This is a genomic window from Roseitranquillus sediminis (assembly GCF_016918935.1).
GTDB lineage: Bacteria > Pseudomonadota > Alphaproteobacteria > Rhodobacterales > Rhodobacteraceae > Roseitranquillus > Roseitranquillus sediminis.
The window spans coordinates 167918-254235 of sequence record NZ_JAFFOB010000014.1 but is presented as its reverse complement, the minus strand read 5'-3'; the positions used below and the strand labels follow the sequence as shown (position 1 = coordinate 254235).

Below are 86318 nucleotides of genomic sequence, written 5' to 3'. Positions count from 1 at the left end.
AAGATGCGCTCGCCTCGCGAGTTCATCGCAGCTCAAACCGCAACCGCCTGAGTGTCCGGCGAAACGGGGGCAAGATCACTGAAGCATTTTACCGGCCACAATCTCGCGGTGCCGGACAAGTCCTCGTCGGGACTACTGAAGCATGGGTCGCAAAGCGGCGAACATTCAAAGTCATTCGGCAGAGGGCAGTGGCGGTGGCGGCCGCCACTGCTTCAAAAGTTAGAGCCCTTGAGTCTCAAGCCAGCCTGCAACAACTTCGATCAACTCGGAGCGGTTCGTATCGAAGCCGTGCGCAGCCGGGCTGAGGCCGTCTGCGTTCTCGATCGGAATGTAGTCGATGCTCGGTACAAGGCTGCCCTCGGAGCGCGCTTCCGAGAGCAGCATGAAGGGCTCGAAGTCCCGCACGATGGCGTCCCCTTGATCCCGTACGAGCAGGACGGGAACTGGCACACGCTTGATCCAGTAAGTGCCCACGGCGCTGCTTGTCGGACCCCAGCGATAGGTCAGGAAGTGTTGAGCCGTCAGCGGCACCTGCTGACCAGTGATCCAGCCCATACGGACGGGCAGGGTCTCGTCGACCCGGCCGGACCGGAGCGCGTCGAAAGCGGCATCGGCAAGGTCTGCAAAGTTCTGCTCGTCCTGCACGAGGATGTGGCGCGACTTCCACGGCAGATCGGCAAACGGACCTGTCAGGACGACGCCGTCGATCGCGTCGTCCCAGTGCGTCGCTGCGAAGAACTGCACCTGGATGTTCCCGAGGCTCTGGCCATGCAGTACGATGCTCTCGTACCCCATGTCACGCGCGACGTGGAACGCCGCCTCGATATCATTCTCGATATCGAAGAAGTTATCGGTGTTCACCGCCTCGCCGGACTGGCGTGTGTTGATGGCCAGGACCGGCCAGCCCCGTTCCGCCAGGCCGGGCGCCAAAAAGACGATGGGATTGCCGGCGTAGCTGTTGCCGCTGCCGTGAACGCTGAGCACGAGCGTGGCGTCGGGCGCGGGACCGCGCGGCGGCTCCCAGAGCACGGCTTCAACGGTGCTGCCGTCCAGCGTCCCGATCTCGAAGAAGGTCGGAACTGCCGCCGTTTCCGCTCCGAAGCTGTCTTCCAAAGCCGCCGGCCGCTCGGTTTCGCGGTAAGTGATCGCCGCCGCGGTGGTCGTTTCGGCTGCGGCCTGCGTGCTGTCGGCTGCGTTTTGGGCCATGGCCTGACCTGCCACGAGCGGCGCAGCGATGAGCAGCGCGCAAGCAGCCGTCGCCTTACAGAGTTTGATCTTGAAACGTCGCATGGGCTTCTCCTCGCCTGACTTCGCCACCACGATCACTCGGCCAGCCCGATCTCGCGGTAATAGCGCAGCGCCCCTTCGTGGTACGGCACGGGGGACTCGGTCTTCATCTGCTCGGGATTGAAGCGGTTGAACGCGCCGAGCGCCGCGGCGAGCTCCGGTTTGCTCTCGTGCAGCGTCTTCGTGATCTCGTAGACCGCTTCCGCTGGCATGTCGGCACCAGTCACCAGCACGAACTGCATCTGCATCAGGTTCGTCGGGTCCTCAACAATGCCGTTGTCGGCCTCGCTCGGGCGCATCGTGACGGGTTCGGCAGTCGGCATCACCGAATTCATCCGCTCCGCCACGTTGCCGGAGTGGTCGAGCGACAGGAAGCGAATGCCGCTGGGGATGCTTGCATTGGCACGCTGTGCGGCAGCCACCCCGACGGTGGAGTAGGCGGCGTCCACGCGTCCATCGATCAGCATGTCGACGCCGGCCACGTATTCCGGCACCGGCACGCGCGTTACGTCATCCCAGGTAAGTCCTGAGGCCGCGAGCGCGGCGCCGGAGAGATAGTGGAAGGTGCGCCCGGCGGTGAACTCGGCCGCCACGCGGCGCCCGGCCAGGTCCGCCACGTCCTCGATGTCGCTGTCGGCGCGGACCATGAAGCCGTTGATCGCCGGGAAGAGCGAGCCCACCAAGCGGAGGTTCTCGTTCGGATTGTCTTCGAACATGCCGCCGCCGCCATGGGCGAAGGCTGCCTCGGCGCTGTTGGTGAGGCCGAACTCGAGCTCGCCGCGGGCGACCATCGGCAGATAGGTCGAAGAGCCGCCGAATGGCGCAACCCGGTACTGCTCGCCCGTCTTCTCGTTCATCACGCTCGCGATGGCGGTGCCGGTCGTGTAGAACAGCGAACCCTGCGGGTTTGTCCCGATGCTAGTGGTCTGAGCCGTGGCGGGCGCACCGAGTGCTGCGCCGAAGATGAGGCCGGTGATCAGGCCAAGATACCTTTTTGTCATTGTCATTCCCTCCTTGTCGATCTGCTTTCTTCAAGTTGTTCCGGCCGCCGTGGACCGCTGCCAATGATGACAGGCCGCAAGCAGGCAGCCGCCAGCCAGCACTCCACAGAGGTCCACCAGCGATCCGAACGGTGTGATGTCCGCGGGAAACAGCGTGGCGAGGCCTGCGACGGCGAAGGCTGCCCTGAGGAGCGCTCCTAGCCGGATGCGGTAGAATCCGACGACGCCGGCCGTGATCAAGAAGACGCCGAACGTGGCCGTCACGATCGAGATCAGGATCGGCCCTGGGTCGCCGACCAAGAGCAGCGTGGGCGAGAAGACGAACAGGATCGGCACGATGTAGGCCACCCAGCCAAGTCGCACCGCCGCGAAGCCGGTCTTCATCGGGCTGGCGCCGGTGAGGGTCGCGGCCGCGAAGCAGGCCAGCGCGATTGGTGGTGTAATCATCGACATCATGCCGAAGTAGAGCACGAACATGTGCGCCGCGATCGGCTCGACCCCCGTTTCGACGATGGCGGGCGCCACCAGAGTCGCCAGGAGCACGTAGACTCCCGCGGTCGGCATGCCCATTCCGAGTACGATGCAGGTCAGGCCACCGATCGCTAGCAGCGCGACGAGGTTGCCGCCGCCGAACTGCACGAGCGCAAGGGTCACCGCGAAGCCTCCGCCGGTGGAGTTCAGCACGCCGATCACCAGCCCCGCCGCCGCGACAATGGTAATGAGTTCGACCGTGTTCAGGCCCGCGCGCGAAAATGACAGGACGGCATCGGGCAGCTTGGCCTTCTGGCCCCGGTACGGGCGCACGAGACCGATGGCGAGCATGGTGGCCGCTGCGTAGAGCGCGGCGCGCTCGGCGCTCATGTTGAACTGGAACAGGAACACCAGGAGCAGCACGAAGGGCAGGAAGAAGTGCCAGCCATCGCGGAGCACCGGCCCGAGCCGCGGGAGGTCCGCCGCGACCACTTCCACGTCATCCCGGACTGCCATCAGGTGCACCTGAACGAAGATCGCGATGTAGTAGAGCAAGGCCGGGATGAGGGCCGCGAGGACGATCTGCCGATAGTCGATGTTGAGGAACTCGGCCATCAGGAACGCAGCCGCGCCCATGATCGGCGGCATGAACTGGCCGCCGGTGGAGGCGACGGCCTCGATCGCGCCGGCGTCGGTCGCGCGGTAGCCGGCCCGGCGCATGAGCGGGATCGTCACGAGGCCCGTCGTCGCGACGTTCGAGACCGCGCTGCCCGAGATAGAGCCGAAGAAGGCGGACGAGAGCACCGCAATCTTAGCGGCGCCGCCCTTCAGCCGCCCCACCATGGCCATCGCCAGGTCTGTGAAGAATTGCCCGCCGCCGGTGCAGAACAGCACCTCCCCGAAGAGGATGAAGATGACGACTATCGTGCTTGCCACCGAGAGCGGCATTCCGAGCGCCGCGCTTGGATCGAAGGCGAGGTAGACCAGGAGGAAGTCGAGGCTCAGCCGCCGCCCGGTCAGCGGCGCCGGGACGAGGTGCGCGAGCAGCCCGTAGAGGACGAAGCCCACCACGATGAGGAAGAGCATCCAGCCCGTGCGCCGGCGGAGCGCCTCCAGGACGCCTAGGACGACCACAAGGCTCAGCAGGATCATGAGCGGCGGGCGTGACGCCGTGGCGACCAGGAACGCCTGATAGCGGAAAGCGACACAGACCATGACAGTCAGGAAGATCGCCGCGAAAGCGAAGTCGATGAGCGGAGGATCGCCGCGGCGCTCTCCTCGCCAGGACGTGCCGAGGAACACCACGGCGACCGCCAGCCCAAGGATCAGCGCGAGGAGCTGTTCGCGGTAGAAGGCGAGGCCTAGGTAGCTGGGGACCGCCAGCACCCAGCAAGCGGCCAGCACCACGATCAATCCGGCCATGACACGGTTCAGGAGGGATGCCCAGCCGCGCTGCGGCTGCTCGTCCCGCGGCGTCGCGACCTCGTCACTCACCTGAGCGGCCCCTCATGGCGCACCGAGCGCGGCGGCGCGACGCTCCGCATCGAGCATCGACGCGCGCATCAGGAACGCCTTCGCGCGTTCGGGATCGCCGGCCGTCTCCCGAAGGTCGCGGAAGTTCGCCTGGCGCGTCGCCTCGTCCCGCGCCTCGAGGCGCTTCTTGTTCTGGATTGTCTGCGCCTGAACGAATTCGGTCGTGACCGTACGCCGCTGCAGGTCGTAGAGGTCCAGCAAGGCGTCGGTAGCGCGACCTTGCCAGACCTCCGCCAACTTGCCGGCAAGGTTCACCGCATCCTGAATGCCGCCGTTCAAGCCCATGCCACCGATCGGGTTGTTAACATGCGCTGCGTCGCCGGCCAGTAGCACGCGCTTCTTGCGGAACGTCTTCGCCACGCGCTGATGCACGCGGTAGAGGTTGCGGTGCACCACCTCGTAGTCGCCGTCCTTCGGGAAGAACTTCTGCAGGCGCGCCTGCACCGCGGCATCGCTCAGGAGGTCGTCTTCCTGCTGTTGGGGATCGGTGGGGTAGACGGTGCGCCACAGGCCCGGCGGGCCGTCGGCCGCCACCTTGAAGCAATTGCACCACTCCTGCGGGTCGGCGAAATAGCTGCGATAGCTGTACCCGCGCCAAGACTGGAAGTCGAAAGGCGTGGTGAGCACGAGGAACTGCTCAAGGAAAGTAAAGCCTTCGAACTCGATTCCAGCGGATTTACGCACGAGGCTCCGGCCGCCGTCGGCTCCGACGAGGTACGGAGTCGTCCGCGTGAAGCTCCGCTCACCGTTGCGTACCGTAACGGTGACGCCATCCTCGCCCTCTGCGATTCCGGTGACCTCGTGGCCGAACAGCACTTCGGCGTTCGGCTCCCGCTGAAGATGGCTGAGTGCGATGCGTGCCGTCTTGAACTGCTCGCACTGCACCACGTACGGGAAGCGGGTCTCTTCGGAGAGCAAGGCGTGATCGAACTCCGCGATCAGCTCGCCCGACGTCCTGTCCCAGAACTGGAAGACCGGAGCGACCAGGCCGGCAGCGCGCACCTCTTCCTCAAGCCCCAACTCGTCGAGGAGTTCGAGTGTCGCCGGGTGCGTGGTGGCGGCTCGCGGATCGTCCAGCAGGTCCTCGTTTCGCTCCAGCACCGTCACCGGCACATCCTGTCGAGCCAGCCCGAGCGCGCAGATGAGGCCCACGGGCCCTCCGCCGCTGATGATGACCCGATCCTTCTCCGTCACCGATGTCAGCTCCCTCTGCTCTTTGTCCTGGTTCTCTGGCTCTGCATGTCAGGCGAACTCCCTGGGCAGCGTGCACTGCGCGACCCGCACCGGACGGGTAGTGGGCGGCGTGTTCCGCGACCGTCCGACGAATCGCGGCACACCGTCGCTGATGACCGCGCCGACGGCCACCGGGTCACCGTTGGCCAAGGCACCAAGCGCCGTCTTTCTCGCTCCGCCCAGCGGCGCGTCGATGACGACGAGATCGCCGTCGCGGCCCGGCGCCAGAAGGCCCGAGTTGCGCCCGTAGACAGCGGCGTTGTTCCCGGTGGCCGCGCCCATGACCATCTCTGGCGGCAGGTCGAGGAGGCTTGCCAGGTGAGTGATCGTGTAGATCATGCCGAGCGGCATGATGCCGCTTCCGGTCGGAGTATCCGTCGCTATCAGAACCCGATGGAACTGCTCTCGCTCGATCGCTAGGCGCGCGCAGAGCATGGCCGTGCGGAGGTTGCCGGCGGTGCAGATCTGCAAGGCGACCTTGCTCTCCGCGATCACCCTCTCGAAGTGCTCGTCAGCCATCGCGACCGGGCCGCCGTTCACGTGGAAGGAAACGTCCGGGTCGATGGCGAGGACATGATCGCCGGTGATCGGGGATGATCCCGGTATGGACGCACCGCCAGTATGCAATGTGGTCACCATGCCATGCCGCCGCGCCATGGCCACGAGAGGTGCATATTCTTCGGGATCGGCGAATGCGCCGAAGCCCGCCTTGGCGAGCCACACCCCCTCGGCAGCCAGGTCCTTGAAATCCTGCTCTGCGAGGCCCGGCTCGAGGATGACGGAGCCGGCCCAGACACGCATGCCGCCAGGTCGGTACTCCGCGAAGCAGCGCTGCGCCGCGATCGCCAGAGCCTTGACTCCGGCCGGGTCTCTGGGACGTCCCGGGACGTGCACCTCGGAGGCGGTGATAGCGGTGGTGACGCCGCCGTGGAGGTAGCTCTCGAGGAAACCTACCGTCTTCTGTCTCGGCGTGTAGTCGCCGAAGGTGATGTGGACGTGGCTGTCGATCAGCCCCGGAACAGCCGTCGCGCCGCCGGCGTCGATCACCACGTCGCAGCCGGCGACGGCTTCCGGGGACGCGGTTCCGACGCTTTTGATGATGCCGTCTGCGACGACCACCGTGTCTCCAGGCACGATTGGGTCGCGCCAGTCGCCGCTGACGATGGTCCCGATGTTAACGACAGCGGTTCGCATCTCTTGCTTCCTAAACCAGCCCGTCCTCGCCGGTGATTTCGTCCGCAGCGAGGCCGCCGACGCGCGCATTCAGCCGGCCCCGGTTCGCATAGACGCAGATTAACGCCATCTCGTCGGGCAGCGGCGCGTCCGAGAGCATGATCGACATGCCGTCGTAGTGCGACCGCACGTACAATGCATCCTTGTGCGCCAGCGGGACCTCGATGACGGAGCCGGGAGCCGCCCGCTTGGTGAAGGACGAGATCCACGCCTTGCCGCCACCAGCAGCCTCCCGCATCTCGTTGCCGTAGACGGTTGTCAGCATAGCGACGACATGCTCCTGCTCGCCCGCGGTGCCGACGACGCCGCCTTTGCCGTAGCTGACGGCGCGATACGGCTTCATCGCCTCCTGCGCGAGAGCGGAGATTTCACGACCGATGGCGACGCTGGCTTCCGTCAACTCGCCTAGATCATCAGCGTAGGGCTGCCCCGCCAGAGGGTTCTTGATCACCGCCACAACGGCGACCTTTCGAAGCGGCTCATCGGCCGGCTGACCGGCCTCGCTCCGGATCTCCTCCACCTGGGTGAACAGCTTGCGGATTTGCATGTGCGGGCTCTCGATCTGATTCCTTGACGATGTCGTTCGTTTGTATGACAAGAATACAGCCTGTCAAACATCTTCCTTCTTCCGGAGTGACCATGAAGCAGAAAGCCGTCTTGTTTTCGGAGATGACGCCTGAGCCCGAGTGGGAGGACGAGTTCAACGCGTGGTACGACGAAGAGCACGTCCCGCTTCGCATGAAGGTTCCAGGCTTTGCGGGCGCACAACGATACCGGCGGAACGAGCGGGACTATTGCGTAGTCTACGATCTCGACGAGACTGCGGTGCTGCAGACCGCCGCCTATCGAGAGGTCAAGGATGAGCCTAGCGAGCGGACGGCGTGGATGCTCCGGTCCGTGTCCAACTTTACTCGCTACATCGGTCGCCCGGTCGGCGCCCGGTACCGCGCCGGGTTCGACGGCGCGGTCACCGCTCCCGTCCTCTATCCGGTCTTCTTCGACGTGCCGGAGGACCGCGTTGAGGAGTTCGATCACTGGTACGAAGAGGACCACGTCCCGACCCTTATGGAATGCGAGGAGTGGCTGGCCTGCCGCCGCTTCGCTCTCGAAGTTGCCGATCCCGGACAATTCAACCGGCTGGCGCTGCACTACCTCGCCTCGCCACTTGCCCTCGAGTCAAACGCACGCGCCAAGGCGCGGGCGTCTGAATGGCGCGCTCGTCTTGCCCAGGAACCCTGGTTCAAGGGCAGTTACATGGTGTTCGAGCGGCACGGGCCGCGGTCTGTAGCGCAGTAGCAGGTGGAGACGTGAGCGGAGATCAAGGATCGGCAGAACCCGTCTCCCTCGCTGCGCTCGGCACGGTCCAGGCGCCGGTCCTGGTTCGCGAGCAGGCGTTTGAACGCGTTCGGGACGCGATCATCACCGGACAACTTCCGCCGGGGCAAAGGCTGATCGAACGCGAGCTTTGTGCGGCAATGGGCATCAGCCGGACCTCGGTGCGCGAGGTCTTGCGTCGCCTCGAAGCGGAAAAACTTGTTGCCGTGGAGCCTCGGAAGGGGCCTACGGTAGCGCGCCTGACGCGCGAGCAAGCTCAAGAGATCTATGACATACGCGCCCATCTTGAGGGCCTTATGTTGCGGCGCTTTGTCGAGAGGGCGACGGATGCCGATATCGACGAACTTCGAGCGATTGGCGCTCGTTTCGCTGAAGCGGCGCAGGTCGGCGACATACCACGTGCCGTCGGAATAATGACGGACTTTTATGGCTTGGTGTCGGCGGTTGTTCGCGCCGAGGTTGTGCAGGAAGTGCTGGCTCAACTCACCGCCCGTGTCAGCTATCTTCGTGCCACGTCAATGTCTGAGCCAGGTCGGATCGAGAAGTCTGTCTCGGAGATCAGCGGCATCATCAAAGCGGTGAAGCGTAGAGATGCCGAAGCTGCCGAACAGGCTGCCGTCTCGCACGTTAGATCAGCTGCTAGCACCGCACTGGCACGTCTGGCGCCCTGATGGCGTCGGCAAGGCACATCATTCGTCAACTCCGCAGTCCAGCGAACAGAGGCAGACGGACGCGAGGTTCGGCCGGTAGATGGACGACCACTGCAGGAGATCGGAAGAGGTGGAGAAGGTTCGACGTCAGGCCCATCCCCTCCGCCACAATGCCATCATACGATCGCGAACGGCGCCACGGCTGGTCAGCCGTTTGTGGTGCGGTTGGGCGAGCCCCGCCGGTGACGGCGCAGGCTTGCACCCTCCGACGCAGCACCTATAACCCGCGGCGATTTCCGACCATGAGGGGGCCCACGTGCCGAAGCGAACCGACATCCAGTCGATCCTGATCATCGGCGCGGGGCCAATCGTCATCGGGCAGGCTTGCGAGTTCGACTACTCCGGTGCGCAGGCGTGCAAGGCGCTCCGAGAAGAGGGCTACCGGGTGATCCTGGTGAACTCGAACCCCGCCACCATCATGACCGACCCGAACATGGCCGACGCGACCTACATCGAGCCGATTACGCCCGAGATCGTGGCAAGGATCATAGCCGAGGAGAAGCCCGACGCGCTGCTGCCGACCATGGGCGGGCAGACCGGGCTGAACACGGCGCTCGCGCTCGAGGAGATGGGCGTTCTGACCGAGCATGGCGTCGAGATGATTGGCGCCCGCCGCGAGGCGATCGAGATGGCCGAGGACCGCGGCCTCTTCCGCGAGGCGATGGAGCGGATCGGGCTCGAAAATCCTCGCGCCACGATCGTGACTGCCCCGATGAAGGAGAACGGCCGGCGCGACCTGGCTATCGGCGTCGCCCGCGCGATGGACGCTCTGGAGCATGTCGGCCTGCCGGCGATCATCCGACCCGCCTACACGCTGGGCGGCACCGGCGGCGGGGTCGCCTACAATCGCGACGACTACGAGACGATGTGCCGCGCCGGCATGGATGCCTCGCCCGCCGGGCAGATCCTCATCGACGAGAGCCTGCTGGGCTGGAAAGAGTACGAGATGGAGGTGGTCCGAGACAAGGCGGACAACGCCATCATCGTCTGCTCCATCGAGAACGTGGACCCGATGGGCGTGCACACCGGCGACAGTGTCACCGTGGCCCCTGCCCTGACGCTGACCGACAAGGAATACCAGCGGATGCGCTCCGCCTCGATCGCTGTGCTGCGTGAGATCGGCGTCGAGACCGGCGGCTCCAACGTGCAGTGGGCGGTCAATCCGGCCGACGGGCGCATGGTGGTTATCGAGATGAACCCTAGGGTCTCTCGCTCCTCGGCGCTGGCGTCCAAGGCCACCGGCTTCCCCATCGCCAAGATCGCGGCGAAGCTGGCCGTCGGGTACACGCTCGACGAGCTCGACAACGACATCACCAAGGTGACGCCGGCCAGCTTTGAGCCGACCATCGACTACGTCGTCACCAAGATCCCGCGCTTCGCCTTCGAGAAGTTCCCCGGCGCCAAGCCGGAGCTGACCACGGCGATGAAGTCCGTGGGCGAGGCAATGGCGATTGGCCGCACGATTCACGAGAGCCTGCAGAAGGCGCTCGCGTCGATGGAGACCGGCCTCACCGGCTTCGACGAGATCGCGATCCCGGGCGCGCCGGACCGCGCCGCCATTGTCGCCGCCCTAGCGGCGCGCACGCCCGACCGGCTGCGCCTCATCGCCGAGGCAATGCGCTATGGCCTGAATGACGACGAGATCCAGGCGGCGACGCAGTACGACCCCTGGTTCATCGAGCGCATCCGCGAGATCGTCGACGCCGAGGAGACAGTTCGCAGCCGCGGCCTGCCGGACGACCCCGACGAGCTGCGCCGCCTCAAGATCATGGGCTTCACCGACGCCCGCCTCGCCACCTTGACGGAGCGGACCGAGGCCGAGGTGCGCCGCGCCCGGACGGGCCACGGCGTCACCGCCGTCTTCAAGCGAATCGACACCTGCGCAGCCGAGTTCGAGGCGCAGACCCCCTACATGTACTCGACCTATGAGCACCCGGTCATGGGCGAGGTCGAGGATGAGGCGCGCCCGAGCGACCGCCGCAAGATCGTGATCCTCGGCGGCGGCCCCAACCGCATCGGCCAGGGCATCGAGTTCGACTATTGCTGCTGCCACGCCTGCTTCGCCCTCGGCGACGCCGGCTTCGAGACGATCATGGTCAACTGCAACCCCGAGACCGTCTCCACCGACTACGACACCTCCGACCGCCTCTACTTCGAGCCGCTGACGCTTGAGCACGTGCTCGAGATCCTGCGAGTCGAGCAGTCGAACGGCACGCTCGTAGGCGTCATCGTCCAATTCGGCGGCCAGACCCCGCTCAAGCTCGCGCGCGCGCTGGAGGCCGAGGGCATCCCGATCCTCGGCACCAGCCCCGACGCGATCGACCTGGCCGAGGACCGCGAACGTTTCCAGCGCCTGCTGAACGAGCTCGGTCTGCGGCAGCCGAAGAACGGCATCGCCCGCTCCGAGGAGGCGGCGATGCAGATCGCGGCGGAGGTGGGCTTTCCGCTGGTGATCCGGCCGTCCTACGTGCTGGGCGGCCGCGCGATGGAGATCGTGCGCGACCGCGACCACCTCGCCCGCTACATCCGCGACGCAGTCGTGGTATCGGGCGCGACACCGGTGCTGCTCGACAGCTACCTCGCCGGCGCGGTGGAGGTCGATGTGGACGCGCTCTCCGACGGGCGCGAGGTGCACGTGGCCGGCATCATGCAGCACATCGAGGAGGCAGGAGTCCACTCGGGTGACAGCGCCTGCACGCTTCCGCCGCACACGCTCTCGCGCGACATCGTGGCCGAGCTCGAGCGGCAGACGCGGGAGATGGCACTCGCGCTGAGGGTCATGGGCTTGATGAACGTCCAGTTCGCGATCAAGGACGGCGAGATCTTCGTTCTCGAGGTCAATCCCCGCGCCAGCCGGACCGTCCCATTCGTCGCCAAGGCCACCGACAGCGCCATCGCCTCGATCGCCGCGCGCCTCATGGCAGGCGAGCCGCTCGACGCCTTTCCGCGCCGGGAAAAATGGCCCGAGGATGCCGCGCTCCAGCCGACGATCCCGCTGCCCGACCCGTTGACGCTGGCCGACCCGAACACGCCCTGGTTCTCGGTCAAGGAGGCGGTGCTACCGTTCGCCCGCTTCCCCGGCGTGGACACGCTGCTCGGGCCGGAGATGCGCTCCACCGGCGAAGTCATGGGCTGGGACCGCTCCTTCCCGCGCGCCTTCCTCAAGGCGCAACTCGGCGCAGGGATCCGCCTGCCGGAGAAGGGAGTTGTGTTCCTGTCCATCCGTGACGAGGACAAGGGCGAGCAACTTGTCGAGATCGCCCGCATGCTCACCGAACTCGGTTTCGACATCGTCGCCACGCGCGGCACGGCATCCTTCCTCGCGGCGCACGAGGTGCCGGCCAAGATCGTCAACAAGGTTCACGAAGGACGGCCGCATATCGTCGACCGGCTGCGCGACGGCGGAATCAGCCTCGTGATGAACACGACCGCAGGGACGCAGGCGGTCGAGGACAGCCGCTCGATGCGCAGCGTCGCCCTGATGGACCGCGTGCCCTACTACACGACCCTCGCCGGGAGCCATGCCGCCGCCCAGGCCATGCGCGCGGCGCGGGAGGGGGCGCTTGGCGTCCGCGCACTCCAGACCTGAGTGCGCGCGGTGACTTCACGGCTGTTAAGCGGCTGACAAGAACATTGAGCTAACTCATGCACAGCCCGCTCGTCGGGTGTGTGTGTGAGTGACGAGTACCGGCGCCTGGCGCCGTTGGGGTTACGGGGTCCGCTATCCTGCCGGGGCGGCGGACCCTTTTCCCTTGCGGGTTCAGACGGGGTTCGGCAGATCGCGTCCTTCGGCGCAGGCCAGGATGTTCGCCACCACCATCCGGCCCATCGCGAACCGCACCTCGAACGCGGCAGTCCTGAGATGGGGCAGCAGGTTGACGTTCTCCATCTCCAGCAGCGCCGGACTTACCTCCGGCTCATGCTCGTAGACGTCGAGGCACGCGCCGGCAACGCCGCCACGCCGCAGCGTCGCGACCAAGGCGGCCTCGTCCACGATGTCGCCGCGCGCGATGTTCACCAGCAAGGCCTGCCGCTTCATCGCCTTCAGCGCCTCGGCGTCGATCAGGTGCCGCGTCTCGCGAGTCGCGGGGACGGCAGCACGACGATGTCGGCAGTGCCCAGCAACTCGGGCAGGCCCACCTGTCGTGCCGGCACACCCACATCCTCCACGATGGAGCGGTTGTGGAAAACGCTGCTCATCCCGATGGCCGCGGCGCGGCGGGCGATCGCCTTGCAGATCCGGCCATCCCGACCATGCCCAGCGTCTTGCCGTCCACGTGAAAGCCCAGCAGCTGATTCGGCTCCCACCCTTTCCATCGGCCGGCACGAAGCAGCCGCTCGCCCTCGCCCGCGCGGCGGCTGGTCATCAGGATCAGCGTCGTCGCGATGGTTGCGTCCGTCACCGCGCCCGGCGTGTTGGTGACGGCGACGCCCGCCCGTCGTGCCGACTCGACGTCGATGTGGTTGTATCCGACGCCGAAGCCAGCAGCCTCGCCCGCACGTCTCCGCCGAAGGCCTCGGCGGCAAAGCTGTCGCCCAGCGTCGGCAGGAACACGTCGTGTTCCGCGACCGCCGCGACCGTCTCGTCGAAGGTCATCGGCCGCGGCTCGTCGCGCTGCACGACGTCGTATGTGGCGAGCGGATCAAGCACGCCTTGCGGCAGCCGGCGCGTGACGAGGATCCGTATCAGAACATCCTTCCGCCCAGCGGCACGTCCCTGTCCGGCGACAGCAGGACGACCTCGCCCGCCTCGTCCGGCACGCCGAGGACAAGCACCTCGGACCACATCGGGCCGATCTGCACCGGCGGGAAGTTGACGACGCCGACGACCTGCCGCCCGACCAGATCCTCAGGAGCATAGTGGCGGGTCAGCTGGGCCGACGACTTCCTCTCCCCCAGCTCCTCGCCGAAGTCGACCCAGAGGCGGATCGCCGGTTTGCGCGCCTGCGGGAACGGCTCGGCGCGGACGATGCGACCCACACGGATGTCGACCCTCTCGAAGTCCGCGTATGTAATCGTCATTGACCCAGTTCGCGCGAACGGCGCGCTGCCGCGGCGACTGCCCGGCGCAGGAGCGGGCCGAAGCCCGAGCTATCGTCCATCAGCACCTCAAGCGCCGCTGCGGTCGTCCCACCGGGACTGGTGACCGCGCGGCGGAGCTCCGCCGGCTCCTCGCCGCTCTCGACCGCGAGCGCGCCCGCGCCCGCGACCGTCGCCCGCGCCAGACGCAACGCCATGTCCGCCGGCAGGCCCTGCGCCTCGCCCGCCGCGGCCATCGTCTCGATCAGGTGAAACACGTAAGCCGGGCCGGACCCGGAGACCGCCGTCACGGCGTCCATCTGCCTCTCGTCGTCAAGGCGCACCGTCTCGCCGACCGCCGCCATCAGCCGCTCCGCCACGGCAACGCCCGCCTCGCCCGCCGCACCGTTCGCTACAAGCGCGGAGATGCCGCGCCCGATGGCGGCTGGCGTGTTGGGCATGATTCGTACCACCGGGGTACCGGCACCCAGTTCCGACTCGAAACGCTGAAGCGGCACGCCGGCCGCGACGGAGAGGACGAGTGTCCGTCCGCCGCCCAGCGGCTTCAACGACGGCAGGGCGTGCTCCATCATCTGCGGCTTGACGGCGACCACGGCGGCGGCGGGGTCCGAAGGCAGCTCGGCATTCAGCCGCACACCGAGGTCGGCCACCTGCCGGGGCGGGTTCGGATCCAGCACCGTCACCGACCCGGCAGGCAATCCGCCGGCGATCCAACCGGACAGCATCGCGCCGCCCATGCGTCCACAGCCCAGCAGGACCAGCCCCCGCCGTCCGATGTCCTCGAAGTCCATGAGCCCTCCGTCCGATGGAGGGCCGAGCCTAGGCGCGACCGAAAGCCTCGGCAATGGCGACCTGCATTGCGTCGGCCGGCTCTCGATCCGCCCAAGCGGTCAGCTGGAACGCCGGGTAGTACCGCTCCGCAGCGGCGACGGCCGATACGATCAGCCGGTCGATCTGCTCTGGCGTCGCGACCTGCCCGCCGGACAGGACGAGCCCGTAGCGCCAGACCATCAGGTTCTGCTGCCGCCAGAAGGTGAAAGCGCCGGTCCAGCAGGTGTCGTTGACCAGGTTCAGAAGCTCGTGGAGCTGGGCCAGCCGTCCCTCCGGTGGCTCCATCTCGAAGGTCGAGACAAGCCTCAGCGTCTCGTCGTACGCGGACCAAGCCAGGGTAATGGAGTAAGTGCGCCACTGCCCCTCGACCACCATGGCGATCTGGTCGTCGTCGATGCGGTCGAAGTCCCAGTCATGATGCTCGGCAAGGTGCTCGACGATGTCGATCGGGTCGACGTCTGCGGTTGCGGGAATCTGCTCTGACAGGGACATGGCGGCCTCTATGGTTGTGGCCGTTCTGTGGCGCCAGGCGCCACAACGGCTTGGTGCCTGCTCAAGGTGCGGCACGCACGCGGTGCCGCCCTTACAAGATATGGTGTGACCAAAGCCGCAGCGTGTAAAGCGATAAAATCGTGACGGCCGCGGGCGCTGAAAGCGTCAGGATTGCCCGGCTTCGTCCTTGCGCTCGAGGGCGTCGAGCCGGGCCTTCAGGGCCGCGTTCTCCTCGCGGGCCTTCTGTGCCATCGTACGGACTGCGTCGAACTCCTCGCGGGTGACGAAGTCGCGGTCGGCGAGCCAGCGATCGATCATGCCCTTGAACGCCGTCTCGGCCTCGTCCCGGGCGCCCTGTGCCACACCCATCGCGTTGGTCATGAGCTGAGAGAAATCGTCGAAGATGCGATTGCGCGTCTGCATGTCGGGGCCTCCTGTTGACGTCTTGATATGGGCGCGGGCCTGGCGGGCACAAGGTCGGTTGACACTCGCGTGGCCGCCGGTCAACTCCGGCGCATGCCGCTGGCGTTGCCCTTCCCCGACATCTCGCCAGAGATCTTCACGATCTCGCTCTTTGGATTCGACTTCGCGCTGCGTTGGTACGCGCTGGCCTACATCGTCGGCATCGTCGTCGGCTGGCGGCTGGCGACTGCGGCGCTCAGGCGGTCTCGCCTCTGGCCTGCCGACACACCGCCGATGACGCCTGCGCAGCTCGAGGAACTGCTGACGTGGATCGTGCTCGGCATCCTGATCGGCGGACGGCTGGGCTTCGTTCTGATCTATCAGCCCGGGTACTATCTGACGCACCCGCTCGAGATTCCGGCGATCTGGCAGGGCGGCATGTCGTTTCACGGCGGGCTCGCCGGCGTGACCATCGGCGCGCTGATCTACGCCCGCCGCCATGGCCTGCCGCTCCTCTCCACCGCCGACGCATTGGCGCTCGGAACGCCGCCCGGCATCTTCTTCGGTCGGCTCGCGAACTTCATCAACGCCGAGCTCTGGGGCCGCCCGACGGAGCTGCCGTGGGGTGTCGTGTTTCCCGGCGCGGCGGCGCAGGACTGCCCCGCGGTCGCCGGCCTCTGCGCAAGGCACCCGAGCCAGCTCTACGAGGCGGCGCTCGAAGGACTGCTCCTCGGCGGCTTGCTGGTCTGGCTCGCCTGGCGGCGCGGCTGGCTCAGGCGCCCGGGCCGGATGGTAGGCCTCTTCATCGCCGGGTACGGCGCCGCGCGCTTCGTCGTCGAGTTCGTGCGCCAGCCCGACGCGCAGTTCGTCGGTCCCGGCAACCCCATGGGATACGCGCTGCAGGCCGGGCCGCTCGGCCTGACGATGGGCCAGATCCTGTCGCTGCCGATGATCGCGCTGGGGCTCTGGCTGATGCTGCGGGCACGGCACCAGAGACGGGTGCGCGAGGCGTGACCGAGCTCGGGCAGCTCATCGCAGCCCGCATCTCGCGCACGGGGCCCATCACAGTCGCCGACTTCATGGCCGACTGCCTCATGCACCCGACGCTCGGCTACTACACGACGCGTGACCCGTTCGGCGCGGCGGGGGACTTCGTCACCGCCCCCGAGATCAGTCAAATGTTCGGCGAGCTCCTCGGCCTCGCCCTCGCGCAGTGCTGGCTCGATGCCGGACGTCCGTCAGCCTTTGCGCTGGTCGAGCTGGGACCGGGGCGCGGGACGCTGATGGCGGACCTTCTCCGCGCAACTCTGGGCGTGCCTGGCTTCCACGAAGCCGCACGGCTGCACCTGATCGAAGGCTCGCCGGCCTTGCGCGAGAGGCAGGCGGAATGCTTGCGCGCCCACGGGCCCTGCTGGCACGCAAGCTTCGATGACGTGCCGGATCTGCCACTCTTCCTCGTGGCCAACGAGTTCTTCGACGCCCTGCCCATCCGCCAGTTCGTGCGCGACGAACGGGGATGGCGCGAGCGAATGGTCGCGATCGAAGGGTCGCAATTGACCTTCGCGCTCGGCCAACCTGCGGCCTTCGCCGCGCTGGACCATCGGCTCGCCGACACAGCCGAGAACGAGTTCGTCGAGACATGCGCACCGGCACAGGGCATCGCGGCGTCGATTGCCGGACGCATCGCTCGGCAGGGCGGTGCGGCGCTGCTCATCGACTACGGTGGCTGGCGGTCCCGCGGCGAAACGCTTCAGGCTCTCCGTGCGCATCGACCTGAGCCGCCACTCGCCTCGCCCGGAGAGGCCGATCTCACGGCGCACGTCGACTTCGAGGCCATCGCCGATGCCGCGCGAGTGGCAGGCGCCGCGACCACGCCGATGATGACGCAAGGCGTTCTCTTGGAGCGGCTCGGCATCACGCCGCGCGCGCAGGCACTGGCGCGCGGCCTGGGCGGCGAGGCGATGCGCCAGCATGTGGCCGCGCATCGCCGCTTGACCCACCCCGACGAAATGGGAAGCCTCGTGAAGGCCATGGCCATTCACAACGGCACTCCGCCGCCGGGATTCGAATTATGACGCTGGAGATCATCACGGATCCCGCGCTGTCCCCGTTCACCCACGGTTTCTTCACTCGCAAGGGCGGCGCCTCGTCCGGCGTCTTCTACGGGCTCAACTGTGGTCACGGCTCCACCGACCAGACCGAGATCGTGCGCATCAATCGTGCCCGTGCGGCCGCGGCCATGCAGGTGCCACCTCAGTCGCTCATCGGTGTCCACCAGGTGCATTCGGCAAAGGTGGTCACGGTGAACGGCGCGCCGGTCGCGCCGGTACGCGCAGACGCACTCGTCACGAGCACGCCGGGACTCGCTCTCACGGTACTCACTGCCGACTGCCAGCCGGTCCTGCTGGCCGAGGCCCGCGCGGGTGTCGTCGGCGCGGTCCATGCCGGCTGGCGCGGCGCGCTGGCCGGCGTGCTCGAGGCGACGGTCGAGGCAATGGAAGAGCTCGGCGCAAGCCGCGGCGGCATCTCGGCCGTGATCGGCCCGACGATCAGCCAGCGCTCCTACGAGGTCGGGCCGGAGCTCTTCGCGGAAGTCGTCGCGAACGACCCCTACCACGCCCGCTTCTTTGCGCAAGGGCGCGGGGACCGGATGCAGTTCGACCTGCCGCGCTACGGCCTCGCCCGCCTCCGCACGGCCGGCGTCGGCAAGGCCTCGTGGACCGGACATTGCACCTATTCGGACGAGACGCGCTTCTATTCCTACCGCCGGTCCGTCCACCGGCGCGAGGCGGACTACGGCCGCCTGATCTCGGCCATCCGCATCTAGGCGCTGCGCTCCAGCCGCTCCTCCAGCACGTCGAAAGGCACGCCCGGCTCCTCCTTGGCGCGGCGGATCACCAGGGACGTCTTGACGCTTGCAACGTTCGGAGCTGACGTCAGCTCGCGCGTCAGGAAGGTCTGGAAGGTCGAGAGGTCGGGTGCGACGCACTTCAGGATGAAGTCGACCTCGCCGTTCAGCATGTGGCACTCCCGCACGAGGGGCCAATTGCGGCAACGCTGCTCGAACGCCGCGAGGTCGGCCTCGCTCTGACGTGCAAGTCCCACCATGGCGAATACCTGCACCTCGAAGCCGAGCGAGCGGGCATTCACCCGCGCGTGATAGCCCTCGATGTAGCCGTCTTCCTCCAGCGTGCGGACCCTCCGCAGGCAGGGCGGCGCAGAGATGCCGACGCGACGCGCCAGCTCGACGTTCGTCATCCGCCCGTCGCCCTGCAATTCGGCCAGTATCTTGCGGTCGATGTGGTCCAGCTTGTGGCCCGGCATTGGCCTTCCTCCTCCTGCCCTCGCGAAAGTAGGCCGTGCGACGGGGCGGCGCAACAAAGTTGCAGTTTCCACGCCCTATGCACAATACAGCCTACCGATACCTGCTGCCGCGCAGCGCTTGCCCGCGCCGGAGCGCACTGCCATATCGGGCGCGGAAGCGAAAGGAGCGACGGCATGGGCGAGACGCGCCACGAGAAGGTTCTGATCATCGGCTCCGGCCCCGCGGGCTACACCGCCGCCGTCTATGCCGCGCGCGCCATGCTCGAGCCGGTGCTGATACAGGGCATCCAGCCGGGCGGGCAGCTGACCATCACGACCGACGTCGAGAACTGGCCCGGCGACACCAGCATCCTCGGCCCCGACCTGATGGCCAAAATGGAGGCGCACGCCCGCGAGGTCGGGACCGAGATCGTCTCCGACATCGTGACCTCCGTCGACCTCTCCGCCCGCCCGTTCACCGCCGTCACCGACGGGGGCGCCACCTGGAAGGCCGACGCGTTGATCCTCGCCACAGGCGCTCAGGCCAAATGGCTGGGGCTGCCGAGCGAGGAGAAGTACAAGGGCTTCGGCGTCTCGGCCTGCGCCACCTGCGACGGCTTCTTCTATCGGGGACAGGAGGTCGTGGTGGCGGGCGGCGGCAACACCGCGGTCGAGGAGGCGCTGTTCCTGACGAACTTCGCCAGCAAGGTCACGCTGATCCACCGCCGCGACAGCCTCAGGGCCGAGAAGATCCTGCAGGAGCGCCTGTTCCGGAACCCCAAGGTCGAGATCCTCTGGGACCACACCGTAGACGAAGTCGTCGGAAGCGAGGCGCCGCTCGGCGTGGAGGGCGTGCGGGCGAGGCACGTCGCGACCGGCGCGGTGACCGCGATCCCGTGCAAGGGCTTCTTCGTCGCGATTGGCCATGCACCAGCCTCGGAACTCGTTGCCGACCAGCTCGAGACGCATCATGGCGGTTATGTCGTCACCGCGCCCGACTCCGCCGCGACCAGCGTACCGGGCGTGTTCGCGGCCGGCGATCTTACCGACCACGTCTACCGGCAGGCCGTCACTTCGGCCGGAATGGGATGCATGGCGGCGCTCGAGGCAGAGCGGTTCTTGGCCGAGAACGACGAAGGCAAGAGCGTGAGCGAGCCGCTTGGCTGGGGCGCAGAGGTTCGTGCCGGCTGACGCACTGCGCGGGGTGCGACGCGACGTCCTGCCGCAGCCGCACCATTTCGCAGCATAGAGGGGAACCGGAGCGCCTGAAGCTCGTTCCGCCCCTGAACCTATGAGGGAGGTCGAAGGGGGAACGAGGCCCCGGAGGAGACTCCGGATGCTTCAATCAGGCGTACACTGCTGCACGAGATGGCGGGGCGCCAGGCAGGTAGCCCGGCCCGTTCGGGCGAGCAGGAGAAGAGCCAATGTCCCTGATGTTCGACATGAGCAGTCTTCGCGGGAAGAAGATCATGATCGTCGAGGACGAAGCCATACTGGCTCTCGATCTGGCGATGACGGTCGAAGCTGCTGGCGCGATCGTCGCTGGTCCCCTCCACCGGCTGGACATCGCGATGCGGGCCGAGGCCTTGCACGAGCTCGACGCCGCCATTCTCGACGTGGACATTCAGGGGGCGGAGGTCTTTCCTTTCGCGGACCGCTTGAACGAAGCCGGCGTCCCCATCGTGTTCCACACGGGGCGCACCGACGTCCAACGGTTTGCCGAGACCTATCACGCCACGATCTGCCGAAAGCCCTGCGTCTCCGACCGTCTGATCGACGTGCTGGAGTCTGTGGTTCAGCGCGATACCGAGCAGGAATTCGAGCAGCGCGCCGCCGCGTCCTAGGACGGCGCGCCGACGTTCACCTCAATGGACGCTCACCGGGGAAAGGTCGTGCTGACGTGCCAGCACGAATGCCAGCCGACGGTCCCTGACCAGCGCCAGACGCTCTCCCAGCGCGTTGTGGACAGCGTAGACGTGTTCCATTCCGGCAGCTTGGCCCCTCACCTCGTCAGGCAGTTCCTCAATTGCGACCGGACGGACGTAGACCATATTCTCCGGCAGCGCGACATCGTTCGTTTGCGTATTCATTGCTCCTGCCTCACTCCTGCGACTTGCGGATCTTGATGTTGCGCACCACCGGCTCCGGCACCGACCGCATAAGATCCACGTGCAGCAGGCCGTGCTCGATGCTTGCTCCAGAGACCTCCACCCCGTCCGCCAGCACGAAAGTGCGCTGGAACTGGCGCGCAGCGATGCCGCGGTGGAGATAGGCGCGCTGGCCGGGCTCATCGGAGGTCCGGCCGCGGATCACGAGCTGATTGTCCTCTACCGTGATTGAGAGGTCGTCCGCGCCAAACCCCGCGACCGCCAGCGTCACACGATAGGCTGTCTCTCCGGTCTGCTCGATGTTGTAGGGGGGATAGCCGTTCTGATCCGTCTTTGCGGTCCGTTCGACCAGCCTTTCGAGCTGCTCGAAGCCGAGCAGGAACGGGTGGGAACCCAAGGCAAGTTTAGACATCTACACGTCCTTTGCGACAAGCGACAGTGCGGTGGCCCCATGTTCGGCGGCCTCGCTGAATGATATGGTGCCCGAAGCCGCCTCCTGCAAGCTGCACAGGGTAGGCACGACCGCGCCCGGCCACTAGATGTGGCGCACCGGGCAGACCGAGGGCCGTCGATGGATCAACCGCAGACAATGCAGCACGAGGCGGTCCTGCGCGCGCGCCTCGAGGTTCTCAAGCGCGAGCATCGCGATCTCGACGACGCCATCGCCGCGCTGGAGGCCAAGCACGGCGACCAGTTGTCGCTGCGCCGGCTCAAGAAGCGCAAGCTGGCGCTCAAGGACCAGATATGCGCGATCGAGGACGAACTCTTCCCCGACATCATTGCGTGACCTCGCCACGCGTCCTAGAAGCGCGCCATCCGCATGGGGGGCTGCGATGGACGTCGGCATCGTGATGGGAAGCCAGTCGGACTGGCCGATCCTGCGGGACGCGGCCGACGTCTTGGACGAGCTCGGCGTGGCGCACGAGGTCCGCATCGTCTCCGCCCACCGTACGCCCGACCGTCTGTGGGACTACGGCTCCCGCGCGCGCGAACGCGGCATCAAGGTCATCATCGCCGGCGCCGGCGGCGCCGCACACCTGCCTGGGATGCTGGCCTCCAAGACCCTGCTGCCGGTCGTGGGCGTCCCGGTTCCGACGCGGCACCTTGGCGGACTCGACAGCCTGTACTCGATCGTCCAGATGCCGCGCGGCTGTCCCGTCGCCACGATGGCGATCGGCGGCGCGGCCAATGCCGGCCTTATGGCGGCGCAGATCGTGGCGCTCTCCGATCCGGAGCTGGGCGAGCGGCTGGCACAGTGGCGGCAGGCCCAGAGCGACGGCGTGCCGGAGGCGCCGGAGTGACCGCCGTACCGCTCGATCCCGGAGCAGTCATCGGCATCCTCGGCGGAGGCCAACTGGGGCGGATGCTGTCGATGGCGGCCGCGCGCCTCGGCTTCCGCTGCCACATCTACGATCCGGATCTCGCGGCACCCGCAGCGCAAGTGGCGCAGTCCGCCACCCACGCCGGGTGGGAGGATGCGGCGGCGCTCGAGAGCTTCTCGGCGGCCTGCGACGTCGTCACCTACGAATTCGAGAACATTCCCCTCGTCACCCTCGACGCGCTGCGTGCGCCGGTGCATCCGGGCCGTCGCGCGCTCGAGGTCAGCCAGGACCGGCTGACGGAAAAGCATTTTCTCGCAGACCTCGGCCTGCGCGTCGCGCCGTTCGAGCAAGTGGACGACGCCGCCGGGCTGACGCAGGCCACGGCAAAGCTCGGCGACGGCATCCTCAAGACCCGGCGCTTCGGCTATGACGGCAAGGGCCAGGTCCGCCTGCCCTGTCCCGACCCGCTGGACGCGATCGGAAATGCACCGGCCATCGTCGAGGCGCTGGTTCCTTTCGAGCGCGAGATCTCGGTCATCGTCGCACGGGCGCAGGATGGCCAGACGGTGTCCTACGACCCCGGCGAGAACCTGCACGAAAACGGCATCCTGCGCCGCACAACCATACCCGCCTCCGTCGCCGCTTCCGTCGCCGCGGAGGCGCGCGAGGCCGCCACGCGGATCGCGGCCGCACTTGACTACGTCGGCGTGCTTGGAGTGGAACTCTTCGTGGCGCCGGAAGGCATCGTCGTCAACGAGATCGCACCGCGGGTACACAATTCGGGCCACTGGACGATGAACGGCTGCGCCGTCGATCAGTTCGAGCAGCACATCCGCGCCATCGCCGGCTGGCCTCTCGGTGACGGCGCGCGCCATGCCGACGTCACGATGGAGAACCTGATTGGCGAGGAGGTTGCGGGCGTCCTGCGTCTGGCCGCCGCGCCGGGCCATGCGCTGCATCTCTACGGGAAGGCCCAGGTGCGGTCGGGGCGGAAGATGGGCCACATCAACCGCGTCTCTCCCCTCGCCCGATGATCCGGCTCGCGGTCCGGGCGCTGATCCTGAACGAGGGGCGGCTCCTCGTCGTCAATGCCTATCCGGGTAGCGAGAGCGACCTCTGGTGCGCGCCGGGCGGCGGCGCGGACCCGCACGCCTCGCTGCCGGAGAACCTCGTCCGCGAGATCCACGAGGAGACAGGGCTGAAGGTCGAGGTCGGCGACCCGGCGCTCGTCAATGAATTCCACGATCCCGTGCGCGGTTTCCACCAAGTCGACGTCTACTTCCGCTGTCGCCTCGTCGCGGGCACGCTGGACGATGGCTGGCGCGACCCCGAGGGCATCGTCGACCGGCGCCGCTTCGTGACGCGAGAGGAGCTCGCCGGCCTGCGCCACAAGCCCGACAGCCTGGCCGAGGCCGCATTCGCGCCGCACGGCGGCCTTTTCTACGACGCGCTCGAATTGCTCGTCCGCTGACGCCCGCCCAGCGACACCGTTCCAATCGTGACGCCCGCGGCAATGAGCGCGGCGGCCACCGCCAAGCGCGGTGTCACCGCCTCGCCCAGCAGGACCGCGCCGCCCAACGCGGCGATCAGCGGCACCGACAGCTGCGCCAGCGCCGCCGTCGTCCGGGGCAGCGACGGCAGCACCCGGTACCAGAGTGCGTAGCCGAGGCCGGAGGTCACGGCGCCCGAAACCATGGCGAGCACTGCACCACGCGGCGTAACTCCGCCCAAACCGCCGCCCAGAGCTGCAATGACCAGCGCCAGGGCGAGCAGCGGCGTGGACAGCACGAAATTCGCCGCCGTCGCCCCCAGTGGATCGCGCGCCGTCCGTCCAATCAGCGAGTAGATGCCCCACCCCAGCGCTGCCGCCGCCATCGACAGCGCGGCCCATGCCTCGTTCGCCGGCAGGTCAACGCGCCCGACCAGCACGACGAGCCCGGCCAGCGCCACTAAGGTCCCGACCCAGCGCCGCGCCGGCACCGCTTCCGCCGACAACACTGCCGCCGCGAACATCGTCACCTGCACCCCGCCGAAGAGGATCAGCGCCCCGGTCCCCGTGTCGAGCGCCAGGTAGGCCAGCGAGAAGCCCAGCATGTAGAGCGTCAGCGCGCCCGCCGCCGTGGGACGTGCCGCGCGCAGCCAGCCGACACCCCCGCGACCCGCCAGCACCGCCAGCATCAGCGCCCCCGCCGCCACGCGGATCGCGGCGAACCAGATCGGGTCGATCGCCTCGTCCGCCAGCGCGAGGCGGTTCAGCACAGAGTTCGCCGCGAAGGCGATCATCGTGAGGCAGGTCAGCAGAACGAGCCGCATCGCACTCTCGCCGCGCCGCGTCTCCATGCTCTCTGCTCCCTCGTCGCCCACCGCAGCACTAGTCCCCTGCGCGAGACAGCGCCAGCAGCGACAGCTTTCGTCCGCTGGTGGTCGCCGCTAGGGTCCGTCCACGCCGCAAAGAAGGATACCGCGATCCATGCACATGCCGCCCACTGCCTCGACCTTCGCGCCGCCGGTGATGGAGGCACGGCGGTGGCTGGAGGGGGTGGCGTTTCCCCGCGACCAGCCTCTCATCAACGTGAGCCAGGCCGCGCCCGTCGATCCACCGCCCGAGCCGCTGCTGCGCGCAATGGCCGATACCGTGTTGCACGACCCGACGGCGCATCTCTACGGACCCGTGCTCGGCCTGCCAGCGCTGCGCGAGGAGTTGGCGGCGCAATGGACCCGCGCCTATGGCGGCACGATCATGCCTGAGCACGTGGCGATTACGCAGGGCTGCAACCAGGCCTTCTGCGCCGCGATCTCGGCCACCGCCGGGCCGGGCGACGAGGTGATCCTGCCGACGCCCTGGTACTTCAATCACAAGATGTGGCTGGACATGGCCGGCGTCCGCGCCGTTCCGCTCGCCACCGCAGACGACCTGCTGCCCAACCCGGACCGGACCGCGGACCTCGTGACCGGGCGCACGCGTGCCATCGTTCTCGTTACCCCAAACAACCCGGGTGGCGTCGAGTATCCGGCCGAGACACTGGCGGCATTTCGCGACCTCGCGCGCTCACGCGGGCTGAAGCTGATCCTGGACGAGACCTACCGCGACTTTCACGGTGGTGGGGGTGCGCCGCACGCGCTTTTCCAGGATGCCGGCTGGCAGGAGGTGCTCATCCACCTCTACTCCTTCTCCAAGTCCTATCGCCTCACCGGCCACCGCGTTGGCGCCCTCGTTGCCGGACGGAGCATGCTGGCCGAGGTCGAAAAGTTCCTCGACACGGTCGGCATCTGTGCCCCGCAGGTCGGCCAGCGCGCCGCGCTCTGGGGGATGCGGCACCTCGGCGACTGGCTCTCCGAGCAGAGGCGCGAGATCCTCGAGCGCCGAGCCGCCGTCGCGGAGGGCATCGCGCGCCTGCCCGGCTGGCGCCTGCTCGGTTGCGGCGCGTACTTCGCCTATGTCGAGCATCCATCCGGACTGCCCTCCGACCAGCTCGCGCCCGACCTGGTGCGGCGCGCGGGCGTCCTGCTCCTCCCCGGCACCATGTTCATGCCGTCAGGGGACGAGCGGGCGCGGCGGCAGCTTCGGATCGCCTTCGCCAACATCGACGCCGACGGAATCGACGCGCTGATCCGGCGCCTTGCGGCTCTGGACCTCACGCGCGCCCTGACGTAGGACAGCGCGCAGCCAAGCAAGGGGGGCGCGCGTGGCGGTCAAGGGGGCGAAGGGCAAGTCGGGTCGGATCGTGGTCTGGGCGATCCTCGCGCTGCTGATCGTGGGACTCGCGGGTTTCGGCGCAACCAACTTCGGCGGCGGCGTCCGCTCGGTCGGGCGCGTCGGCGACGTTGAGATCACGACCGACGAATACGCCCGCGCCCTGCAGAACGAACTCCGGCAGCTCCAGCAGATGACCGGCCAGTCGCTGACCATGGCAGAGGCGCGGGAGTACGGCATCGACCGGTCCGTCCTGCAGCAGCTGGTGGCGCAGGCGGCGCTGACGAACGAGGCGGAGCGGATCGGGCTCTCGGTCGGCGACGAGCAGGTGCGGCGCGAGATACTGACGATACAGGCGTTCCAGGGCATCGACGGCAGCTTCGATCGCGAGGCCTACGAGTTCGTCCTCCAGCAGAACGGCCTGAGCCCCGGCGAATTCGAGAGCGAGATCAGGCGCGACACGGCGCGGCGCCTGCTCCAGGCCGCCGTCTCGGGTGGTGTGGAGGTGCCTGCTGCCTACGCCGACACGCTCTTCGCCCATGCCGGCGAGACGCGGGACATAACTTGGATCGGCCTCGGCCCCGATGACCTGCAGGAGGAGATAGCGGACCCAGCCGATGACGAGCTGCGCGCCTTTCACGAGGCGAACCCCGAGGCATTCACCCGCCCCGAGACCCGGGTTATCACCTTCGCCTGGCTGACGCCCGACATGCTGCTCGACGAGATTGAGACCGTGGACGAGGCTTTGCGGCAGCTTTACGAGGACCAGTCGGCCCTCTACCGCCAGCCGGAGCGGCGGCTGGTCGAGCGGCTGGTCTTCGGCTCGGAGGAAGCGGCGCGGGAAGCGGCCGATGCGATTGCCGCCGGCGAGACCACCTTCGACGCCCTCGTCGTCGAGCGCGATCTGGAGCCGGAGGATATCGACCTTGGCGAGGTTGCGCGGGACGATCTTGGCGACGCAGCCGAGGCAGTCTTCGCGCTCGAGCAGCCGGGCATTGCCGGCCCCGCGCCGAGCAACCTCGGCCCCGCCCTCTACAGGGTGAACGGCATCCTGCCGCCGCAGGAGACGAGTTTCGAGGACGTCCGCGAGGAACTGCAGGCCGAAGTCGCCGCCGACACGGCCCGCCGCCGAATCGACGACATGTTGACCGAAGTCGAGGACTTGCTGGCCGGCGGTGCGACGCTTGAGGAGCTGGCGGACGAGACGCCGATGGAGCTGGGCCAGATCGAGCTTGGGCCCGAGACGGAAGGCGGCATCGCCGCCTATGACGCGTTCCGGCAGGCCGCCGCCGCGGTCGAGGTGGGCGACTTCCCCGAGGTCATGGAACTCGGCGAGAACGGCGGCCTCTTCGCGCTGCGACTCGACGAGGTCCAGCCGCCGCGCCTGCGTCCGTTCGAGGAAGTGCGGGACGAAGTCGCGCAAGCCTGGCGCACCGAGCACGTGCGCGAGCGCCTTCTGGAGCGAGGCGAGGAAGTCGCCGCGGAACTCCGGTCCGGCGCGACCGTAAACGAGTTGGGCCTCGAGGCTGGCAGCGTCGAGGGTCTCCGCCGTGGCGGCTTCGTCGAGGAGTTGCCGGAGGATGCGGTCGAGACGGCCTTCGCGCTTTCGGACGGAGGCGCCGAGGCGGTATCGGACGGCGCCCGCGTGGCGGTTATCAAGGTCGATGCCGTGGAGCCAGCCGATCTTACTGGCGCAGAGGCGCAGAGCTTCCGCCAGTCGGCCGAGCAGCAGATTTCGCAGGCGCTGGCGAACGACATCCTGAGCGCCTTCGTGCGAGCCGCCGAGACGGACGCCGGCATCTCGCTCGATCAGTCCGCCATCAACGCGGTCCAGTCGCAGTTTCCCTGATGGCGCTGACGCCCGCTTTCGACACGTTCGCCGAGGCGTATGACGACGGCCGCAACCAGGTCGTATTCACCCGCCTTGCGGCCGATCTCGACACCCCGGTCTCGCTGATGCTCAAGCTCGCCGGCCAACGCGCGAACTCGTTCCTGCTCGAGTCGGTGACGGGGGGCGAGGTACGTGGCCGCTACTCCATCATCGGCCTCAAGCCCGACCTGATCTGGCAGTGCCGCGGCCGGACCTCGCGTGTAAACCGGCAGGCACGTTTCGACGACGCTGCGTGGGAGGACTTGCCGGGCGATCCGCTCGACGGCCTGCGCGCCCTCATCGCCGAGAGCCGGATCGACCTGCCGGACGGGCTGCCCGCAGCCGCCGCCGGCCTCTTCGGCTATCTCGGCTATGACATGGTGCGGCTGGTTGAGCGCCTGCCCGAACCCAACCCGGACCCGCTCGGAATGCCGGATGCCGTCATGCTGCGGCCATCCATCGTGGCCGTGCTCGACGGCGTGAAGGGCGAGGTCACCGTCGTCTCTCCCGCCTGGACCGACTCCGGCCTGTCCGCGCGCGCCGCCTACGCGCAGGCGGCAGAGCGGGTGATGGACGCCGTGCGCGACCTTGAGCGCGCCACGCCGTCCGACAGCCGCGACCTCGGCGACGCCGCGACGCCGCCCGAACCGGTCTCGAACTTTACCCACGACGATTATCTCGATGCCGTGCGCAAGGCGAAGGAGTACATCGCCGCCGGCGACATCTTCCAAGTGGTGCCGTCGCAGCGTTGGCGACAGCCGTTCGAGCTGCCGCCGTTCGCGCTCTACCGCTCGCTGAGGCGCACGAACCCGTCGCCCTTCATGTTCCACTTCGACTTCGGCGATGCGCAGGTCATCGGCGCCAGCCCCGAGATCCTGGTCCGCGTCTTTGGCGGCGAGGTCACGATCCGCCCGATCGCCGGCACCCGCCCGCGTGGTGCGACGCCGGAGGAGGACCGCGCTCTCGAGGTCGAGCTGCTGGGCGACGAGAAGGAGCGGGCCGAGCACCTGATGCTGCTCGACCTCGGGCGCAACGACGTCGGACGGGTGGCGCAGATCGGCACGGTGCGGCCGACGGAGCGCTTCGTGATCGAGCGCTACAGCCACGTCATGCACATCGTCTCGAACGTGGTGGGCGAGCTCGCGCCCGAGCACGACGCGCTCTCGGCGCTGCTTGCCGGTCTGCCTGCCGGAACCGTCAGCGGCGCGCCGAAGGTCCGTGCGATGGAGATCATCGACGAGCTCGAGCCCGAAAAGCGCGGTGTCTACGGCGGCGGCGTCGGCTACTTTTCGTCGGGCGGCGACATGGACATGTGCATCGCGCTCCGCACCGCGGTCGTGAAGGACCGTCAGCTCTACATCCAGGCCGGCGGCGGCGTGGTGCACGACAGTGACCCCGAGGCGGAGTGGCAGGAGACGGTGAACAAGTCCCGCGCCATCCGCAAGGCGGCGGCCGAGGCCGGCCTCTTCACCCGCTCGGGCAACTGAGGCTCAGGACTCGCCCAGCCGGCGCAGCAGGCTCGACACCGGCGCCAGACCCACACCGCGGCCGCGCCAGTCGCGCATTACGGACAGCGCCTCCTCGTCGGCCTCGATCGCCATCAGCACGCCCCCGTCGCGCCGCGCCACCAGCGCCGCGCGGTCCAGCGCCTGCCGCAAGTCGTCGGCCCCTGCCTCGGCGCTGACGACCCGGTCGATCTGCATCGCCGGCACCGGCAGCAGCGATGACAGGGGCGCCACCCTCGGACCCGACAGTACCAGCCCGTGACCCGACTCGGTCAGCGCGGACGCCAGCCGGCGCAAATCGTCACCCGCGACCGCATCCGTCGCCAGCACCGCCGCGGCCGGCACGCTCTCCAGATCCGCTGACAGGGCGCTGCGGATGGGAAAGGCAGTCTCACCGGCGGTGTCGCGTGGAACCAGAACCAGCTCGTGGCCCGCCGCGCGCCACGCCTCCGCCTGCGCCGCGTCCACGTCCGCCTCGACGGCGATGCTAAGTCCCGCGGGAAGATCCGCGACCGCATCACCATCCGCCACGAGCAGCACGCCGATGAGCGGTCCCGGCGCCGGCTGCGCGACGGCCGCGTTCGTCACCAGAGCGGCCTCCTGATCGAGTGCCTGTCGGTACGCGAGCGGTGGGACGTCGTTGGCCGCAACGGGCGACGCCGCGCCACGACGGACGCGCGGCAGCTCGCGAAAACCCATCGTCGCCGGCATTGCCTCGGAGGAAGGCGCGGCTGGCACGAGCGCAGGTGAACGCTCCGGCAAGGCGTCCGGCTGCGTCGGCGTCGGTGCGGCCGCTTCCTCGCCTGCAGGCGCTTGCGCTCTCCAGCCCATTTCGGCCGGCGGAGGCGGCTGCACGGGGGGTGACGCGTCATCCGGCGGCGACGACGCCGCGGGACTGGCCGCGGCAGGCGGCCCGGCGACGGGAGAGACGGGCGGCAGGTCGAGCCGCTCCGGCACCCGCGCGCGTGTCGTTTCGGTGCCCGGCCGTGCCTCTCGCGCCGGAGCTGTGTCAGTCAGCGCGGCGCCCCGCAGCCCCGCAGGCGCATCGGGACCGGCCTCGTCGGGAGCGGCAGATCCGGCAAGCGGCGCGGGAGGCCCCTCGCGCCGTGCGACCTGAGGCGAGCTCACGGCCGGAGCGGCATCCTCCGTCGGAGGTGCCAGACGCGATCGCCGCGCCGCGCCGAGATCCGGCACTTCGACAGGAATTCCGGCGACGGCCGGCGCCGCGTTGTCCGCCGCGGGCTGGCCGGCGGGCGACGGCGACGTGATCACGGGCGCCTTCGGCTCCAGTGCGGCGGTGCGGCTCAAAGCGTCCGGGGCCGGCTCCTGTGGATGCGGGACAGGAAGCGCGGGCGGCTCCTCCGGCGGCGCCGCAGGGTCCGGCGTCAGGTCAGGCGCATCGGGCGCCGCGACGAGGAATGGCCACGCGGACGCGTCGGTCCTGTCGGGCGCGGGCGCCCGGACTTCGGGAGTATCTTCCGGTGACGGTGCTCGAGAATCGAGATGCGTCGAGACTGGGGGCCGGTCTTGCAGCCGCTCCGCGCGAAGATCGCCGTCCGCTGAACCTGGTGCAGACAGCAAGGCAGTCGCCGCACCGCCAGGCGGCAACGCCGGTGGGGCAGTTGGCGGCGGCGTGGCGGAGGCGGCCGGAGCGGGCGGCGCCAGAGCGGTGACCTGTTCGGTTCCGACCGGCCCCAGTTCCTCCGGCGGTGCCGGCGCATCGTGGCGCGTTGGAGGTACCGCGACCGCCATGGCGGCAGGCGGAGCGGTCGGCGTGGTTGCGCGTGGTCCTGCGGCCGCGTCGACCGCGGGCGCGGCGAGCGGATCCGGCTCCGCCGCTGCGGGCGCGTCCGGCACCGCGGCAGGTGTCGGCCGGGCGGCGTCGAGCGGTGGATTCGGCGGTACGTCGGCTGGGGCCGCGCCGGCTGGTGGCAGAGGCGTCTCGGCAGGCGGCACAGGGCCTGACGGGTCATCGGGCGCGGGCGCCTCGTCCACGCCGGGTTCCGGATCAAGCCGCGAGGGCGACGCCGCAGGCACGCCTTCCACGTCCTCGCTTCGGCGCTGCGGCCCCGCATCGCCGCCGGGCTCCGCGAGCGGCCGGATCGGCCGGGGCACGGCCGGTGGGTCCGCTGCCGTCGCGGAGCCCGCGTCGGATCCTGCCCCCGGCGTCTCGGGACCGCGCGACAGTGGAACGGGATCCGGCTGGGCGGGCGGCGGCGCGGCGGCTTCGCTCGCTGCGGCTGGCGCATCGACCGCTTCGGACGCTGCCGGTGCGGCGGGCCTCGGCGCCCTTGGCCGCGCCTCCTCTGCGGCCGGAAGCGCAACCTGCCGATCCACCCGGTCTCGGTGAAACCCGCTGCCTGCCGGAACCTCCGGCGCGCCCAGAGACGGGCCGACCAACTGCCGGTAGTCGGCCACCTGGGACAGAGTGAGGAGCGCGACGGTGCCCGCCGCCAGTCCCCAAGCCAGCCCGGAGATGAGACCTCGCGCCACGCCTGCCCCTTGCCTCGGCCGCGCACCCTTGACCCCGGGCGCGGCTCTACCCCATCAATAGCCCGCTGCGCCCGGAGGCGCACCCCCAAACGGACCCGCTGCCTTGCTCCTGCTCATCGACAATTACGACAGCTTCACCTGGAACCTCGTGCACTATGTGGGCGAACTGGGCGTGGAGGTGGTCGTGCGGCGCAACGATGCGCTGGATGCGGCCGAGGCGCTCGCGATGCGGCCTCAGGCGATCCTGCTGTCGCCCGGCCCGTGCGACCCGGACCGCGCCGGCGTCTGCGTGCCGCTGGTGCGGGCGGCGGCCGAGGCGCGGGTCCCGCTTCTCGGCGTCTGCCTCGGCCATCAAGCGATAGGGCAGGCGTTCGGAGGCAAGGTCGTCCGTGCCGGTGAGATCGTTCACGGCAAGGTGGCGCAGGTCAGGCACGATGCGAGCGGCCCGTTCGACGGCCTGCCATCGCCCTTCGCCGCTACGCGCTATCATTCGCTGACGGTAGAGCGCGAGACGCTGCCGCCGGATCTGCGCGTCACGGCTTGGGTCGATGACGGCACGATCATGGGCCTCAGCCACGCCACGCTCCCGATCCACGGGGTGCAGTTCCACCCCGAGAGCATCGCGTCCGAACATGGACACCGCCTGCTCCGCAACTTCCTGAGCCTGGCGCCGGTCCCCGCATGAGCGACGCGCTGAAGCCCCTGATCGCCGCCGCCGTCGAGCGCCCGCTGAGCCGCGAGGAGGCGGAGCGAGCGTTCACCATCCTCTTCGAGGGTGATGCGACGCCGAGCCAGATCGGCGGTCTCCTGATGACGCTCCGCACCCGCGGCGAGACGGTTGAGGAGTACGCCGCCGCGGCGGCCGTGATGCGCTCCAAGTGCCGCCGGGTGCGCGCGCCGAGGGACGCCATCGACATCGTCGGCACCGGCGGTGACGGCAAGGGCACGCTCAACATCTCGACCGCGGCGGCTTTCGTGGTGGCGGGCGCCGGCGTGCCGGTGGCCAAGCATGGCAACCGGAACCTGTCGTCCAAATCCGGCGCGGCGGACGCGCTCTCCCAGATGGGCGTGAAGGTCATGGTCGGTCCGGATGTGGTCGAGCGTGCGCTCGACGAGGTAGGCATCGGCTTCATGATGGCGCCGATGCATCACCCTGCCATTGCACACGTGGCGCCTGCGCGGTCCGAGCTCGGGACGCGGACGATCTTCAACATCCTCGGGCCGCTGACCAATCCGGCGGGCGTGCGGCGGCAGCTCACCGGCGCCTTCTCCGCCACGCTGATCCGTCCGATGGCCGAGACGCTGGCCCGCCTGGGGAGCGAGCGGGCCTGGATCGTGCACGGATCGGATGGCACGGACGAGCTCTCGATCGCCGGCACCACGGCGGTGGCGGCGCTGGACGATGGCGCGGTGACCGAGCACGAGATGCACCCCGAGGATGCCGGGCTACCGGTCCACCCGTTCGAGGCCGTGCTCGGCGGCACACCTGAGGAGAACGGTCGCGCCTTCCGCGCACTGCTCGCGGGCGAGTCGTCAGCCTACCGCGACGCGGTCCTCCTGAACTCTGCGGCGGCGCTGACGATTGCGGACCGCGCCGAGAGCTTGGCGCAGGGCGTGGAGATTGCGCGGGAGAGCATCGACAGCGGCCGCGCCCGCCACAAGGTCGAGGGGTTGGCCCGCATCACGTCCGCGTCATGAGCCGGGCCGCGCCACTCGTGCCTCATGACGTCTGCTTTCCAAGGCCGCCCACCTGCTGGGCGCACCTGCCCTTCTTCGCCACAACCTGGCCCGGCGTGAGGCGCGCGCTCGCGGACGAGACGCGGTCCGTCTTGCCGCCTCCGCATCGGTTATTCGCGGCGCTGGAGGCCTGTCCGCCCGACGCGGTGCGAGCGGTGATCCTTGGCCAGGATCCCTACCCGACGCCCGGCCATGCCGACGGTCTCGCCTTCTCGGTGCAGCCCCGCACGCCCCTGCCCCGTTCGCTGGCCAACGTCTTCGCCGAGCTCGAGGCCGACCAGGGGTGCCGTCTGCCGGACGGCGACCTGTCGGGCTGGGCGCGGCAGGGGGTTTTGCTGCTCAACACCTGCCTCACGGTGCCTGCGGGTGCGGCGAACGGGCATCGGCGGCTCGGCTGGCAACGCCTCGCGGCCGAGGTCATCGGGCATGTCTCGCTCCGGCCGACAGCCTTCGTCCTCTGGGGCCGGCCGGCGCAGGCGATGGCGCGGCACATTGACCCGGGCGACCACCTCGTCATCGAATCGCCACACCCGTCGCCGCTGTCCGCGCGCACCGGGTTCTTCGGCTCGCGCCCTTTCGGCCAGGTCAACGACTGGCTCGTCGCGCGTGGCGAGACACCGATCGACTGGTGCCGGGGCGCGCCGATGCTTCCCTTCGGCGAGGCGGCGCGATAGGTCCGTGGCATGACGACCGTGCTCGACAGGATCAAGGCGTACAAGCTCGAGGAGGTGGCCGAACGCAAGGCGGCCCGCCCGACGAGCGAGGTCGAGGCCGCCGCGCGTTCGGCTGGCCCCGTGCGCGGCTTCGCCGACCGTCTCCGCGCCGCGTCGCGTGAGGGGTTCGGCCTGATCGCGGAGATCAAGAAGGCGAGCCCGTCGAAGGGCCTGATCCGTGAGGATTTCGACCCGCCGGCGCTCGCCCGCGCCTATGCAGAGGGCGGCGCGACATGCCTGTCGGTGCTAACCGACGGCCCGTCATTCCAGGGCGCCGACACCTACCTGCAGGCGGCGCGCGAGGCGGTGGACCTGCCGGTGCTGCGCAAGGATTTCCTCTACGATCCATGGCAGGTGGCGGAGGCGCGCGCGCTCGGCGCCGACTGCATCCTGATCATCATGGCATCGGTCGGGGACGGGCAGGCGCGCGAGATCGAGGACGCGGCGCTCGACTGGGGCATGGACGCGTTGATCGAAGTGCACGACGAGGCCGAGCTCGACCGGGCGCTCGCGCTGCGCTCGCCGCTGATCGGGATCAACAATCGTGACCTTAGGACCTTCCAGACCGACCTCGGCACGACCCGCCGTCTTGCGCCGCGAATCCCGGCGGAGCGGCTGGTGGTGGCGGAGTCGGGTCTCGGCGCGCACGTCGACCTCGTCGACCTTGCAAGTCACGGCGCGCGGGCGTTCCTCGTCGGCGAGAGCCTGATGCGGCAGGACGACGTGGCAGCGGCGACGCGGCGTCTGCTGAACGGCGCCTGATGGCGGGCCTCACCCACTTCGACCGCGAGGGCCATGCGCACATGGTCGACGTCTCGGAGAAGGCCGAGACGGCGCGGACGGCCGTCGCGGCGGGTCATGTGGCCATGTCCGCCGAGACGCTGGCGCTGATCGTCGAGGGCCGCGCCGAGAAGGGTGACGTGCTGGGCGTCGCGCGCCTCGCCGGGATCATGGGCGCGAAGCGGACGTCCGAGCTGATCCCGCTCTGCCACCCGCTGCCGATCAGCAAGGTCTCGGTCGAGCTGACGCCGGACCCGTCGCTGCCCGGCGTGCGGATCGAGGCGACGGTGCGGACAACCGGCCGCACCGGGGTCGAGATGGAGGCGCTGACGGCGGTCAATGTCGCCGCCCTGACGCTCTACGACATGGTCAAGGCGGTCGAGAAGTCGATGGTGATCGGCGGCATTCGCCTGGTGCTGAAGGAGGGCGGCAAGTCGGGGCGCTACGAGGCGCCACGATGATCTCGGTCGCGGAGGCGCTGGACCGTGTCCTGGCGCTGGTCGACCGGCTCGACGCCGAGGAAGTCGCACTATCCGAAGCAGGTGGTCGCGTGCTGGCCGAGCGGGTCGAGGCGCGGCGCGATCAGCCGCCCTTCCGCGCCTCCATCATGGACGGATATGCCGTGCGGTCGCAGGACGTGGCGCCCGGTGCGAGGCTGCAGGTCGTCGGCGACGTGGCAGCGGGAGGCGCGTTCGCAGGCACGGTCGCGGCGGGACAGGCGGTGCGGATCTTCACCGGCGCGCCGGTGCCGGAGGGGGCAGACCGGGTCGTAATCCAGGAGGACGTGCGACGAGACGGGACGCTCATCGTGCTTGGGGAGACGCTTGACCCCGGCCCGTACGTCCGCGCGGCCGGAGCGGACTTTCGCGTGGGCGACGTGATGGAGCCGAGGCGGCTCGGGCCGGCAGACATCGCGCTCCTTGCCGCGATGAACCTCGCACGCATCCCGGTCGTGCGCCGGCCCGTGGTGGCGCTGGTCGCGACGGGGGACGAGCTGGTGATGCCGGGAGAGGGGCCGGCATCGTCGCAGATCGTCTCCTCGAACGCGCTCGGCCTCGCCGCCATGGTCCGAGCGGCCGGCGGCGCGCCGCGCGTCCTGCCGATCGCGCGGGACAACGAGGCGTCGCTGCGGGCGGTCCTGTCGTTGGCTCACGACGCGGACCTCGTGGTGACGATCGGCGGCGCGTCGGTGGGCGAGCACGACCTGGTGGCTCGCGTGGCCGCGAGCCTGGGCATGGAGCGGTCATTCCACAAGGTCGCCATGCGGCCAGGCAAGCCGCTGATGTCCGGACGCCTGAACGGCGTGCCGATGATTGGGCTGCCGGGCAACCCGGTCTCGGCGATGGTCTGCGGGCAGGTGTTTCTTCTGCCTGCGCTGGGCGCGATGCTGGGCCGCGGGCGCGGACCCGCGCTTCGACGGAACGCACCACTGGCGGCACCCGTGGCGGCCAATGGCCCGCGCGAGCATTACATGCGCGGACGGCTCGGGCCGCGGGGCCTGCTGCCGGCGGAGAGTCAGGACAGCGCCCTCCTCTCTGTGCTCGCGTCGTCCGACTGTCTCATCGTGCGGCCGCCGAATGATCCCGCACGCGAGACAGGCACGGTTCTCGAGTATCTGCCGATCACGTGTGTGTTTGACCCAAACCGGGAACGGGCGTAGAACATACCGGAACGCCCGTCGCGGCTGCCTGGTGCGGGAGAACCCTGATGCTCACACGCAAGCAACTCCAACTGCTCGAATTCATTCACAAGCGGGTCCAGCGGGACGGCGTACCACCGTCGTTCGACGAGATGAAGGACGCACTCGACCTGCGGTCGAAGTCGGGCATCCATCGCCTCATCACCGCCTTGGAGGAGCGGGGCTTCATCCGCCGCCTCGCGCACCGTGCCCGCGCCATCGAGATCGTGCGCCTGCCTGACGCGATGGAGCCGGCAGGCTTCGTCCCGAAGGTGATCGAAGGCGACGCCGGGCAGGCGCCGGAACGTCCGGCGAACGCCATGCCGGTGGAGGTCCATGCGGTTGAGCTGCCGGTGATGGGCCGGATCGCCGCGGGCGTGCCGATCGAGGCGATCAGCGAGGTCAGCCACAGCGTTGCCGTGCCTGGGCAGATGCTCTCGGGTGCGCACCATCACTATGCGCTTGAGGTGAAGGGCGACTCGATGATCCAGGCGGGGATCAATGACGGGGATGTCGTGGTGATCCGCGAGGCGCAGACGGCCGAGAACGGACAGATCGTGGTCGCTCTGGTGGACGGCCAGGAAGCGACGCTGAAACGCTATCGCCGCCAGGGAGGCTCCGTCGCGCTCGAGGCCGCCAATCCGGCGTACGAGACGCGCATCTATCGCGGCGACCAGGTCAAGATCCAGGGATGCCTCGTCGGGCTGATCCGGACCTACTAGGCGCCCTGCCTCGATCGGAAGATCGAAAGGAGGCGGGCGAGCCGCCCCTCTGCAACGTCCTGCCCACTGCGGCCGGATGCGACTCGGGGCGAGCCGGTCCATGGCCGCGCGCCGCGGGTCTCGAGAACGCCCGAGATCATCAGGCCGTGGCGGGTGGCGCGCATTGCGACGCCGCCCTCCTCCTCAAGCGTCGGCCGGTCGAGTACTCGGCAGGGCCCGTCGAAGCCGGCGTCGCCAGAAAGGATTACGACCACCCCCGGCTCGCAAAGCCGCTCAGCCCGCGCGGCGGACCCGCGGCCTGTCAGGTGCAGCAAACGGACGCCGGAAACCTCGAACGCGGCTGCACCCTCCGCCGCAGGCCGGAACAGCGGGCGTGTCGACGCCTCGGCCTGCCCCGCGCCGTCGCCATCGTTCTCGAGCCAGCTTGAAGCTGCGAAACCTTCGCCCTTGGGCTTGCTGACCACGCGGCCCGCGTCGGTCATTACGCCGACGAGACCGCCGGTCGGCGAAACCAGCACTGCCGGTCGCTCCGTCTGCACCCAGAGCGCCATCGCGAGCACCATCGGCACCACCCCGGCGAGCCGCAGCCGCCCCTGCCAGAGGATTACCCAGAGGCCGCCGAACGCGATGAGCGGAAGGACGGCGGTACCGGGCGCAGGTACGTAGCTCAGACTTCCGCTGAGACCCGCCACCCAGTCCGAGACGCCGAGGATCCAGGCGATGGCGGGCGCCATCAGCGCAAGCCCCACCCAGCCGAACCCAAACGGGGCGAGGATGGCCGAGAGCACCGCGCCCGGGATGACGATCGATCCCATCAGCGGCACCGAGAGCGAGTTTGCGAGCAGGCCGTAATGCGAGACCTGGTTGAAATGCACCGCGCCGAACGGCGCGGTCGCCGCGCCGGCAATGCCCGAAGACACGAGCGCGCCGCCGAGGGGCGCCAGCAGGACCGGCATCTTCGGCAGGTTGAGGTCGCGCAGCCAGCCGTAGGCGCCGACCAGCGCCACCGTCGCGGCAAAGGACATCTGGAAGCCGGGTCCCACAAGCGCCTCGGGCCTGAGGAAGAGAACGATTATCGCCGCCAGCGCCACCGCGCGCAGCGACAGCGCGCGCCGGTCCAGCAGCACCGCGACCAACATTACCGCCACCATGATGAAGGCCCGCTCGGTCGCAACGTTGCCGCCCGAGAGGCCGAGATAGAAGGCGGCGGCGCCGAGTGCCGCCACGGCCGCGATTTTCTTGGTGTTGAGCCGCAATCCGACGCCTGGGACCGCCGCCAGGCCATAGCGCAGAGCCGCGAAGACGAAGCCGCTCAGGAGGCCCATGTGCAGGCCCGAGATCGCCAGGAGGTGCGCGAGGTTCGAAGCTCGCAGCGAGGCCAGCGTCTCCCGGTCCATTCCGGAACGGTCGCCGGTCATGATCGCGGCGGCGAAGGCGCCGACCCGTCCGGGCAGCGCCGTCTGGACCGCTTGGCTGACATGCGCGCGGATCGCGGTCATCCAGAGCCCCACCCGCCCCTGGGCCGCGGGCTCGACCAGAAGCATCGGCGTGCGCGTGTATCCGACGGCGCCAAGGCGCTGGAACCATGCCTGCCGCTGAAAGTCGAAGCCACCCGGCTCGACCGGTCCGTTCGGCGGAGAGAGGTTGGCGGTCATCATTACCCGCTGCCCCGGCACCGGGTCGACGATGCCCTGCTCGCCGTGCAGCGAGACACGCACACGCTCAGGCGTGCGCGCCGGCGGCGTCCGCTCCAGAACCACCCGGTCGAGTGTCAGACGCACCTTCTCCGACATTGACCGGTCGATCGCCACGATCCGCCCCTCGACCGGTCCGTAGTAGCGAAAGCTCAGCACCGGCGCCGCCACGTCGTGCGTTCGCCAGCCGGCGAGGCCGAAGCCGGCGATCACCAGGGCGATGCCGAGAAGCACCGGTCGGAGCGATGGCAGGAGACGCATCGCCCCAAGCAGCGCCAGCGCGACGACTGCCAGTGCCGACCAGTGGAGCGTGTCCGGCTCGGACCGCAGCGCGAAATAGATGCCGATGCCGACGCCGAGGCACACCGGGACCCAGGGAAACAAGTGTCCGCGCTGGTGGTCGAGTAAGCCGGCGATTCGATGGCTGACCGGCACTCTTGTCCTCTCCGCGGGGCTTGGCTAGACCACCCGCGGGACGTACGTCCGACATGGTTTCCGAAAGGTTAACGCGCGCCTCATGGCTGTGGTCACACGCTTCGCTCCCTCGCCGACGGGCTATCTGCACATCGGCGGCGCACGGACGGCGCTGTTCAACTGGCTCTACGCGCGCGGACGCGGCGGACGGTTCCTGCTGCGGATCGAGGACACGGACCGCGCTCGCTCGACACCCGAGGCCACCGAGGCGATCTATCGCGGCCTGCGCGGCCTGGGGCTCGACTGGGACGGCGAGGCGGTGAGCCAGGCGTCGCGCGTCGCACGCCACGCCGAGGTCGCCCGTGCGATGCTCGATAACGGCAGCGCCTACAAGTGCTTCGCCACGCCCGAGGAGATCGAGGCCGCGCGCGAAGCGGCACGCGCCGAGGGGCGCTCGACGCATTTCAGCAGCCCATGGCGCGACGTCCCGCCAGCGGAGCATCCCGACGCGCCGTTCGTCGTGCGGCTCTGCGCGCCGCGCGAGGGCCAGACGGTGATCGAGGACGCGGTGCAAGGCCGCGTGACGTGGGACAACGACCAGCTCGACGACATGGTGCTGCTCAGATCGGACGGGACGCCGACCTACATGCTTGCGGTGGTGGTTGACGATCACGACATGGGCATCACTCACGTGATCCGTGGCGATGACCACCTCGCCAACGCGGCCCGGCAGGCACAGATATGGCGCGCCATGGGTTGGAGCGAACCGGTCTGGGCCCATATCCCGCTGATCCACGGCGAGGACGGCAAGAAGCTCTCCAAGCGCCACGGTGCGGTGGGTGTCGAAGACTGGCTCGAGCGCGGCTACCCGCCTGCGGCGCTGCGGAACTACCTCGCCCGGCTCGGCTGGAGCCACGGCGATGACGAGGTCTTTGTAACGGAGCAGGCGATCGAATGGTTCGACCTCTCCGGCATTGGCCGCTCTCCGGCGCGGCTCGACGGCAAGAAGCTCGACCATCTCTCCGGCCGTCACATCACGACGATGCCGGACGAGGAGCTGCTGGAGGGGATCGAGGCCTGGCTGGTGCTGACGACGCAGCCCGGACTCGATGCACGGCGGCGCGATGCGCTGAGGCGGGCCCTGCCGTTCGTAAAGGAGCGGGCGAAGACCTATCCCGACTTGCTGGACAAGGCGATCTTCGCGCTTGCCAGCCGCCCCATCGAGCCCGATGCCGCAGCTGCAAAATGTCTCGACCCGAAAAGCCGCGGCATGCTGGCGGAATTGACGCCGCACCTGCACAATGCTAGCTGGACTCGCGAGACGCTGGAAGATGTCGTGGGCCGCGTCGCCGAGGCGCACAACATCAAGCTCGGCAAGCTGGCGCAGCCAATCCGCGCGGCGCTGGCGGGACGCACTGCAACTCCCAGCGTCTTCGACATGATGCTCGTCATCGGGCGCGACGAGACTGTTGCGCGCCTGACGGATGCCGCCTGACGGAGCCTGGACGCGCTTCGTTCGAGAGAAGCAGCCTCGAGGGCGGGCATCGTCCTGCGGGGTCCTATCAAGGGGATGACATGACCGAGACTGCCAAGCTTTCGTGGGACGACAAGACGCTGGAGCTGCCGATGATGTCGCCGACCGCGGGGCCGGACGTGATTGACATCCGCAAGCTCTATGCGCAGGGGGACGTCTTCACCTACGACCCCGGCTTCACGTCGACGGCGGCGTGCGAGAGTTCGATCACCTTCATCGACGGGGACAAGGGCGAGCTGATGCATCGCGGCTACCCGATCGACCAGCTGGCCGAGAAGTCGCACTATCTCGAGGTCTGCTACCTGCTGCTCTACGGCGAGCTGCCGACGGCGACGCAGCTCGAGGATTTCGAGGCGCGGGTGACGAACCATACGATGCTGCACGAGCAGATGACGTGGTTCTTCCGCGGCTTCCGCCGCGACGCGCACCCGATGGCGATCATGGTCGGCGTGGTCGGCGCGATGAGCGCGTTCTACCACGATTCGACCGACATCTCGGACCCGTGGCAGCGCGAGGTGGCTTCGATCCGGCTGATCGCCAAGATGCCGACGATCGCTGCCTGGGCCTACAAATACTCGGTCGGCCAGCCGTTCGTCTATCCGCGCAACGATCTCGATTATGCGTCGAACTTCCTCAGGATGTGCTTCGCGGTGCCGGCGGAAGAGTACCAGGTCAACCCGATCCTCGCCCGCGCCATGGACCGGATCTTCACGCTGCACGCGGACCACGAGCAGAACGCCTCGACCTCGACGGTGCGGCTGGCGTCGTCCTCGGGCGCGAACCCGTTCGCCTGCATCGCGGCTGGAATCGCGTGCCTCTGGGGACCGGCGCATGGCGGTGCCAACCAGGCCGCGCTGGAGATGCTGCGGGAGATCGGCAGCCCGAACCGGATCCCCGAGTTCATCGAGAAGGCCAAGGACAAGGACGACCCGTTCCGCCTGATGGGCTTCGGCCACCGCGTCTACAAGAACTTTGATCCGCGGGCGAAGGTGATGAAGCAGTCGGCGGACGAGGTGCTCGACCTGCTCGGCATTGAGAACAACCCGACACTGCAGGTCGCCAAGGAGCTTGAGGAGATCGCGACGAGCGACCCGTACTTCGTCGAGAAGAAGCTCTACCCGAACGTCGACTTCTACTCGGGCATCATCCTCGACGCGATGGGCTTCCCGACCTCAATGTTCACGCCGATCTTCGCGCTCGCCCGCACCGTCGGCTGGATCAGCCAATGGAAGGAGCAGATCTCCGATCCTGGCATGAAGATCGGCCGCCCGCGCCAGCTCTACAACGGCCCCACCCTGCGCGACTACGTCGACGTGGAAAATCGCTGAGTCACGGCGCGAGCGGGTCGAGGTCGGGCCGCAGCACGACGCTCTCCTGCTCGTTCGGATCCGTCCGCGCCGCAACTGCAAATGCGGGCTCGGTCGTGGTGTTGGCCGGCAGGTGCGGCACGCCGGCCGGGATGTAGAGCATGTCGCCTGCGCGCACGATCAGATGGTGCTCGAGCCGGGGCCCGTACCACATCTCGACCTCGCCCGCGATCATGTAGATCGCGGTCTCGTGGTCCTGATGCAGGTGAGCGCGGGCGCGCTGCCCCGGCAGGATCGTCAGCAGGTGCATGCAGATGCCGCTAGCTCCGGTCGTCTCAGCCGAGATGCCGGCAAAGTACGAAAGGCCCTGTTTGCCGTGGTAGGGCTCTCCCCAGCGCACGACCAGGCATTCGCTATCCCGCTGCCGCTCCATCCTCCACCCCACCGTCTGCGACGAAGCTAGCACAAAAGCAGATCAGCGTCCCTCATATCGCGCCGGGCGCTTCTCGATGAAGGCCAGCACCCCCTCCTTGAAGTCGCGCGTTCGGCCGCAGGCACCCTGCAATTGCGCCTCGAGGGCCAACTGCGAGTCGATGTCATTCTCCCAAGTCTCGCGGAGCGCCTTCTTGATGCCCGCATAGGTCAGCGTGGGACCCGCGGCCAGTTGCCTTGCGCGCTGGTGCCAGTGCCGGTCGAAATCCTCGTCGGAGACGGCTTCCCAGATCATGCCCCACTCGCTCGCCTGACGTGCAGAAACAGGCTCACCGAAGAGCGCGGCGCCCATTGCCTTGGCGAAACCCACCTGCCGCGGCAGCCAGTAGGTCCCGCCGGCGTCCGGGATTAGCCCGATGCGCGCGAAGGCCTGGAGGAAGACGGCGCTTTCCGCCGCGATCACCACGTCGCAGGCAAGGGCGAGGTTCGCGCCGGCACCGGCGGCGGCGCCGTTGACAGCGGCGATTGTCGGAATTTCGCAGTCGAATATGGCCCTGAGCATCGGCTCGTACTCGTCTCGCAGGATCCGCTCGAGGTCCGTTGCTGCGATTGTGGCATGATCGCCGAGATCCTGCCCGGAGCAGAAGGCGCGGCCTGCGCCGGTCAGCACCAGCACGCGCGCGGAACTCGCCGCCTCGCGCACCGCATGAAGGAGCTCTGCGCGCATCTGGACGCCAAGCGCGTTCATCACGTCAGGCCGGTCCAGAACAATGATGGCGATGTCGCCGTCCCGTTCACATCGGATCGTCTGGTAGTCCATCAGGGTCTCCGCGCTTCTTCCCGCGCGACCCTATATGATCGAGCGACCCGAGGAAGCTCGACGCGGTGTCATTCCCGCGTCAACTCCCGCAGCCGCGCCTCTTCCGAATGGGACAGCGAGTTCTCGTCGTTCGACCCGCGGCGCCTCAGGGTCGCCGTGGCGATGCCGATGGCCCCGATCAGCATCACGGGGCCGGCAATCCAGAGGATGATGTTCGCGCCCGTAGCGCGCGGGCGGAGCAGGACGAATTCGCCGTAGCGAGCGGTCACGAAGTCGATCACCTCGGCGTCGGAGTCTCCAGCAGACATCCGCTCCCGCACGAGGATGCGGAGGTCACGCGCGAGTTCCGCGTTCGACTCGTCAATCGACTCGTTGCGGCAGACGAGACATCGCAGCTCCTGCGAGATCTCCCGTGCCCGCGCCTCAAGCGCCGGATCGTCGAGCACCTCGTCGGGCTGCACCGCCATCGAGGGCGACCCCAAAAGGCAGAGGATCAGGGCGATGCGCTTCATTCCGCGGGTAGAGCGGAAGCCGGCGCCCTGCGCGCTCCCGCAGCCACCCGGTAGCGCCGGTCGCTTAGGCTGAGGATGCCACCGAGCGCCATCACGATGGCGCCTGCCCAGATCCAGTTTGCAAACGGCTTTACGTATGTGCGTATCGCGAAACCGCCGCCCTCCTGCGCGTCGCCGATGACGACGTAGAGGTCCCTAAATATGCCGTTGTCTATCGCAGCCTCGGTGGTGGGCATCCCCGCCGCGGGATAGACCCGCTTCTCGGGCGCAAGCGAGGCCACCCTGCGCTCGCCGTCGAAGACAGACACTTCGGCAAAAGTGGTGAGGTAGTTCGGACCGCGAACGTCCTCACGCACCGCATCGAGGGTGATGGTGTAGCCTGCGACTTCGAACATCTCACCCGGTCGAACCACGCGGATGTCTTCCACCGTCCAGGCAGTCATCGCGGCGATGCCGACGAACGTCACGCCGAGCCCGGCGTGAGACACCGCCTTCCCCCAGTCCGCACGCGGCAGGCCGCGAAGCCTGCGTGCCCGCTCAAGGAGCTCTCCGCGGCCGGTCCGCTGCGCGAGGTCGATCAGAGCGCCGAGGATCAGCCAAGAGCCGAGGGCGAAGCCGACCGGCGCCAGCGCAGACCGTCCGCTCTGCATGCTCCAGACAAGCGCTCCGAGCGCCACGCTGACCGCGAGGACACCCCAAAGGCGCCGCATGACCCTCCCGAGCTTCCCCCGCTTCCAGGGCAATGCCGAACCCACCGGCAGGATCACCGCAAGCGCCACCATGAAGGGTGTGAAAGCGGCGTCGAAGAACGGCGGCCCCACCGACAGCTTGCGATCGAAAAACAGCTCCGCCACCAGTGGCCAGATCGTGCCGACGAAGACCACGAAGCACGCCACCGCCAGCAGGATGTTGTTCGCGATCAAGGCGCCCTCGCGGCTGACGAGACCGAAAACGCCTTTGGCTTCCATGACACTGGCTCGGGCGGCAAAGAGCATCAGCGCTCCACCGACGAAGAATCCGAGGATCATCAGGATGAAGACTCCGCGCTCGGGGTCATTGGCGAACGCGTGCACGCTGGTGAGCACGCCGGAGCGGACGATAAAGGTCCCGATCAGCGAGAAGCCGAAGGCGAGGATGGCGAGGAGGATGGTCCACGACTTCAGCGCCTCGCGCTTCTCGACTACGATCGCGCTGTGGAGCAGCGCAGCCGCGATGAGCCATGGCATGAAGCTCGCGTTCTCGACCGGATCCCAGAACCAGAACCCGCCCCAGCCGAGCTCGTAGTAAGCCCACCAGGAGCCAAGCGCGATGCCGACCGTGAGGAACAACCACGCCGCGAGGGTCCATGGCCGCACCCACCTGCCCCACGCGGCATCGACCCGTCCCTCGATCAGCGCCGCGACTGCGAATGAGAAGGACATCGAGAGCCCGACGTATCCCAGGTAAAGGAATGGCGGGTGGAATGCGAGGCCGGGATCCTGAAGGAGCGGGTTGAGGTCCTCGCCCTCGAAAGGAGGCGTCGCCAAGCGGTCAAAAGGGTTTGACGTCAGCAGGATGAAGAGCAGGAACGCGACCCCGATCATCCCCTGCACCGACAGGACCCGCGCCCGCAGCCCCGCGGGAAGGTTTCCGCCGAACCATGCCGCCGAGGCTCCGAACAACGCGAGGATGAGCACCCACAGCAGCATTGAGCCCTCGTGGTTGCCCCATACGCCGGTCACTTTATAGATCATCGGCTTCGCCGTGTGCGAGTTCAGCGTCACCACGCGCAGCGAGAAGTCCGACGTAACGAACGCCCAGGTGAGCGCCGCGAACGACAGCCCAATCAGCAGGAACTGAGCCGTCGCCGCAGGATCGCCGACGGCCATCCACGCGCGCCAGCCGCGCTGTGCACCGACGAGTGGAACAAAGCTCTGCACGACCGCAACGGTCAGAGCGAGGATTAGCGCGAAGTGTCCGAGTTCGACGATCATGCGGGGAAACTACTCGGCTTGCGCAGCCGAACCAATCCCCGGCATGCCTTTGTCACGCGCGTTTGTTGGCGGATCAGAACAGGGCGTCAGCCAGAAGTGCGACTGCGAAGGCGGCAATGGCTGGCAGCAGGACGACGCGGCGCACCGCATCCACCGAGCTCTGCACCACCGAGATGTGGATGATACCGCCGACGATGTAGATCGAGAGGACGGCGAATAGGATCTTGCTGTCAAAAGGCGTGACCCATGGCGCCGTGTGCGGGATTCCAGAGACGAACCACCAGATCGATATCGCGGCCTGCCCCAACCAGCTATAGGCCATGCCCAGCGCGAGCGGGGTAGTCCTGGCCCACCAGAGCCATAGGAAGGTCGCCGCGTTCGTCGCCGCGATCGTGGTGATGGCGCCGAAACCGATCGCGATCGCGAAATCGGTTCCGACCAAGCTCTCCGCCAGAATCAGCCCGCCCAGCAGGATGACCGAGAGAGCCAAGGCATGTCTCATTTCTTCAGCAACTCCTTAACTGCGGCATCGAGGCGCCGGGCGGCCTCCTCATGGCGCTTCTTCGCCTGCTCCAGTCGCCGGCCGCTGAGGTAGTCCCGCAGTGCTCGCCAGAATTTGCGGAGCTTCATGCGCGTCCTACCTCGTCAGCCGCTCGCGGATCATGGTCGTCATCTCCACGAGGATTTCCGTGTTCTTGTTCAGGATCTCGCGGATCGCCTGCTCCTTCTGCACGTCGCGGTAGAGCAGATAGAACACCAGCAGGACCCAGGGTCCGCTTTCCGCCAGCAGCCGGGCGAAGAGGTCGTCACTCAACATCAAGTCCCCGGACGGTGCGGCATCGCCGCGTCACGATCAGCCGGGCGCCGCCGCGCCGCCGCTGCAGGCTGAACGTCAAGCTGCAACCGACGGCGCCCGGTTTCGGGCGCCGCGCGGGCATGGCGAGCGTCGGGGATGTCTCGGCGGCATCGACCGGTTTCATGCATTTCTCCGTGGCGAAGGAGCACGGAGCACGGTCGTCCGATTAGGTTAACCGCCGGGTAAGGGTGCGTTCGGCTCTTGGTAGACGCCCTGTTCCTTGAGCGCGTCCACCACTTCCTTCGGCATGTAGGTCTCGTCGTGCTTGGCCAGGATCTCTGTCGCCTGAAACGTGCCGTCGACGTAGCGGCCGGTACCGACCATGCCCTCGCCCTCGGAAAAGAGGTCGGGAAGCAGGCCGGTATAGGTGACCTCCACCGCGGCAGCGCCGTCCGTCACCGAGAATCTCACGGTCTCACCCCGGCCCCTGACGATGCTTCCGTTCTCGACGAGACCGCCAATGCGAAAGACCTCGTTCGGAGGCGGCGGCGCCTCCACTACCTGGCTGGGAGAACGGAAGAAGTTGATTCCGTCCCGCATCGCGTAGCCGATGAGCGCGGTCGACAGCCCCAGCGCCACCGCCGCCAACGCGATGATCTGTATGCGTCGCTTCTTCTTCAGTCCCTTCATAGGCTTACGGGAACACCGCCGGCCCTGTCAGACCGGCGGTCTCCTCCTCTCCCAGCATCAGGTTCGCGTTCTGGATCGCCTGCCCCGATGAACCCTTGGCTAGGTTGTCCAGCGCGGCAACGATCGTGGCGCGGCCGTCGATGCGGTCGCCGACGACGCCGATGTGACAAAAGTTCGAGCCCCGGACGTGGCGCGTCGAGGGAAGCTCGCCGAAAGGCAGCACGTGCATGAATGGCTCTCCCGCATAGGTTTCCGCCAGTGCACCATGCACGGCTTGGGCATCGCCCTGCACGTAGACTGTCCCGAGGATACCCCGGTTGGCGGGGATCAGGTGCGGCGTGAACATGACCCGCACCTCGCGACCCGCCACCACGCTTAACTCCTGGTCGAACTCGCCCAGATGACGGTGCACCCCGCCCGCGGAATAGGCGTGGGCCCCTTCGGACAGCTCTGCGTGCAGCAGGTTCTCGCGAAGCGTCCGGCCGGCACCCGAGACGCCGGTCTTCAGGTCGATGATGATCTGGTCCGGATCGACCGCGCCAGCGGCCAGCGGCGGCCGCAATGCGTAGATCCCGGTCGCGGAATTGCAGCCTGTCCCAGCCACGAGACGCGCCGCCCGGATCTCTTCGCGGTAGAATTCGGTGAGGCCGTAGACGGCTTCGGCCTGTAGCTCGGCTGCGGCATGAGGCTTGCCGTACCACGTCTCGTAGGCAACAGGATCGCGTAACCGGAAGTCCGCCGAGAGGTCGACAATCTTCAGGTCGCGCGGCAGCTGGCTGATCACTGCTTGGCTCGTCGCGTGCGGCAGCGCACAGAAGCAGAGGTCGATGCCCGTGAAGTCGATTTCGTCGATCGTGACCAGCACGGGCAGATCTAGGTGGCGCAGGTGCGGAAAGACCGAACTCATCGTCTGTCCCGCCTTGCGGTCGGCGGAGAGCGCCGCGATGCGCATCGACGGATGCGTCGCAAGCAGGCGGACGAGTTCCGCGCCGGTATAGCCGCTTGCTCCGAGTATGGCGACGTTGTGGGTCATGACACTTCCTGCGATTAAAGTTGGCTTGCGAAACCTGCAATTCTCACGCGGGGTGGAAGTCGATCTTTCGTCGCAGGAAATGCGTGGCCTTGACCGAGACGCGGCGCGCGTCGCCGGTAGTGAGCAGCATCGGCACCTGCCCTGCGCCCAACATCCCCGGATGACGGGAGAGATAATCGGCGAGACTGTCGGCCACCAGATTCGCTTGGCTGAAGACCATGACGTCAGGCCCCAGCGCGTCCTGAAACACCTCCTGCATCAGCGGATAGTGCGTGCATCCCAGCACGGCCGCATCCGGCTTCGGCATCTTGCGCTTCAGCGCCTCGACGTGGCTCCGCACCAGCGCCTCGGCCAGGATCAGGTCGCCGTCCTCCATCGCATCGACCACGCCGCCGCAGGCCTGCGCCTCCACATCGACACCGATGGCGCGGAACGCGAGTTCCCGCTGGAAAGCCCGCGAGGCAACCGTCGCGGGAGTCGCGAAGAGCGCGACGTGCTTGACCGCGACCTCGCGCGGCGGGCTGTTGTCGCCCCACTGCCGCTCGGTCAGCGCCTCAATCAGCGGTACGAAGACGCCTAGCACCCGCTTCTTCGGCGGCACCCAGCTCTCCTGCATCCGCCTCAGCGCCGCTGCCGACGCCGTATTGCAGGCGAGAATTACGAGATCGCACCCGGCGCGCCACAGCCGCTCGACACCGCGCGTCGTCAGCTCGTAGACATCATCGGCATCGCGCACGCCATAAGGCGCGTTCGCATTGTCGCCGTAGTAGACGAAGGGCACGTCCGGCAGGCGCCGTGTCACGGCCTCAAGGACCGTGAGCCCACCAAGCCCCGAGTCGAACACGCCGACGGCCATTCCACGCTCCGCATCTTCCCGCGCTCCGAATAGGCGCGCGGCGCAGTGAAGTCCATCATTCCGCCGCCGCTACTCGGCCGCCTGTTGCAGCCGCGGCCCTCCGGCACGGAACGAGGCCAGCAGTTCCTCGCGGCGTTTAGCCGCCGCCTGCTCGTGCGCGGCCTTGACCGGGCCGAAGCCGCGGATCTGCAGCGGAAGCCGAGCGAGAGCCGCGGCGATTTCCAGCGTCTCAGGTGTCACCTGGGGCAAGACCTCCGCCATGTCGGCCTCATATTGCCGGATCAGAGCCCGCTCGAGACGCCGCTCCGCCGTGCGTCCGAACGGGTCGAACGGCGTGCCGCGCAGAACCTTGCCCTTGGCGAGCACCGGAAAGAGGCGCTCGATCCATTGGGCAAAGCGCCGCTTGCGTGGACGGCCGGCGGTGTCGTGGGTAGACAGGACCGGCGGCGCCAGATGATAGGTCAGCTTCAGATTGCCCGCAAACTCGGCCTCGGCCCTCGCACGCGTCTCGGCCAGCAGGCGCGCGACCTCGTACTCGTCCTTGTAGGATAGAACCTTGTGGTAGCCCTCCGCGACCGCCTCGCACAGCCCTTCATCCCGCACACTGTCGACCATCTGGCGATAGCGCCGTGACAGGCGCCGGTTCTGGTACTTTTCCATGTGGCGCTCGCGGAACGCGATCCTCTCCTCCAGCGACTTTGGCCTCTGCACGACCTTCTGCTGCGATAGTTTTTCCACCGCCCCCGGGTTCAGCGCCGCCCAGCGGCCGAGCTCGAACGCGCGCTTGTTCGCCTCCACCGCAGCGCGATTCAGCTCTATCGCTCGCAGGATCGCGTCGTGCGTCAGTGGTACCAGGCCGTTCTGCCACGCCGCGCCGAAGATCATCATGTTGGAGAAGATCGAGTCGCCCATCACCGCCCGCGAGAGTCCGGATGCATCGAACATCGTGAGCCGTTCCTTGAGCCTCCGCTCCAGCGACAGTGCCAGCCGGTCTGCCGGAATGCGGAACTCGGCGTCGCGGGTGAAGTCGCCGGTGATGATCTCGTGGCTGTTGACTACGCCGCCGGTGCGACCGGTCTTCATCAGACCCAGTGTCCTGGCTCCTGCGCTCACAACCAGATCGCCGCCGATGAGGGCATCGCACTCTCCGGTGGCCACGCGGATCGCGTTGATGTCCGCGGGATCCTCGGCGATGCGGCAGTGGATATGGACGGCCCCGCCCTTCTGCGCCAGGCCCGCCATCTCCATCATCCCTGCGCCCTTGCCGTCGACATGCGCGGCCATCGCCATGATCGCGCCGATGGTAACGACGCCGGTGCCGCCGACGCCCGTGATGACGACATTGTGCGTGCCCTCGATGACCGGCAGTTGGGGCTCCGGCAGGTGCCCCACGTCCACCTCGACCGTGGCATCCCTGCGTACCTCGCCGCCCTCGACCATGACGAACGACGGGCAGAAGCCGTTGAGGCAACTGTAGTCCTTGTTGCAGGACGACTGGTCGATGGCCCGCTTGCGCCCGAGCTCGGTCTCGACCGGCACGATCGACACGCAGTTTGACTGGACACCGCAGTCGCCGCACCCCTCGCACACGTCGGTGTTGATGAAGACGCGCCGGTCCGGGTCGGGGAACTTGCCCCGCTTGCGCCGCCGCCGCTTCTCGGCCGCGCAGGTCTGGATGTAGAGGATCGCGGAAACGCCCTCGTGCTCGCGGAAGCCGTTCTGCACGCCGTCTATCTCTGCCCGCTCGTGCCACTCGACGCTTTTGGGGAAGCCATTCCGCTCCGGCTCCTCCTTCTCGTCGTAGACGACGGCAATGTGCCGCACGCCCATCGCTGCCAGCTCATGCGCGATCTGTTCGGGCTGCAGGTCTCCCTCGTTCTTCTGGCCGCCAGTCATCGCGACCGCGTCGTTGTAGAGAATCTTGTAGGTGATGTTCGTGCCCGCCGCGATGGCGGCGCGGATCGCCAGTATCCCGGAGTGGTTGTAGGTCCCGTCGCCAAGGTTCTGGAACACGTGCGGGCGCTTCGAAAACGGTGCCTCTCCCACCCAGTTGACGCCCTCGCCGCCCATCTGGGTGAAGCCGACGGTGTCGCGGTCCATCCACTGGACCATGTAGTGGCAGCCGATGCCAGCGTAGGCGCGGCTGCCCTCCGGCACTCGTGTCGACGTGTTGTGCGGACAGCCCGAGCAGTAATAGGGCAGCCGCGCGGCAATCTCTTCGACATTGTCTGCGCGCCGCGACTCCTCGATTGCGACCAGACCCGCCTTCAGCCGCTCCGTCTCGCAGCCCTCCTCTATCAAGATCTCGCCGATCCGCTCCGCGATCATGATGGGGTCGAGTGCGTAGCGCGTTGGAAACAGCTCCACCTGCCGCCCGTGCTCCCAGGTGTCGCCCTTGTGCCACCCATAGACGCGGCGCCCACGGCGGTCGTCGAAGATGGCTTCCTTGACCTGCACCTCGATCAGCTTGCGCTTCTCCTCGACCACCACGATCAGTTCGAGGCCCTCCGCCCACTCGTGAAAGCTCTCCATGTCGAGCGGAAAGGTCTGCGCAACCTTGTAGGTGGTGATCCCCAGCCGCTCGGCCTCCGTTGCGTCGAGGTTCAACAGCTCCAGCGCGTGCACCAGGTCGAGCCAGTTCTTCCCTGCCGCGACGAAGCCGATCCTGGCGCCCGCCCTGCCCCACACCCGGCGGTCGATCCCGTTCGCACGGGCGAATGCCTCGGCCGCGAAGCGCTTGTAGTCGATCATCCGCGCTTCCTGCGCCTGCGGCGTGTCGATCAGACGGATGTTGAGGCCGCCCTCCGGCATGCGGAAGTCCGGCGTCACGAACTGCATCCTGTCGGGGCGGCCGTCGATGACAGCCGTGGCCTCGATCGTGTCCTTCATCGTCTTGAGGCCCACCCAGACGCCAGCGAAACGGCTGAGCGCCCAGCCGTAGAGCCCGAGGTCAAGAATCTCCTGCACGCCCGCGGGCGAGACGACAGGCATGTAGGCGTCCACCATCGCCCAGTCCGACTGGTGCAGCGTGGTCGAACTCTCCCCCGTGTGGTCGTCGCCCATCGCCATCAGCACGCCGCCGTGCGGACTCGTCCCCGCCATGTTCGCGTGCCGCATCACGTCGCCTGAGCGATCGACGCCAGGCCCCTTGCCGTACCAAAGGCCGAAGACGCCGTCGTATCTGCCCTCGCCCCGCAGCTCGGCCTGCTGCGAGCCCCAGAGCGCGGTGGCCGCGAGATCTTCGTTCAGACCCGCCTGGAAGACAATCTGCGCCGCCTCTAGCTCTTTGCCCGCACGCTGCATCTGCAGATCAACGCCGCCAAGCGGCGAGCCCCTGTACCCCGTAACGTATCCGGCGGTGTTCAACCCTGCCGCTTCGTCACGTGCCCGCTGCATGAGCATGAGACGAACGAGCGCTTGAGTCCCGTTCAGGAGCACCGGAGATTTGCCCAGATCGAAGCGATCGTGCAGGCTCACGTCTTGACGGCTCATGCGCTCCTCCCGAGATGCAGCATGTCGAGTGTAGGTCACGGCCCTTGACCCACAAAGTCACTCTTCACGTTACCGCTGTTTTCGTGGGCGTTCCCAACTAGAATGCCGCGTGGGGCGAACGCGGCGACGGACATCAATGGACAGGCCTCAATGGACTGGGACAAGCTCAGGATCTTTCACGCGGTTGCCGACGCCGGCAGCCTTACCCATGCTGGTGACGCGCTGCATCTCAGCCAATCGGCGGTTTCGCGACAGATACGTGCGCTGGAGGAGAGCCTGAACACCACGCTCTTCCACCGCCACGCGCGGGGCCTCATTCTCACCGAACAGGGCGAGCTGCTCTTTGACGCGACCAGCGCAATGCGTCGAAGGATCGAGGCGGCGTCGGCGCGCATCCGCGACAGCGAGGAGGAAGTCTTCGGAGAGCTACGCGTCACCACGACCACCGGCTTCGGCTCGCTCTGGCTGGCGCCGCGCCTCTCCAGACTCTACGCGCGCCACCCGGACCTGAAGATCGATCTGATGCTCGAGGAGCGCGTTCTCGACCTGCCGATGCGGGAGGCCGACGTGGCCATTCGCATGAAGGAGCCGAGCCAGGCCGACCTGATCCGGCGCCGGCTGATGAGCGTCAACATGCGTCTTTACGCGACACACCGTTACCTGTCGGAGCGCGGAACGCCGAAGCGGCCCGAGGATCTGACATCGCACCGCCTCATCTGCCAGAATGCGCGTTCGGCTCAGGTCAGCGCCGGGGCGACGCTGGTGCAGGAGTTGATGACATACGACATCCCGTCGACGCTCACGGTGAACAACTACTTCGGTGTCTTGCAGGCCGTTCTGGCCAACCTCGGCATAGGGGTACTACCGGACTACCTGACCGAGGATTTCCCGGACCTGATCAGGGTCCTCCCCCAGGTGGAATCGAGCGAAGTGCCGGTGTTCCTCGCCTACCCTGAGGAATTGCGTCACTCGAAGCGGATCGCTGCCTTTCGTGACTTCGTGATCGAGGAAATCATCGCCCATAGGAGGCGTCAGAAAGGCGAGGCAGCCTAAAAAGTGTGCGCCATGCGCCACACGCATGGCCGACCTGCACTCAAAGACGCGCTTCCGACTTGATCTGCTATACCTGTCGGAATAGCTCCCGTGGTGAAGGCGAGCTTCGCCTTCTTACCTCCCTGTTGGACTTGGGCCGAGCTTAGTGCTCGGCCTTTTTTTGCCGCCGCTCAAGTCGGCGCGACCAGGATGTTCACCCTGCGGTTGCGGGCGCCCTTGTTCTCGACCTTGCCGAGCGTTATCGGCCCGATCTCACCGGTCCTCGCGACGTGGGTGCCCCCGCACGGTTGCAGATCGACCTGAGCCTCGCCATCGCCGATGCGGATCAGCCGGACGCGGCCCGCCCCCGTCGGCGGCGCCACGGACATGGTCTTGACCAACTGCGGGTTGGCCCGGAGTTCCTCGTCCGAGATCCAGTCCTCGAAGACTGGCAGGTCGGCCTCGATCAGTTCGACCAGCCGCCGTTCGATATCGTCCTTGTCTTCCGGCGCCTCGGCCATGTCGAAGTCCAACCGACCCTTCTCGGTGCCGATCTGCCCTCCCGTCACCGGAAGCGGAATCACCACCGACAGCAGGTGAAGCGCCGTGTGCACACGCATGTGGCTGAAGCGCCGCTCCCAGTCCAGGAGCTGTCGCACTTCCGTTCCGACCGACGGCAGAGGTCCCTCGGGGCTCAGCAGAACGATCTTGCCACCCTCGCCCTTGATGGTATTCGACACCGCCATCTCGCCGCCGTCCCAGGTCAGCGTTCCTTTGTCGCCGGGCTGGCCGCCGCCCTGCGGATAGAAGATCGATGAGTCGAGGACGACGCTGCCGTCCTGCACCTCCAGAACCCTGCCTACTGCTTCGCGCAGATAGGCATCCTCACGAAACAGCGGTCGCGTCATGCGCCCTCGTACACGCTGGGCACCTCGCGCGGCGGTCCCTCCATCCACTCCGGCACCGGAAGACCCTTTTCGCGCAGGAAGTCAGGGTTCCAGAGCTTCGTCTGATAGCGATTGCCGTAGTCGCAGAGAATGGTGACGATCACGTGACCTGGCCCCAGGTCACGCGCCATCCGGATGGCGGCCGCCACGTTGATCCCGGACGAGCCGCCGAGGCATAGACCCTCGTGTTTCACCAGATCGAACAGGATCGGCAGCGCCTCGTCGTCGGGAATGCGGTAGGCGAGATCGGGCCTGAAGCCTTCGAGGTTGGCGGTGATGCGCCCCTGCCCGATCCCCTCGGTGATCGAGCTACCTTCGGCCGACAACTCGCCAGTCGTGTAATAGCTGTAGAGCGCGGCGCCCTCGGGGTCCGCAAGGCCGATCTTGACCCCGCGAGCCTGCACCGTGTCGGCGACGCCCGCGATCGTCCCACCCGAACCTACGGCACAGACGAAGCCGTCGAAGCGACCGGCCGTCTGCTCCCATATCTCGGGTCCGGTCGTCTCGGCATGAGCCCGGCGGTTGGCGGTGTTGTCGAATTGATTGGCCCAGATGGCGCCGTTCTCCTCGGTTTCTGCCAGCCGCGCCGCCAGTCGTCCGGAATACCTCACGTAGTTGTCGGGGTTCCGATATGGCACCGCCGGCACCTCCACGAGCTCCGCCCCGGCAAGACGGATCATGTCCTTCTTTTCTCGGCTCTGGGTTTCGGGGATGACGATCACAGTGCGGAACCCCATGGCCGCCCCGACAAGAGCCAGACCGATGCCTGTGTTGCCAGCAGTTCCCTCGACGATGGTTCCCCCGGGGCGAAGCTCACCCCGTTCCACCGCATCGCGAATGATGTAGAGGGCGGCCCGATCCTTGACCGATTGTCCCGGGTTCGTGAACTCAGCCTTCCCGAGTATCTCGCATCCGGTTTCGTCAGATGCGCGACTGAGACGGATGAGCGGCGTGTTTCCGATGCTGTCAACAATACTCCGGTGGACGCGCATCGGCTCTTTCGTCCCTTTCTATTCGTTCAGCGAAAGGGCCGAGCGATGTCTCGCCCGGCCCCCGACCTCACTCGGCAGATCAGCCTGCCGTAGCGTTTTCCTTGCGATGCTCCGCATATATCATCAGAGGCGATGCGTCCGAGGTGACGGCTTCCTCATTAACCACCACCTCCTCGACGTTTTCCATGCCGGGCATCTCGAACATCGTGTCGAGCAGGATGTCTTCCATAATCGACCGAAGACCCCGCGCGCCGGTCTTGCGCGCGATCGCCCGCTTGGCGATCGCCTTCAGCGAGTCCTCCGTGAAGGTCAGCTGCACGTCCTCCAGTTCGAACAGGCGCTGATACTGCTTGACGAGCGCGTTCTTCGGCTGCGTCAGGATCGTCACCAAGGCTTCCTCGTCGAGGTCCTGCAGCGTCGCGATCACCGGCAGACGGCCCACGAACTCGGGGATGAGGCCGAACTTCAGCAGGTCCTCGGGCTCAAGCTCACCGAACATCTCGCCCACGCCACGGCTGTCGTTGTCCTTCACGTCGGCACCGAAGCCGATTGCCGAGCCCTTGCCCCGCTGCGCGATGATCTTCTCAAGGCCAGCGAAGGCGCCGCCGCAGATGAAGAGGATATTCGTCGTGTCGACCTGCAGGAATTCCTGCTGCGGATGCTTGCGCCCGCCCTGCGGCGGCACGGAAGCGACGGTGCCCTCCATGATCTTCAGCAGCGCCTGCTGCACGCCCTCGCCGCTTACGTCGCGAGTGATGGACGGGTTGTCGGACTTGCGCGTTATCTTGTCGACTTCGTCGATGTAGACGATGCCGCGCTGCGCCCGCTCGACGTTGTACTCGCTGGCCTGCAGGAGCTTGAGGATGATGTTCTCGACGTCCTCGCCGACATATCCCGCTTCGGTCAGTGTCGTGGCGTCGGCCATCGTGAACGGCACGTCGAGGATCCGGGCCAGCGTCTGCGCCAGTAGCGTCTTGCCGCAACCCGTTGGGCCGATCAGCAGGATGTTCGACTTCGCCAGTTCGATGTCGGACTTCCCGGCATTGTTCAGCCGCTTGTAGTGATTGTGAACCGCCACGGAGAGCACGCGCTTGGCGTGGGTCTGCCCGATAACGTAATCGTCCAGCACCTCACAGATCTCATGCGGGGTCGGCACGCCGTCCGACGACTTGATGCCCGACGACCTGCTCTCCTCGCGGATGATGTCCATGCACAGCTCGACGCACTCGTCGCAGATAAACACGGTCGGACCGGCGATCAGCTTTCGCACCTCGTGCTGGCTCTTTCCGCAGAAGGAGCAGTAGAGCGTGTTCTTGCCGTCGCTGCCGGAGTTGCTCGCCATTACTTACCTCTGGGGCCGGGGGCCATTGGATTGGGTTCGGCCAGGGGCGCGGACCCCTTGGGGATGAAACTTAGGACAGTGGCCGAATGGGCACAACGCGAAACTGGCGCCGCCGGACTGGCGCAAGGTAGCGTGATCAGGACTTGCCTTCATCCGGCTTCATACGGTTTTCAACGATCTCGTCGATCAGGCCCCACGCCTTGGCGTCCTCGGGTGACATGAAGCGGTCGCGCTCCAGCGCATTCTCCACCGTCTCCAGCGACTGCCCAGTGTGCTTGACGTAGATCTCGTTGAGTCGCCGCTTGAGTTTCAGCGTCTCCTCCGCGTGTATCATGATGTCGGTCGCCTGACCCTGATAGCCGCCTGAGGGCTGGTGCACCATCACTCGGCTGTTGGGCAGCGAGAAGCGCTTGCCTGGCGCGCCTGCGGCCAGCAGGAGCGAACCCATCGAGGCCGCCTGCCCGACGACGAGAGTCGAGACTTGCGGCTTGATGTACTGCATCGTGTCGTAAATCGACAGGCCCGACGTCACTACCCCGCCGGGCGAGTTGATGTACATCGAGATGTCCTTGGTCGGGTTCTCCGCTTCCAGATGAAGCAGCTGCGCCACGATCAGCGAGGACATCCCGTCGTGCACAGGACCTGACAGGAACACGATCCGCTCCTTGAGGAGGCGCGAGAAGATGTCATAGGCGCGCTCGCCCCGGCTCGTCTGCTCGACCACCATCGGGACGAGATTCTGCATGTAATGCTGTACGGGGTCGTGCATGTCCGCCTGCCTGTGGTTCTGCCGAAGCTATCGGGAAAGGATGAAGGGAGTCTTAGTCACCGTCAGAAACAGTCGCAAGGGTAGCCCCCTTCTATTGTGGCGCCGGGCGTGGCAGGTACCTTGCCATCGCGCGCGCAGGGCCGGATGGTGCCCCGCGTGTCGATGCCACCGCTCCTGCGCGCCTATCTCGCCTTGACCGCTGCGGCCGATCCGCTCGGCCGGCGCCTCATCGAGCGCAGGCGCGCCACCGGCAAGGAGGATGCCGATCGCTGGCCCGAGAGGCTCGGACACGCGCGCGCGGCACGGCCGGAGGGTCTGCTGGTCTGGCTCCACGCGGCCAGCGTCGGCGAGAGCCTTTCGCTGCTGCCACTGGTGGAGGCGCTCCTGCAGCGGCGGACCGACATCCACGTGCTTGTGACTTCAGGAACCGTCACTTCGGCGCAACTGCTGTCGCGGCGCCTGCCGCCGCGTGCGGTGCACCAGTTCGTCCCGCTGGACCTCAAGGGCCCCATCACCCGCTTCCTGAATCATTGGCACCCCGATCTTGCTGTCTGGACCGAGAGCGAGATATGGCCGCGCCTCGTCCACGAGACCCATGCTTGCCGCATCCCGATGCTCCTCCTGAACGCGAGACTTCGGGCGCGCTCGCTTCGGCGCTGGACACGAGCCTCGGGCACCGCCGCCGCACTATTCGGATGTTTCGAAGTGGTGCTCGCTCAGGATGATGCCACCGCGGACGGGCTTCGTCGCCTTGGGGCCAAGGAGGTGACCACCGCGGGATCGCTCAAGGAGGCGGCGGCGCCGCTCCCCGCAGATCCTGCCGCACTTCGGGATCTGCAGGACGCTGTTGATGGGCGTTTCGTCTGGCTCGCCGCCTCGACCCATCGCGGCGAGGAGGCGCTAGCGCTGAAGGCGCACGCGGCCGTTCGGCGTGTCCGTCCCAACGCGCTCCTCCTACTCGTGCCGCGCCATCCGGCACGCGGAGACGAGGTGGCAGCCGCCATCGAGCGCGAGCGGCTGACGGCCGGGCGCAGGACCGCAGGGCTCCCGGGTCCGGGCGAGGCGGTTCATCTTTGCGATACGTTGGGCGAGATGGGCCTCTGGTACCGCCTTGCGCCCATTTCTCTCGTCGGCGGTTCCTTCAACGGGATCGGCGGCCATAACCCTTACGAGCCGATCGCCCTTGGCTCTGTGGTCCTTCACGGCCCGGATGTGGCCAACTTCGCCGACATCTATCGCGATCTTGATGGCGCCGCGGCCGCCGTGCCGATACATTCCTCCGACGACCTGACACGCGAGGTCCTGAGGCTAGCGAACGACACGGAGCGTGCGGCCATGCGAAGACGGGCCGAGGCGATCGTGGCGCAGGGATCGGAGGCGCTTGAAACCGCGCTGCGGTCTGTATTGGACCGTCTGCCCGACGTACAGGATGGCACGTCGATCAAAGGACCGCCGGAGCTGCTCTAGTCGGTTCCGCCACCCGATCGGCTCGTGCTAGAGGACGTGCCGAATCCGATGGTGTCTCCAAGATGACGATGCTTCTGCCTGCACTGATGCTCGCGACGACGGCCGCAACGGCCGAGGCCGATTCCGGCGTCGCGATCGAACTGAACGCTCTCGAACAGGCCGGAGGCGCCTGCCGCCTGACCTTCACCGTCGGCAGCCGCATGGAACAGGACCTCGAGCAGCTGGTACTGGAGACCGTGGTGTTCGACCGCGCCGGAAAAGTCGCGGCACTGACACTATTCGACTTTCTGGAGGTGCCCGCCGGACGCACACGCGTGCGTCAGTTTGATCTGCCTGAAATGTCTTGTGGCGAGCTCGCAGGCTTCCTCGTCAACGGTGCCGCAACGTGCACTGTCGCCGGTGCGGCCTCCGAGATTTGCGACGACGCCGTCGTCACCTCGCGCACCAAAATCGAGGCGCTGCGCTGATGAGCGAGGGACTCGTGGGCGTCGGAAGTCTCTTGACGCTCGGCGGACCAGTGGTGGCACTCCTGCTGGGCCTGTCGGTGGTCGCGGTGGCGACGGCCCTGCACCGGATCACGGCGTTTCACTTGGCGGGCGTCGGCTGCGTACGTGGTGCCGGCGCACGGCGCCGCACCCGCCTCGCGGTGGAACTCCGCGGGCTGCCGCGAGACGCCGCGGTCGCGCGGGCCGAGGCAGCGCTCGGGCGCCACGAAGTCGGGTTCCGGCTTCTCGACGCAGTGGTGCAGGTGGCGCCACTGCTCGGCCTCTTCGGCACGGTCCTCGGGATGATCGACGCCTTCCGCGCACTGCAAGAGGCGGGCGCGCAGGTGGATCCGTCCGCTCTGGCCGGTGGCATCTGGGTCGCGCTGCTCACGACGGCGGTGGGCCTTGCGGTGGCGATGCCGACCTCGCTCGTGCTCGCCTGGCTCGATGCGCGGCTTGCACGCGAGCGGCTGCTGACGGCCGAGGCACTTACGGCGGAGATGGGCAATGCTGCCTGACGGTGCCTTAGCAGCACGTTTCCGTCCACGGCGGCTCTCGCTGACGCCGCTCATCGACGTGATCTTCCTGCTCCTGATGTTCTTCATGCTGAGCTCCACCTTCGTCCGCCTCGGCGAGATCGAGATCAATTCGGCAGGAACGGAAACGGCCAGCCAGCCCTCGCATTTCATGCAACTCCGCCAGGACCGGCTCACGCTGAACGGCCGCGATGTAGCGCTGGCCGATCTTGCCCAGGCAATCGGCGACGGCACTGTCGGCGACAAGCTTGTGCTCGACGTTGATGACGTCGCGTCCGCGCAGCGTCTGGCGGACGTGCTGGCGGCCCTATCGTCGCTCCGGCACCTGTCCGTGGCGGTGATACGCTGATGCTTTCGCCGCACCGCTCGCGCCGAAGCCGCGAGACGCCTGTCGTCACGCTGGTCAACATCGTCTTCCTGCTCCTGATCTTCTTCCTGCTCGCGGGCACCGTTGGGCGAAGCATCGACTCGGACGTCCGCCTGGTGCGCGCGGAGACGCTCGGAACCTTCGCGCCGCTCGATGCTCTGGTGATCCACGCGGACGGACGCCTGACGTTCGGAGGCGTGCCGGCCGATCCGGGCTCATACGCCGCCAGCCTGGAGGACGGAGAGGCGAGGATCCTGCCGGATCGCGATGCGCCGGCGGCGCGTATCGTCGAAGTTGCCGAGGCTTTGCGCGCAGCCAGTGCGGAGCGTGTCGTGATGCTGACCGAGCAGGCGCTGAGATGAGCGGCGCGGTGGGCTGGACTGCGGCGATGACGGCCTCTCTTGCGTTGCACGTCGCGGTGACTGGTTTCGTCGTCGACACCACGAGCAATGCGCCACCAGGGGCGGACAGCGGCGTTACTTACGTGACCACCGCCACGTTCTCGGGCGTTGCTGCGTCCGGGAATCCTGCGCCATCTTCGGATGCCTTGCAGCCTCTGGAGCTGGCGGCAGTGCAGCCGCACGCCGCCCCTTCTCCGCAGGATCCCGCCGCAGGACCCGCAGTCGTTATCCCCGCCGGCGCGACCCCAGCCTCTCCTGTCCCGTCGCGGCCCCTCAGACCGGTCACCTCCACGGTGCCGGCGGCTGCGGGCGCCGCGCCGCCGCCGCGGCCCGAGAACTTGACGCGCACGGCAGAGGCTGCACCACCATCGCATGTCACCAAGCGAGCGGCGCGAGAGCCGGCCACGGGGGAAGCGACCGCCGCCGCGCCGGCCGGGCTGGAAGACTACAAGAAGCTCGTCCTCGTCAGGATCGCGCGCCAGCCGCGGCGCGCGACTGGCCTGCGCGGCAGCGCGGTCATCGGCCTCCGCATCGCCGGCAACGGCCGCGTCGCGGAGCTGAACGTGCAGCGCAGTTCCGGCTCGCCCCGGCTCGACGCGGTGGCCGTCGCACATGTCCGGCGCGCCGCGCCCTTCCCTCCGCCGCCCGATGGCATCTCCGTCACCGTCGTCGTCACCGTGGAAAGCGTCGGCTGACCTGATCCGGGCGCTAGCCGCCCAAACCCATGCTCCGCGACATCGTGTCGAGATGCTCGGCCATCACCCACCGCGCCGCGGCGGCGTCACGGTCCGCGATCGCGTCCACGAGTGCGTTGTGCTGACGGTGGAAGACCTCGACGCGATCCGGCGTGAAGCAGTCCGTCATCAGCGCCTGCCAGTCCGCATCGCCTCTTAGCTCCTCGAAACTCAGGTAAGCCGCCAGCAGGGCGCCGTTACCTGCGGTCCGAGCAATGGTGCGGTGCAGCAGGGCGTCCCACATCTCGCTCTCGTCGCTGTCGCGTGCCTCGTTGACGCGGCTGACGAGCGCGAGTAGCCGCCCCATGTCCGTTTCCGTCGCGCGCATGGCACAGAGGGCAGCAAGCGCAGGCTCAACGCAGAGTCGCGCAGCCATCAGCTCGCGTGGAACCGTACTCTCGGACCGTGCCATCGGGCTTGCCGTCCGCGCAGGTTCGGCAATTCGCATTCCGCGCGGCGTGCGGCGGAGCAGCCCCTCGAACTCGAGTACCTCGAGCGCCCGCCGCACGGCACGACGTCCGATGCCGAGCCTGCTGGACAAGGCGTCTTCACTGGGCAGCAGGCGGCTCGCGAAGGCAAAGTCCGTCTCGATCATGTGACGGATCCGGCAGACGGCGTGCGTGCCGCTCTCGTTGTCGGCGCGGTCGTCGGGTACTATGGGCAATGCAGGGCCCTCTGATCTGCGGTCGCACCATTCCTACGTGTTCGCCCCAAAGGTAGGAAGCCTGTTGCGCGAGAACAGGAAACTGCGCCCCTGTCAGCGCCCAGTGATGCCCGGCGCGATTATCAGGACCGCCACCGCAAGCGCCTGCAGACCGATGAACGGCAAAAGGGCTCGGAAGATGTCGCCAAGCGATATCTCGGGCGGCGCGACCGACTTGAGGTAGAAGGCGGCCGGCCCGAACGGCGGCGAAAGGAAGCTCATCTGCATGTTCATGCAGAAGACGACGCCGAACCAAACAGGGTCATAGCCGAGATCGATCACAATCGGCACGAAGATCGGCATGGTCAGCAGCGCGATCCCCACCCAGTCGAGGAACATGCCCAGCACAAAGAGGATCGCCATCATGAAGAGCAGCACGATCGTTCGGTTCTCGGAGATGCCGGTGATCAGGTCGCGCACGAAATCGATGCCGCCCATCAGGTTGAAGACACCGACCAGCGCCGACGCCCCGATCCCGATCCAGACAATCATGCCAACCGTCTGCAGCGTCTGCAGCGCCGCCCCGCGCATCAGCGCGTAGGAGAACTCGCCGCGGATCATCGTGGAAAGGGTGACGCCAAGCACGCCGACCGCAGAGGCCTCCGTCACGCTGGCGATGCCGCCGTAGATCGAGCCCAAGACGCCGATCACTACCAGGATGGGCAGGAACAGCCCCTTGAGCAGGCGCAGCTTTTCGGACATTGGCGGGCTCGGCCCCTCGACGGCCGGCGCGACGGCCGGATTGATCCACGCGCGGATCAGGACATACGCGGCGTAGAAGCCTGCGAGCATCAGGCCGGGCAGGAAGGCAGCCGTGAAGAGGTCTCCGATCGAGACGTTGGCGGTCAGCCCGTAGATGATCAGCACGATCGAAGGCGGCACCATGGTGCCGAGCGCCCCGCCCGCGCAGACCACGCCGATCGCGAGATTGCGGTCGTAGCCCAGCCGCAGCATTTGTGGCAGCGCTATGAGCCCCAGCAGCACCACCTCGCCGCCGATGATGCCCGACATCGCAGCCAGGATGACCGCGACCACGATCGTCTGCAGCGCGATCGCCCCGCGCAGGCGGCCGCCGACCAGGCGCATCGCGTCGAAGAGGTCGCGTGCGATGCCGGACCGGTCGAGGATCGCCGCCATCAGCACGAACATGGGCACCGAGACGAAGACGAAGCTCGAGACGAAGGTGTAGACCCGGCTGGTGATCAGCGGCACCGCCATCGGGCCGAACCAGCCGAGCGCGAAGATCAGCGCGACGAGCAGCGTGACGAAGGCGAGCGGGATGCCGGTGACGAGCAGCACCAGCAGCAACACGAACATCAGGCCAGTGGCGGTACCGATCTCGAGCTGCGCGAAGCTGCCGAAGATCTCCATCAGCGGCGACCGCGGGCGTAGTTCCACGCCAGCACGGCGAATTGAACCGCCAGAACCGCCAACGCCACCATCAGGAACACCTTGATCAGACCCGGATAGACCGGATCCCAAGCGCTTCCCGACCGCTCGAGCCGGAAGCTGCCGTCCGGGCGGAATGCCGCGCGCTCGACCATGAGCCAGGCCGCCCACGCGAACATCGCGGAGGAGAGGCAGCAGACGACGGAAATCACGACGTCGAAGGTCCGCCGCCAGCGCGGACCGAGCCAGTCATAGATCAGGACGACCCGGATGTGGCGGTCCCGCGCGGCCGTGTAGAGCCCGCCATAGATGAAGGCCATGCCGCAGAGAAAGATCGTCGTCTCGTGCGCCCAGACGGTCGGCGAGTTGAAGACGTAGCGCAGCACGACTTCCTGGATCAGGATCAACATCGCCACCACGATGCCCGCCGCAAAGAGCCATCCGCCGCGGTCAATCCAGCGCCCGAGCGCCCCCGCCTGCGGCACGGGTCCCGCGGCGGCGCCTGTCAGGTCTTCGTCGCTGAGGCCAGTGTGAGGATGCTCGTCCATGCTGCGAACCCTGACGCGGCGAGGGGCGGGACAGGCCCGCCCCTCGCGTCACTCAGTTCATGAGGCCTTGATCGCGCAGGTAGCCGGTCAGCGTGTCGTATACCTTCTGCGCGTTCTCCGACCGCTCGGCCACCGTCTGCCATTCGCCCGTCGCGATCTCCCGGAAGCGGGCGCGCTCCTCGGCCGGCCAGTCGTGGATGGTGATCTCGCCCGACGCCTCTGCCTCCGCCACCGCAGCCTGGTCGGCCTCCTCGAGTGCGGCCACCTGTCGCTGCGCGAAGTCCTGGACCGACGCCTCGAGCGCTTGCTTCAGGTCGTCGGGCAGCGCGTCCCACTTCTCCTTGTTCATCGAGATCTCGACCAGCGGCATCGAGTGGAAACCGGGATAGACCGGGTGCCGCGCCACGTCATGCAGGCCCTGCGCCTGATTGGTCGAGAAGACGCTGTAGTCCGCCGCATCGATCACGCCCTTGTCGAGGGAGGTGAACACTTCCGAGCCAGGCAGGTTGACGGGTGCCGCGCCTGCGGCGGCGAAGACCTGCTGCACCAGCCCCTCGGGCGCCCGCATCTTCAGGCCCTGCAGATCGTCCACGCCCTCGAGCGGCACGTCGGAGACAAACGCCTCGAGACCGGGCGTCGTGGCGCCGATGAAGTGCAGGCCATAGGGCTGCACCAGCTCGTTCATCAGCTCCTTGCCGCCGCCCTCCTGCATGAAGGTGAACATCTCCTGCGGATCCGACCACGCGCCAACCGGGTTGGCGATCAGGCCGAAGGCCGGGTCCTTGCCGGCGAAGTAGCTGGTGTCGGTGATGTGCCCGTCGAGGATACCCGCCGCGATGGCGTCCTGCGTCTCGTTGTGGGCGACGATGGATTCGACCGGCAGCAGCTCGATCTCTACGCGGCCGTCGGTACGCTCGGCCACGTCCTCGGCCCACGTCTGCTGCAGGATGAAGTTCGGGTTGCCCGCCGGGTCGGACGACTGGAAGCGGAACGTGTGCTCCTGCGCCCAGGCGCCGGTGGCGGCCGTCGTCAATGCCGCAAAGGCAAGTGTCGCGTACTTGGTCATCATTCTCCTCCACTCTTGCATCCGGCCACTCCGAGCCGTTCGTGTTTGCGGCGCGCATGAGCGTCCCTGCGTCGCCTGACTGAAGCCGACGGCGCGCCGTGCGTCAACGTACAACCCCTTGTCCCACCGCCGAGGGAAGCGCTGTCACGATGGACGGGAACGCCAAGATCAACGCAGGCGCGCCGCCAGAAGCGCTCGGCGACAGGTCGAACCCACCGACCCACGCGGAGAGGTTTCGCTGCAGCCCCGAGGAGGTCGTCACCGCCTCGACCAGTCCCGTGGCCAAGCCTGCGGGATCTCGGCCGAATCGACCTGCACCGGCGCGGCGTCGGTGGCCTGCGCGAGCTCTGCGAGATTGAGCGTTGTATGCGCCAGAGCGCAGCCTCTTCAGGTCCGCCCACCAACTGGACCTCGCCTGCGGTCTGGAGATCTCGCGCCGGTCGTGCGACCGCGAACCGCAGGATTTTCTGCGTGTGGGGAAACCCAGTCGATGTCGGGCGGGGGCATATTCTATCCTTGGCAAGCGCGGGTGTCGCGGCCGGCGCCGCCGCTACGATCAGCATTGGTCCTCTCGCCTCGTTGGTCTTGCCCTGGCACGGCGCAACGTTAAGGGACGAACGCGAGCAGGTTTGCGAGGACTGGCGCGATGCCCGAGGCGAAATGGCAGTTCATGGTCGACCGCGGCGGCACCTTCACCGACCTCGTCGGCCGCGCGCCCGACGGCACGCTGCACACGATGAAGCTGCTCTCGGAGAACCCCGGCCTCTACGAGGACGCCGCGGTCGAGGGCATCCGCCGAATGATGGGCATCGACGGCGCTTTTCCTGCGGGTGGCATCGGCGCGGTGAGGATGGGTACGACGGTCGCCACCAACGCGCTCCTCGAGCGCAAGGGCGAGCCGACGCTCCTGCTCATCACGCACGGCTTCGCCGATCTCCTCCGCATCGGCACGCAAGCCCGCCCGCGGCTCTTCGACCTGCACATCCGCCTGCCCGAGCTGCTCTACGCAGAGGTGGCCGAGGTGCCGGAGCGGCTCGACGCGCGGGGCGAGGTCATCAAACCGCTCGACGACGATGCCGCCCGCACCGCCCTCGAGGCCGCGTACGGACGAGGTCTGAGGTCGGTCGCCATCACCTTCATGCACGGCTACCTCAATCCGGCGCATGAGAAGCGGGTCGGTGAGATCGCCCACGACGTCGGCTTCACCCAGATCACGCCCAGTCACGAGGCGAGCAAGCTCATCAAGCTCGTCGGCCGCGGCGACACGGCGGTGGTGGACGCCTACCTCACGCCGGTCCTGCGACGCTACGTTGACCGGGTCGCGGGCGCGATCGACGTCGGTGGCGCCTGCGAGCGGCTGTTCTTCATGCAGTCGAGCGGCGGCCTGACCGACGCCACCCTCTTCCAGGGACGCGACGCCATTCTCTCCGGACCCGCGGGTGGCGTTGTCGGCATGGTCAAGACCGCCGAGGCGGCAGGCTTCGGCCGGCTGATCGGCTTTGACATGGGGGGCACGTCCACGGACGTCTGCCACTATGCCGGCGCCTACGAGCGGTCGTTCGAGACGGAGGTCGCGGGCGTCCGGATGCGCGCGCCGATGATGCACATCCACACGGTCGCCGCAGGCGGTGGATCGATCCTGTCGTTCCGCGAGGACCGATACCAGGTGGGCCCCGAAAGCGCAGGCGCCGATCCCGGTCCGGCCTGCTACCGCCGCGGCGGCCCCCTGACGGTGACGGACTGCAACGTCATGCTGGGCAAGCTCTCGCCCCGCCATTTCCCGGCCGTGTTCGGACCCAAAGGCGACCAGCCGCTCGACGCGGGGATCGTGCGCGAGAAATTCGCGGCATTGGCGGCCGAGATCGCCGAAGCCACCGGCCGCGAGCCGCTCAGCCCCGAGGAGACCGCCGAGGGCTTCCTGCGCATCGCCGTCGGCAACATGGCGCAGGCCATCAAGAAGATCAGCGTCGAGCGCGGCTACGACGTCACCCGCTACACGCTCAGCTGCTTTGGCGGCGCGGGCGGCCAGCACGCCTGCCAGGTGGCCGACGCGCTCGGGATGCGGCGAGTCTTCGTGCATCCATTTGCCGGTGTCCTCTCCGCCTTCGGCATGGGCCTCGCCGACATCCGGTCGCTACGCGAGGTGCAGTTCCAGCGACCGCTTGCCGAGATCGAAGTGGCGCGGGCCGAGATCAACCGGCTGATCATCGACGCGCGTGACGAGGTTGTGCACCAGGGCGTACCGCAGGAGGCGGTCGAGACGGTGTCGCGGGCGCACCTCCGCTATCACGGCTCACAGCGCAGCCTCGACGTCCCTTTCGGTCCTGGCGACGAGATGGCCCGCGCCTTCGCCGACGCGCACCGCGCCCGCTTCGGCTTCGCGCCCGAAGGGCGCGAGCCCGTCTTCGACATGCTCGAGGTCGAGGCCATCGGCCGAACCGACGACGCCACCGCACCCGCCCCGCCCTCGGAAGGCGAGTTGGAGCCGATCGACGATGTCGAAGTGGTCTTCGGCGGCGAACGGACCGTCGTCCCGCTCCACGACCGCGCCCTCCTGCTTAACGGCGCTTCCGTGCCGGGGCCCGCGATTATCGTAGAACGGACCGGGACGAACGTCATCGACCCCGGCTGGACCGCCCGGATCGACGCGCACGGCAACCTGGTCGTCGAGCGGACCGAGGCGAAACGCGACGAGCGGGCGCTGGGCACCGAGGCCGACCCGATCATGCTGGAGGTATTCAACAACCTCTTCATGTCGATCGCCGACCAGATGGGCGCCACCCTCGCCAACACCGCCTACTCAGTGAACATCAAGGAGCGCATGGACTTCTCCTGCGCGCTCTTCGACGGCGAAGGCAACCTCGTCGCCAACGCGCCGCACGTTCCGGTCCACCTCGGCTCGATGTCCGACAGCGTCCGCACCGTCGCACGCCTGAACGCCGGCGCCATGCGCCCCGGCGACGCCTTCATGCTGAACGCGCCGTTCAACGGCGGCACCCACCTGCCCGACGTCACCGTCATCACGCCCGTCTTCGACGGCGGCGAGATCATCTTCTACGTTGGCTCCCGCGGGCATCACGCCGATATAGGAGGCCGCACCCCAGGCTCCTCTCCCCCCGACAGCACACGAACCGAGGACGAGGGCGTGCTGATCGACAACTTCAAGCTGGTCGAGGGTGGCCGCCTGCGCGAGGCCGAGACGCGGGCGCTCCTCGGCTCCGGCCCATGGCCCTGCCGCGACATCGACCAGAACATGGCCGACCTCGAGGCGCAGATCGCCGCCAACGCCACCGGCATACGCGAGCTCGGTCGAATGATCGACACCTTCGGCAGCGACACGGTGCTTGCCTACATGGTGCACGTCCAGGCCAACGCCGAGGCCTCTGTGCGCCGTGTCATCGGCCGCCTGACTGACGGCACCTCCACCTATCCGCTGGACGACGGCTCCGAGATCTGCGTCACGCTCTCGGTCGACACCGGGGCCGGCGAGGCTGTGATCGACTTTACCGGCACCTCGCCCCAGCACCCGCGCAACTACAACGCGCCCGCCGCCATCGTGAAGGCGGTCACGCTCTATGTCTTTCGCACGCTGGTCGGCCGCGACATCCCGCTGAACGAGGGCTGTCTCAAGCCGCTGCGCCTGATCCTGCCCGAGGGCTCGATGATAAACCCGCGCCCCGGCGCGGCGGTCATCGCCGGCAATACCGAAGTCAGCCAGGCGATCGCCGACTGCCTCTTCGGCGCGCTCGGCGTGATCGCCGGCAGCCAAGGCACGATGAACAACTTTGTCTGGGGCAACGAGCGGTTCCAGAACTACGAGACCATCGCCGGCGGCACCGGCGCCGGTCCCGGCTGGCACGGCGCGTCCGGCGTTCACTCCCACATGACCAACACCCGCATGACCGACCCCGAGGTCCTCGAGACCCGCTTCCCCGTTCGCGTCGAGCGCATGGCCCTCCGCCGCGGCTCAGGCGGCGCCGGCGAATGGTGCGGCGGCGACGGCATTCACCGCATCGTTCGCTTCCTCGCCCCCGTCACCGTCACCACCCTCAGTTCGCATCGCGAAGTTCCACCCCCAGGCGCCCACGGCGGCGAGCCGGGCGCCTGCGGCGAGAACACAGTGCTCAGGGCGGATGGCGCGCGCGAGGTGATGCCGGGGAATTCCGAGTCGCAGCTGGAGGCAGGAGACGCATTCGAGATGCTGACGCCAGGAGGCGGAGGTTGGGGCGCGGCTGACTAGGGCGATACCGCCGCGACTGTGGAATCCACGTCGACGAAGAACAGGATCAGCGCGCCGCCGCTGATCGCGATTGCCAAGGCGTGCAGAGCGTTGGCAAGGAGCTGCTACCGGACCGATGCCGGCGACTCTTCCAGATACGGGTGGTCCCACATCAAGACCTGCTTCGAGCTAGCTCCGGCCAAGGCGTAGTTCGTGAGATACGCGGTGGCAGTGCCAATCACCGCCGCTCCAGCTCCATCGGCAAACCAGCGCAGTGGCATAGAGAGTGCCAACGGATCCAGTCTTTCGTCAGGCGAGGTCGCCAAGCTGCCCACGAAGGTCAGTAGTGCGATCGCACTCCCGCCATTCAGTACCAGCAGAGCGCGAAGGGCCGAGAGCGCAGACTGCCTGGCCGCCTCATTTGCGCGACAGAGATCCTCGAACGCCCGCCCATGCGTGCGGTTAGCAAGTGATGCGCTCAAGTGGCTGGACGTTCTGCCTGCGACATCCGGTTCGTCCACGTGCCGACAACTATCTATTACGCTGCCCGACCGAAGGTTCGCAGTGTGCATCCACGAATTTCAATAGAGGCGCTGCTTGTAGTCGCCCGCACTAGCGCCTCGAGCGGTCAACCCTGCCTCCGCGAGCACTGCTCCTACAACGCGACCAGAGTGCCGTCCCGCGCCCCGAAATCCGCTGCCTGCCGCTGCCGCTAGTGCGGCTGGGCGGCGATCTTCTGGTGCGGCTCGTGGCGGTAGAGGAGCGATTGTTCCTTGTGGAAGACGTGGACCTTGGAGGGATCGGCGGCGAGCTTGACGACCTTGCCGCGCAGATCCTTGTGGATGCCGGGCAGCTTGGCGATGACCGGTGCGGCGCCGTCGACGCGCTCGTAGTAGAGGATCGTCACCTCGCCCAGGGCCTCGGTAATGTCGACCTTGCCCTCGAAGATCGGCTCGCCCTCGGTCTCGAGGAAATCCTCGGGGCGGACGCCGACGTTGACCTGCATCCCTTCGTCGCCGGGTTGGCTGGGATAGTTCGAAACCGCAGTACCGCCGGCCTTCATTCGGACCGTCGTGGTGGTGCCGGTGCCCACGATCTCACCCGGCAGCAGGTTCATGGAGGGAGAGCCGATGAACTGCGCCACGAACTCGTTCTGCGGCCGCTCGTAGAGCTCGAGCGGCGAGCCCACCTGCGCGATCCCGCCGCCGGCCAGCACGACGATGCGCGTGGCGAGCGTCATCGCCTCGACCTGGTCGTGGGTGACGTAGATCATCGTCGAGTCCGGCATCGCCTCCTTGAGCTGGGCGATCTCGATACGGGTGGCCACTCGCAACGCGGCGTCGAGGTTCGAGAGCGGCTCGTCAAAGAGATAGACCTTCGGGTCGCGCACGATCGAGCGCCCGATCGCCACCCGCTGCCGCTGTCCGCCGGACAGCGCCTTGGGCAGACGGTCGAGGTAGGGGTCGAGCTGGAGGATACGCGCGGCCTTGCCAACCGCCGCGTCGATCTCCTCCTTCGACTTCTTGGCGATCTTGAGCGCGAAGGCCATGTTGTCGCGCACGGTCATGTGCGGATAGAGCGCGTAGGACTGGAAGACCATTGCTATGCCGCGCTGCGCCGGGGGTACGTCGTTGACCACCTGCCCGTCGATGGTGAGCGTCCCACCGGTGATCCGCTCGAGCCCGGCGATCATCCGCAGCAGCGTCGACTTACCGCAGCCGGACGGTCCGACGAAGACAATGAGTTCACCGCGCTTGATGTCCAGGTTGATGTTCGACAGGACCTTGACGCTGCCATAGGACTTCTCGACGTCCTTCAGGACGAGATCGGCCATGTCATTTCCTCCCTCATGTTCCATTCGCCGCGCCCGGTAAGTCCGGACGTCTGGCCGAGGCCGGATCGCCTCGTGCTATGTCTGGCGGTCAAGCCGCTCACTTCACCGATCCTGCGAGCAGACCGCGGACGAGGTAGCGCTGCATCGTGAAGAACACGATGAGTGGCACCGCAATCGAGACGAACGCCGCCGTCGCCAAAATACCCCAGTCGCCTCCTCGCGAGCCGAGCAGGTCGTCGGCAATCTTTACCGTCATCACCTTGCTCGCGTCGTCGGAGGGCAGGAACACCTTCGCTACCAGCAGGTCGTTCCAGGTCCAGAGGAACTGGAAGATCGCGAAGGCGGCGAGCGCCGGGAAGCTGAGCGGCAGGATGATCTTCGTGAAGACCTGGAAATCCGTCGCGCCGTCGACCTTGGCGCTCTCGATGATGTCGCGCGGCAGGCCGACCATGTAGTTTCTGAGCAGATAGATCGCGAGCGGCATGCCGAACGCGGTGTGCGCAAGCCAGATGCCGAGAAAGCTCTGGCCGATGCCGATCGCGTTGTGCAGCCTCAGCATCGGCACGAGTGCCAGCTGCAGCGGCACGACGAGAAGGCCGACGACCGCGGCGATCAGCAGCCCACGTCCGGGAAAATCCATCCACGCCAGCGAATATGCCGCGAAGGCCGCGATGAGGATCGGGATGACCGTCGCCGGGATGGTCACCGTAAGCGTATTGATGAAGGCAAGGTCCATGTTGTCGGCCGTCAACACGGTCCGGTAGTTGTCGAGCGTGAACTCCGGCGGCGTCTCGGCCTCGAAATAGACCGTGGGCGGTCGTCGCGGCTCCTCCGCCGCGGTGAAGCGGTAGGTGCCGTCGGAATTGACCAGCAGCGTCTCGCCGTCCCCGAGATCGACCTCCTCGCCGGCGACGTAGGCCGCGGGCTGCGTCCCGCGGTTGCCGAAGGCGGTGATCTCGCCGGAGCCCTCGCCAAAGGTCTGCGCAAGTGCGGCATCCTCGGCGAAGAGATTACCCTCGTAGATCCAGAGTCCGTCCTGCTGAACAGGCTCCGACGCGGCGCGACTGCGGAAGGTCAGGTCCACCGCGAACGGCGCCTGCCACCAGCCGGAGACCGAGATCTGGTCGCGGTCACGGAAGGACGAGACGAAGAGCCCGACGGTCGGGATCAGCCAGAGAACCACGATGACGAGGACAGTGATGTTGACGGCCCAGCCCAGGCTGGATTTGGAGCCTGCGATGTTGTCCATTTCCCTCTCCCCCTCAGCGCAGTTCCCTGCGCGCCTGAACGATGTTCCAGATCATCACCGGCAGCACGACGATCATGATGACGAAGGCCACCGCGGTCGCGATGCCGTCGTCGCGGAACATGTAGTCCATCATGAAGCTAGGCAGGATCTCGGTGTCGAACTCGCCGCCGGTCATCGTGTAGACGATGTCGAAGACCTTGAGCACGAGGATGGTGATCGTGGTCCAGACGACCACGATCGTCCCCATGATCTGGGGCACCTTGATCCTGAAGAAGATCTGGAACGGGTTGGCGCCGTCGATGATGGCGGCCTCGACTGTCTCTTCAGGGATGCCGCGCAGCGCGGCCGACAGGATTACCATGGCGAAGCCGGTCTGGATCCAGATCAGGATGACCATGAGGAAGAAGTTGTTCCAGAACGGCACCAGCATCGGGTCAATTACGCCGAGGCCGAAGAAGTCGCGGATCGCGTTGATCAGGCCGATGTCGGGATCGTTGGCGTAGACGAACTTCCAGATCAGCGACGCGCCGACGAAGCTGATCGCCATCGGCATGAAGATCAGCGACTTGGCGATGTTGCCCCAGCTGAGCCGGTCGGTGAGCTGCGCGATGACAAGCCCGAGGAAAGTAGACGCCGCCGGCACCACCAGCACCCAGAGCAGGTTGTTGAAGAACGCGACCTGGAAGTCGCCGCTGGTGAACAGCGCCTGATAGTTGCCGAAGCCGATGAACTCATTCCCGGCGCGGTTGTAGAGCGACCGCCAGAACGAGCCGATCACCGGATAGACGAGATAGAGCCCGAGCGCGAAGATCGCCGGAAACATGAAGAGCCACGGCCGCACCGCGTTGGCGCGGTTGATGTTGCGCGAGATGTTCTCTCCGCGCGCCGGGAAGATCACTTTGTCGAGCAGCAGGTTCGAAAGGTAAAAATATCCGACGCAGCCGCCAACCCCGACGACGATCGTGACAAGACCCGCGATGATCGGGTTCATGCAAGCTCCCCCCTCTTTCTATGGCCCCCGCAATCGTGCTGCGAAGGCCCTCCGCGTACGTCGGCCGGCCGTTCGGCCGGTGGGCCTCACTGGATGCTGTCCCAGCGCTGCTGAATGCTGCTTGCGACCTCGCTGGCGTCGGCGCCGGTCGTGTAGTCCACCATGCCGCTCCAGAACGCGCCCGCGCCGATCTCGCCCGGCATGAGGTCGGAGGCGTCGAAGCGGAAGGTCGTCGCGCTGGTCAGGATCTCGTTGAGGTTGCGCTGCACGTCGCTGGGGAATACGGCCGGATTCGCTTCGCCATAGGGCGTGAGGAAGCCGGACTGCGCCATCCAGATCTCGTGCGCGATCGGCGTCTGCAGGAAGTCGATGAAGGTCCGCGCGACCTCGCTGTCCTGCGTGATCGCAAAGAGCGTTCCGGCGCCCAGCACCGGCCGCCCCAGATCCTCGCTCTCGTAGGCCGGCAGGTAGAAGAAGTCGGCGTCGAGGCCGACTTCGGTCCCCTCGGGGAAGAAGGTGGGGATGAAGGTCGCCTGCTTCAGCATGTAGCACTCGGGCGGGAACGTGAAGAGACCCGTGGGGCTGTCGCGGAAGTCGGTCGTCGCCGCAGCCTGACGTCCGCCGGCCACGCGGCCATCCTCGAGGAAGTAGCCATATTCCTCGATCGCGCGAACCACCCGCTCGTCATCGAACGGGATCTCGTTCGAGACCCACTGGTCGTAGACCTCGGGCGGGTTGACGCGCAGCATCATGTCCTCGACCCAGTCCGTCGCCGGCCAGCCCGTCGCGGCGCCGGAGCCGAGGCCGACGCACCAGGGCGTCCCGCCGTCGTCGACGATCTGCTCGGTCAGGGCCTTGAGATCCTCCATCGTCTCCGGGATCTCGTAACCCGCCTCCTCGAAGGCCTCGGGCACGTACCAGACGATCGATTTCACGTCGATCTTGTAGGGGAAGGCATAGAGCGCCTCCTGCCCGTCGGGACCCGGGAAGGTCGCGAGGTCGACCCAGCTCTCGCCGGCCGCGTAGTTCTCGGCGATCCAGTTGGCTGTGTCATCCTCGAGCGGCGCGAGGGCGCCGCGGCTCGCGAGGTCGGCCGCCAGGCCCGGCTGCGGGAACACCGCCATGTTCGGCGCCGAGCCGGCCTCGGTCGAGATCACGATGTCCTGCTCGAAGCTGTCGGAGCCCGAGTAATTGACGGTCGCGCCGGTCGCCTCTTCGAAGTAGTCGATCACGCTCTGGAACAGGTCGTTGTCCGGCCCCGTCCAAGGCCCCGTGATGCTGAGCGTCTCGCCGCTGTGGTCGTTCTGCGAAGAGAACTCGTCGAAGCTCTGCCAGTTGAACTCGCCCTCGCCGATCGGAAACGTCAGGTCTTGGGCGTGAGCCATCCCGGCCGATAGCGCCGCCGTTGCAACGCCGGCGATCAGTGCACGTCTCATAGGTGTCCTCCCTTGTCGTTGTCTCGGCGGCGCAACTTTCGTGCTGCGCCTGGTTGCCCGAGCGTTGCCGAAGCCTCTGAGATAGTCAACGCGCGACATCGAGCCACTTCGGTCGCAAGGCGAAGGGGCTTTCGGCTGGACTCTCGTCGGCGGCGGACGCTACGCCAGAGATCGGATCGGCACCCGGAGGCGTAATGGACTTCACGCGCGCGGACTTTCCCGAAGGCTTTCTCTTCGGCGCCGCAACGTCGAGCTATCAGATCGAGGGCCACGCCAGGGGCAACGCCGGATCGACCCACTGGGACACGTTCGCCGCGACGCCCGGCAACGTGGTGCGGGCCGAGAACGGAGCGCTCGCCTGCGACCACTACTCTCGCTGGCCGGAGGACCTGGACCTGCTGGCGGCGGCGAACCTCGATGTCTACCGCTTTTCCACCAGTTGGGCGCGCGTACTCCCAGAGGGGCGCGGGCAGCCGAATGCCGAAGGGCTCGACTTCTACGAGCGGCTCGTTGACGGGCTACTGGAACGGGGACTGAAACCCGCGGCAACTCTCTACCATTGGGAGCTTCCCTCCCCCCTTGCCGACCTCGGCGGCTGGCGCAACCGCGATATCGCCGGCTGGTTCGCCGACTTCACGGAGGTGATCATGGGCCGGATCGGCGACCGCCTCTGGTCCGCCGCGCCGATCAACGAGCCCTGGTGCGTCGCGTGGCTGTCGCACTTCCTCGGACAGCACGCGCCGGGCATGCGTGACATCCGCGCGACCGCACGGGCGATGCATCACGTTCTGCTGGCGCATGGCCGGGCGATCGAGACAATGCGTGGGCTGGGGATGGAGAACCTCGGCGCCGTCTGCAATTTCGAGTACGCGCAGCCTGCCGACGAGAGCGACGAGGCGCGGCGCGCGGCGGCACTCTACGACGCCTATTACAACCGCTTCTTCCTCTCCGGCATCTTCCGCAAGTCATACCCCGAGGAGCTGATGGAGGGCCTCGCCCCGCACCTGCCCGAGGGCTGGCAGGACGATTTCGACGTGATCGGGCAGCCGGTGGACTGGGTGGGCGTCAACTACTACACACGCAAGATCATCGCGCCCGACGATGGCCCCTGGCCGTCGCACCACGAGGTTCCGGGTCCGCTGCCCAAGACGGCCATGGACTGGGAAATCTATCCCGAGGGCCTGCGCCACTTCCTGCACCACTGCAACGAGCATGCCGGCGGACTGCCCATCTACGTGACCGAGAACGGACTGGCCTCGCCCGACGAGGTGCAGGGCGGCGGGGTCGACGACCGGCAGCGTGTGGAGTTCCTCCAGGCGCACCTCGCGCAGGTCCGGCAGGCGATCGCGGAGGGGGTGCCGGTCGCCGGCTACTTCGTCTGGTCGCTGCTCGACAATTACGAGTGGGCGCTCGGCTACGAAAAGCGGTTCGGGCTGGTGCACGTCGACTTCGAGACGCTCGAGCGGACGCCGAAGCGCTCGTTCCGCGAGCTCTCGCAGGCGCTGGCGCGATGAGCGACGGGGCACTCGTTCTCGTCGCCGACCTCGGCGGGACGAACACGCGCGTCGCCCTCGCCCGCGGCAAGACGGTCCTGCCCGAGACGGTCGAGAGGTTCCTAAACGCCGGTTACGACGGGATCGACCGGATCCTCGCCGACTACCTCCGTGCCAGCGAGCACGCCGGCGAATGCCGCGGCGCCTGCGTCGCCGTGGCGGGCCCGGTTCATGACGGCCGCGCCAGGATCACGAACCTCGGCTGGGTGATCGACCGCGACACGGTCGGTCGCGCGACCCGGGCCGGGACCGTGGCGGTGCTGAACGACCTTCAGGCGCAGGGCCACGCGATCGGTCACATCGACCAGTCGCAGCTCACGTCCATCTTCGAGGGAGAGGCGGCGGATCGTCTTGCGACCAAGCTTGTGGTCGGCATCGGGACGGGCTTCAATGCGGCGCCGGTCTACGACACCGAGAGCGGGCGCTTCGTGCCTGCCGCCGAGGCGGGCCACGCAAGCCTGCCGGTGCGCACTGACGCGCAGGTGCGGCTCGCCCGCTTTGTCGAAAGCGCCCACGGCTTCGCAGCCGTCGAGGACGTACTCTCCGGCCGTGGACTAGAGCGCGTCTATGCCTGGCTCGGTGAAGAGGCAGGCGACGCGCGCTCGCAGACCGCCCGGGGCATCACGGCGTCCTGTGCCAGCGGCGACGATCCGCGGGCCGAGGCGGCGGTGCGGACCTTCTCGCAGATGCTGGGCGTCGTGACGGGCGACCTCGCGCTCAACTACCTTCCGTTTGGCGGCATCTTTCTGGTGGGCGGCGTGGCGCGCTCGTTCGCACCCTACCTGCCGCGGATGGGCTATCGCGAGGCCTTCCGGGACAAGGGCCGCTTCGCCAGCTTCATGGACACCTTTTCGGTGACGGTCGTCGAGGACGATTATGCGGCTCTGACCGGCTGCGCCACGCATCTCGCGCAGCTCATGGTCTGACGCGGCAAAAGGTCAACCTTCCGTAACCCGGCCTTAACGCGGCGCCCCGTATCGCTCCCGCCGGAGCCTGAGACGGGGATGCTCGATGACACGTGCCATGCAGGAACGCGAGGGGCCGCAATGACGACGCGCCTCTCCCTTGCGGTCAAGCTGGACCAGAAGGCGGCTATTGCGCTGGCCGACGAGTTGCGCGGCCAGCGCGGCGCCGATCTCGACCTCGATGCCGCCGCGAGCCGCCACATCGGCAGCCTCGCCGTCCAGGTGATCGTGTCCGCTGCCAGGACATGGGCCGCCTCGGGTCACGCGCTGAGGCTGGTCAATGTCAGCGACGCTTGCGTGGAGCAGCTCGGCCTCCTCGGCTTCACGCCCGAGGGCCTCGTCGAAGGAGCGACAGCATGACCCGCACAGTTCTCGCCGTGGACGACAGCCGCACGATGCGCGACATGTTGCGCCTCGCGCTGACCGAAGTCGGCATCAAGGCGCACTTCGCCGAAGACGGCGTCCACGGGCTGGAAGTCCTCGAGGGGCTCGAGCCGGACGCGATCATCACCGACATCAACATGCCGCGGATGGACGGCTTCGGCTTCATCTCCGCCGTGCGCAAGCGGCCGGAGTACCGCGGCGTGCCAATCCTGGTGCTGACGACCGAGAGCGCGCCGGAGCTCAAGCAGCGGGCTCGCGAGGCCGGCGCGACGGGCTGGATCGTCAAGCCCTTCGATCCTGCAAAGCTCGTCCGCGCCATTGACATGGTCGCCGGCTGAAGGAGTCGACGATGGCCGACCCGATGGAAGAGATCCGCGCCTCGTTCTTCATCGAGTGCGAAGAGCTGCTCGAAGCGATGCAGGACGGCTTGCAGATGCTCGAGGACGGCGCGGCCGACGGCGAGACGATCAACGTCGTCTTCCGCGCAGTCCACTCGATCAAGGGCGGCGCCGGTGCCTTCGGGCTCGACGCGCTGGTGGCCTTTGCCCACACGTTCGAGACGGCGCTGGACGGCGTCCGGTCGGGCAGGATCGATGTCGACGGCGACCGGCTGAAGCTCTTCTTCCGGTGCGGAGACCTGCTGGCGGACCACGTCCGCGCTACACGCGACGGCGAGACATTGGAGACGGCGGCGCACGAGCAGGTCGTTGAGGCGCTCGAGGCGCTGGGCGGCGATCTTGAGGAGGAAGAGATCGGAGACTTCCAGCCCATGGCGATGTCGCTCGACCTGCCGGGGCTTGGCAGCGACGGGGATCTGCCTGACCTCGGGAGCCTCGGCGGGCTGCCGGACCTCGACTTCGGCATGGACTTCGGCGAGGGAGGCGCGACGGCCTCCGGCGCCTGGCTCATCCGCTTCGCGCCAAAGGACGAGCTCTACTCGACCGGGAACGAGCCGCTCTACCTGCTGCGCGCCCTCGCCGACCTGGGCGAGGTCGAAGTGACCGCCGACACCGATCGTGTGCCGGACCTTGATGCGCTCGACCCGGCGGCGGCCTGCATCTCGTGGACCATACTGTTGACGGCAGATACCGACGAGGCGACGATCCGCGAGGTCTTCGACTTCGTCGACGGCCTCTGCGAGCTCTCCATCAAGACGGCCGCCGACGATGCGCAAAGCAATGCCGATGCGCTCGGCGAGGCTGACCTGCCCCTGCTCGACCTTCCAGTCGCCGAGGTGGAGCCGGAGCACGACGCGCCCGCCGCTCCCACTCCGGAGCCGGAGCCGGTAGCCGTGCCGGAGTCGGTTGCAGTGCCGGTGGCGGTCGCACTTGCACCTCCCTCCACGGCGACACGACCCGCCCTCACCGCGGCACCTTCCGCCGCCAGCGACAGAAAGCCCACCGCCCCTCACGCAACGGTGCGCGTCGACCTTGAGCGGATCGACCGGCTGGTCAATCTCGTGGGCGAGCTCGTCATCAACCAGGCGATGCTGTCGCAGTCGGTGCGCGAGGCCGGCGTGCCGCAAACCTCTCCCGCTTCGAGCCGCCTCGACGAGTTTCTGCAGCTCACGCGAGACATCCAAGAATGCGTGATGATGATCCGCGCGCAGCCGGTCAAGTCGCTCTTCCAGCGGATGGGCAGGATCGTGCGCGAGGCCGCGGCGGCCGTCGGCAAGGACGTGCGCCTGCACACCGATGGCGAGGCGACCGAAATCGACAAGACGGTGGTCGAGCTTCTGGCCGAGCCACTCATGCACATGATCCGCAACGCCGTGGATCACGGGCTGGAGAAGACCGAGGCGCGGATCGCTGCTGGCAAGTCGCCCGAGGGGCTGGTCACGCTGAGCGCCGGCCACAGATCGGGCCGTGTTGTCATCGAGATCGGCGACGACGGCGCCGGCATCAATCGCGCACGTGTGCTGAAGAAGGCCATCGAGAAGAAGCTCATCCCCGCGGATGCGCAGCTCACCGAGAGCGAGATCGACAACCTGCTCTTCATGCCAGGGTTCTCGACGGCGGCCGAGGTCACCAGCATCTCAGGCCGTGGCGTCGGGATGGACGTGGTCAGGACGGCGATTGTCTCGCTCGGCGGTCGCATCTCGATCACGTCGCGCGAGGGCGCGGGCACGACCTTCTCGATCTCGCTGCCGCTGACCCTCGCCGTGCTCGACGGCATGGTCGTGCGGGTCGAGGAGGAGACGCTGGTCATTCCGCTGGCGGCCATCGTCGAAACCCTAACGCTCAATTCGACAGATGTGCGGACGCTGGGGCCCGAGACGCAGGTCGTGCGGGTCCGCGATGCCTTCCTGCCGCTCCTCGATCTCGGCACCGAACTCGGCTACCGGACACCGCGCGGCGACTATTCAGGCGCCATCGTCCTGCTCATCACGCAGGAAGACAACTCACGCACCGCGCTCGTCGTCGACGCGATCGAGGACCAGCGGCAGGTCGTCATCAAGGGCCTGCACGACAGCTACGGCCACGTGCCGGGCGTCGCGGCGGCCACCATCCTCGGCGACGGGCAAATCGCGCTGATCCTCGACCCGATCGATCTGATCGCCAATGCCAGCGGCCGCAGCAGAATTTCCACCCGGGCCGAACTGGCCCTCGCAGGATGACCATCCGATGAGCACCGAAAAGCAGAAAAGCGCCGCGGTCGAGCTGCTGTCGTTCCGCGTCGGAGAGCAGGAATACAGCGTCGACATCATGTCGGTGCGCGAGATCCGCGGTTGGACCCGTGCGACGACGCTGCCGCATTCGCCGGCCTATGTCCGAGGTGTAATCAACCTGCGCGGGACCGTGCTGCCGGTGATCGACCTCGCGACGCGGCTCGGCCTGCCGCGGGGCCAGGTGACGGACCGCAACGTCATCATCGTGGTCGACATCGCGGGCCGCACGGTTGGCCTGCTGGTGGAGGCCGTCTCCGACATCCTGACCGTTCCGCAGGATGATCTGGCGCCGCCGCCGTCGCTCGCCGCTGACGAGGCGCAGACCTTCATCAAGGCGCTGACCATCGTCGATGGCCGCATGATCCGGGTCCTCGACCTCTCGTCGGTCATGCCGACGGCCGCAACGATCGCTGCTTGAGCCTGATGCAGGCGGCACCTGAGATGCGCCAGACAGCACTGGCGCGGGCGACGTTCGACCGCATCGCGGCGCTGGCGGCGCGCGAAGCGGGGCTGATGATCCCACCGACCAAGCTCGCCATGGTGCAGTCGCGCGTCTCACGCCGGATGCGCGCGATCGCCCTCACCGACTTCGACGCGTATGTCGACCTTGTCGAGCGGGAAGACGGTGCGAGCGAGCGTCGCCAGATGATCTCTGTGTTGACGACCAACGTCTCGCATTTCTTTCGCGAAATTCACCATTTCGAGATGCTGAGGAACGAGATCCTGCCCTCGCTGCTGGCGCGCGCGGCCAGCGGCGGGCGCGTGCGGATCTGGTCGGCCGGCTGCTCCAGCGGACAGGAGCCCTGCTCGATCGCCATGGAGATCCTGCGCCTCGACCCGTCGGCGGGCCGGCGCGACATTCGAATCCTGGCGAGCGACATCGACCCCGTGATCCTCAAGGCCGCGCGCGAGGCGACCTACGGCGGTGACGCGATGAAGGGCGTAAAACCCGCCGACCGTGAGCGCTTCTTCGAGCGCGTCGGCGACATGTTCCGCGCCCGGCCCGCCTTGAGAGAGCTCGTCGTCGTCCGGGAGCTGAACTTGCTGGCGGACTGGCCGATGCGCGGGCGCTTCGACGTGATCTTCTGCCGCAACGTGGTGATCTATTTCCACGAGGAGACGCAGCGAAAGCTGTGGCCCCGCTTTCGCGAGGCGCTCGCACCGGGCGGAACGATCTTTGTCGGCCATTCCGAACGTATCCCGGAGCCGGAGAAGCTCGGCCTCCGAGGCCTCGGCGTGACCGCCTACGGGCTGGATGCACCCGGCCACCAACCCTCCAACCGCCGCTAATCGAGCAAGAAGGAAAACAAGATGGCGCTTCGGGATCAACTGCGCATCATGGTCGTCGACGACATGTCGACGAGCCGGGGCCTCATCACCCAGGCCCTCGACTCCATGGGAATCCGCAACGTCGTGACCGCGGCGGATGGGCCGTCCGCGCTCAAGACCCTCGAGAAGTCGCCGGTGCACCTCGTCATCTCGGATTTCAACATGCCAGGCATGAACGGTCTGCAGCTGCTCCACGCGCTGCGCAGCGGCGCGAAAACCGCCCGAGTCGGCTTCCTGCTCATCACCGGGCGGGCAGACCGCGAAATCATCGACACCGGGCGCAAGCTCGGGATGAACAACTTCGTCAAGAAGCCATTCGAGGCCGCCGGTCTCCGCTCGGCGATCGAGGCGATCGTGGGCCGGCTGTGACGCAGGCGGAAGATGATGCTCTCCGGGACCTCATCGCCGCCATCGCGGACGAGCTCGCCCGGCTTGCAAGTACCACCCACCAGATCGGGGAGAGGATCGGGGACCTGACGCGCAGCGGGGTTGTGACTCGCGGCGCGGCTGTCGATCTCCAGGAGGTCGACCGCCTGCATCAGACCCTGTGCGACCTCGGCGCCATCCTGAGAGGTGTCGCCGACGGCAACCTGCGGGACCGCAACCTGCAGGGACTGGAGCGCCACGCGCGCATGAAGTCAGTGGCCTCCCGACTCGCCAGCCAGCCGGTGGCCGATGCCGATTCCGGGGAACTCACGCTGTTCTGAAGGACGACCGCGATGAACTCGCAGACACCGCCGATTCAAACCTCGCCGGAGCGTGTGCCTCCGGCACCCACCAAGCCGCCGGCTCCGTTTCGCTATCGCGACTGGGCCGACATCTGACGCGCTCCGCGGAACTGCCGCGAGCCTCGCGCACTTGGCCAGAGTGGGAAGAGGAGACACGGGTGGACCTGATCCGCATCATCGTCGCGATACTGCTGCCGCCGCTGGGGGTGTTCCTCCAGGTCGGGCTCGGCAAGCATTTCTGGATAAACATCGTACTGACGCTGCTGGGCTACATCCCCGGCATCGTGCACGCGGTCTGGGTTATCGCGAAGAAGTAGCGCGGCGGCCCACCGGCCACCGCGCAGTAGAGTTTCAGCCGACGATCTCGAGCGCGGAAAAGAAGAACGCAATCTCGTCCGCCGCAGTCTCGGGCGCGTCCGAGCCGTGGACTGAATTCTCGCCGACGGACTCGGCGAACTCCGCTCGGACGGTGCCGGCGGCCGCGTCGGCGGGGTTGGTCGCGCCCATGACCTCACGATTCTTCGCGATCGCGCCCTCGCCTTCGAGCACCTGCACGACGACCGGACCGGAGGCCATGAACTCGGTCAGTTCGTCGTAGAAGGGACGCTCGGCGTGGACCTTGTAGAACTCGCCCGCCTGCGCCTTGGTGAGGAGGACGCGCTTCTGGGCAACGATGCGCAGGCCCGCCTCCTCGAACTTGGCGTTGATCTTGCCGGTCAGATTGCGCTTGGTCGCATCGGGCTTGATGATGGACAGGGTGCGTTCGGTCGCCATTGCAGGGCCTCGTCTCGTGATGGTGGAGCGTCGCGCTCGCGGGTCGGCGATCCCCTAGCATGGGGTCCTTGCGGAGGAAAGCCGTCGCACCGCGCGGCGGAATTGACACGCACGCGCGGCTGGGACACATCGCGCTCATGCTCCGCATCGACGACATCAGCTTCTCCATCGCCGGACGTCCTCTGTTCGAGGGTGCGTCCGCGGCCATACCGTCAGGGCACAAGGTGGGCGTCGTTGGCCGCAACGGCACCGGCAAGACCACGCTCTTCCGCTTGATCCGCGGAGAGCTCACCCTCGACGGCGGCTCGATAGGCGTGCCGAAGGGCGCGCGCATCGGCGGAGTGGCGCAGGAGGTGCCGTCGTCCGAGACTTCGCTCCTCGACACCGTGCTCGCGGCCGATGCCGAGCGGCGAGAGCTGATGGCCGAGGCGGAGCGGACAGCGGACCCGAACCGGATCGCCGAGGTGCAGACGCGGCTCGCCGACATCGACGCATGGTCCGCCGAGGGGCGCGCCGCGTCGATCCTCAAAGGCCTGGGCTTCTCGGAGGCGGAGCAGGCGATGCCCTGCTCGGCCTTCTCCGGCGGCTGGAGGATGCGAGTGGCGCTGGCGGGCGTTCTGTTCTCGGCCCCCGACCTGCTGCTGCTCGACGAGCCCACAAACTACCTCGATCTCGAGGGTGCACTTTGGCTCGAAAGCTATTTGGCGCGCTATCCACACACCGTCCTCGTGATCAGCCACGATCGCGGTCTGCTGAACCGCGCGGTTAGTTCGATCCTGCACCTCGAGGATCGCAAGCTGACGCTTTACCAGGGCCCCTACGACACCTTTGCCGAAACTCGCGCCGCGCGCATCGCGGTGGCCGAGGCCGAGGCCCGCAAGCAGGAGGCGCGGCGGGCGCACTTGCAGAGCTTCGTCGACCGATTTCGCGCCAAGGCATCGAAGGCCGTGCAGGCGCAGTCCCGCCTCAAAATGATCGCGCGGATGAAGCCGATCACGACGCCGCAGGAGGCCGCGCTCCACCGCTTCAGCTTCCCCGAGCCCGAGGAGCTGTCGCCCCCCATCGTCAACCTGCGGGGCGCGAGCGTCGGATATGACGGTCGGGCGGTGCTGCGCGGGCTCGACCTCCGGATTGACCAGGACGATCGGATCGCGCTGCTCGGCCGCAACGGCGAGGGCAAGTCCACGCTGTCGAAGCTGATCGCGGAGAAGCTCGATCCGATGGACGGCGGCATCGTCCGCTCGCGCAAGCTGCGCATCGGCTACTTCGCACAGCACCAGCTCGACGAGCTGCACGCGGACGAAACGCCGCTCGACCACCTGCGCCGCCTGAGGCCCGAGGAGGCGCCGGCGCGGCTGCGCGCGCGGCTCGCGGGCTTCGGCCTGACCGCCGACCAGGCGGACGTGGTGGTGGGGCGACTGTCGGGCGGCCAGAAGGCGCGGCTGTCACTGCTGATCGCCACCATCGATGCGCCGCACCTGCTGATCCTCGACGAGCCGACGAACCACCTCGACATCGAGAGCCGCGAGGCGCTGGTCGAGGCGCTGACTGCCTATTCCGGCGCCGTGATCCTCGTCAGCCACGACATGCACCTCCTCTCCCACGTCGCCGACACCCTCTGGCTGGTCAGCGGTGGCGAGGTGCATCCGTGGGTGCGCGACCTAGACGCGTATCGCGAGCATCTGCTCGCCGACCGCGAGCCGCCGTCGCGCAAGCCTGCGCCGGAAAAACCCAAGCGGCCGTCGCGCGACGCCATCGCCTCCCTCAGGCAGGAGGCGCGGACGGCCGAGCAGCGTGTCGCAAAGCTCGAGCAGATGCGCGACACGCTGGCCTCGCGACTCGCCGATCCGGCTGTCTACGAGGCCGAGCGGCTGTCGCAGGCCGAGGTCTGGCAAAAGAAGTACGCCGAAGTAATGCAGGCGCTCGACCGAGCCGAGGCGCTCTGGGTCGCGGCGGTCGAGCGGCTGGAGGAGGCCGGGGCGGCGTGACGGCCGGGCGGCCGCGGGCGCTATCGGTCGCGCCATGACCACGCCCGAGCTTCTCTCGGCGTTCGCCACCCTCTTCCTCGTCATCGATCCTATCGGATTGGCCCCGCTCTACGTCGCGCTGACGGTGGGTCGCACGGCGGCCGAGCGGCGCGAGATCGCGTTGAGGAGCTGCGGGATCGCGGCCTTCGTGCTGGTGCTCTTCGGTTTCCTCGGGGCCGACCTCCTGCAGTTCGTCGGCATCTCGATGCCCGCCTTCCGCATCGCCGGCGGCGCGCTCCTGTTCCTGACGGCCCTCGACATGCTCTTCGAGCGGCGCAGCAAGCGGCGGGAAGGCCAGGCGGAGGGCGAGCGCAACGCGGACGACCCGTCCGTCTTT

Annotated in this window: 85 protein-coding genes and 1 pseudogene (1 of these 86 cut by a window edge); 44 read left to right on the top strand and 42 right to left on the bottom strand. The window is 67.5% G+C overall.

Going from position 1 to position 86318, the window contains the following annotated elements; genetic code table 11:
• Nucleotides 1-219 precede the first annotated feature (219 nt).
• From JM664_RS08045 to JM664_RS08020, 6 genes are read right to left on the bottom strand one after another with little or no spacing between them, the layout of a single operon-like run.
• Nucleotides 220-1326 (bottom strand): alpha/beta hydrolase, encoded by a 1107-nt coding sequence (locus JM664_RS08045; protein ID WP_227419405.1) that lies wholly within the window; start codon nt 1324-1326, stop codon nt 220-222.
• Nucleotides 1323-2288 carry a TAXI family TRAP transporter solute-binding subunit gene (locus JM664_RS08040; protein ID WP_227419404.1) on the bottom strand — a complete coding sequence of 322 codons (966 nt, stop codon included), beginning with the start codon at nt 2286-2288 and terminating at the stop codon, nt 1323-1325. Before JM664_RS08040 ends, JM664_RS08045 begins: the two co-directional genes overlap by 4 nt.
• A gap of 30 nt (nt 2289-2318) precedes the next feature.
• The gene (locus JM664_RS08035; RefSeq protein WP_227419403.1) at nt 2319-4253 is read right to left on the bottom strand and encodes a TRAP transporter permease; all 1935 of its coding nucleotides are present in this window, start codon (nt 4251-4253) and stop codon (nt 2319-2321) included.
• A 12-nt stretch (nt 4254-4265) separates the two neighbouring features.
• The gene (locus tag JM664_RS08030) at nt 4266-5486 is read right to left on the bottom strand and encodes an FAD-dependent oxidoreductase (protein WP_227419402.1); all 1221 of its coding nucleotides are present in this window, start codon (nt 5484-5486) and stop codon (nt 4266-4268) included.
• 48 nt (nt 5487-5534) lie between these two features.
• The gene (locus tag JM664_RS08025) at nt 5535-6719 is read right to left on the bottom strand and encodes an amidohydrolase family protein (protein WP_227419401.1); all 1185 of its coding nucleotides are present in this window, start codon (nt 6717-6719) and stop codon (nt 5535-5537) included.
• Nucleotides 6720-6729: 10 nt separating this feature from the next.
• Nucleotides 6730-7305 (bottom strand): amino acid synthesis family protein, encoded by a 576-nt coding sequence (locus tag JM664_RS08020; protein ID WP_227419400.1) that lies wholly within the window; start codon nt 7303-7305, stop codon nt 6730-6732.
• Nucleotides 7306-7397: 92 nt separating this feature from the next.
• Between JM664_RS08020 and JM664_RS08015 the strand changes: the two genes are divergently transcribed.
• From JM664_RS08015 to carB, 3 genes are all read left to right on the top strand, one after another.
• On the top strand, nt 7398-8054 hold the full coding sequence (locus JM664_RS08015; protein ID WP_227419399.1) for a DUF4286 family protein: 657 nt from the start codon (nt 7398-7400) through the stop codon (nt 8052-8054).
• An 11-nt stretch (nt 8055-8065) separates the two neighbouring features.
• Nucleotides 8066-8764, top strand: coding sequence for a GntR family transcriptional regulator (locus JM664_RS08010; RefSeq protein ID WP_227419398.1), 699 nt, complete (start codon nt 8066-8068; stop codon nt 8762-8764).
• Nucleotides 8765-9059: 295 nt separating this feature from the next.
• Nucleotides 9060-12392, top strand: coding sequence for a carbamoyl-phosphate synthase large subunit (gene carB / locus JM664_RS08005; RefSeq protein ID WP_227419397.1), 3333 nt, complete (start codon nt 9060-9062; stop codon nt 12390-12392).
• A 171-nt stretch (nt 12393-12563) separates the two neighbouring features.
• Here the strand turns inward: carB and JM664_RS08000 are convergent.
• The 5 genes and pseudogenes from JM664_RS08000 to JM664_RS07980 all read right to left on the bottom strand — a co-directional run bounded on the left by JM664_RS08000 (nt 12564) and on the right by JM664_RS07980 (nt 15589).
• Nucleotides 12564-13400: pseudogene (locus JM664_RS08000) on the bottom strand (NAD(P)-dependent oxidoreductase).
• 89 nt (nt 13401-13489) lie between these two features.
• Nucleotides 13490-13825: a tRNA-binding protein gene (locus JM664_RS07995; RefSeq protein ID WP_227419396.1), complete on the bottom strand. Its 336-nt coding sequence runs from the start codon at nt 13823-13825 to the stop codon at nt 13490-13492.
• Nucleotides 13822-14634 (bottom strand): pyrroline-5-carboxylate reductase, encoded by an 813-nt coding sequence (gene proC, locus JM664_RS07990; RefSeq protein WP_227419395.1) that lies wholly within the window; start codon nt 14632-14634, stop codon nt 13822-13824. The genes JM664_RS07995 and proC overlap by 4 nt, the downstream gene beginning before the upstream one ends.
• A 28-nt stretch (nt 14635-14662) precedes the next feature.
• Nucleotides 14663-15166, bottom strand: coding sequence for a type III secretion system chaperone family protein (locus tag JM664_RS07985; protein WP_227419394.1), 504 nt, complete (start codon nt 15164-15166; stop codon nt 14663-14665).
• A 165-nt stretch (nt 15167-15331) separates the two neighbouring features.
• On the bottom strand, nt 15332-15589 hold the full coding sequence (locus JM664_RS07980) for an accessory factor UbiK family protein (protein WP_227419393.1): 258 nt from the start codon (nt 15587-15589) through the stop codon (nt 15332-15334).
• A gap of 93 nt (nt 15590-15682) precedes the next feature.
• Here JM664_RS07980 and lgt point away from each other — a divergent pair, with 93 nt between their 5' ends.
• Genes lgt through pgeF form a run of 3 tightly spaced genes read left to right on the top strand, consistent with a single transcriptional unit; the run spans nt 15683 to nt 18395 of the window.
• Nucleotides 15683-16582 (top strand): prolipoprotein diacylglyceryl transferase, encoded by a 900-nt coding sequence (lgt, locus tag JM664_RS07975; protein ID WP_227419392.1) that lies wholly within the window; start codon nt 15683-15685, stop codon nt 16580-16582.
• On the top strand, nt 16579-17643 hold the full coding sequence (locus JM664_RS07970; protein ID WP_227419391.1) for a class I SAM-dependent methyltransferase: 1065 nt from the start codon (nt 16579-16581) through the stop codon (nt 17641-17643). Before lgt ends, JM664_RS07970 begins: the two co-directional genes overlap by 4 nt.
• The gene (gene pgeF / locus JM664_RS07965) at nt 17640-18395 is read left to right on the top strand and encodes a peptidoglycan editing factor PgeF (RefSeq protein ID WP_227419390.1); all 756 of its coding nucleotides are present in this window, start codon (nt 17640-17642) and stop codon (nt 18393-18395) included. The genes JM664_RS07970 and pgeF overlap by 4 nt, the downstream gene beginning before the upstream one ends.
• Here the strand turns inward: pgeF and JM664_RS07960 are convergent.
• Nucleotides 18392-18892: an Lrp/AsnC family transcriptional regulator gene (locus JM664_RS07960; RefSeq protein WP_227419389.1), complete on the bottom strand. Its 501-nt coding sequence runs from the start codon at nt 18890-18892 to the stop codon at nt 18392-18394. The genes pgeF and JM664_RS07960 overlap by 4 nt on opposite strands.
• A gap of 174 nt (nt 18893-19066) precedes the next feature.
• Between JM664_RS07960 and trxB the strand changes: the two genes are divergently transcribed.
• Both trxB and JM664_RS07950 read left to right on the top strand, forming a co-directional pair.
• Nucleotides 19067-20062 carry a thioredoxin-disulfide reductase gene (gene trxB / locus JM664_RS07955; protein WP_227419388.1) on the top strand — a complete coding sequence of 332 codons (996 nt, stop codon included), beginning with the start codon at nt 19067-19069 and terminating at the stop codon, nt 20060-20062.
• Between the two features lie 278 nt (nt 20063-20340).
• On the top strand, nt 20341-20715 hold the full coding sequence (locus JM664_RS07950; protein WP_227419387.1) for a response regulator: 375 nt from the start codon (nt 20341-20343) through the stop codon (nt 20713-20715).
• A 21-nt stretch (nt 20716-20736) separates the two neighbouring features.
• Here JM664_RS07950 and JM664_RS07945 read toward each other — a convergent pair whose 3' ends face one another.
• Nucleotides 20737-20961, bottom strand: coding sequence for a DUF1150 family protein (locus JM664_RS07945; RefSeq protein ID WP_227419386.1), 225 nt, complete (start codon nt 20959-20961; stop codon nt 20737-20739).
• Between the two features lie 10 nt (nt 20962-20971).
• Entirely contained in the window at nt 20972-21391 is a 420-nt protein-coding gene (locus JM664_RS07940) for an Hsp20 family protein (RefSeq protein ID WP_227419385.1), read from the bottom strand.
• A gap of 159 nt (nt 21392-21550) precedes the next feature.
• Between JM664_RS07940 and JM664_RS07935 the strand changes: the two genes are divergently transcribed.
• Genes JM664_RS07935 through JM664_RS07920 form a run of 4 tightly spaced genes read left to right on the top strand, consistent with a single transcriptional unit; the run spans nt 21551 to nt 23772 of the window.
• Nucleotides 21551-21766, top strand: a complete 216-nt coding sequence (locus JM664_RS07935) for a YdcH family protein (RefSeq protein ID WP_227419384.1) — start codon at nt 21551-21553, stop codon at nt 21764-21766.
• 46 nt (nt 21767-21812) lie between these two features.
• Nucleotides 21813-22280 (top strand): 5-(carboxyamino)imidazole ribonucleotide mutase, encoded by a 468-nt coding sequence (gene purE, locus JM664_RS07930; RefSeq protein WP_227419383.1) that lies wholly within the window; start codon nt 21813-21815, stop codon nt 22278-22280.
• Entirely contained in the window at nt 22277-23335 is a 1059-nt protein-coding gene (locus JM664_RS07925) for a 5-(carboxyamino)imidazole ribonucleotide synthase (protein WP_227419382.1), read from the top strand. Before purE ends, JM664_RS07925 begins: the two co-directional genes overlap by 4 nt.
• Nucleotides 23332-23772 (top strand): NUDIX domain-containing protein, encoded by a 441-nt coding sequence (locus JM664_RS07920; RefSeq protein ID WP_227419381.1) that lies wholly within the window; start codon nt 23332-23334, stop codon nt 23770-23772. Before JM664_RS07925 ends, JM664_RS07920 begins: the two co-directional genes overlap by 4 nt.
• Here JM664_RS07920 and JM664_RS07915 read toward each other — a convergent pair.
• The gene (locus tag JM664_RS07915; protein ID WP_227419380.1) at nt 23742-24641 is read right to left on the bottom strand and encodes a DMT family transporter; all 900 of its coding nucleotides are present in this window, start codon (nt 24639-24641) and stop codon (nt 23742-23744) included. The two genes, JM664_RS07920 and JM664_RS07915, sit on opposite strands and share 31 nt — an antisense overlap.
• A 130-nt stretch (nt 24642-24771) precedes the next feature.
• Between JM664_RS07915 and JM664_RS07910 the strand changes: the two genes are divergently transcribed.
• The 3 genes from JM664_RS07910 to trpE are packed head-to-tail and all read left to right on the top strand — an operon-like array spanning nt 24772 to nt 29352.
• A complete protein-coding gene (locus JM664_RS07910; protein ID WP_227419379.1) occupies nt 24772-25956 on the top strand; it encodes an aminotransferase in 1185 nt (394 codons plus the stop codon).
• Between the two features lie 31 nt (nt 25957-25987).
• Nucleotides 25988-27844 (top strand): peptidylprolyl isomerase, encoded by a 1857-nt coding sequence (locus tag JM664_RS18855; protein WP_227419378.1) that lies wholly within the window; start codon nt 25988-25990, stop codon nt 27842-27844.
• Nucleotides 27844-29352 carry an anthranilate synthase component I gene (gene trpE / locus JM664_RS07900; RefSeq protein WP_227419377.1) on the top strand — a complete coding sequence of 503 codons (1509 nt, stop codon included), beginning with the start codon at nt 27844-27846 and terminating at the stop codon, nt 29350-29352. Before JM664_RS18855 ends, trpE begins: the two co-directional genes overlap by 1 nt.
• A 3-nt stretch (nt 29353-29355) precedes the next feature.
• On the opposite strand, the gene JM664_RS07895 is transcribed toward trpE, so the two are convergent.
• Entirely contained in the window at nt 29356-30069 is a 714-nt protein-coding gene (locus tag JM664_RS07895; protein ID WP_227419376.1) for a polysaccharide deacetylase family protein, read from the bottom strand.
• A 1897-nt stretch (nt 30070-31966) separates the two neighbouring features.
• Between JM664_RS07895 and JM664_RS07890 the strand changes: the two genes are divergently transcribed.
• From JM664_RS07890 to lexA, 7 genes are read left to right on the top strand one after another with little or no spacing between them, the layout of a single operon-like run.
• Nucleotides 31967-32548, top strand: a complete 582-nt coding sequence (locus JM664_RS07890; protein ID WP_227419375.1) for an anthranilate synthase component II — start codon at nt 31967-31969, stop codon at nt 32546-32548.
• On the top strand, nt 32545-33561 hold the full coding sequence (trpD, locus tag JM664_RS07885) for an anthranilate phosphoribosyltransferase (RefSeq protein WP_227419374.1): 1017 nt from the start codon (nt 32545-32547) through the stop codon (nt 33559-33561). Before JM664_RS07890 ends, trpD begins: the two co-directional genes overlap by 4 nt.
• Nucleotides 33558-34274, top strand: coding sequence for a uracil-DNA glycosylase (locus JM664_RS07880; RefSeq protein ID WP_227419373.1), 717 nt, complete (start codon nt 33558-33560; stop codon nt 34272-34274). Before trpD ends, JM664_RS07880 begins: the two co-directional genes overlap by 4 nt.
• Nucleotides 34275-34283: 9 nt before the next feature.
• A complete protein-coding gene (gene trpC / locus JM664_RS07875; RefSeq protein WP_227419372.1) occupies nt 34284-35075 on the top strand; it encodes an indole-3-glycerol phosphate synthase TrpC in 792 nt (263 codons plus the stop codon).
• A complete protein-coding gene (gene moaC / locus JM664_RS07870; protein WP_227419371.1) occupies nt 35075-35554 on the top strand; it encodes a cyclic pyranopterin monophosphate synthase MoaC in 480 nt (159 codons plus the stop codon). The genes trpC and moaC overlap by 1 nt, the downstream gene beginning before the upstream one ends.
• Nucleotides 35551-36753: a molybdopterin molybdotransferase MoeA gene (locus JM664_RS07865; RefSeq protein ID WP_227419370.1), complete on the top strand. Its 1203-nt coding sequence runs from the start codon at nt 35551-35553 to the stop codon at nt 36751-36753. Before moaC ends, JM664_RS07865 begins: the two co-directional genes overlap by 4 nt.
• A gap of 47 nt (nt 36754-36800) precedes the next feature.
• Nucleotides 36801-37493: a transcriptional repressor LexA gene (lexA, locus tag JM664_RS07860; RefSeq protein ID WP_227419369.1), complete on the top strand. Its 693-nt coding sequence runs from the start codon at nt 36801-36803 to the stop codon at nt 37491-37493.
• Here the strand turns inward: lexA and JM664_RS07855 are convergent.
• Nucleotides 37490-39571, bottom strand: coding sequence for a ComEC/Rec2 family competence protein (locus JM664_RS07855; RefSeq protein ID WP_227419368.1), 2082 nt, complete (start codon nt 39569-39571; stop codon nt 37490-37492). The two genes, lexA and JM664_RS07855, sit on opposite strands and share 4 nt — an antisense overlap.
• Before the next feature lie 133 nt (nt 39572-39704).
• Here JM664_RS07855 and gltX point away from each other — a divergent pair, with 133 nt between their 5' ends.
• Entirely contained in the window at nt 39705-41096 is a 1392-nt protein-coding gene (gltX, locus tag JM664_RS07850) for a glutamate--tRNA ligase (RefSeq protein ID WP_227419367.1), read from the top strand.
• 80 nt (nt 41097-41176) lie between these two features.
• The gene (gltA, locus tag JM664_RS07845; RefSeq protein WP_227419366.1) at nt 41177-42463 is read left to right on the top strand and encodes a citrate synthase; all 1287 of its coding nucleotides are present in this window, start codon (nt 41177-41179) and stop codon (nt 42461-42463) included.
• A gap of 1 nt (nt 42464) precedes the next feature.
• Here gltA and JM664_RS07840 read toward each other — a convergent pair whose 3' ends face one another.
• From JM664_RS07840 to JM664_RS07790, 12 genes are all read right to left on the bottom strand, one after another.
• A complete protein-coding gene (locus JM664_RS07840; RefSeq protein WP_227419365.1) occupies nt 42465-42875 on the bottom strand; it encodes a cupin domain-containing protein in 411 nt (136 codons plus the stop codon).
• A gap of 42 nt (nt 42876-42917) precedes the next feature.
• Nucleotides 42918-43694, bottom strand: coding sequence for an enoyl-CoA hydratase-related protein (locus tag JM664_RS07835; protein ID WP_227419364.1), 777 nt, complete (start codon nt 43692-43694; stop codon nt 42918-42920).
• 68 nt (nt 43695-43762) lie between these two features.
• Nucleotides 43763-44206, bottom strand: coding sequence for a cytochrome c-type biogenesis protein (locus JM664_RS07830; protein ID WP_227419363.1), 444 nt, complete (start codon nt 44204-44206; stop codon nt 43763-43765).
• On the bottom strand, nt 44203-46179 hold the full coding sequence (locus JM664_RS07825) for a heme lyase CcmF/NrfE family subunit (protein WP_227419362.1): 1977 nt from the start codon (nt 46177-46179) through the stop codon (nt 44203-44205). The genes JM664_RS07830 and JM664_RS07825 overlap by 4 nt, the downstream gene beginning before the upstream one ends.
• 73 nt (nt 46180-46252) lie before the next feature.
• Nucleotides 46253-46681 (bottom strand): hypothetical protein, encoded by a 429-nt coding sequence (locus JM664_RS07820; RefSeq protein ID WP_227419361.1) that lies wholly within the window; start codon nt 46679-46681, stop codon nt 46253-46255.
• Complete coding sequence (locus JM664_RS18670; protein ID WP_264465566.1) at nt 46678-46809, bottom strand: hypothetical protein; 132 nt, start codon at nt 46807-46809, stop codon at nt 46678-46680. Before JM664_RS18670 ends, JM664_RS07820 begins: the two co-directional genes overlap by 4 nt.
• Before the next feature lie 7 nt (nt 46810-46816).
• On the bottom strand, nt 46817-46993 hold the full coding sequence (locus tag JM664_RS07815; RefSeq protein ID WP_227419360.1) for a hypothetical protein: 177 nt from the start codon (nt 46991-46993) through the stop codon (nt 46817-46819).
• On the bottom strand, nt 46986-47159 hold the full coding sequence (locus JM664_RS07810) for a hypothetical protein (protein WP_227419359.1): 174 nt from the start codon (nt 47157-47159) through the stop codon (nt 46986-46988). The genes JM664_RS07815 and JM664_RS07810 overlap by 8 nt, the downstream gene beginning before the upstream one ends.
• Before the next feature lie 47 nt (nt 47160-47206).
• Nucleotides 47207-47665 carry a cytochrome c maturation protein CcmE gene (gene ccmE, locus JM664_RS07805; RefSeq protein WP_227419358.1) on the bottom strand — a complete coding sequence of 153 codons (459 nt, stop codon included), beginning with the start codon at nt 47663-47665 and terminating at the stop codon, nt 47207-47209.
• A 4-nt stretch (nt 47666-47669) separates the two neighbouring features.
• Nucleotides 47670-48698, bottom strand: coding sequence for an N-acetyl-gamma-glutamyl-phosphate reductase (gene argC / locus JM664_RS07800; RefSeq protein ID WP_227419357.1), 1029 nt, complete (start codon nt 48696-48698; stop codon nt 47670-47672).
• Nucleotides 48699-48741: 43 nt separating this feature from the next.
• Nucleotides 48742-49554, bottom strand: coding sequence for a glutamate racemase (murI, locus tag JM664_RS07795; protein WP_227419356.1), 813 nt, complete (start codon nt 49552-49554; stop codon nt 48742-48744).
• 69 nt (nt 49555-49623) lie between these two features.
• Nucleotides 49624-53046 carry an indolepyruvate ferredoxin oxidoreductase family protein gene (locus JM664_RS07790; RefSeq protein ID WP_227419355.1) on the bottom strand — a complete coding sequence of 1141 codons (3423 nt, stop codon included), beginning with the start codon at nt 53044-53046 and terminating at the stop codon, nt 49624-49626.
• Between the two features lie 150 nt (nt 53047-53196).
• Between JM664_RS07790 and JM664_RS07785 the strand changes: the two genes are divergently transcribed.
• Nucleotides 53197-54099, top strand: coding sequence for a LysR family transcriptional regulator (locus JM664_RS07785; RefSeq protein WP_227419354.1), 903 nt, complete (start codon nt 53197-53199; stop codon nt 54097-54099).
• Between the two features lie 170 nt (nt 54100-54269).
• On the opposite strand, the gene JM664_RS07780 is transcribed toward JM664_RS07785, so the two are convergent.
• From JM664_RS07780 to clpP, 4 genes are all read right to left on the bottom strand, one after another.
• Nucleotides 54270-54986 carry an alanyl-tRNA editing protein gene (locus JM664_RS07780; protein WP_227419353.1) on the bottom strand — a complete coding sequence of 239 codons (717 nt, stop codon included), beginning with the start codon at nt 54984-54986 and terminating at the stop codon, nt 54270-54272.
• Complete coding sequence (locus JM664_RS07775; protein WP_227419352.1) at nt 54983-56017, bottom strand: cysteine synthase A; 1035 nt, start codon at nt 56015-56017, stop codon at nt 54983-54985. The genes JM664_RS07780 and JM664_RS07775 overlap by 4 nt, the downstream gene beginning before the upstream one ends.
• A 79-nt stretch (nt 56018-56096) precedes the next feature.
• Nucleotides 56097-57359 carry an ATP-dependent Clp protease ATP-binding subunit ClpX gene (clpX, locus tag JM664_RS07770; protein WP_227419351.1) on the bottom strand — a complete coding sequence of 421 codons (1263 nt, stop codon included), beginning with the start codon at nt 57357-57359 and terminating at the stop codon, nt 56097-56099.
• A gap of 136 nt (nt 57360-57495) precedes the next feature.
• On the bottom strand, nt 57496-58128 hold the full coding sequence (gene clpP / locus JM664_RS07765; protein WP_227419350.1) for an ATP-dependent Clp endopeptidase proteolytic subunit ClpP: 633 nt from the start codon (nt 58126-58128) through the stop codon (nt 57496-57498).
• 162 nt (nt 58129-58290) lie between these two features.
• Here clpP and JM664_RS07760 point away from each other — a divergent pair, with 162 nt between their 5' ends.
• The 6 genes from JM664_RS07760 (at nt 58291) to JM664_RS07735 (ending at nt 62079) form a co-directional block, all read left to right on the top strand.
• Complete coding sequence (locus JM664_RS07760) at nt 58291-59595, top strand: 3-deoxy-D-manno-octulosonic acid transferase (RefSeq protein WP_227419415.1); 1305 nt, start codon at nt 58291-58293, stop codon at nt 59593-59595.
• A gap of 62 nt (nt 59596-59657) precedes the next feature.
• Nucleotides 59658-60062, top strand: coding sequence for a hypothetical protein (locus JM664_RS07755; RefSeq protein ID WP_227419349.1), 405 nt, complete (start codon nt 59658-59660; stop codon nt 60060-60062).
• Entirely contained in the window at nt 60062-60598 is a 537-nt protein-coding gene (locus JM664_RS07750; RefSeq protein ID WP_227419348.1) for a MotA/TolQ/ExbB proton channel family protein, read from the top strand. Before JM664_RS07755 ends, JM664_RS07750 begins: the two co-directional genes overlap by 1 nt.
• Nucleotides 60588-60965, top strand: coding sequence for an ExbD/TolR family protein (locus tag JM664_RS07745; protein WP_227419347.1), 378 nt, complete (start codon nt 60588-60590; stop codon nt 60963-60965). Before JM664_RS07750 ends, JM664_RS07745 begins: the two co-directional genes overlap by 11 nt.
• Nucleotides 60965-61345 carry a biopolymer transporter ExbD gene (locus tag JM664_RS07740; RefSeq protein WP_227419346.1) on the top strand — a complete coding sequence of 127 codons (381 nt, stop codon included), beginning with the start codon at nt 60965-60967 and terminating at the stop codon, nt 61343-61345. Before JM664_RS07745 ends, JM664_RS07740 begins: the two co-directional genes overlap by 1 nt.
• Nucleotides 61346-61722: 377 nt before the next feature.
• Entirely contained in the window at nt 61723-62079 is a 357-nt protein-coding gene (locus JM664_RS07735) for an energy transducer TonB (RefSeq protein WP_227419345.1), read from the top strand.
• Nucleotides 62080-62092: 13 nt separating this feature from the next.
• Here JM664_RS07735 and JM664_RS07730 read toward each other — a convergent pair whose 3' ends face one another.
• The 4 genes from JM664_RS07730 to JM664_RS07715 all read right to left on the bottom strand — a co-directional run bounded on the left by JM664_RS07730 (nt 62093) and on the right by JM664_RS07715 (nt 65824).
• The gene (locus JM664_RS07730; RefSeq protein WP_227419344.1) at nt 62093-62782 is read right to left on the bottom strand and encodes a FadR/GntR family transcriptional regulator; all 690 of its coding nucleotides are present in this window, start codon (nt 62780-62782) and stop codon (nt 62093-62095) included.
• A gap of 93 nt (nt 62783-62875) precedes the next feature.
• Nucleotides 62876-64192: a TRAP transporter large permease gene (locus JM664_RS07725; protein WP_227419343.1), complete on the bottom strand. Its 1317-nt coding sequence runs from the start codon at nt 64190-64192 to the stop codon at nt 62876-62878.
• Nucleotides 64192-64758, bottom strand: coding sequence for a TRAP transporter small permease subunit (locus JM664_RS07720; protein WP_227419342.1), 567 nt, complete (start codon nt 64756-64758; stop codon nt 64192-64194). Before JM664_RS07720 ends, JM664_RS07725 begins: the two co-directional genes overlap by 1 nt.
• A gap of 52 nt (nt 64759-64810) precedes the next feature.
• Nucleotides 64811-65824 carry a TRAP transporter substrate-binding protein gene (locus JM664_RS07715; RefSeq protein WP_227419341.1) on the bottom strand — a complete coding sequence of 338 codons (1014 nt, stop codon included), beginning with the start codon at nt 65822-65824 and terminating at the stop codon, nt 64811-64813.
• A 646-nt stretch (nt 65825-66470) separates the two neighbouring features.
• Between JM664_RS07715 and JM664_RS07710 the strand changes: the two genes are divergently transcribed.
• Nucleotides 66471-70064, top strand: coding sequence for a hydantoinase B/oxoprolinase family protein (locus JM664_RS07710; RefSeq protein WP_227419340.1), 3594 nt, complete (start codon nt 66471-66473; stop codon nt 70062-70064).
• 691 nt (nt 70065-70755) lie between these two features.
• Here JM664_RS07710 and JM664_RS07705 read toward each other — a convergent pair.
• The 4 genes from JM664_RS07705 to JM664_RS07690 all read right to left on the bottom strand — a co-directional run bounded on the left by JM664_RS07705 (nt 70756) and on the right by JM664_RS07690 (nt 75553).
• Entirely contained in the window at nt 70756-71877 is a 1122-nt protein-coding gene (locus JM664_RS07705; RefSeq protein ID WP_227419339.1) for an ABC transporter ATP-binding protein, read from the bottom strand.
• 97 nt (nt 71878-71974) lie between these two features.
• On the bottom strand, nt 71975-73126 hold the full coding sequence (locus JM664_RS07700) for a carbohydrate ABC transporter permease (protein ID WP_227419338.1): 1152 nt from the start codon (nt 73124-73126) through the stop codon (nt 71975-71977).
• 13 nt (nt 73127-73139) lie between these two features.
• Nucleotides 73140-74117: a carbohydrate ABC transporter permease gene (locus JM664_RS07695; protein ID WP_227419337.1), complete on the bottom strand. Its 978-nt coding sequence runs from the start codon at nt 74115-74117 to the stop codon at nt 73140-73142.
• An 86-nt stretch (nt 74118-74203) separates the two neighbouring features.
• Entirely contained in the window at nt 74204-75553 is a 1350-nt protein-coding gene (locus JM664_RS07690) for an ABC transporter substrate-binding protein (RefSeq protein WP_227419336.1), read from the bottom strand.
• A gap of 194 nt (nt 75554-75747) precedes the next feature.
• Here JM664_RS07690 and JM664_RS07685 point away from each other — a divergent pair, with 194 nt between their 5' ends.
• From JM664_RS07685 to JM664_RS07640, 10 genes are all read left to right on the top strand, one after another.
• The gene (locus JM664_RS07685; RefSeq protein WP_227419335.1) at nt 75748-77067 is read left to right on the top strand and encodes a GH1 family beta-glucosidase; all 1320 of its coding nucleotides are present in this window, start codon (nt 75748-75750) and stop codon (nt 77065-77067) included.
• A complete protein-coding gene (locus JM664_RS07680; RefSeq protein WP_227419334.1) occupies nt 77064-78032 on the top strand; it encodes a glucokinase in 969 nt (322 codons plus the stop codon). The genes JM664_RS07685 and JM664_RS07680 overlap by 4 nt, the downstream gene beginning before the upstream one ends.
• Nucleotides 78033-78152: 120 nt before the next feature.
• A complete protein-coding gene (locus JM664_RS07675) occupies nt 78153-78431 on the top strand; it encodes an STAS domain-containing protein (protein ID WP_227419333.1) in 279 nt (92 codons plus the stop codon).
• Entirely contained in the window at nt 78428-78793 is a 366-nt protein-coding gene (locus JM664_RS07670; protein ID WP_227419332.1) for a response regulator, read from the top strand. The genes JM664_RS07675 and JM664_RS07670 overlap by 4 nt, the downstream gene beginning before the upstream one ends.
• Nucleotides 78794-78804: 11 nt before the next feature.
• Nucleotides 78805-81072, top strand: a complete 2268-nt coding sequence (locus JM664_RS07665) for a chemotaxis protein CheA (protein ID WP_227419331.1) — start codon at nt 78805-78807, stop codon at nt 81070-81072.
• 7 nt (nt 81073-81079) lie between these two features.
• Entirely contained in the window at nt 81080-81541 is a 462-nt protein-coding gene (locus tag JM664_RS07660) for a chemotaxis protein CheW (protein WP_227419330.1), read from the top strand.
• A 5-nt stretch (nt 81542-81546) separates the two neighbouring features.
• On the top strand, nt 81547-82413 hold the full coding sequence (locus JM664_RS07655; RefSeq protein ID WP_227419329.1) for a CheR family methyltransferase: 867 nt from the start codon (nt 81547-81549) through the stop codon (nt 82411-82413).
• A gap of 21 nt (nt 82414-82434) precedes the next feature.
• Entirely contained in the window at nt 82435-82821 is a 387-nt protein-coding gene (locus JM664_RS07650) for a response regulator (RefSeq protein WP_227419328.1), read from the top strand.
• On the top strand, nt 82818-83159 hold the full coding sequence (locus tag JM664_RS07645) for a hypothetical protein (protein WP_227419327.1): 342 nt from the start codon (nt 82818-82820) through the stop codon (nt 83157-83159). The genes JM664_RS07650 and JM664_RS07645 overlap by 4 nt, the downstream gene beginning before the upstream one ends.
• A 179-nt stretch (nt 83160-83338) precedes the next feature.
• Nucleotides 83339-83497, top strand: a complete 159-nt coding sequence (locus tag JM664_RS07640) for a YqaE/Pmp3 family membrane protein (protein WP_227419326.1) — start codon at nt 83339-83341, stop codon at nt 83495-83497.
• Between the two features lie 34 nt (nt 83498-83531).
• On the opposite strand, the gene ndk is transcribed toward JM664_RS07640, so the two are convergent.
• Nucleotides 83532-83954, bottom strand: coding sequence for a nucleoside-diphosphate kinase (gene ndk, locus JM664_RS07635; RefSeq protein ID WP_227419325.1), 423 nt, complete (start codon nt 83952-83954; stop codon nt 83532-83534).
• A gap of 137 nt (nt 83955-84091) precedes the next feature.
• On the opposite strand from ndk, the gene JM664_RS07630 reads away from it, so the two are divergent.
• Together JM664_RS07630 and JM664_RS07625 are read left to right on the top strand one after the other, a co-directional pair.
• Nucleotides 84092-85942, top strand: a complete 1851-nt coding sequence (locus JM664_RS07630) for an ABC-F family ATP-binding cassette domain-containing protein (RefSeq protein WP_227419324.1) — start codon at nt 84092-84094, stop codon at nt 85940-85942.
• A 34-nt stretch (nt 85943-85976) separates the two neighbouring features.
• Nucleotides 85977-86318: the 5' portion of a MarC family protein gene (locus JM664_RS07625; protein WP_227419323.1), read on the top strand. 324 nt of this gene lie beyond the right edge of the window; the window shows 342 of its 666 coding nt (coding positions 1-342); its start codon is at nt 85977-85979; its stop codon lies off the right edge, out of view.

Bases quoted from the DNA above. Each gene is read 5' to 3' on its own strand.
- JM664_RS08040 (WP_227419404.1), bottom strand. From the start codon at position 2,288: ATGACAAAAAGGTATCTTGGCCTGATCACCGGCCTCATCTTCGGCGCA.
- JM664_RS08025 (WP_227419401.1), bottom strand. From the start codon at position 6,719: ATGCGAACCGCTGTCGTTAACATCGGGACCATCGTCAGCGGCGACTGG.
- JM664_RS08020 (WP_227419400.1), bottom strand. From the start codon at position 7,305: ATGCAAATCCGCAAGCTGTTCACCCAGGTGGAGGAGATCCGGAGCGAG.
- JM664_RS08015 (WP_227419399.1), top strand. From the start codon at position 7,398: ATGAAGCAGAAAGCCGTCTTGTTTTCGGAGATGACGCCTGAGCCCGAG.
- JM664_RS07995 (WP_227419396.1), bottom strand. From the start codon at position 13,825: ATGACGATTACATACGCGGACTTCGAGAGGGTCGACATCCGTGTGGGT.
- proC (WP_227419395.1), bottom strand. From the start codon at position 14,634: ATGGACTTCGAGGACATCGGACGGCGGGGGCTGGTCCTGCTGGGCTGT.
- JM664_RS07985 (WP_227419394.1), bottom strand. From the start codon at position 15,166: ATGTCCCTGTCAGAGCAGATTCCCGCAACCGCAGACGTCGACCCGATC.
- JM664_RS07980 (WP_227419393.1), bottom strand. From the start codon at position 15,589: ATGCAGACGCGCAATCGCATCTTCGACGATTTCTCTCAGCTCATGACC.
- lgt (WP_227419392.1), top strand. From the start codon at position 15,683: ATGCCGCTGGCGTTGCCCTTCCCCGACATCTCGCCAGAGATCTTCACG.
- pgeF (WP_227419390.1), top strand. From the start codon at position 17,640: ATGACGCTGGAGATCATCACGGATCCCGCGCTGTCCCCGTTCACCCAC.
- JM664_RS07960 (WP_227419389.1), bottom strand. From the start codon at position 18,892: ATGCCGGGCCACAAGCTGGACCACATCGACCGCAAGATACTGGCCGAA.
- trxB (WP_227419388.1), top strand. From the start codon at position 19,067: ATGGGCGAGACGCGCCACGAGAAGGTTCTGATCATCGGCTCCGGCCCC.
- JM664_RS07950 (WP_227419387.1), top strand. From the start codon at position 20,341: ATGATCGTCGAGGACGAAGCCATACTGGCTCTCGATCTGGCGATGACG.
- JM664_RS07945 (WP_227419386.1), bottom strand. From the start codon at position 20,961: ATGAATACGCAAACGAACGATGTCGCGCTGCCGGAGAATATGGTCTAC.
- JM664_RS07940 (WP_227419385.1), bottom strand. From the start codon at position 21,391: ATGTCTAAACTTGCCTTGGGTTCCCACCCGTTCCTGCTCGGCTTCGAG.
- JM664_RS07935 (WP_227419384.1), top strand. From the start codon at position 21,551: ATGGATCAACCGCAGACAATGCAGCACGAGGCGGTCCTGCGCGCGCGC.
- purE (WP_227419383.1), top strand. From the start codon at position 21,813: ATGGACGTCGGCATCGTGATGGGAAGCCAGTCGGACTGGCCGATCCTG.
- JM664_RS07920 (WP_227419381.1), top strand. From the start codon at position 23,332: ATGATCCGGCTCGCGGTCCGGGCGCTGATCCTGAACGAGGGGCGGCTC.
- JM664_RS07915 (WP_227419380.1), bottom strand. From the start codon at position 24,641: ATGGAGACGCGGCGCGGCGAGAGTGCGATGCGGCTCGTTCTGCTGACC.
- JM664_RS07910 (WP_227419379.1), top strand. From the start codon at position 24,772: ATGCACATGCCGCCCACTGCCTCGACCTTCGCGCCGCCGGTGATGGAG.
- trpE (WP_227419377.1), top strand. From the start codon at position 27,844: ATGGCGCTGACGCCCGCTTTCGACACGTTCGCCGAGGCGTATGACGAC.
- JM664_RS07895 (WP_227419376.1), bottom strand. From the start codon at position 30,069: ATGGGTTTTCGCGAGCTGCCGCGCGTCCGTCGTGGCGCGGCGTCGCCC.
- trpD (WP_227419374.1), top strand. From the start codon at position 32,545: ATGAGCGACGCGCTGAAGCCCCTGATCGCCGCCGCCGTCGAGCGCCCG.
- JM664_RS07880 (WP_227419373.1), top strand. From the start codon at position 33,558: ATGAGCCGGGCCGCGCCACTCGTGCCTCATGACGTCTGCTTTCCAAGG.
- trpC (WP_227419372.1), top strand. From the start codon at position 34,284: ATGACGACCGTGCTCGACAGGATCAAGGCGTACAAGCTCGAGGAGGTG.
- moaC (WP_227419371.1), top strand. From the start codon at position 35,075: ATGGCGGGCCTCACCCACTTCGACCGCGAGGGCCATGCGCACATGGTC.
- JM664_RS07865 (WP_227419370.1), top strand. From the start codon at position 35,551: ATGATCTCGGTCGCGGAGGCGCTGGACCGTGTCCTGGCGCTGGTCGAC.
- lexA (WP_227419369.1), top strand. From the start codon at position 36,801: ATGCTCACACGCAAGCAACTCCAACTGCTCGAATTCATTCACAAGCGG.
- gltX (WP_227419367.1), top strand. From the start codon at position 39,705: ATGGCTGTGGTCACACGCTTCGCTCCCTCGCCGACGGGCTATCTGCAC.
- gltA (WP_227419366.1), top strand. From the start codon at position 41,177: ATGACCGAGACTGCCAAGCTTTCGTGGGACGACAAGACGCTGGAGCTG.
- JM664_RS07840 (WP_227419365.1), bottom strand. From the start codon at position 42,875: ATGGAGCGGCAGCGGGATAGCGAATGCCTGGTCGTGCGCTGGGGAGAG.
- JM664_RS07835 (WP_227419364.1), bottom strand. From the start codon at position 43,694: ATGGACTACCAGACGATCCGATGTGAACGGGACGGCGACATCGCCATC.
- JM664_RS07830 (WP_227419363.1), bottom strand. From the start codon at position 44,206: ATGAAGCGCATCGCCCTGATCCTCTGCCTTTTGGGGTCGCCCTCGATG.
- JM664_RS07825 (WP_227419362.1), bottom strand. From the start codon at position 46,179: ATGATCGTCGAACTCGGACACTTCGCGCTAATCCTCGCTCTGACCGTT.
- JM664_RS07820 (WP_227419361.1), bottom strand. From the start codon at position 46,681: ATGAGACATGCCTTGGCTCTCTCGGTCATCCTGCTGGGCGGGCTGATT.
- JM664_RS18670 (WP_264465566.1), bottom strand. From the start codon at position 46,809: ATGAAGCTCCGCAAATTCTGGCGAGCACTGCGGGACTACCTCAGCGGC.
- JM664_RS07810 (WP_227419359.1), bottom strand. From the start codon at position 47,159: ATGAAACCGGTCGATGCCGCCGAGACATCCCCGACGCTCGCCATGCCC.
- ccmE (WP_227419358.1), bottom strand. From the start codon at position 47,665: ATGAAGGGACTGAAGAAGAAGCGACGCATACAGATCATCGCGTTGGCG.
- argC (WP_227419357.1), bottom strand. From the start codon at position 48,698: ATGACCCACAACGTCGCCATACTCGGAGCAAGCGGCTATACCGGCGCG.
- murI (WP_227419356.1), bottom strand. From the start codon at position 49,554: ATGGCCGTCGGCGTGTTCGACTCGGGGCTTGGTGGGCTCACGGTCCTT.
- JM664_RS07790 (WP_227419355.1), bottom strand. From the start codon at position 53,046: ATGAGCCGTCAAGACGTGAGCCTGCACGATCGCTTCGATCTGGGCAAA.
- JM664_RS07785 (WP_227419354.1), top strand. From the start codon at position 53,197: ATGGACTGGGACAAGCTCAGGATCTTTCACGCGGTTGCCGACGCCGGC.
- JM664_RS07780 (WP_227419353.1), bottom strand. From the start codon at position 54,986: ATGACGCGACCGCTGTTTCGTGAGGATGCCTATCTGCGCGAAGCAGTA.
- JM664_RS07775 (WP_227419352.1), bottom strand. From the start codon at position 56,017: ATGCGCGTCCACCGGAGTATTGTTGACAGCATCGGAAACACGCCGCTC.
- clpX (WP_227419351.1), bottom strand. From the start codon at position 57,359: ATGGCGAGCAACTCCGGCAGCGACGGCAAGAACACGCTCTACTGCTCC.
- clpP (WP_227419350.1), bottom strand. From the start codon at position 58,128: ATGCACGACCCCGTACAGCATTACATGCAGAATCTCGTCCCGATGGTG.
- JM664_RS07760 (WP_227419415.1), top strand. From the start codon at position 58,291: ATGCCACCGCTCCTGCGCGCCTATCTCGCCTTGACCGCTGCGGCCGAT.
- JM664_RS07755 (WP_227419349.1), top strand. From the start codon at position 59,658: ATGACGATGCTTCTGCCTGCACTGATGCTCGCGACGACGGCCGCAACG.
- JM664_RS07750 (WP_227419348.1), top strand. From the start codon at position 60,062: ATGAGCGAGGGACTCGTGGGCGTCGGAAGTCTCTTGACGCTCGGCGGA.
- JM664_RS07745 (WP_227419347.1), top strand. From the start codon at position 60,588: ATGCTGCCTGACGGTGCCTTAGCAGCACGTTTCCGTCCACGGCGGCTC.
- JM664_RS07740 (WP_227419346.1), top strand. From the start codon at position 60,965: ATGCTTTCGCCGCACCGCTCGCGCCGAAGCCGCGAGACGCCTGTCGTC.
- JM664_RS07725 (WP_227419343.1), bottom strand. From the start codon at position 64,192: ATGGAGATCTTCGGCAGCTTCGCGCAGCTCGAGATCGGTACCGCCACT.
- JM664_RS07720 (WP_227419342.1), bottom strand. From the start codon at position 64,758: ATGGACGAGCATCCTCACACTGGCCTCAGCGACGAAGACCTGACAGGC.
- JM664_RS07715 (WP_227419341.1), bottom strand. From the start codon at position 65,824: ATGACCAAGTACGCGACACTTGCCTTTGCGGCATTGACGACGGCCGCC.
- JM664_RS07710 (WP_227419340.1), top strand. From the start codon at position 66,471: ATGCCCGAGGCGAAATGGCAGTTCATGGTCGACCGCGGCGGCACCTTC.
- JM664_RS07705 (WP_227419339.1), bottom strand. From the start codon at position 71,877: ATGGCCGATCTCGTCCTGAAGGACGTCGAGAAGTCCTATGGCAGCGTC.
- JM664_RS07700 (WP_227419338.1), bottom strand. From the start codon at position 73,126: ATGGACAACATCGCAGGCTCCAAATCCAGCCTGGGCTGGGCCGTCAAC.
- JM664_RS07695 (WP_227419337.1), bottom strand. From the start codon at position 74,117: ATGAACCCGATCATCGCGGGTCTTGTCACGATCGTCGTCGGGGTTGGC.
- JM664_RS07690 (WP_227419336.1), bottom strand. From the start codon at position 75,553: ATGAGACGTGCACTGATCGCCGGCGTTGCAACGGCGGCGCTATCGGCC.
- JM664_RS07685 (WP_227419335.1), top strand. From the start codon at position 75,748: ATGGACTTCACGCGCGCGGACTTTCCCGAAGGCTTTCTCTTCGGCGCC.
- JM664_RS07680 (WP_227419334.1), top strand. From the start codon at position 77,064: ATGAGCGACGGGGCACTCGTTCTCGTCGCCGACCTCGGCGGGACGAAC.
- JM664_RS07675 (WP_227419333.1), top strand. From the start codon at position 78,153: ATGACGACGCGCCTCTCCCTTGCGGTCAAGCTGGACCAGAAGGCGGCT.
- JM664_RS07670 (WP_227419332.1), top strand. From the start codon at position 78,428: ATGACCCGCACAGTTCTCGCCGTGGACGACAGCCGCACGATGCGCGAC.
- JM664_RS07665 (WP_227419331.1), top strand. From the start codon at position 78,805: ATGGCCGACCCGATGGAAGAGATCCGCGCCTCGTTCTTCATCGAGTGC.
- JM664_RS07660 (WP_227419330.1), top strand. From the start codon at position 81,080: ATGAGCACCGAAAAGCAGAAAAGCGCCGCGGTCGAGCTGCTGTCGTTC.
- JM664_RS07655 (WP_227419329.1), top strand. From the start codon at position 81,547: ATGCAGGCGGCACCTGAGATGCGCCAGACAGCACTGGCGCGGGCGACG.
- JM664_RS07650 (WP_227419328.1), top strand. From the start codon at position 82,435: ATGGCGCTTCGGGATCAACTGCGCATCATGGTCGTCGACGACATGTCG.
- ndk (WP_227419325.1), bottom strand. From the start codon at position 83,954: ATGGCGACCGAACGCACCCTGTCCATCATCAAGCCCGATGCGACCAAG.
- JM664_RS07630 (WP_227419324.1), top strand. From the start codon at position 84,092: ATGCTCCGCATCGACGACATCAGCTTCTCCATCGCCGGACGTCCTCTG.